The following is a 115343-nucleotide window of genomic DNA, read 5'->3' on the forward strand; positions in this document are numbered from 1 at the left end:
GCATCTCGACGTCCTGGCCGCGGCGGAGTGTGTCGCTGTAGCGGGTGACGTCCTTCTCCACGGACCACTCGATGCCGTCGGGCGAGGGCTGCGGGGTGGATGTGCGGAGGACCTCGACCCCGCCGATGTGCAGATACCCGAGCCGGTCGAACTGCCGTCCCTTGACGTGGCCTTCGAGACGCAGCACGACCTTGCTCCAGCGGTCGCCGCAGCCCTTGGGCGGGGCGTATGTGCCGGTGTACGGCGTGAAGTCGCGGAACCGCGCTTCGGCGACGGTGACCCGGCAGGACCTGCCCGGGGGTCTGGCGACCGGCGGGGCGGCGGTGACGGGGTCGTGCCAGTCGGTGCCGAACTCGGCGGGAACGGGGGTGGGTTGATCTGCGGGGACGGTGGCGGGTTGATCCGCGGGAGCCGTCGGTCGGGCTGACGGTGTCTGAGCGGGGCGCGCTGCCGACTGGGCCGGCGCCGCTCCGAGCAGTGTGCTCACCAGGAGGGTCACCCCGGTAAGCATGGACATGACTATCCGTCTCTTCATGGCCGTGTTCTACGGCGAGTCGGGCGTCCCCCGCAATGCCGCCTCCCCCAGCCGGCCTACGCCGCCAGGTCCGCCCCGTCCCCCATCACCACCACGGGATGCCGGTCAGGATCGAGCGTGCGCAGCAGATACCGCATCGCCGGCCGGGACACGCTGACACAGGCCGACGTGCCGCTGCCGTGGTCCATGTGCAGCCAGATGCCACCGCCCTTGGCGTAACCCTCGGGCCGCGTCTGGTTGTTGGGCGGGGTGCCCTCGACACGGTTGTAGTCGACGGCGATCACGTAGTCGAAGTCGTGCCAGTAGGACCGGGGCCACCAGCGCGGGGCGGCGATCGCGGCCGACCTCGTGTACGGCAGCCGCGCGCCGGGGTCCGGGAGCACGCCGCCCGCGTCACTGAGCGTGAACACCCCGACCGGGCTGCGCCGGTCGCCCTCGTGATGGTCGGTGGTCCAGCCCTTCTTGCCGTTGTGGGCGGCCCAGCCGCGGACACGGTCCCAGCCGGAGCCCTGCCTGGTGTACAGCACCAGGGTGGCGTCCGCGGAGTTCCTGCCGTCGCCGTAGACCGCGACGACCTGGCGGGAGTCCGCGGGGATGCGCTTGTGGAGGCGGTCGCCGACACCGGGGATACGGGTCGGTCGGTCCTCGGATGCGACCCCAGTCTCGGTGTGGGGGACGGGGGTGGCGGGCGTGGGGGTGGTGCCGGTGCGTGCCGGGTCCGGGCCGCCGCACCCTCCGAGGAGCAGCAGCGCTGCCACCGCTGTCGTGATCACCGCGATCCGCCGTACGCCTCCGTCTCCCATCGCTCCATGGTCGCACCGGCGCCCTGCGGCGGCCGAGCCGGTTTTCCGTGCGTCGCGGCGGAAAACCTGTTGCCTCCGGACACGCTCTGCCGCGAACCTTTCACGGTTTGCAGCCGCCGTGCGCGGCTCTTCTCCCACCCCCCTGACACGAGCAACCGGGACACACCCCTCATGCAGATCCAAGACCTTCCGTATGCCGATCCGGGAGTGCCCGACGCACGCTCGGGCCCCCGGTTCCTGTGGTGGCTCTTCAGGAACCAGCTGGGCGGTCAGTTCAAGTCGCTGGCCTGGGGACTGCTGCACTTCCTCTCGGTCTCCGCGCTGCCCTTCTGCGTCGGCGTGGCCGTACAGGCCGTCGTCGACCACTCCGGCCGCCGACTCGCCCTCGCCGGCGGACTGCTGGCGCTGTGCTGCGTCGGCAACGCGGTCGGCGACACCTTCCTGCACCGCACCGCCGTCACCAACTGGATCACGGCCGCCGCACGCGTCCAGCAGTTGCTGGCCCGCAAGGCCGCGCACCTGGGTTCGGCGCTGACCCGACGGGTCGCGGCCGGCGAGGTCGTGGCCGTCTCCACCGGTGACGTCGAGAAGATCGGCTGGTTCGTGGAGGCCTGGTCCCGGTTCACCGCGGCGGCCGTCACGATCGTCGTGGTCTGCGTCGGGCTGGTCGTCTACCAGCCGGCGCTCGGCCTGGTGGTCGCCGTGGGCCTGCCGGTGCTGGCCCTCTCGGTGCTGCCCCTGCTGCCCCGGGCGACCAGACGCGCCGACTTCCAGCGCGAGAAGGCGGGCCGCGCCACCGAGCTGGCCTCCGACACCGTCGCCGGGCTGCGCGTACTGCGCGGCATCGGCGGTGAGGAGCTCTTCCTCGACCGCTACCGCAGGGCCTCCCAGGAGGTCCGCCACGCGGCCGTGCGCAGTGCCCGGATGTGGTCGCTGATCGCCGCGATCCAGGTCCTGCTGCCGGGTCTGCTGCTGATCGCGGTCGTCTGGTACGGCGTCCACCTGGCCCGCCAGGGCCGCGTCGAGATCGGCGAACTGGTCGCCGTCTACAGCTCGGTGATGATCCTGACCTACCCGCTGCGGCACTTCGAGGAGATCGCCATGGCGTACTCCTTCTCCCGTCCCTCGGCCACCCGGGCCGCCCGGGTGCTGTCGTTGGAACGGGCCACGTCGGCCGACGGGGTGGCGGCTGCGGAGGTGCCGGGAGACGTGCCCTCCGGGGACCTGTACGACCCGGCCACCGGTCTGCTCGCCCCTTCCGGACGGCTCACCGCGGTGGTCTGCGGCGACCCGGACGCGGCGGGGCTGCTGGCCGAACGGCTCGGTGGGCACCCCTCGGAGCAGGGCATCTCCGTGCTGCTGGGCGGCGTGCCGCTGGACGAGCTGCCGCTCGACTCGGCGCGCACCGCCGTGCTCGTCCAGGACAAGGACCCGGTGCTGCTCTCCGGCAGCCTGCGCGAACTGCTCGACGTGCCCGCCTCGGGAGACGTCGGTGCCGTGGAGGCGCTCGCCGCCGCACAGTGCGCGGACGTACTGGCCGCCCTGGTCCAGGGGTCCCTGGACGCCGACGACCCGATGGACGCCCGCATCACCGAACGCGGACGCTCCCTCTCGGGCGGCCAGCGCCAACGGCTCGCCCTGGCCCGCTCGCTCTTCACCGACCCGGAGGTGCTCGTCCTGGACGAACCGACCTCCGCGGTGGATTCGCACACCGAGGCCCGGATCGCGGACGGCGTACGGGACCTGCGGAGCGGGCGGACCACGGTGGTCTTCACCTCCTCGCCCCTGCTCCTGGACCGCGCCGACCGCGTGGTGCTCGTCCACGAAGGCGAGGTCGCGGCGGTCGGCGTGCACCGCGAGCTGGTGCACAAGGAACCGCGGTACCGGGCGGTCGTCACCCGCGAGACGGACGACGAGGCCGCGCTGAACGAGGTGCGGCACGAGAACGCAGTACGGCACGGGAACGCAGTAGGACACGAGAAGGACGGCGAACCGCACACGCACAGCGTGCTGCACGCCCTGGAAGAGATCGAGGAGAGCGCATGATCGGCGTGGCGCCACCGGCGTACGACCCGGCGGCACCGACGACGGCGAACACCTTGCCCGTCGGAGCCCCCGCGACCGTACGCGCCTACGTGGCCGAACTGTTCCGCCGGCACCGCCGCGCCTTCGCACTCCTCGTCGGCGTGAACACGGTCTCGGTGGTGGCCTCCATGGTGGGGCCCTGGCTGCTCGGCGACCTCGTCGAGCGGGTCTCGGACGGAGCGCGCGAACTCCATCTCGAGCTGACCGCGGGGCTGTTCGTCGTCGCCCTGGTCGTCCAGGCCGTCTTCGTCCGGCAGGTGCGGCTGCGCGGTTCGATGCTCGGCGAGCAGATGCTGGCCGACCTGCGGGAGGACTTCCTCGTGCGGTCGGTCGGCCTGCCGCCCGGCGTCCTGGAACGGGCCGGGACCGGCGACCTGCTGTCCCGGATCACGACCGACATCGACCGGCTCGGCAACGCCATGCGCGAGGCCGTACCGCAACTGGCGATCGGTGTGGTGTGGGCGGCCCTGCTGCTGGGCGGACTCGTGATCACCGCGCCGCCGCTGGCCGCCGCCGTCCTGCTCGCCCTGCCGCTGCTGATCGCCGGCTGCCGCTGGTACTTCAAGCGGGCGCCCTCCGCCTACCGCTCGGAGGCCGCCGGGTACGCCGCGGTGGCCGCCGCGCTCGCGGAGACCGTGGACGCCGGACGCACGGTCGAGGCGCACCGGCTCGGTGCCCGCCGCATCGAGCTCTCGGAGCGGCGGATCAAGGAGTGGACCGCCTGGGAGCGGTACACGCTGTGGCTGCGGTCCGTGCTCTTCCCGTGCATCAACGTCAGCCACGTGATGATCCTCTCGTCGGTGCTGATGGTCGGCGGGGTGTTCGTCCTCCAGGGCTGGATCGGGGTCGGCCAGCTCACGACCGGTGCGCTGATCGCGCAGATGCTGATCGACCCGGTCGGGCTGATCCTGCGCTGGTACGACGAGCTCCAGGTGGCCCAGGTGTCGCTGGCCCGGCTGGTGGGCGTCCGGGACGTCGAGCCGGCCGGCACGGACGCCGGGCTGGCGCCCGACGGGCGGGAGGTGCGTGCGGACCGGGTGCACTTCGGCTACCTGGAGGGCGTGGACGTCCTGCGCAAGGTGTCCCTGGAGGTCGCGCCCGGTACCCGGATGGCGCTGGTCGGTCCCTCGGGCGCCGGCAAGTCCACCCTGGGCAGACTGCTGGCCGGCATCTACGCGCCGCGGGACGGCCGGGTCACCCTGGGCGGCGCCGAGCTGTCCGGGATGTCCGCCGAACGGGTCCGTGAGCACGTGGCCCTCGTCAACCAGGAGCACCACGTCTTCGTGGGCTCCCTGCGCGACAACCTCCTGCTCGCCCGGACGGACGCCACGGACGCCGAGCTGTGGGCGGCTCTGGGCGCGGTCGACGCGGACGGGTGGGCACGCGCGCTCGACGACGGCCTGGACACCGAGGTCGGCTCGGGCGGGCTGACCGTCACCCCCGCCCAGGCACAGCAGGTGGCGCTGGCCCGTCTCGTGCTGGCCGACCCGCACACCCTGGTCCTCGACGAGGCGACGTCGCTGCTCGACCCCCGGGCGGCCCGTCACCTGGAACGCTCCCTGGCCCGCGTCCTCGACGGCCGCACGGTCGTCGCGATCGCCCACCGCCTCCACACCGCCCACGACGCGGACGTCATCGCCGTAGTCGAGAACGGCCGCATCAGCGAGCTGGGCAGCCACGAGGAGCTGGTCACGGCGGACGGCGCGTACGCGGCGCTGTGGCGGTCCTGGCACGGGTGAGGAACGGGGCGGCGGGGTGGTGGCCGCCGGGGTGGTCGGCAGCAGGATGGTCGGCGGCGGAGTGACGGACGCCTGGGTGCTGGGCGCCGGGTGGGTGGGGCGTGGGTGGATGGGGCGTGGGTGGGCAGACTCGTCGGAGGACGGGGTCGCCCTGGCCAGAGCGGGGCGAACGGTCCGGGACGAACGGTCCGGGGCCGCCCCGCCCCACGCCCGACCCACGGCCACCTCACACCCCGCCCGGCCGCGTCCCCTCCGACCACCACCCCACCCCACGCCCCGGCCCCGCCCACCCCCGCCCCACTGCGCGCCCCGGCCCCGGAGACCCTCGCTCCAGCGAGCGCAGCGCCCCTGGCGTTGCGCGGTCCCGAACCGGGGTGGAAGGCTGGACAGCAGCACCGGCTCAGGGAGCGCGTGCGGGCGGCTCGGGCCGCCTGCGGGCGCGGCAAGTGCCCCGGCGGTCCGTGGCCCGCCTGGGCTGCGGAGGATCGGGCCCGTCCCCTTCACCTGGAGGTACCCGTGGACAGCTCCGACGGATGGGGAGACGACGTCTACCAGCCCGACGGCTCCGAGATCCAGGACGACGCGGGGCTGCTCGACGCGGAGGACACCCTGGAGGACGACGGGGTCGACGACCCCCTCGACCGCGGCTGGTCCCCACCGGACAGACCGTGGGCGGTGGAGCACACCGGCGTGACCGCCGCGGAGCGCCGGGAGGGCGAGACGCTGGACCAGCGGCTCGCCGAGGAACTCCCCGACTACGTGCCGTCCGACGGCGACGGCATCGGCGACGTGGACGGCACCGACGGCGAACTCCTGGACAACGAGGTCGGCGCGATGCGCTCCGGTCGTCTCGTGGCCCCCGACGAAGGGGCTCACGAGGACGAGGAGAGCGCGCTGGTCGCCACGGACGTGGGCATCGACGGCGCCGCGGCGTCCGCCGAGGAGGCGGCGATGCACATCGTGGACGAGGAGACCCTGTCCGGCTGAGAAGACGGCTGAAGAGACGGCTGAGAACACGGCTGAGAGCACGACACCCGCAGCACACGAGGAGCCGCCATGCAGCAGGACAAGCACCCCGCCTACCACGAGGTCGTCTTCCGTGACCGCTCCGCCGGTTACGCCTTCCTGACCCGCTCCACCGCGACCAGCGATCAGACCATCGAGTGGGACGACGGCGAGACCTACCCGGTGGTGGACGTGGAGATCTCCTCGGAGAGCCACCCCTTCTACACCGGGAAGGCGCGCACGGTGGACTCCGAGGGGCGCGTCGCCGCCTTCGAGCGGCGGTACGGCGGCGGGACCGGCCAGGACGGCTGACCGACCGGCCGCCCCCGACGCCCCCGGGCCCGGGGGCGTAACAGTCCCCCCGCGCCCCGGCCTCAGATGAAGTTCAGCGCCGCCGCGCAGCCCACTCCCCCGAGCAGCATGAACGCCGGCATCAGCACCTTCAGCTCGACCCAGCTGCCCGCGCGGAACCGCATCACCTTCGGCGGTCCGATGGGGTACCAGCGCTTGCGACCCACCGGGATCGGCCACAGGATCGGGCAGCCCGACACCGTCAGCGCGTCCCCGATGTCGTGCACGAGCGCACCCAGGATCACCGGCAGTCCCAGCCACATGTACTCCTGGCCGGGCTGGGTGAACAGCCAGTCCGAGCCGTTGCCCGGCTTGTCCAGGACACCGGCGATGATCCACGCACTCGTCGCGGCCAGCAGCCAGACCAGGACGTCGGCACTCGAACCCCGGGTGGCCCGCCACAGCAGGCCCTCGATGGCCAGCACCATGTGCACGAAGAGGATCGCCAGCACGGCCCACCGGTCGCCGGTGATCGCCGCCACCGAGCAGCCCACCCCGATCAGGACGGCCCACAGCCAGGTGTGCGTGAGCGTGCGGTGACCGCCGGAACGACGAGGGTCGCCCTGCTTCCTGGTGGCCTTGTAGACGGCGTAGGAGAGCTTGTCGACGATCTCGCACAAGGCCCGTGAGACCGGCCCGAAGGCCCGCGAGATCGTGGCCGCCTTGTGGTCGAGGTCGGGAGCGAGCGCGGCACCAGCGCAGATCAGCGCTCCGGCCAGCAGCACGGGCCACGGCATGGTGTGCCCCGTGGCGGCGGCAGCCGCTCCTACGCCCAGCCAGGCCGCGGCGCCCGACAGTGAGTGTGCTGGTCCCATCATCGGCGTTGCCCGCCCCATTCCTCGTGTGCCACCGTCCAGTTGACCGGCTGCGCTGACGCTCCGTCGGCGACACAGCGTACTGGTCATGATCTTCCTGCCGACAACCGATTCCCCTGTAGGGCAGGAGGCCAGGCAAGATGGGTCCGTGACCCTCATCGATCAGCTGCCGCAGACCGCAGACCCCGACGCCCTCTACGAAGCCTTCGAGTCGTGGGCCGGGGAGCGGGGTCTCACGCTCTACCCCCACCAGGAGGAGGCGCTGATCGAGGTGGTCTCCGGCGCGAACGTGATCGTGTCGACGCCCACCGGCTCCGGCAAGAGCATGATCGCGGCGGGCGCCCACTTCGCCGCCCTGGCGCGCGACGAGGTCACCTTCTACACCGCGCCCATCAAGGCGCTGGTCTCGGAGAAGTTCTTCGAGCTGTGCAAGATGTTCGGCACCGAGAACGTCGGCATGCTGACCGGTGACGCCTCCGTCAACGCCGACGCGCCCGTGATCTGCTGCACCGCCGAGGTCCTCGCGTCGATCGCGCTGCGCGACGGCAAGCAGGCGGACGTCGGCCAGGTCGTCATGGACGAGTTCCACTTCTACGCGGAGGCGGACCGCGGCTGGGCCTGGCAGATCCCGATCCTGGAGCTCCCGCAGGCGCAGTTCATCCTGATGTCGGCCACGCTCGGCGACGTCTCGATGTTCGAGAAGGACCTCACCCGGCGCACCGGGCGGCCGACGTCGGTGGTCCGCTCGGCGACCCGCCCCGTCCCGCTCTCCTACGAGTACAGGCTCACCCCGCTCACCGAGACCCTGACCGAGCTCCTGGAGACCAAGCAGGCACCGGTCTACATCGTGCACTTCACACAGGCGCAGGCCGTGGAGCGGGCGCAGGCGCTGATGAGCATCAACATGTGCTCGCGCGAGGAGAAGGACCAGATCGCCGAGCTGATCGGCAACTTCCGCTTCACCACAAAGTTCGGCCGCAACCTCTCCCGTTACGTCCGCCACGGCATCGGCGTCCACCACGCCGGCATGCTGCCCAAGTACCGGCGGCTGGTGGAGAAGCTCGCCCAGGCCGGTCTGCTGAAGGTCATCTGCGGTACCGACACCCTTGGCGTCGGTGTCAACGTGCCCATCCGCACGGTGCTGTTCACGGCGCTGACCAAGTACGACGGCAACCGTGTCCGCACCCTGCGTGCCCGTGAGTTCCACCAGATCGCGGGGCGCGCAGGCCGGGCCGGCTTCGACACCGCGGGCTTTGTCGTCGCCCAGGCGCCCGAGCACGTCGTCGAGAACGAGAAGGCGCTCGCCAAGGCCGGTGACGATCCGAAGAAGCGCCGCAAGGTCGTCCGCAAGAAGGCACCCGAGGGATTCGTCGCCTGGTCGGACAGCACCTTCGAGAAGCTGATCGCCTCCGAGCCGGAGCCGCTGACGTCCCGCTTCCGGGTCACCCACACCATGCTCCTGTCGGTGATCGCCCGCCCGGGCAACGCCTTCGAGGCCATGCGGCACCTCCTGGAGGGCAACCACGAGCCGCGCAAGCAGCAACTGCGGCACATCCGGCGGGCGATCGCCATCTACCGTTCGCTGCTGGACGGCGGCATCGTCGAGAAGCTCGACGAGCCCGACGCCGCCGGCCGGATCGTCCGCCTCACCGTCGACCTCCAGCAGGACTTCGCGCTCAACCAGCCGCTGTCCACGTTCGCGCTCGCCGCGTTCGAGCTGCTCGACCCCGAATCGCCGTCCTACGCCCTGGACATGGTGTCGGTCGTGGAGTCCACGCTGGACGACCCCCGGCAGATCCTCGTCGCCCAGCTGAACAAGGCCAAGGGCGAGGCGGTGGCCGCGATGAAGGCGGACGGCGTCGAGTACGAGGAGCGCATGGAGCGCCTTCAGGACGTCAGCTACCCGAAGCCCCTGGAGGAGCTGCTCTTCCACGCGTACAACACGTACCGCAAGAGCCATCCGTGGGTCGGCGACCATCCGCTCTCCCCGAAGTCCGTCATCCGTGACATGTACGAACGGGCCATGTCCTTCACGGAGTTGGTGTCCTTCTACGAGCTGGCCCGCACCGAGGGCATCGTGCTGCGCTACCTCGCGAGCGCGTACAAGGCGCTCGACCACAACATCCCGGACGACCTGAAGTCCGAGGACCTCCAGGACCTGATCGAGTGGCTCGGCGAGACGGTCCGCCAGGTCGACTCCAGCCTCCTGGACGAGTGGGAGCAGCTCGCCAACCCGGAGGTGATGACCGCCGAGGAGGCTCAGGAGAGGGCCGACGAGGTCAAGCCGGTCACCACCAACGCGCGCGCCTTCCGGGTCCTGGTCCGCAACGCCATGTTCCGCCGCGTGGAACTCGCCGCCCTGGACCAGGTCGAGGAGCTCGGCGAGATGGACGCCGACGCCGGCTGGGACGCCGACGCGTGGGGCGAGGCGATGGACAAGTACTGGGACGAGTACGACGACCTCGGCACCGGCCCCGACGCACGCGGCCCGAAGCTGCTGCGGATCGAGGAGGAGCCGGAGAACAGGCTGTGGCGCGTCCGCCAGACCTTCGCCGACCCGAACGGCGACCACGACTGGGGCATCAGTGCGGAGGTCGACCTCACCGCGTCCGACGCGGAGGGCCGCGCGGTCGTCCGGGTCACCGACGTCGGCCAGCTGTGAGCCCGGGGCCAGTTGTGAGCGCGCGGCCCCTCGCGAGCCGTAGCCCCGTTGTGAGCCAAGGAGAATCCCACCGATGACGAACCCGGCCGAGAGGCTCGTCGACCTGCTCGACCTGGAGCAGATCGAGGTCAACATCTTCCGTGGCCGAAGCCCGCACGAGTCCCTCCAGCGGGTCTTCGGCGGCCAGGTCGCGGGCCAGGCCCTGGTGGCCGCCGCCCGCACCACGGAGGGCGACCGCCCGGTGCACTCGCTGCACGCGTACTTCCTGCGTCCGGGCCGGCCCGGCGTGCCGATCGTGTACCAGGTCGAGCGGGTGCGGGACGGGCGGTCGTTCACCACCCGCCGGGTCACCGCGGTGCAGCAGGGTCGCACGATCTTCAATCTCACCGCCTCCTTTCACAAGCCTGAGGAAGGTCCGTTCGAGCACCAGCTGCCGCCCGCCCGCAAGGTCCCGGACCCGGAGTCCCTGCCGCGGGTCGGCGACGAGATCCGGGAGCACCTGGGCGAGCTGCCCGAGCAGTTGGAGCGGATGGCGCGCCGCCAGCCCTTCGACATCCGGTACGTGGACCGGCTGCGCTGGAGCGCCGAGGAGGTCAAGGACGCCGAGCCGCGCAGTGCGGTGTGGATGCGCGCGGTCGGGCCGCTGGGTGACGACCCGGTCGTGCACACCTGCGCGCTGACCTACGCGAGCGACATGACCCTGCTGGACGCGGTCCGCCTCCCGGTCCAACCCCTCTGGGGCCCGCGGACCTTCGACATCGCGTCGCTGGACCACGCCATGTGGTTCCACCGGCCGTTCCGCGCGGACGAGTGGTTCCTGTACGACCAGGAGTCGCCGGTCGCGACGGGCGGACGCGGCCTGGCACGCGGCCGGATCTACGACCTGGAGGGACGTCTTCTGGTGTCCGTCGTCCAGGAAGGGCTGTTCCGGGCGCTGTAGGTGGGGCGCTCAGGCGCTTCTGCGCCGGAGCCAGCCCAGCAGGCCGCCGCGGGACGGTTCCTGCGGCGGAGCCGGCGCCGCCGGCTCCGCAGGTGGCGGGGCGGCAGGTGTCCGCCGGGACGCCGCCGGGCGTGGTGCGGGCCGGAAGCGTCGGGCGTCGTCCAGGACGTGGACCAGCTCGCTCCTCAGCCATTCGATCTCCGCCGGGTCGTCCGCGGTCATGAGCTTCTCGACGAGGTGCGCGGCAGGTGAGCCCAGCGCCCCGTGGGCGGGCGGTCCGGGCCGGAAACGGCTCAGGTGGGAGCGGTCGTAGGGGTCCGGGACAAGCTCCGCGATCTGAGCGGGGTCGAGGAAGGCGGCGAGGACTCCGGCGCTCTCCCAGGGTTCTTCGGCGAGGCGCAAAAGGAATCCCCGGTGGCGTCCGCGCCAGTTGCGGGCGCGCAGGTCGACGCCCTCGTCCAGCATGTCGCGCAGACCTTCGGGCATGCGTCGCCCGGTCAGCAGCGGTTTGTTCTCCTCGATCGTCGTGAACTCCTCGAGTTCCGTGGCCAGATACAGCCACACGACGGTCCGGTACCTGTTGAGATAAAAACGCACCGGCGAGATCAGACCGAGGCGGGCCAGGCGGGTGAACCTGCCGACGGGGATGTCCATGACCTCCGCGCCCTCGGCGGTGCCCACGAGCCGCACCCGCTCACGCAGTGTGTCCGGGAAGCCGTCCGTCGCCCGCAGCCGGTCGAGCTCCGAAGGAGTCACGCGGCGGCCTCCGCCTCCTTCGTCGGGCATCGTCCGGATCAGACCGAGGTGGACGGCGAGATCGAACTCGCTGCGCTTGAGGCCCAGTTCGCGTGCCGCGCGGCTGGGTGTGCAGGAGTGGCGCTGGAGTTGGGTCATCGTGCTGTTCGACATGATCGCTCCCCCGTGGAGTCGTCGCTCACGCTGTGTGCGTTCGCTGTGTCACACACCGTAGCCGTTGGGGCGAGATGCGTGGCGGGCCTGTGGATAACTCCACGGGGGGCGAAGAACTCGCAGGTCAGAGGTCTGTCGGCGAGCTCCGCTCGGGCTGGCGGGCGTCCACGTCGAGATGCTCGCCGACCCGGTTGACGAGCAGTGTCATCTCGTAGGCGATCTGGCCGATGTCGGCGTCCGAACCGCTGAGCACGCACAGACAGCTACCGGTGCCGGCCGCGGTGACGAACAGCACCGCGTCGTCGAACTCGATCATCGTCTGCCGTACCTGCCCCGCGCCGAAGTGGCGGCCCGAGCCCTTGGCGAGGCTGTGCAGTCCGGACGAGACGGCGGCGAGATGTTCCGCGTCCTCGCGGCGCAGTCCCGTGCTCGCGCCCGTCACCAGTCCGTCGTTGGACAGCACCAGCGCGTGCCGGACATGGTCGACGCGCTCGGTCAGATCGTCCAGCAGCCAGCCGAGGCCCTGCTTCTCCGGCATGTGTCCCGTCTCCCCGTGTGACGTCTCCTCCAGCCCGGAGGATCTCCCGCAAGCCTTCCCCACGACCGTCAACGGGGCAAGGAGAATGGGGACATGGCACAGAAGATGACCGATGAGGAATGGCGGGAGTTCGTCTCGTACGGCACCCGCACCGGCAAGTTGTCCACCGTCCGGTCCGACGGGAGCCCGCATGTGGCGCCGATCTGGTTCGTGCTCGACGGTGACGATCTGGTGTTCAACACCGGGAAGGCCACCGTCAAGGGGCGCAATCTGGCGCGGGACGGGCGTGTCGCCCTGTGCGTGGACGACGACCGGCCGCCCTTCGACTACGTGGTGGTGCAGGGCCGGGCCCGGCTGTCGGAGGATCTCGACGAGGTCCGTCACTGGGCCGGCCGGATCGGCGCACGGTACATGGGCGAGGAGCGAGCCGAGGAGTTCGCGGCCCGCAACGGCGTTCCGGGCGAACTCCTCGTCCGCGTGCGGATCGACAAGGTGCTGGCGGAGAAGCGCGTCGCCGACTGACGGGTCCGCCCCGTCAGCCCACCGAGTCGAGCAGCCGGGCGGTGTGCATGCGCCCGGCGTACTCGACCAGGCGGATGAGCACCTCCTTGCCCGAGTCACGGTCCCGCGCGTCGCAGAGCACCACGGGAGTGCCCTGGTCGAGGTCGAGCGCGCGGGACACGTCGTGGGCGCCGTAGCTCCGGGCGCCGGCGAAGCAGTTGACGGCCACCACGAACGGGATGTGCCGGTGCTCGAAGTAGTCCACGGCCGGGAAGCAGTCCTCCAGGCGCCGGGTGTCGGCGAGGACGACGGCGCCCAGGGCTCCTTGGGACAACTCGTCCCACAGGAACCAGAAGCGGTCCTGGCCGGGGGTGCCGAAGAGGTAGAGGGACAGGCCGGAGCGGATGGTGATGCGGCCGAAGTCCATGGCGACGGTCGTGGTGACCTTCTGGTCCACGCCGTCGGTGTCGTCCACCAGTTGGCCGGCCTCGCTGAGCAGTTCCTCGGTGCGCAGCGGCCTGATCTCGCTGACCGCGCCCACCAGGGTGGTCTTGCCCACGCCGAAACCGCCGGCGACCAGTATCTTCAGCGCGAGGGCGGTCGGTTCGCCGTCCTGGGCGTCGGAGTTCTCGGAGACCATTGATCACTTCTCTCGGGAGGGCCGGCAACGGGCGGCGACGTCGGCACGGGGTCGCGAAATCAGCATCATGACAACCAGGGCTCGCCTTCGGGCGGTTCGACCGCTTATTGCCCGGTTCTGAACGTTCATCTACAGGGCCCGAAGCCCTTCGATCACCTCGCGCAGAATCCGTTCGTCGGGAAGCTGTGCGGGGGGTACCGGTCGGCTGACGGTGACACAGCCGAGTTCCAGGAGGTCCCCCAGGAGCACCCTGACCACGCCGACGGGCAGGTCGGCGCCCGCGCCGAGTTCCGCCACCGACTGCGTCTCGGTGCGGCACAGGTCGATCAGGGCCCGGTGTTCAGGCCCGAGGACGCTGTCCTCGCCCGGGCCGGGCGCGCCCGCGTCCAGGGTGACGAGGGCGATCAGGTCGAAACGCACCCCGGTGGGGCCTGGTCTGGTGCGTCCTCCCGTCATCGCGTAGGGGCGGACGAGAGGCCCGGCCTCGCCGTCGTACCACTGGCTTCCCTGGTCGTGCGGGACGCCCGTCCTGTCCTGGGTCATGCCTGCCGACCGCCCTTCGCTCTCATCCGGCGGGCGGCCGCGCGCCCACGCGCGGCGCCGTGTAGAGGTGCTCACCGACGCGTTTGACCAGCCGTGCCATCTCGTAGGCGACCAGGCCGATGTCCGCAGTCACCGCGGTGAGGACGGCGAGACAGGAGCCGTCTCCCGCGGCGGCCACGAACAGGAAGCCGTCGTCCATCTCGACCATGGTCTGGCGCACTCCCCCGGCCCCGAAGTGGCGGCCTGCGCCCTTCGCGAGGCTGTGGAAGCCGGAGGAGACGGCCGCGAGGTGCTCCGCGTCCTCGCGGCGCAGGTCCGTGGAGGACCCCACGGCGAGGCCGTCGTTGGACAGCACCACGGCGTGCCGTACCTCGCTCACCCGCAGCACCAGGTCGTCCAGCAGCCAGTCGAGTTCGCCGGACCTCCCCCACTCCCGGTTCCGCTCGCGCGGGGGGACCCCCATGTCGGCCCTCATGTTCGGGTCCTGGATCATCTTCGGTCTCCTTCGCTGCTGTCTCTGCCCGCTGGGGAATCTGGGGTGGCGCCGCGCCCGGGCTGCCTGCCGCCCCCGCGCGCCCAGCCGTCCCGGTACGCGGCCATCCGATCCCTCACGACCTCGGGTGAACGGCCCTCGTCGTCTCTGCGGCCGGTCGCCGGGGCCGGTTCCTGCGAGCGCTGCTCGCGCAGTTGGGGGGCGAGGCTCGCCTGGCGGACCCGGCGGGGCAGGTCGTCCGACTCCTCCGGCTCCTCGGACGGTCGGTGCAGGCGCAAGGCGGTCACTCCGGCAGGCGGTGTGTCGGTCGTTCCCCGGTCGGCCGTTGCCCGGTCGGGCGCTCCCCGGTCGGCCGCGACCGCGCGGGGGGCCACCAGGGCGGGCCGCTCGGCGGAGGCGGGGACGGACTCCTGGTCCCGTTCGGCGGACACGCGCGCGTATTCTTCGGCGGACACGCGCGCGTATTCTTCGGCGGACACGCGCGCGTATTCTTCGGCGGACACGCGCGCGTATTCGCGGTGCGCAAACCGTTCCCGGTCGACGGCTTCGGCGGCCCTGCCGGCCTCGGCGCCTTCGGCGGGTGAACGTTCCGCCGCCTTGCTGTGCAGCAGCGCCGTCGGCAGCAGGACGACCGCGGTGGTACCGCCGTAGGGCGAGGTGCGCAGGTGCACCTTGATGCCGTGGCGGGCCGCGAGCCTGCTGACCACGAACAGGCCCAGCCGGTCGCTGTCGAACAGGTCGAGCGCCTCCGACTGTTCGATCCGGCGGTTGGCCTCGGCAAGGGTCTCCTTGCCCATGCCCAGGCCGCGGTCCTCGACCTCGACGGCGTAGCCGTTGCCGACGGGTTCGCCGGTGACGCGCACACGCGTGTGGGGCGGTGAGAACTGGGCGGCGTTCTCGATGACCTCGGCCAGCAGGTGGGTGAGGTCGGCGACGGCGGCGCCGACGACGGACGCGTCGGGCAGCTGACGCACCTCCACGCGCGCGTAGTCCTCGACCTCGGACACGGCCGCGCGCACCACGTTGGTCAGCGACACCGGCATGCGCCAGGCGCGGCCGGGTGCGGCGCCGGAGAGGATGATCAGGCTCTCCGCGTGACGGCGCATGCGGGTGGTGAGGTGGTCGAGCCGGAAGAGGTCGCTCAGTTCGTTGGGGTCGTCGGAGCGGCGTTCCATGCTGTCGAGCAGGCTCAGCTGGCGGTGGACGAGGATCTGGCTGCGGCGGGCGAGGTTGACGAAGACGCCGGAGATGCCGCTGGCGAGTTCGGCGCGCTCCACCGCGGCCCGCAGTGCGGCGCGGTGCACGGTGGCGAGTGCCTCGGCGACCTGGCCGGTCTCGTCCTCGGCGGGCGGCCCGGGCGGAGCCACGGACCGGACGTCGATCTCGTCGCCGGCCCGCAGCCTGTCCATGGCGTCCGGGAGTTTGCGGCGGGCGATCTCCAGGGCGCTGTTGCGCAGGCTCACGAGTTCGACGACGAGGCCGCGGCCGATGCGTACGGAGATGACCAGGGACGCGGCGACGGCGACGAGCCCGAGAAGGACCGCTGCGCCCGCAGGGGTGAGCAGCCCCCGGGTGAACGGATCGGCGCGGTGGGCGACCCCGCTTCCGGCGGTTTGCTGGACGGCCCGCATGCCGCTCTGCACCCGCGCGTGTGCCGTCTGCCAGGTGGTCTCCGGCGTCGACTTCACCGCACGCGCGCCGGGAGCGGCGGCGAGTGTCCGGTCCTCCGCCGCGGTCACGGTGGCGAAGGCACCGCTGTCGGCGACCTTCCGCCAGGCGTCGCGGTCGGAGCCGCGCAGGTCGGCCACGGCGCTCTCGGTGAAGGCCCGGCGGGTGTCGACGGCCCCGGTGAACAGCCGCAGCCGCTCGCCGGCGAGGACGCCCGACAGGCGCGCGCTCGCCAGCACGGCGTCCTCCTGGGCCAGTGACTCCCCCGCGCGGGAGAACTCGAGCAGGACGCGCGCGTCGGAGCCGAGCTGGGCGTCCTGGATGCCGGTGAGGGCACCGCCCACCGCGAAGGCACCGGTGATGGTCCTGGTGTAGCGGCCGTACGTCTCGTCCCATCCGGCGCTGCGGTCCAGCACGGCGGCGCGCAGGGGCCGCAGTTGCTCGACGGCTGTCACGAAGGCTTCGAGGCGCCGGGCGACACCGGTGGGCAGTTCCTCGCCGTCGGCGACGGTGTTGTGGTCGCCGAGCCGCAGCCGGGCCACGGCCTGGTCGGTGCGTGCGGCGAGTGCACGGAGGTCGTCGCTCTGCGCCGCGGACGGGTCGGTGGCGTAGCGGACCGCGGCGGACCGCTCCGCCTGGAGCGCGGTGACGGCATCGGCGACGGGCGACCTCACGGAGTCGTCCACTCGCTGCAACTGCCGCAGCCGGGAGACGTCCTGGGCGGTGCTGACGGTCGCGTACGCCCACAGGGCGAGCAGCGAGACGACGGGCACCATCAGCAGGCAGACGATCTTCGCGCGGACGGTGCGCGGGCGTATCCGCCAGTGTCCCGGCCGCGCGGGTATGTCCTCCGGTGCCGGGCCCGCCGTGTCGTCGGGCACTTCGTCGGCCGGCGGTCCGGCGTGGGCGCGGCGGCCGCGCGCGGGTGTCTGGGGCAGCGGCTCGGCGCCGGCTGTGAGGGTCCTACGCGGTGTACGCATGGCCTCCTCGCTCGGGAGTGGTTCGGGGCGTCTCGTCGGGGCCGTCCGGGGCTCGGATCCGCCGCCTGGAGGGACGCCGCGGCTATGAGGGGACGGTCTCGGCCGCGCGCTGGGCCGAGGCGGTGGCCTCGCGCTCTCCTGTCGTGGGCGACAGCGCGACGAAGGCCGAGGTCAGGAAGAGGTAGGAGCCGAGACCGACGGCGAGCGGGAAGATGAACTGCATCGCCGTGGCGCCGGGCAGGAGGGCCCCGGAGGGCGCGACCCGCACGCTCACCGCGAACATCCCGGTGTAGTGCATGCTGCTGACCGCGGCCCCCATGATGAGCGAGGCGATGGTGACGGCGACAGGTGACTTGATGTTGAGCGCCGCCCAGAGAGCTGCCGTCGCCGCGACGACCGCGATCAGGACCGAGAGGCCGACGAGCGCAGGGTCGTAGTCGACGTGACCGTGCAGTCGGACGGCCGCCATGCCCAGGTAGTGCATGCTCGCCACGCCCAGCCCGGTGGTGAGTCCGCCCAGGAAGAGGGCGCGGATCCGGTCACGGCCGTAGCCGACCGCGAAGACGCCCGCGGAGACGACGACCATGGCGACCAGGAGGCTCGCGATGGTCAGGGGTACGTCGTAGCGGATGTCGGTGCCGCTCACGCTGAAGCCGAGCATGGCCACGAAGTGCATGGTCCAGATGCCGGTCCCGATGGCCGAGGCGGCGGTGATCAGCCAGTTGCGGCGTGAACGGCCGGTCGCTCCGAGCGCGCGGACGGTGCAGCGCAGGCCGAGGGCGGCTCCGATGCACGCCATGACGTACGAGAGTGTGGGCGTCAGCCAGCCCAGGGCTGCGTGGTCCAGGTGTCCCATGGCCAAGGGACGCTAGTGGGGTCAGGGGCGCACAAAGAGGGCGCATTTCGAAAGGTGCTGCAATATGACACAGACAGGCATCTGAACGATCGCGTCACGCTCGAACGTGTGCGCCGGGGATTCGTCCGTGTCGGTGAGGGATCATGCGAACCATGAGCGACGACCACACGCATGTGCAGGAGTTCTTCTCGGCCCGTGCGGCCGACTGGGACCGCAGGTTTCCGGACGACGGTCCCGCCTACGCCGCCGCGGTCGCCGACCTCGGCCTGCGGGAGGGCGACCGGGTACTCGACGCGGGCTGCGGCACCGGACGGGCCCTGACGCCCCTGCGCGCGGCCGTGGGGCCCACAGGAGTGGTCGTGGGAGCCGATCTGACCTCGGCCATGCTGGAGGCTGCCGTAGGGGCGGGCAGGGACCGGGACGGGCGGCTGCTGCTCGCCGACGTGACCGCGCTGCCGCTGCGCTCGCGGTCGCTCGATGCCGTGTTCGGCGCGGGCCTGATCTCGCACCTGCCCGAACCGGCAGAGAATCTGCGCGAGTTGGCCCGAGTCGTGCGGCCCGGCGGCGTCCTGGCCCTGTTCCACCCCGTCGGCAGAGCGGCGCTGGCCGCACGACAGGGCCGACAGATCACCCCCGAGGATCTGCGCGCGGAAGCCAACCTCCGTCCGCTGCTGGCCGGTTCGGGGTGGCACATGACGTCGTACACCGACGAGGCCGCCCGATTTCTGGCATTGGCTGTGCGCGAGAACTGACGTTGCGCACCCCGGCCCCGGGTGTGCGCACGGGGACTGACCGCGCTCACCCCGTCCCGGCGACCGCGGCCACGAAGGCGTCGGGATTCTCGAACATGACGTTGTGGCCGGCGCCGGGCACGGTCAGGACACGCACGCCCGCCGCTTCCAGGCCCTCGCGTCCTTCGAGTTCGCCGGTGAGCTCGCCCTGGAGGTACACGCGCTCCATGGGCAGCGCTTCGAGAATCGCACGCATCATGGGGACCGATCCGCGTCTGAGGCCGGCCGCGCTGCGATGCAGGGCGCGCGGGTCGGCCAGCCGCATGGTCGCCGCCCACAGTGGGCCCGCCTTCTCGAGCACGCGCGCGTGGCCGCCTGCGACGAAGTCGTCCTCCTCGTAGGCGTCGATCCAGGTGCTGCCCGCCGAGGACGGGGGCGACGGGTCGAGGTTGGCCTCCGTCAGGACCAGCCGGGAGACGAGCTCGGGCCTGCGGTGAGCGAGGACGAGCGCGACCGACCCGCCCATGCTGTGCGCGATCAGCTCGACACCGGCCAGGCCTGCCGCGTCCAGCACGACCGCCAGGGCGTCCGCGTGGTCCTCCAGTGTGTAGCCGAAGTGCTGGGGACGGTCGCTGGCCCCGTGGCCGGGCAGGTCGACGAACAGGCTTCTCCGCCCCGCGAGTTCGGCCCGGGCCGCGATGTGCGCGTGGTAGACGGCCGAGACCGCCCCCAGCCCGTGCACATACACGCGCGCCGGCTCCGCGCCGGGCGTCTCGGTCCAGCGGATCCGGCTTCCCCTGCCGTCGAACTCGGCCTGCTCCATGGTGCCCTCCCTCGTGTGCCCACCAGGACAATACATCGGCACCGATGTATTGCGTACTAGATGTACACCACTGGAGAGGTACAGCGTCGGTACGACAGAATGCGCGCATGCTGGAGATGGCCATCCTCGGATTCCTCTACGACACCCCGCTGCACGGCTATGAGCTGCGCAAACGCATCACCGCACTGGCCGGACACGTGCGGCCGGTCGCCGAGAGCACGCTGTACCCGGCGATCAAGCGCCTGGAGACGGCGGGACTGCTGGCGCGGGCGACGGAACCCGGCGCAGTGGCCGCGCCCCGGCACGTCCTGACGCTCACCGACGAGGGCCGGCGAGAGCTGAGGCGCCGGCTCGCCGAACCGGTCAGGCGCGACATCACCGACGAGAACCGGTGGTTCACCGTCCTCGCCTTCCTCCGGCACCTGGACGACCCCGGCGCGCAGGCGGCCGTACTGCGACGACGGCTCGCGTTCCTGGAGGAGCCCGCCAGCTTCTTCTACGACGGCGACCGGCCGTTGAGCGCCGAGGAGTTGGACGACCCCTTCCGTCGCGGGGTGCTGGTCATCGCACGTGCCACGTCCCGGGCCGAACTCGGCTGGCTGCGGGAGACGATCGCCGCACTCGACAGCGGATCCGGGGCACCGCAGGACCACATCGGCGCTTGACCTCAATCGGACTTGAGCTTCTACGTTCCTTCCAGGGCCGCGGGACCGACCGGCGGCGTCTTTTCGTGGAGGTTCGCCGTGACCGAGCGCTCAGCCCATGCCGTGATCCCCGACCGTTACCGCTATGCGGTGATCCCGCACATCATGGTCGACGACGCCGCCACGGCGATCGACTTCTACCAGCGGGCGTTCGGCGCCCGCGAGGATTTCAGGCTCGACGCCCCGGGCGGCGGGATCCTGCACGCCGAGATCACCATCGGGCAGTCGGCCCTGATGCTGGGCGATGCCACCGTGGACGAAGCGGAGTCCGGCGCCTTCGCCGCGCCCGCCTCGCTCGGCGGCGGCACCTCCGTCGCACTGCATGTCTTCGTGCCGGACGTGGACGGCCTGGCGAAGCGCGCGGAGGCCGCCGGCGCCGAGATCCTCCAACCTCCGCAGGACATGTTCCACGGTGACCGCACGGTCATCCTGAAGGACCCCTCAGGGCACGTGTGGGTCTTTCTGACGCACGTCGAGGATCTGTCGGAAGAGGAACTCCAGCGCCGTCTCACCACCACCGGGTGACCTCCCCGCTCCGCCACTGCCGGAGGTCACCCGCCCGCAATGATCGTCACCTGCGCGAACCGGGCTCCTCCGGCGCCGTCGGCGGCTCGGCGGGGGTCGGCGGGACCGGACCGAAGAGGACGGCCCTGGCCACGGGCGGTGCGAACAGGGCGCCGACGGGGGCCGAGAGGGTCAGCACGGCACGGAAGGCACTGCCCACGAGGGGATCGCCGGGAGCTCGCTCCTGCACCCGGCGCAGGTACCATCCGGCGACCTGGTCGGCCGGTCCGCCGGTGAGCGCGCTGCCGACCGCTCCGGGCATCTTCCGGTCGGCGCCCGCGGAAATGTCCCACGCCTGCCGGGACGCGGCGAGGAGCGCCTGTTGCACGCGCCGTGTCGTGGGCGTGCGACGAGGGTCGGCCAGGGCGTCGCGCAGAGCGACCGCGCTCATCGCGGCCACGGCCATGCCCTGGCCGTAGATCGGGTTGAACGTGCACAGGGCGTCGCCGGTGGCGAGGAAGCCCGCCGGGCGGCCCGGCAGGTCGTAGCGGCGGCGCACGTTGGCGGTACGCCGGTAGCCGAACGCCGGGGAGAGGGGCTCGGCGTCGGCCAGCCACCGGTCCAGGAGCGGATGCCCCAGCCTCTTGGTGTACGTCACGAACTCTTCGTCGCCCGTGGGTGGTTCGTCGCCGCGCAGCCCCGAGACGATCACCAGGTGGCTGCCGTCCTCCAGAGGCAGCGCGCCGCCCCCGTGGACCTGGTCGGGGCCGGGGTAGACGTAGTAGCCGAGGGTGTCGCCGTCGAGGGCGCCGCCGGGACCGCGGTAGACGCGGGAGGCGTAGGCGAGCCCGGTGTCGATGGTCTCCTCCGGCGGGGCCTCGGCGCCGATCTCCGTGAGCCATTGAGGGGCTTTGGTTCCGCCGCCGGAGGCGTCCACCACCAGATCGGCCTCCAGGGGCCGCGACTCGGCGTGGGCGTCGCCGGAGCGCTCCCGCAGGAGTACGCCCCGCACGCGCGAGGCGTCACCGAGGAGTCCGACGACATCGGTCCCGTCCACGACGCTGATCACCGGGTCGGCGAGGACCCGCCGCCGGACCAGCTCCTCCAGTTGCGCACGGGACCCGGTGTAGATGTGTGTGCTGGCCGGATACCGGCGGAACCAGCGGCCGTTCTGCCACATCACCATGTCGGACGGCATGCCCACCCGAGGGGCGCCCGCCTCCCGCAGTTCGTCCAGGAAGCCCGGCAGCAGCGCCTCCAGGGCCTGCTGGCCGCCCTTCAGCAGGACGTGCGGATGCCGGCCCTGAGGGACGCCGGGACGGGGCTTGGGCCCGTCCGGGAACCGGTCGCGCTCGACGACGGTCACCCGGTCGGCGTGCCCGGCCAGGGCGTGCGCCGCGAGGAGCCCCGCGAGGCTGCCGCCCACGACGACCGCGTGCCGTTCGCCCCGACGGTCTCCTTCGTCCCAACGGCCGTTCCGTCCGGCAGAGTTCACCGATTCGCCCCCTTGGTAGCCACATCGTGAGAGGCCACAAGTATCCCGCCTCATAAAGTGGGTTGACGGCTTTCCGGCCTGCGGCACGGCGTGTCCCTCTTCTGCCGCTGATGCGCGGACCCATGCCGAACGGGGAAGATGCATGTTCGACAGGACCACGTCACTCAGGGGGAAGGGTGGTCGCCATGTGGGGCAGGATCCGCAAGTCAGGCACCCGGTTCGTGAACGCGATGCGCATCGAGGAGCAGCCCGAGAGGGAGACTCGGACGCACAACCTGTTCGAGGCCGCCGCCGCGTATGTCTCGGCCTGCGCCGAGGACGACCAGGAGCGGCTCGAGGAGGCCGCGACCTGGGTGTCGCCGGAAGCGCTGTCGTTCGGCGTCAACGAACTCGCGTGCCGGGCCGTCATCGCTCTCGCCCGGGAGCGCGACGAGTCGCCGCGTGAGGTGGCCCGTGCGCTCCTCGGACTGCCGGCGGCCTGATCGACGACCGAAGGATCGACGACCAAAGGATGGTCGATTCGCCCCGTCCAGCCGGAAAACAGCAGCTCCGGGTGTTCTTGCCAGTCGTGACAAGCGCCTTCCCCGCCCACTAGGGTGCGCGCCGTTGGACTTACCGATGGGGAGGCTGGGATGGCCGGGACGGACGAGGACGCCGTCGCCGCCGCGGAGGACGCGCTCTATGTGCTGACGGCGGTGCTGCTGACGCCGGCGAAGTTCCCGAGCGTGCTGGGCGACGACTATCCGGAGGCGTGCGCGGCGCTCGGCCTGGCGCCGCTGGCCGACGGGTACGGCCTGGTGATCGGCCAGGACGGGGCCGGCGCCCGGTGGACGGTCGTCATCGACGACGTCTCCCTGGTGGCAGTGGCGATCGCGTCCTGGGACTGCGGCATGGAGTACGAACTGTCGCCCGAGGAGCACACCGTGGTGGCCGCGCTGCCCGGCTGGCCCCTCGCGGTCGCGGTCGCCGCGCCCGGCGTGCCGGCGCCGCACGACCCGGAAGCCGATGCCGCCTACGGTCCCGTGCTCGCGCCCCCGGACACCACGACCTGGGGATCGGCCCAGCGGCGGCTGGGTGCCGACGAGATCGCGCTCCAGTGGGCGATGTGGCGCGAGCAGATCGACGACTCGGCCTTCGCGAAACCGGGCGGCGCGTCGGCCGCGTCCGAGAAGACCTCCGCAGGGAAGACCTCCGACGAGAAGGCCTCCGGGGAGAAGGCTGCGGACCAAGGCCCCTCCGGAGGCAGCTCCTCGGCAGACAGCTCCTCGAACGGCCAGGCCTCCGGCGGGGGCATCGCGGAGAGTGGCTCCTCGGACGACACAGGTTCGGTCACGGACACCGCGGGCGGGGCCGGGAGGACGACGGGCAAAGGCCACAGCGGTGTGCGGCGCGTGCTCGCGGAGGCCCGCGCCTACATCGAGTCGCCGCCGCCCCTCGGCCGTGTCAGGTCCTCGTTCGCGTCGGGCGACTCCCGGACGCTGCGGGCCGACGGCCCCGGGTGGTCGCTGGTGGCCCGGACCGACGACATCGCGTTCGTGCTCCTGGACGACGAGCCCGGGGAGGTCCTGCCGGTGGGGCGGGGTCCGGAGCTGCCGGGGCTGCTGGCCGCCCTCGACAAGCTGGCCGTACGCCCCAGCTGAACCGCCGCTCCGCACCGGCCGGGCCTCTCGTGCTCCCGGCCGGTGCGCGGAGGTCAGCGGCCGAGTTCCTTGCGGGTGACCCGGCGCAGCCTGCGCCGCTGCGAGGGGTCCAGGGTGAGGTAGGCGGCGGCCGGGACCCCCAGGACGATCAGGAGTGCGGCCCACCAGGGCAGCCAGATCAGCAGGAGCAGCCCGACCGCCACACCCCCTGCGGCGATCTTCGCGTTCTTCGACATGTCTGTCGCCTCCTTCGCGGCCCTTGCCGCTCTCTGTCCAGAAAAACGGGTCCGGGCTGCCGGCAGTTCCGGACCACGACCCTGAGACATCCCTGAGACCGTCCCCTGAGACGTCCCGGATCAGTGGTCGGCCCGAAGCGGCTCGCCCACATCGTGCATGTGCCTCAGGGCCTGCCGGTAGGAGTCGACGAGACCGGTCTCGGTGTAGGGGATACCCAGATCCCGGCAGTGCGCGCGCACGAGCGGCTGCGCGAGGCGCAGATGCGGCCGGGGCATGCTGGGGAAGAGGTGGTGCTCCACCTGGTAGTTGAGCCCTCCGAGGAACCAGTCGGTGACGGCGCCGCCGCGGATGTTGCGGGAGGTGAGCACCTGTCGGCGCAGGTGGCCCCAGGACTCGCCGTCCGGGTCGGGCATCTCCATGCCCTTGTGGTTGGGCGCGAACGACATCCCGAGGTGGAGGCCGAACAGCGCCTGGTGGATCGCCGCGAAGGCCAGCGCCTTGCCGGGGGACATGACGGTCAGCAGCAGCGTGGCGTAGGCGATGACATGGGTCACCAGGAGGGCGCCTTCGACGGCACGCTCTCCCGGAGCCTGGCGTCGCAGGTCCCGGAAGCCCTGGATCTTCAGGGCGATGCCCTCGAGCAGGGTGAGGGGGAAGAACAGCCAGGCCTGCCGGCGGGTGAGCCAACGCCGGAAGCCCGTACGCAGCTTGGCCTGTTCGCCGGTGAAGACCAGGACGTCCGCGGCGACGTCGGGGTCCTTGTCGATGTGGTTGGGGTTGGCGTGGTGGCGGTTGTGCTTGTGGTTCCACCAGGAGTAGCTCATCCCCAGGAGCAGGTTGCCGTGGACGAGGCCGATGACCCGGCCGGTCGCCTTGCCGCCGGTGATCTGGGCGTGGCCCGCGTCGTGGCCTATGAAGGCGGTGCGGGCGGAGAAGACGGCGAGGAGCGGGGCCAGCAGCAGAGTCAGCCAGGTGTCGCCGGACAGGGCTACGACCGTGACGAGGCCGGCCAAGGCAAATGCGTTGACGGCGATGGTCCGGACGTACCAGCCGTGGCGGCGCTCCAGCAGCCCCCGGTTCTTGACCGCGCGCAGGAGTGGCGTGAACTCGCTGGGGCCGGGCGGTGAGCCGGACGTACCGCGCGGGTGGGGTACGACGGTTGCGGTGCTCTGCGGCATGTCCGGACTCCGGCTCTCTCAGGAAACGTTCTGACCTGAGGAAACGTACGAAGCGGTGACCTGCCGCGACCATCCGACGAGCCCCCGTGCGACGACGGGGGGCAGCACCGGGGGCAGAGGGGGGTTGGCAACACCTCCGCACGAACGGACTCGGATCAACAAGGGGATTCGGATCGCTCTTAGACGGCCGTGGGGAGTGATGTACCCTCGACCACTCCGACCGGGTAGTCAAGTTTGAGGAGTGTAGCGATCGCCGTCCAGAGGTTCCCTGCGGCATCACCGTCCGAGATCTCCGCACTGGCATCCTGCTGTGCCGTGTTCCTGCCGGGAGACCCGGCCCGCACCGGCGTCGTGGCCTTCTGGAGGCCGGACGGCACTCCGCCACCCGCCGTGGCGGCGGGAAGGGCCGAGGAGACGGCTCTCGTGGTGCCTGGCAGCGGCGGCGCGGAGCTGGTGAGCCGGCCCGCGATCCTGCTGCCGGTCCGCGCCGCCCTGCCGGTCCTCACGCGTGCGCGTGCCTCGGCGCAAGGACATCGCGCCACCGAGTTCTGGGGTGCCGCGGCCGTGCTCGCCCTCCAGTTCTTGGCGTGCGGGCTGCTGCTGCCCGGCCTGTCCCCGGCAGACCATGACGCCTGGCGGATCGGCCCCTTGGGCGCGGCGGACATCGAGCGCGTTCAACGACTCGCCGCCGCGATGCCGCCCGAGGCGCACGCCGTGCCCGTGAGCACCGCCGGACCTCTGAGCAGCGCCGGACCCCTGAGCGGGGCCGAACCGCTGCGACTGCCCGATCCCGAACAGCTGCTGCGCGCCTTCCTGGACGCCGTCGCGGACGCCCTGCCCCGGTCCCCCGCGGCGCCTTTCGTGACCGGCGGACCGGCCTACGCGGCTCAGGAACCGCAGCACCTGCCCGAGCAACGCGCGTGGGCGGCGGAGGTCGCTGCGGGCCATGACGCGGGCGTACGTCTCTCCTTGCGGATCGAGGTCCAGGGTCTGGTCAGCGATCGCGACGCCGAGGGTCCGGCAGCCGATCCCGAGGTCCAGGTTCCGGATTCCGACGAACAACCCTCCTTCCGGGCCGTGCTCCAGGTGCACAGCGTGAGCGACCCGACGGTGGTCGACGACGCTGCCGACGTGTGGGCGGGAACGGCGGCCTTCGGCTCACGCGCGCGGATGGACGTCCTCCTCGCACTGCGCCGGGCCGCGCGCGCGTGGCCGCCGCTCGCACCGCTGCTCTCGGCACCGGTGCCGGACGCCGTGGAACTCGTGGACGAGGAGGTGACCGACCTCCTGGGCGAGGGGACCCGAGCCCTCGCGCACATCGGGGTCGAGGTGCACTGGCCCAGGGCGCTGGCCAGGAACCTCACCACACGCGCGACGGCCGGCCCGCCGGACGACGAGCGGGTCACCTCGGGCGCTCCGTCGTTCCTGTCCGCCGACGCCCTGCTCGCGTTCGACTGGTGGTTCGCGCTGGGCGACCAGCGGCTCACGCGCGAGGAACTGGACCGGCTCGCCGAGTCGAACCGCCCAGTGGTACGGCTGCGCGACCAGTGGGTGCTGGTCGATCCGCACGAGGTACGCCGAGCGCAGGCCCGGCAGGACCGCAAGGTGACACCCGTCGACGCCCTGAGCGCCGCTCTGACGGGCTCCGCCGAGATCGACGGCCGCAGAGTCGACGTACAGCCCACCGGATGGCTGGCGGCCCTCAGGGACCGGCTCTCGGACCCTGAGGGACAGGAGCCGGTCCCGCAACCGGCCGCGCTCTCCGCGACCCTGCGCGACTACCAGCGCCGGGGCCTCAACTGGCTGGCCCGCATGACGTCCTCGGGGCTCGGCTGCTGTCTCGCCGACGACATGGGGCTCGGCAAGACGATCACCTTGATCGCGCTGCACCTGCACCGGCAGACCGACAGCGCGTCGGCCGGCCCCACCCTCGTGGTCTGCCCGACCTCCCTGATGGGCAACTGGCAGCGCGAGATCGAGAGGTTCGCTCCCGGTACGGCCGTGCGCCGCTTCCACGGACCGCGGCGCGACCTCGACGGCCTGGCCGACGGGGAGTTCGTGCTGACCACGTACGGCACCATGCGCCTGGACGCGCGCCGCCTCGCCGACGTGGCCTGGGGAATGGTCGTCGCGGACGAGGCCCAGCACGTGAAGAACCCGTACTCGGCGACCGCCCGTGAACTCCGCACGATCAACGCACGCGCACGCGTGGCGCTCACCGGCACCCCGGTCGAGAACAACCTGTCCGAGCTGTGGGCGATCCTCGACTGGACGACTCCAGGCCTGCTGGGCCGGCTGGCCACGTTCCGCGACCGGTACGCGCAGGCGGTCGAGAGCGGCCGGGACCCTGCCGCAGCGGAGCGGCTGGCCCGGCTGGTGCGGCCCTTCCTGCTGCGCCGCCGCAAGTCGGACCCCGGCATCGCCCCGGAGCTGCCACCGAAGACCGAGACCGACCGTGCCGTCTCGCTCACCCCGGAACAGGTCGGCCTGTACGAGGCCGTGGTGCGGGAGACCCTCGCGGAGATCGCCGCGGCGGACAGCATGGCGCGGCGGGGACTGATCGTGAAGCTGCTGACGGCCCTCAAACAGATCTGCAACCACCCGGCGCAGTTCCTCAAGGAGGAGCGGCCCACGATCGGGGGCCGCTCCGGGAAGCTGGAACTCCTGGACGAACTCCTGGACACGATCCTCGCCGAAGGGGCGGGCGTCCTGGTGTTCACGCAGTACGTGCGCATGGCCCGCCTCATCGAGCGCCATCTGGCGGCGCGCGGTCTGCCCTCGCAGTTCCTGCACGGCGGGACACCGGTCGCCGAGCGCGAGGCGATGGTGGCGCGGTTCCAGGAGGGCGAAGTACCCGTGTTCCTGCTGTCGTTGAAGGCCGCGGGCACCGGCCTGAACCTCACCCGGGCAGAGCACGTCGTGCACTACGACCGCTGGTGGAACCCGGCCGTCGAGGCACAGGCCACCGACCGCGCGTACCGCATCGGGCAGACCCGTCCCGTGCAGGTGCACCGGTTGATCGCCGAGGGGACGATCGAGGACCGGATCGCCGACATGCTGCACCGCAAGCGGGAGTTGGCCGACGCGGTGCTCGGTGTCGGCGAGGCGGCCCTGACCGAGCTGACGGACGCCGAGCTCGCGGACCTGGTCGAACTTCGAGGGGGTGCACGATGACCGGCCAAGACATCGACACCGAGCGCACGTTCGCGGCATTGCCGCCCGCGCAGGGACGAGGGTTCGCGCAGACATGGTGGGGCCAGGCGTGGCTGCGGGCACTGGAGGACGCCGCGCTGGACTCGGGGCAGGTGAAGACGGGGCGACGGCTCGCCCGCGCGGGTGCGGTGGGCGCGGTGTCCGTGCGCGCGGGACGCATCACGGCCGTCGTCCTCGACCGTGACCGGACCGCCCATCGTGCCGACGTCCTGCTGGGCGAGCTGTCGGCCGAGCAGTGGGACCGTTTCCTCGACCTGGCCGTGGAGCGGTCCGCTCACGTCGCCGCGCTCCTGGACCGCGAGATGCCCACGCATCTGGTGGAGGACGCGGCGAGCGCCGGCATCGACCTGCTGCCGGGGCTCGGCGATCTGGAACCGGAGTGCGACTGCGGAGCCTGGGATCACTGCGGGCACACGGCAGCTCTCTGCTACCAGATGGCCCGCCTGCTGGACCGGGACCCGTTCGTCCTGCTGCTGATGCGCGGCCGGGGCGAACAGAGCGTCCTGGACGCCCTCCAGGCCCGCACCGCCGCTGCCGTGGAGGAGGCCTCCGCGTCGGAGGGCGTGGACGCCGCCGAGGCGTATGCGGCCGGCGACATCCTGCCGCCGTTGCCCGCACAGCCGGCACCGCCCCTCGTACCCGGTCTTCCGCCCGCCCTGGACACCGAGGTGCCGCCGGCGCCGGGAGTGGACCCGGTCGCCGTCCGCCACCTGGCCGCGCGGACGGCCGCAGAGGCGCATCGGATGCTCACGGAGGCCCTCCGCCCGCACTCCGACCAGCACGCCGAAGGCGTCGAACTGACAGCCGCTCAGGACGCGGTGCGGCTCGCGGTCGGCGCATCCGACGAGGCGGTGAGAGAGCGGCTGGCCGAGGGATCGGGGCGCGATCCGCAATCCCTGGCGGTCGCCACGCGCGCGTGGGAGCTCGGTGGCGCGGCCGCGCTCGCCGTACTGGAGGAGGAGTGGACGCCGGACGAGGAAGGTGAGGTGCAGGCACGCGCGCGTGCCGCCCTGCACTCGGCCTGGGACGAGGACGAGCGGCCGGCTTTGCGGGCGGTCGGCAATCGATGGACCGCCGTGAACGCGCCCGTCCAGATACGCCTGGGACGGGACGGACGCTGGTGGCCGTACCGGCGGGAACAGGGACGCTGGGTGCCCGTGGGCCCGGCCGCGCTGGATCCGGCCACGGCTCTGGCCTCGGCGGGGTCCGCCTCAGCCGAACCGCAGAGGTAGTTCGGCCAGTCCCCGCAGGAGGGTGCTGCTGCGCCAGGTCAGCGTGCCCGGGTCGGTCGCGAAGGCGAGGGCCTGCCGGTGACGCAGCAGCAGGCTCACGGCGACGGCCGTCTCCGTGCGGGCCAGCGGGGCTCCCAGGCAGTGATGCAGGCCGTGGCCGAATCCGAGGTGCCCGCGCGTGGGGCGCCGTAGGTCGAAGCGGTCGGGCTCGGGAAACCGGAGCGGATCGCGGGAGGCCGCGGCGAGCGAGACCAGCACGGAGTCACCCGCCTCGATCCGGGTGCCGCCGATGTCCAGCGGCTCGGCGGCGAAGCGGAACGCCGTGGAATGCACGGGTGAGTTGAAGCGCAGGGACTCCTCGACGGCGGCGTCGATCAGGTCCGGTTCGGCGCTCAGCAGGGCGAGTTGGTCCGGATGGGCGAGCAGGGCGTGCACGGTTCCGGAGATCAGGTCCACCGTCGTCTCGTGGCCCGCGACGAGGATCAGGAAGGCCATGCCGAGGAGTTCCTCGGGGGTGACTTCCGGGGCCGCCACCAGGTCGTCGAGCAGACCTTCCGGCCGTTCGTGTCCTGGAGCGGTCAGAGCCGCGAGGTACTCGGCCAGGGAGTTCGCCGCGTCGGTCGCCGCCTCGGACGAGGTGGGCAGGACCAGTTCGTGGGACCAGGCGTGGAACACCGCGCGGTCGGCCGCGGGCACGCCCAGAAGGTCGCAGATCACCGTGACGGGCAGGGGCAGCGCGTACCGGGCGACCAGGTCCGCCGTGCCCCGCTCCGGCAGCGCGTCGAGGAGGTCGAGCGCCACCGCCTCGATCTTCGGGCGCAGGGCGGTGACGCTCCCGGCCGTGAAGCGGGCCGCGACCAGCCGACGCAGGCGGGTGTGCCGGGGAGGGTCGGTCTGGAGCATGTTGCGGCCGACAGCGTGTCCGCCGTCGCTCCGCCAGGAAGCGGAATGGCGGATGTCGTTGCGCAGACGGGGGTCGGTCAGCGCGGCCCGCGCGGCGTCATGGGCGACGACGAGCCAACTCTCACCGCTTCCGGGGACGAGAACCCGGTGCACAGGCCCTTCGGCCCGCAGCGCGGCGTAGACGGGATACGGGTTCGAGGCCAGGTCAAGGCCGTGCGGGGCCAGTTCCTCCAGGGTGGGTACGGGCATGGCGGTTCCTTCCGGTCGCGGTCCCGAGGCTCGCAACGCCCCGATCACGGTCTTTGCGGTCTGCCGCGCCCCAGCACGGCGGATGAGAGCCACCCGCACGTCTGCCGCGCCCCGAGCCCGGCCTTGAGATCTACGAAGGCCCACCCGGCCAGCGTTACCCGGCGTTCCACTCCACGGGCGACGGCCCCGCCCGGCAGCCGTCACCCGGAACTCCACTCCGCGGGCAGCAACGCCGCCGCTGCCACCCCCTGGGCGTACCCGGCGCGGGCGGCCGCCGGGCGGCGCGCGTCCACGGTCATATCGCGTCCCATGGCGCGGCGCGCGGCCCGGTCCGGGGTCACGAGAGTGACGTGGGCGCCTTCGGCGGTGAGTTGGGCCGCTTGCTGCGCGGCGTCCGCATGAGGTCCCACGGGGCGGGGGATCGGGGCGATGGCCAGGACATGGTGATGGCCGCGCGCGAGGTGGATGTTGGCGGTGGAACGGCTGCCGCCGTCCATCCAGCGGCGCCCGGCGAGCGCGACGGGAGGCCAGACCACGGGAACCGCGCAACTCGCGACGACGGCCTCCCGGAGGGTGACGCCCGATTCGGCGTCGAAGGCCTTCAGTTGCCCTGTGAGAGCGTCGACGGCAGTGATCCTCAGTGCACGGTCGGGCCAGTCCCCGACGCCTCGCAGCAGCGGCCCCAGAGCCTCGTACACGTCGGACTCGGGGCCCGTACGGGCCTTCAGGGCCGCTCGTCCGAGACGCCGCACGGAACGTTCCGGGTCGCGGGAGCCCAGGGCGGCCCACAGGAAGCGGAGCGTCTGACCGAGCGTCACATCGAGGTCCACGGAGTCGGCACCGGCCAGTTGACGTTCGTACAGCTCTCGCGCGGGCTCGCCGGCCAGCAGGCGCGCACCGAAGATCGCGCCGGCCGAGGTCCCGATGACCACGTCCGCCCGGGCCGGATCGGCACCGGCGTCATGGAGGCCCGCGAGGACTCCTGTCATCCAGGCCCCTCCGACGCGAGCACCTCCGCCGAGAACAAGCGCCGCACTGCCCACGATCCACCCCTCCTCCACGAAATGGGGACCACTCCCCGCTTCCCCGTCGAACGATAGCATCGCGACCGGGGACCACTCCCCGGTACGACGGAGAGGCGCGATCATGACGAACGAGGCGACGGCACCGGCTCGACGGCGCGATGCGCGCCGCAATCGGGAGTTGCTGGTCGGAGCCGCGCACGAGGTGTTCACGGAGCAGGGGCTCGAGGCGCCTCTGGACGTGATCGCCCGGCGCGCCGGGGTGGGGAACGCCACGCTGTACCGGCATTTCCCCAGCCGCGCAGAGCTGGTCGACGCGGTCTTCCGTGAGCCGCTCGCGGACACCATGGCCGCGGGCGAACGGGCCCGGAACGCCCCGGACGCCTGGGAGGGTCTCGTGGACTACCTGGGAGCCGTGTTCGCCGTGCTGGCCACCGACCGGGGCACCAACGACCTGATGACCACAGGTCTCGAAGGCGTCGACTCCTTGCAAGCCGTCCACGCCCACAACCGGGCGACCATGGACGTGCTGCTGGCCCGTGGCCGCGAACAGGGCAGCATGCGCGCGGACGTCACGACGGAGGACGTCCTCTTCGCGCTCGCCGCACTGGGGCGAGCCGTCCCGGCCCTGGCAGGCGCCGTCGCACCGGATGCCTGGCGCCGCCCGCTGGCCCTGCTCCTCGACAGCCTGCGGGCCACGCCCGGCGTCACGAACCTGCCCTCCCCCGCGCTCACGGCAGACCAACTCGGCGAGGTTCTCCAGGGGCTGGGTCCGCACCGGGCGCCCCGCGCCTCTCCTTGAGTGAGCGTGGAGCACACACGCGTGTGCGGCTGATCGGACCGGACCGCAGACGGTCGGCGCCAACCCGTCCAGCCGTCACCCCAAGGACGGAAGCAACGACTCCAGGTCGCTCGGGAACTCGCTGGGAAGCTCGCTCGGGAACTGCGACGGAAGCTCGCTGGGCAACTCGCTGGGAAGCCGCGTGGGCAGGCTGAACGACGGCTCGGGAGAGCCGCTCGTGCTGGTCCGCGGGGCCGGGTTCTTGTCCTGTGAGTCGTCACTGCCCGAGGCCATGAAGATCACGGCGATCACGGCGACGGCGGCCACGACCAGGACGAGCAGAGCGAACAGCGGGCTGCGGCGGCGAGGGCCTCTGGGTCCACCGCCCCGGCCTTCGTGGACGGACGGTATCGGCTGGGTCGAGGGCAGACGCCCGTAGGGGTTCGGGCCCTTGCGTCCGAAGTCGTCAGGAGGTGGTCCGAAACCACCGCCCGGAGGCGGTGTGTCGCCCGGCGGTCCGGGCGGCTGGGGCGGTACCGGCGGCATGGCCATACCGTCCAGAGTCGCCGCGAACCGGTCACGGGGCGACCCCCACGCGGGAGTTGATACGGGCTCATGCCGTGGATCGCATGATTCCGGAACATTCCACGCGGGGGCACCCCCCTGCGCGCGCGTGCGCCTGACCTGTCGGACCGTCCCCGTGCACTCCGGCCGTCGGCATCTGCGTATGCCGTCGAAGGAGGCCGCTCACGACCGACCGCACGCGCGCGTGGGCCTCGTTCAGCCGCGGGCACCCAGGAGGTGGTCCATGGCGAGCTGGTCGAGCTGCTCGAAGGCCATGCCGCGGGTGGCGGCCGCCTCCACGTCGAAGTCCTCGAAGGCGGTGCGGTCCGCGAGCAGCGACTTGAGGCCGTCCGCGGCCGTCTGCTGCGCCAGCTCGTCCAGGCGGGCGGCGCGCAGCGCCTCCTGGACCTGCGGGTCGGCGCGGAAGGCGGTGGCACGCTCCTTGAGGATGAGGTAGTTGCGCATGCAGCCCGCGGCCGACGCCCACACACCGTCGAGGTCCTCGGTCCGCGGGGGCTTGAAGTCGAAGTGCTTCGGACCGGCGTAACCGGCACTCTCCAGCAGGTCGACGAGCCAGAAGGCGGCACGCAGGTCACCGGCGCCGAAGCGCAGGTCCTGGTCGTACTTGATGCCGGACTGGCCGTTGAGGTCGATGTGGAAGAGCTTGCCCGCCCACAGGGCCTGCGCGATGCCGTGCGGGAAGTTCAGCCCGGCCATCTGCTCGTGGCCGACCTCGGGGTTCACGCCGTACAGCTCGGGGCGCTCCAGGCGCTCGATGAACGCGAGCGCGTGGCCGACGGTGGGCAGCAGGATGTCGCCGCGCGGCTCGTTCGGCTTGGGCTCGATCGCGAACTTCAGGTCGTAGCCCTGCTCGGTGACGTACTCGCCGAGGAGGTCGAAGGCCTCCTTCATGCGGTCGAGCGCCACGCGGACGTCCTTGGCGGCACCGGACTCGGCGCCCTCACGGCCGCCCCACGCGACGTACGTCTCGGCGCCGAGCTCGACCGCGAGGTCGATGTTGCGGATGGTCTTGCGCAGGGCGTAGCGGCGTACGTCGCGGTCGTTGGCGGTGAACGCGCCGTCCTTGAAGACGGGGTGCGTGAAGAGGTTGGTGGTCGCCATCGGCACCTTCATGCCGGTCGCGTCCAGGGCCTCGCGGAAACGCTTGATGTGGCTCTCGCGCTCGACGTCCGAGGACCCGAAGGGGATCAGGTCGTCGTCGTGGAAGGTCACGCCGTGGGCGCCGAGCTCAGCCAGGCGCTGCACCGTCTCGACGGGGTCGAGGGCACGCCGGGTGGCGTCGCCGAACGGGTCCCTTCCCTGCCAGCCGACGGTCCACAGGCCGAACGTGAACCTGTCCTCGGGGGTGGGCTGGTAGTTCATGACGCGGCTCCTTGCTGCTCCGGACTATTTCGTCATGGCGGTTTACAAATTAGTATGCGCACACGTCTCTGGGAAGAGACAAGGTGTCTCCGGATGGAGACACCGGCCGCATCGAGATCATGAGCCGCGCAACAAGGGAGAGCCCGATGTCAGCAGCCGAGGGTCCGCTCGTCGTCGGTGTGGACACGTCCACCCAGTCCACCAAGGCGCTGGTGGTCGACGCGGCCACCGGCCGGGTCGTCGCCCGCGGCCAGGCGCCGCACACCGTGTCGTCCGGGGCCGGCCGCGAGAGCGACCCCCGCCGGTGGTGGGACGCGCTCTCCGAGGCCCTGCGCCAGTGCGGTGACGCCGCCCGGGAGGCCGCCGCGGTGTCGATCGGCGGCCAGCAGCACGGCCTCGTCACCCTGGACGCGCGGGGCGAGCCGGTCCGCCCGGCCATGCTCTGGAACGACGTGCGCTCGGCGCCGCAGGCCAGACGGCTCATCGACGAGCTGGGCGGCCCCAAGGCCTGGGCGGAACGGACCGGAAGCGTGCCGGGCGCCTCCTTCACGGTCACGAAGTGGGCCTGGCTCGCCGAGCACGAACCGGAGGCCCTGCGGGCCACCAAGGCCGTCCGCCTGCCCCACGACTACCTCACCGAGCGTCTCACCGGTGAGGGCACCACCGACCGCGGTGACGCCTCCGGTACCGGCTGGTGGGCGTCGGCGACGGAGTCGTACGATAGCGAGATCCTCGCGCATGTGGGGCTCGACCCCGCGCTGCTCCCCCGCGTGGTCCGGCCCGGCGAGGTCGCCGGCACCGTCCGCGACGGCCATGACCTGCCGTTCTCCAAGGGCACCCTGGTCGCGCCCGGCACCGGTGACAACGCGGCGGCCGCGCTGGGCCTCGGACTGCGTCCCGGCACGCCGGTGATGAGTCTCGGCACCTCGGGCACGGTGTACGCGGTGTCGAAGCGCCGCCCCACCGACCCGACCGGCACCGTGGCGGGTTTCGCCGACGCGCACGGCGACTGGCTGCCGCTCGCCTGCACCCTGAACTGCACGCTCGCCGTGGACCGCGTGGCGGCCCTGCTGAACCTGGACCGCGAGGCCGTGGAGCCGGTCGCGGGGGTCACCCTGCTGCCCTATCTGGACGGCGAGCGCACCCCGAACCTGCCGAACGCCTCGGGTCTCCTGCACGGCCTGCGCCACGACACCACCGGCGGGCAGCTCCTCCAGGCGGCCTACGACGGTGCCGTGCAGGCGCTCCTCGGGGCCCTGGACCTGGTGCTCGACGCGGATGCCGACCGTTCCACGCCGCTGCTGCTGATCGGCGGCGGCGCCCAGGGCACCGCCTGGCAGCAGACCGTACGACGGCTCTCGGGACGTCCGGTGCAGGTGCCGGAAGCCAAGGAGCTGGTCGCACTGGGCGCCGCCGCGCAGGCCGCCGGGCTGCTGACCGGCGAGGACCCGGGCGCGGTCGCCCGGCGCTGGAACACCGCGGCGGGGCCTGTGCTGGAGGCCGTCGAGCGGGACGACGAGACGCTGGCCAGGATCGCCGGGGTACTCTCCGACGCGGCGCCGCTGCTGGAGCGGGGGACCTCTGGGGAGTGAGGGAGGCATGACCGCACCGCTGCACAACGCCGAACCGGCCGACCCGGGGCGGGGCACGCACGCTGCTCGCCCGAAAGCCTCGGGGCGCGCCCCGCACGACGCCCAACCGGCGGGACCGGCACGCGGCGCGCACGATGCACACCCGGCCGGCCCCCGCCGCGGTCTGCCCGACACCCAGCAGGGCATGCGCCGCCGCAATCTGGCCCGAGTCATGCACGCCGTCAGCGCCGAGGGGCCGCTGTCGCGTGCCGCGGTGGCCTCGCGGATCGGTCTGACCCGGGCCGCGGTGTCGACCCTCGTCGACGAGCTCATACGCTCGGGGCTCCTGGAGGAACTGGGCCCCGAGCGCCCCGGGCGGGTCGGCAGGCCCGGCTCCGCGCTCGCCGTCAGCGGGCGGGGCCCCGCCGGGATAGGCGCGGAGATCGGTGTGGACCACCTCGCGGTCTGCGCGGTCGACCTGCGCGGCCAGACCCGCGCACAGGTGGTGCGGTACGGCGCGAACCGGGGCCGCGCGCCCGAGCCGGTGATCGCGGACCTCTCCTCGCTGGTCCGCCAGGTGGTGGCGGAGGCGGAGAGCGAGGGCCTGTGGCCCGCGGGGCTCGCCGTGGCGGTACCCGGCCTGGTGGCGCGGGACGCCCGGACCGTCGTCCGCGCCCCGAACCTCGACTGGCACGACACCGATCTCGGCGCCCTGCTGCCCGAGGACTTCCCGCTGACCGTGGGCAACGAGGCCAACTTCGGCGCGCTGGCGGAACTCTGGCTCGGCGACGGCACACCCCACGACTTCCTGCACGTCTCGGCGGAGATCGGCATCGGCGCGGCCCTCGTGGTGGACGGCCAGCTGCTGCGCGGCACCCGCGGTTTCGCGGGCGAGCTGGGCCATGTGCCGGTCCGCCCGGACGGCCCCCGCTGTCCCTGCGGCAGCCGGGGGTGCCTGGAGCAGTACGCCGGTGAGGAGGCCGTGCTCAGGGCAGCGGGCCTCGAACCGGGCGAGGACCAGGTCGGGCTGCTCGCCCAGCACGCGGCGGACGGCGACGAGAACGTACGGGACGCCCTGCGCGAGGCGGGAGAGGCACTCGGTATCGCGCTGACCGGGGCGGTCAATCTCCTCGACCCCGAAGGCGTGGTGCTCGGCGGGGCGCTGGCCGGGCTCGCGCCCTGGCTGCTGCCCTCGCTGCGGGACGAACTGGCCCGGCGCACCGCCGGTCCGGCCTGTCCTGTGTCGGTGTCACGCCTCGGTTCGCAGGGGCCCTTGCTGGGCGCCGCGCACTCGGTGGTGCGGGCGGTGCTGGACGACCCGGCGGCTGTGGGCGAACGCGCCTGACGGCCCGTCATTTCACCCCGTCGGGTGAGCGAGTTATCCACATTTCCAAGGTTCTCCACGGAAACACCCAGCCCCCTTCTGCCCCGTCGACGTCCGCCGTACCGTGATTCACGCGAGGCACCCATCGCCTCCCACGACGGGAATCGGGGGGTGACATCCGGACCGCATATCCGACACCGCCCGCGTCCACCTCGACGAACCCGAACCGATCGGAGCAGTGCAGGATGAGCGACCCCAGGATTCTGACCGTACGGCCCGAACCGGGCGAGTACGCCTGGACGTTCGGCGGTGCCCCGCCGGTGGCCCGCATCAAGCCCGGCACCGTCCTCGACCTCTACACCGAGGACTGCTTCGCGGGGCGGGTGCGGTCCGAGAAGGACCTGGTGTCCGAGGTGTGCGAGTTCCCGTTCCTGAACCCGCAGACCGGTCCCTTCCACATCGAGGGCGCGGAGCCGGGTGACACCGTCGCCGTGCACTTCGTGTCCGTGGAGCCGGCCCGGGACTGGGCCGCGTCCACCACGGTCCCCCTGTTCGGCGCGCTCACCTCCACGCACTCCACCGCCACGCTCCAGCCCCCGCTGCCGGAGACCGTGTGGATCTGGCAGCTGGACCGGACCCGGCGCACGGCCCTGTTCCGGGCGCACGACAGCGACATCGAGATCGAGCTGCCCATGGACCCGATGCACGGCACCGTCGGGGTGGCGCCCGCCAATCTGGAGGTGCGCTCGGCGCTGGTGCCCGACGCGCATGGCGGGAACATGGACACACCGGAGATGCGGGCCGGCGTCACCTGCTACCTCGGGGTCAACGTGGAGGGCGCCCTGCTCAGCCTCGGTGACGGCCATGCCCGGCAGGGCGAGGGCGAGACCTGCGGCGTCGCCGTCGAGTGCGCGATGAACACCGTGGTGATCGTGGAACTGCTCAAGGGGCTCGCCACGCCCTGGCCGCGCATCGAGTCGGACACCCACATCATCTCGACGGGCTCGGCCCGCCCGCTCGAGGACGCGTTCCGGATATCCCAGCTAGACCTGGTGCAGTGGCTCGTCCGCGACTACGGATTCAGCGAGCTGGACGCCTACCAGTTCGCGACTCAGGCCGTGGAATCGCCGTTGGCCAACGTCTGCGACACCAACTACACGTGCGTGGCGAAGATCCGCAAGGAATGGCTGCCCGCGCGCGAGACTCACCGCGGAGTGCACCACCGGCTCCGTGAGACCGCGGCGGCCTTTCGGGGCTGAACGCCGCCGACCTGAGAGGCACCGATCCTTGGAACGCGCCAGGCCAATGTTCGACCGACGGCGGCTGCTGAAGGGGGCCTTGCTGGCCGCCGTACCCTACGCACTGCTTCCCGAGACACGAGCCGGGGCGGCTCCGCAGACCGGCGACTACCCCCTCGCCGAGTGGCAGCCCGCCACGTCGTCCAACTTCACGGAGTCGGACCGTCCGTGGTCCTACCGGGTGAACCTGGTGGTCGTCCACGTCACGCAGACCTCCTACACCGAGGCCCTGGACATCTTCCGCAACCCGGCGAAGCAGGTGTCCGCGCACTACGTCGTGCGTTCGGCGGACGGGCACGTCGCGCAGTGCGTGCGGGAGGCGGACGTCGCCTGGCATGCGGGGAACTGGGACTACAACACGCGCAGCATCGGCATCGAGCACGAGGGGTGGGTGGACAAGCCGGCGTACTTCACCGACGCCCTGTACGAGGAGTCCGCGAAGCTCACGGCGGGGATCTGCGACAAGTACGGGATTCCCCGGGACCGCGCGCACATCATCGGGCACTACGAGGTGCCGGGTTCGGACCACACCGACCCGGGGCCGTCCTGGGACTGGACGCGTTACATGAGGATGGTGGAAGCCATGTGATCCGGCCTCGTTCGGGTGGCGCCGGTCGAAGAGGTTGTCGGGGCGGGCACCCGGAGTGACGATGTTCCCAGCCGCATCGCGTTCCGGGGAGGCCGAGTTGTCCGATCCATGGGTGGCCCTGGAGGCGGGTGCCGACCCCGCCGAGCGGGTCCGGATGCTGCTGCGGGCGCACGAGTCGTTCACCGAGGCGGGTACGGTGCAGCGGCCGGTGCGCCCGGTGGTGGCGGATTCGTGGCGGCGTTCCGCGCGGGCGGGGGTGGGGCCCGACGGGACGGCGAGCGTCGAACTCAGCGACGGGGACCTCGACGTGTACCGGGCGGAGCATCCGCTGGCTCGGGTCATGCCGTTGTTCCGTGAGCTGATGGGGACCTTCGCCTCCGACGGGGAGCATCTGCTCGCGGTGTGCGACGAGCACGGCAGGCTGCTGTGGGTGGAGGGGCACGCGACTACCCGGCGGCAGGCGGGCCGGATGAACTTCGTGCCGGGGGCGCGGTGGTCGGAGGCCGCGGTCGGGACGAACGCGCCGGGTACCGCGGTGGCCGTGGACCGGCCCGTGCAGGTGTTCGCGGCGGAGCACTTCATCCGCCGGGTGCAGCCGTGGACGTGCGCGGCGGCACCGGTCCACGATCCGCGGACCGGGCGGGTGCTGGGGGCCGTGGACATCACCGGCGGGGACGGGCTGGCGCATCCGCACAGTCTGGGCTTCGTCCAGGCGGTCGCGCGGGCCGCCGAGTCCCAGCTGGCGCTGCTTCTCCCGCCGGAGACAGCCGCCGACACCCCCGAACTGAGCGCGCTGGGCCGGGACGAAGCGGTGTTCACGAGCGCCGGACGCAGGATCAGGCTGAGTCGGCGGCACAGCGAGATCCTTGTGCTCCTGACCCGGCACCCGGAGGGCTTGAGCGGGGACGAGTTGCTGTGCGCGCTGTACGAGGACGAGTCGGTGACGCCGGTGACGCTGCGGGCCGAACTGGCCAGGCTGCGGCGGGTGCTGGGGCCGGGGCTGCTGGCGTCGCGGCCGTACCGGCTGACCGTGCCGGTCGAGTCGGACGTGGCCGTCGTGGAGCGGCGGCTGGAGAGCGGGGCGGTCACGGGGGCGGCGCGGGGGTACACCGGTCCGCTGCTGCCCTCCTCGCGGGCTCCGGCGGTGGCACGGCTGAGGCGTCTGATCGCCGACGGGCTGCGCACGGCGTTGATCGCCCGCCGGGATCCCGACCTGCTGGCGGACTGGGCGCACGCGCCGTGGGGCGAGGACGACCTCGACGTGTGGCGGGCGCTCGCGGCCCTTCGACCCACGGCGAGCGTGCGGGCCCGGCTGGCCGCGCTGGAGTCGGAGCTGGCCGCGCCGACGGCAACGTGGTTGCAACGTCCGCGCTTCTAGCCTCACGCGCAGAGCCGCCCAACGGCGGGCGGCGCTGCTGAAGGAGGCTGGCCAGCATGACCCGTTACGCGGCACCCGGCACCGAGGGCGCGATCGTCTCCTACCAGGCGCGCTACGACCACTTCATCGGTGGCGAGTACGTGCCGCCGGCGCGCGGGCAGTACTTCGAGAACCCGTCTCCGGTGAACGGGCAGCCGTTCACCGAGGTCGCGCGGGGTACGGCGGAGGACGTGGAGCGGGCGCTGGACGCCGCGCACGCCGCCGCGCCGGGCTGGGGCCGGACCTCGGTGACCGAACGCTCCGACATCCTCCTGAAGATCGCCGACCGGATGGAGGCGAACCTGGAGAAGCTCGCCGTCGCCGAGAGTTGGGAGAACGGCAAGCCGGTCCGGGAGACGCTGGCGGCCGACATCCCGCTGGCCATCGACCACTTCCGCTACTTCGCGGGGGCGATCCGGGCCCAGGAGGGGTCGCTCGGCGAGGTCGACGACGACACGGTGGCGTACCACTTCCACGAGCCGCTCGGTGTCGTCGCGCAGATCATCCCGTGGAACTTCCCGATCCTGATGGCGACGTGGAAGCTGGCCCCCGCCCTCGCCGCGGGCAACGCGGTCGTCATCAAGCCCGCCGAGCAGACCCCGGCCTCCCTCCACTACTGGATGAGCCTGATCGCGGACCTGCTGCCGCCGGGCGTGGTGAACATCGTCAACGGCTTCGGCGTGGAGGCCGGCAAGCCGCTCGCGTCGAGCCCGCGGGTGGCGAAGGTGGCGTTCACCGGCGAGACCACGACGGGGCGGCTGATCATGCAGTACGCCTCGGAGAACATCAAGCCGGTCACCCTGGAACTCGGCGGCAAGTCACCGAACATCTTCTTCGACGACGTCTGGGCGCACGACGACGACTTCCGGGACAAGGCGCTCGAGGGGTTCACGATGTTCGCCCTCAACCAGGGCGAGGTCTGCACCTGTCCGTCCCGGGCGCTGGTCCAGTCCGGCCATTACGCCGAGTTCGTCGAGGCCGCCGTCGCCCGCACCGAACTCATCAAGCCGGGCCATCCCCTGGACACCGACACGATGATCGGCGCCCAGGCCTCCAACGACCAGCTGGAGAAGATCCTCTCCTACCTGGACGTCGGCCGCCAGGAGGGGGCTCGGGTGCTCACCGGCGGCGAACGCATCGAGTACGACGGCGAGTTGAAGGGCGGCTACTACGTCCAGCCGACGATCTTCGAGGGCGACAACCGCATGCGGATCTTCCAGGAGGAGATCTTCGGCCCGGTCGTCTCGGTGACGTCGTTCGCCGACTTCGACGACGCCCTGAAGATCGCCAACGACACGCTGTACGGGCTCGGCGCGGGCGTGTGGACTCGGGACATCAACACGGCGTACCGCGCCGGGCGCGCGATCCAGGCGGGCCGCGTCTGGACGAACTGCTACCACGCGTACCCGGCGCACGCCGCGTTCGGCGGGTACAAGCAGTCGGGGATCGGGCGGGAGACGCACAAGATGATGCTGGAGCACTACCAGCAGACGAAGAACCTCCTGGTGTCGTACTCGCCGAAGAAGCTGGGCTTCTTCTAGGAGCCGCCAGAAGGCGCCTTGGCCGGTCCCCGGTTGGTCCCTTCGGCTGTGGGCCAGGCACGCGGGGTGGCGTGCCTGGCCCCGTGGGTCAGTTCTCCAGTCGCCAGCGCTGGTTCGTGCCGCCCGAGCAGCTCCAGAGCTGGATCTTCGTGCCGTTGGCCGTGCCCTGGCCGCCGGCGTCCAGGCAGAGCCCCGACTGCGCCGCGGTGATCGTGCCGTCGGGGTTGATGTTCCACTGCTGGTCCGGCTGGCCGGTGCAGTCCCAGATCGCCGCCGGCGTGCCGTTGCCCGCCCCCTGGCCCACGCCGAGGCACTTGTTGCCGTAGATCACCAGCTGCTTTCCGGTGCTGTGGGTCCACCGCTGGTTGGTGCCGCCGTTGCAGTCCCACAGTTGGGCCTGCGTGCCGTTGGTGGTGGTGAAGTTGTTGATGTCGAGGCAGCGTCCGGACTGCTGGCCGACGATCTTCTGGTTGCCGGACGGCTGCGGGTCCGGCGGTGTCGTGCCCGAACCGAACTGGGTGAAGAACTGCCACACCGCTCCCGACGTCCAGGTGCGCCAGCCGTCACCGGTGGAACCGTCGACGGGGCCGGGGTCGTGGCCTGCTCCGTCGAACGCGGCCCAGACGACGGGGTATCCGGACTTGCATCCGGAGTAGGTGGTGATGATGTGCGTCAGGCTCCCGTAGGCCGGCTCGGGCGGGTTCTGCGGGGTGCAGCCGTTCGTCCGGACAAAGGTGTCGCGCAGGTCCCGTCCCGACTGGATGGGCAGCACGTTGTCCCTGAGGCCGTGCAGTCCCATGTAGGCGATGGGCTGGTTGCCGCCGCTGCACCCGCTGAGGTTGGCTCCGGAGTAGACCGCGACCGCGCGGAAGACCGTGGCCCGGGAGCACGCGAGGGCGTACGACATGCCGCCGCCGTAGCTGAAGCCGCCGGCGAACAACTGGGTGGTGTCTACGCACAGGCCCGCTTCGATCTGGTTGACCAGGGCGTCGACGAAGGCCACGTCCTGGCCGCCGGGGTTGGCCCAGCCGTTGCCGTTGCCCTGGGGGGCGACGAAGATCGTGCCGTTGTTCGCGCTGTCCGCCAGGCGCCTGAGGCCGTAGTAGGACCAGTTGTACCCGTCCGTGCCGCCCGAGTCGACGTCGTTCGCGGTGCCGCCCCGCCAGTGGAAGCCGAAGATCAGCCGGTAGGGGCGGTTGCTGTCGTAGCCGGCGGGGACCCGCAGGATGTAACTGCGGTTCTGGCCGCCGCTCTGGATCGTGTGGTTCCCACTGGTCAGCGCCGGGGGCTTGCCGCAGCCGGTGCTGGCAGCGGCGGTCCTCGTCACCGACGCCGGTGCGCCGAGGCCGCTGCTGAACGACGTGCCCGCGGCCGCCAGGACGAGAAGCAGCGCGGCCACGAGGGGCATCAAGAGCGGTGTGCGTTTCATGCTCTCCTTCTTCCGTGGTCAGGGGAGTGACAGGGAGCACCCGTGCTCAGACGGGGGTGATGGTCCATTGGTTGTTGGTGCTGGAGTTCGGCGTCCACAGCACCGTGGTCGAACCGGCCGTGGTGCTGCCGCTGCCGTCGAGGGCGGTGCCGGTGCCGCGGTTGACGATCTGGTAGCGGTTGTTGCCGAGGCTGGTGAGTGACCACTGCTGGTTGTTGCCGCCGTTCCATGCCTCCTGGCGGGCGGGGGCGCCGTTGGCGGTGTTGCCCCAGCTGTCTGCGGCCATGCCGTTGGTGCGGTTCACGATGCGGTAGTAGCCGTTGCCGAGGTCGATCAGCTGCCACTGGAGGTTGGTGCTGCCGTCGTAGCCCCACTGCTTGAGGTTGGCGCCGGAGGCCACGTCGCCCCCGCTGTCGAGCACCAGTCCGCTGGTCACGTTGGCGATCCTGACCCAGGTCGTGGAGCCGCCCGGCGCGCCCAGGACGGGGATCTCACCGGAGAAGGTGAGCTTGACCGTGTACGCCAGCGCGCTGAACGGCGCGTTGGACGAGGGCATGGTGAGGTGCAGGCCGGAGGCGTCCTGGACGGGTGCGGGCAGATCGATGTAGGTGCCGGCGGTGTTGTTCAGGAGTTGCGCGCGCGTCAGGCTGCTGAGGTTGATCTGTTGGGAGTTCAGCGTCGCGATGGTCAGGGTGCCGCCCTGCCAGCCCAGGGCGGTGGCGTAGAGCACCTTGTTGTCCTTGCTGCGGGTGAACCGGATGTCCTGCGGTTTGCCCGCCACCGGTCCGCTGAAGGAACCCCCGCCCATCTTGGTCGGGCCCTCGCCGTAACTGGCCCAGGTGCGGGTGGAGTAGACCGCCTCTCCGAAGCGGCCCAGCCAGTCGCCCATGGCGAGCAGGATGGACTGCTGTCCGGAGGGGATGGTGCCGTCGGCCATCGGGGCGATGTTCAGCAGCATGCTCCCGCCCTTGCTGACCCGGTCGATCAGCGAGTGGAGCAGGGCCTGCGTCGAGTAGTAGCCGATGCCGACCGTGTAGCACCAGCTGGAGGAGGAGATGCTGTCGTCGGTCAGCCAGTAGGGGGTGAGCAGCCCGGCTGGGCCGCCGCGCTCGAAGTCGAAGACCTCGCCCTTGTTGTTGAAGCCGTCCTTGTAGGTCGCGGCCACGTCCTTGTTCCATGCGACCGCCTGGTTGTAGTAGTGCGCGAGGAACTGGAGCCGGTAGGACTCCTGCACCTGATTGAGGGCGAAGTCCTGCCACACCAGGTCCGGTTGGTAGCCGTCGACGACCTCGACGAGCTTGTCGTACCAGAGCTTGTTCTCCGCCGCCGTGCCCTGCTGGCCGTAGAGGATGCGGAGCGTGGGGTCCGACTGGGACGGCACATGGTCGTAGTAGCCGTTGAAGTGGTAGGCGTGGTGCAGGGAGGCCATGAACTTCAGTCCCTGCCCGCGGATGGCCTGGGCGTGCAGTCCCACCAGATCGAGCCTGGGGCCGTGCTGCACCGAGTTCCACGGGTTGGAGCGGCTGTTCCACATGGAGAAGCCGTCGTGATGTTCGGCGACCGGGCCGGCGAACCGGGCGCCCGCGGCCTTGAACAGCCGCGCCCAGGCGTCCGGGTCGAAGTTGCCGCCCTGGGAGGCGAGCTTGGGGGCGAACTGGACGAAGGTGCCCGCCTTGTCACGGGCGCCGTCGATGAAGTTGTTGTAGGGCCAGGCTGTGGGGTCGCCGTAGGTGGCCTTGTGGTGGTTGTTCTCGGCCGAGCCGCCGATGTACATGTTGCGCGGGTACCACTCGTTGCCGAACGCCGGAACGCTGAAGGCGCCCCAGTGGTAGTAGATGCCGAACTTGGCGTCCTGGAACCAGGCGGGCGCCGGGGGGTGCTGGTCCACGGAGGACCAGCTCGGGGTGTAGCTCTGGGGGCCCTCGGTCGCGGCGGCGTCGGGGGCGAACCGCAGCAGGCCGACGGCTGTCGCGGCACCGGCCGCCGCCAGCAGCCGGCGCCGGCTGAGCGGCAGGGGGGAGGAAGTCATGGGGGGGCCTTTCGGAGGAATCGGGGAGGCTCGGGAACACGGGGTCAGTCGCGCGTCCACTTCTGGCTGCCGGCGCCGTTGCAGGTCGACAGCTGGAGCGGGGTGCCGTTGGCCGTTCCGGCGCCGGTGGCGTCCAGGCAGAGACCGGACTGGACGCCGGTGAGGGTGCCGTCGGTGTGGAGCGTCCACTTCTGGTTGGCGCCGCCGTTGCAGTCCCAGATGGTCACCTTGGTGCCGGGGCTGGTGCCCTGTCCGGCCGCGTCCAGGCAGACGCTGCCGTAGACGCGCAGCTCACCGGCGGAGGTGTTCGTCCACTGCTGGTTGCTGCCGCCGTTGCAGTCCCACAGCGCCACCTGGGTGCCGGCCGTGTGCGACTGGTTCGGCACGTCCACGCACCGTCCGGAGGCGGTCCCGACGATCGCGCCGGTGATGCCGCCGTCGTTCCCGCCGCTGCCGGGGGTGATGGACAGGTTGTCGAACTGGGCCGTCTCGCCCTGGCTGGTCCCGTAGCCGATCTGGCCGGTCGCCCAGGTGCCGTCGTTCGCGGAACCGACCGTGGCACCGTCGACGACCGCGGTGATCGAGGTGCCGGAGAAGGTGAGGCCCAGGGTGTGCCAGCGGTTGGTGCCCAGCGCGGCGGTCGTGCCGCGGGCCAGGGTGGTGACATTGCCGTTGGTGTTCGAGTTCAGGATCGACCAGGCGCCGGTGTCGCTCACCCTGAGGCGGTAGGCGTTCTGCCCGCCGGTGCGGTCGTAGTCGTGCCCGCCCGCTCGGCCGATCAGCTCGACGTAGCCGGACTGTTCGAGCAGTACGTCCGACGAGACCGTGTAGTTGCCCCAGCCCACGTCGCCGAGCAGGGCGTGCGGATCGGTCAGCGTGTCCCAGGTGATCGGCTTCTGCGGGCTCATCTGGCGCACGCACATGCCGCTGCGGCCGCCGCCGCAGCCGACCGCCTCGAAGGCGCCCTGCCAGTCCATGAGGTACTTCGCCTCGGTACCGGAGGCGTTGCCGTCGAAGGAGTCGCTGTACGGCAGCTTCAGCGGGGCCTTGGCCGGTCCGGTGGCGGTGCCCTTGCCCTGCCCGGTCGTGGTGCTCAGGGTGTAGAGGTGGCCGGGTCGCACGGTCAGGCTGAAGGTGCCGCCGGACGGGGTGATGTCGGTGGCGTGCACGAAGTGGTCGGCCGTGTTGCCGGACCTGACGTCGGTGGACCAGACGTGGACGGTTCCGGTGGACAGCCCTCCGGTGACGCTGAAGTTCAGCGTCTGGTCGCCGCCGGCGTCCATCGTCTCGACGACCGTGGACCAGTCGGAGTTGTTGGGAGACTTCAGCGAGACGTAGCTTCCGTTGGTGCGGTTGCCGCCGATGTAGCCGCTGGAGGAGTCGACGTACCGCCACCCGGGGGCGGTGAACTGGCTGGTGTGCGCCATCACCCAGGCGTTCTTGCCGATGGAGTAGGCGCCGGACCACGGCTGTGCGGCCAGGGCGAGACCCATCGTGGGGTACGGCAGGTTGGGGGTGAGGGCGGCGACGACCGGCCAGTTGAGGTAGGCGGTCATCCGTCCGTCGATGTACCCGCGGTTGATGCCGCGGGCCACGGCCTGCGCTCCCCCGTTGTAGTCGTCCGAGCCGTTCTCGCTCGCCCACAGGGGCTTGCCGGACGACAGGGCCGCCGCGGGCACCGAGCAGTCGGACTGGGCCGACCGGTAGCCGCAGGGGTAGTGCGTGCCGATGGCGCTCACCGCTGAGGCGAACGACGCGTTGGAGTTGATGTCGTTGGCCACCCCCCAGTCCGAGTCGGCGGCGACGATCTTGACGCTGCCGTAGCCGTTGCTGTTGAGGGCGCTGCGCAGCTGCTGGTACCAGGAGACGTTGTAGCCGCGCTCGTTCCAGCCGCCGAGGTAGTCGATGCTCAGCCCGTGCTTCTTGGCGCAACCCAGCCACGCCAGGTCGTAGTTGACCATGTCGGTGGACCAGAAGTTGCCGCCGCCGATCCAGCCGGGGGCGCCCCAGGCGAGCCCGTACAGCTTGAGGTTCGGGTTGCGCGCCTTGGCCTGCTCCATGAGCCACCACTCGTAGCCCCGGTCGCAGTTGAGGTCGGACCGGGTGTGCTGGTGGCTCGGCTCGGCGCCCGAGGTGGAGTTGGTGTCGCCGCCGATCTCCGCCTTGAGGATCTGGAGGGAGGCGCCGTAGCCGGGCTTGAACAGGTAGTCGAGGATCTGGCCGCGCTGGGGCTCGGGGTAGTCGATCAGGAGTCTGCTGTTGCCGCCCCCGCCGCTGATGGCGCCGACGCCGTCGAAGACACGGCCACCGGAGGTGCCGTTGATCGTGACGGAGGTGGCGGCCTGGGCGGGCGCGGCGGCCGTGCCGACGACGCCGCCGGCGGTCAGGAGGAGGCCCGCGACGACGGCCGTCGGGACACGCAGGCGCCGTAACAGCCGTGCGATTGCTGACACGGTGGGGTCCTTTCGCTGGTGGGGGTGTCCACGGCCGGTGTGGTCGGCGGACGGTTCAGCGGACGGTTCAGCGCACGAAGAAGTCCTGGTTGGTGCCGGGGGCGTTCTTGCACGGCCACTGATCCAGTTGCCGGCCGGGGGTGCTGTCGGCGCCGGGGACGTCCAGGCACAGGCCGCTGTTGCGGTTCTGGAAGGCGTAGGAGCCGTCGGACTGGCGTACGGGCAGCCAGAGGCCGTTGGCCGCTGTGCCGGGGGGTTGCTGGACGATGTCCGGGGTGCCGGCCGTCGTGGAGCCGCCCGCGACCGCGACGTCCAAGCCGGAGTTCTGGGCCCGCAGTTCGCCGTAGCCGCCCGAGGCCGGCACGAACTGGAACAGCTGGTTGCTCTGCCCGGTGCAGGTCCACTGGCCGATCGCGGCGCCCGCGCTGCCCGAGTTGCCGTACACGTCCAGGCACAAGGTGTCGTGGGCGACGACGAGTTGGTGGTAGCCGGCCGGGAAGCCCTGGCCGCCGGAGGAGGCGGGGGTCAGGTGGACGGTGAACGCGTCGTGCGCGCCCTGGAACGTGAAGGGCACGGTGATCGAGCCCCCGGCGGTGCTCACGTTCTGGTCGTACACGGTCTGGGGAGCCGCGAGGGGTGCCTGGTCCGGGATGCGGTGCACGGTGACGTGGACGGTGCCGTCGTTCGCGGGCCAGGGCACGGACGACAGCCCGTTGAAGGTCACGGACGCGGCACCGGTGTACCCGTTGGAGTCGCCCACGACCGCGACCACTCGCGCGGCGGAGGCGTCCTCGGCGGCCGAGATCGCGGTCGAGCCGACCTGGCCGGAGGTGTCGACGAGGGTGCCGGTCATGTCGGCGTACTCCCGCAGCGCCCACCAGTTGCCGTTGGGCTGCCAGTTGCCCCCGCTCTGGGTGAGGACGCCGGTCAGGTTCGGGGTGACGCAGCACACCCAGTTGCCGCGCATCGCGTTGGTGTACCCGGACTGCGCGAACCGGGCGAGGTACCAGGCCGTCACCCCGGTGGTCTGCCGGTCGGCGGGCTGGTACTCGTTCGAGGACAGCGGCAGCGGTCCGATGCCCGCCGCGGTCAGGGCGCTGTTGAGGCTCCGCGCGACGGTGACCGGGTCGTCGACATCGCCCTCGTTGTGGTTGGCGATCATGTCCGGCACGGTTCCGGCCGTCTTCACGTGCGCGAGCCAGGTCCGCCACTGGCCGGGGTTGCGTTCCGGGGTGAACGCGAAGGACGGCCCGACGATCTGCGCCCCGGGGGCGATGCGCCGGATCTCGCGGTAGGCCGTGTCCCACATCTGGAAGTACTGGGCGCTGTTGACACCGCGGGTCCAGAAGGCGGAGATGTCGGGCTCGTTCCAGATGTCGTAGGAGAAGGTGAGCCCCGAGGCTTGGAGTGCGCCCACCGTGGAGTCGATGAAGCGGAGCCAGTCGGAGCAGTCGCCGTTGTCGCACGGGTACCTGGTGGTCGACGGCTGGCCGCCGTTCGCGCCGTAGATGTCGCTGACGAGGACCTGGTACTGCGCGTGGTACGGCGGCCGGGTCAGGCGTTTCGCCTGCGCGGTGATCGAGTCGAGGTCGGCCCGGGTGGCCGTGCCGTACTGGTAGCCGTCCCTGATCCAGCCCCCGGAGAACCATCCGCCGCCGCGGAAGGCGTTGATCCCGAGCGGCTGGAGGAACGCGTCCACCGGCTTGGTGCCGTCCTCGCTGATGCCGTAGAGGAACCCCTCCCCCACGCCGGTCGACGGCCCGCGGGGCGACGCCAGGTTCACGCTCAGCGACCTGCCCTCGGCGGCCCTGCTCACGGTCGTCGACAGCAGCGGCAGCACGAGCGCCAGGAGGATGCCGGCCAGCAGTGCCCGACGGCCGGATCTCACTCTCGTCGTCATCCGAATCTCCTGCGATCGGGCGCCGCCGCGCTGCGGCGCGCGTGCTGGACGGTGCCGGTTACCGTGCAGGGGGCGCGCAGCGGCGTGCCGGGGCGGCGGTCGGATGCCGCCCCGGAGCCGCGTGCGGGTCCCTCACACGGTCAGCTCAGCGACCACTGCTGGTTGGACTGGCTGTTGCAGTTCCACAGCTCCACGGGGGTGCCGTTGGCGGTAGCGGCGCCCGTCACGTCCAGGCACAGGCCGGACGGGGCGCTGGTGACGGTGCCGTTGGCGTTGACGTTCCACTGCTGGTTGGGCTGACCGTTGCAGGTCCAGGTGATGACCTTGGTTCCCGGGCTGGTGCCCTGGCCTGAGGCGTCCAGGCACAGCCGGCTGCTGCCGGAGTACACGGCGAGTTCGCGGGAGTCGGTCCGGGACCAGGTCTGGTTCGCCGCACCCGAGCAGTCCCGGATCTGCGTCTGCGTACCCGGGGTCGTGGACGCTCCGGGCACCTCCAGGCACTTGCCCGCGCCCACCGCGTGCAGCGCACCCGTCGTGCCACCGCCACCGCCGCTTCCCGTCCCGTAGCCGGCCGCGGTGATGCTCGTCTGAACGGCGTTCTCGGTGGCGTCGGAGGGGTAGCCCGCCGTCATCGCGCCCTCGAAGAACTCGCCCACGCCGTTGGGGCTGTTGTCTCCCCCGGTGCCGAGCAGGACCGAGCTGTCGACCTTCATCGGCGAGTAGCCGTTCGGCAGGGGCCCGGAGAAGGTGGTGGTCAGGCCGCCGCTCGCGCCGTTGCCGTATTTGAGGGTGAAGTTGCTGGTGCCGTTGTTCTTCAGCCACGCGCTGACGAACGGGTAGTGCACACCGGGGTTGTTCGGGTCCTTGTTGGAGCCGGTGTTGGTGTGGAACATGCCGTTCTCCAGGTCGGCCTCGACCCACGGGCCGCTGCCGGTGCAGCCGCCGAACCAACAGGCGTTGCCCCAGTAGATGGCGTTCATGGTGGCGTTGCCGGTGTCGGTGTGGGAGTTCTCCCCGCTGCCGTAGTCGAAGCAGCACCACTGGTTGGTGTAGTTCGAGGAGGTCACCATGTAGATGCCTGCCGGCTGGGAACCGGTGGGCACGCCCTTGGCGTGGTCGATCCGGTAGCCGACACCGGGGGTGACCTTGATCCCGAAGACCTGATGGCCGGCGGCGGTCACCGGCAGGGCCATGGCGTCCGCGCCGACATCGGATCCGTTGGGCCCCGGGCCCTTCCAGTAGCCGCCCCAGGAGATCGGCATGTCGTTGTGCTGGGCGGTCTGGTCGTAGATCTTCGTGATGGTGCACGACGTGCCCGAGCAGAACGACACCTGGGACGCGCCGTCGGCGTACCCGCCCGTGCTGAGCAGCCCTATGTCGCGGTAGCTGCGGTCGGAGGCCCGCTGGATCTGGTACAGCGGGCCGTTGTACGACGCGAAGAGCGCCCTGGTCGTGGAGTGCGCCGTCACGCACGGAGTGCCGCCCGCGGCGTAGAGGTCGCACGGGAGCGACGCGTCCGCCACGCGTTGCGCCGCCGTTGCGGACCGCGAGGACGTGGCGAACGCCGGGGCGGCGAACGCGGCCACGATCATCGCCAGGACGACAAGGAACACGGCTTTCCCTCGCCTGTGTCGGCGATCACCGGCTGGTTCGAGCATGGAGACCTCCTCCGGGGTTCGATCGCGGGGTCATCCCAACGTCCACTTCTGGCTGCTGCCGCCGTTGCAGGTCTGCAGCTGGGCGAGGGTGCCGTCGGCGGTGGCCCCTCCGGCGACGTCCAGGCACAGGCCCGACTGGACGCCGGTGATGGTGCCGTCGGTGTTCAGCGTCCACTGCTGATTGCTCTGGCCGTTGCACGTCCAGATCTCCACCTTCGTGCCCGGTATGGTCTGGTTGTTGTAGGCGTCCAGGCACATCTGGCTGCTGCCGGAGTAGACGGTGAACTGGTTGGACGCGGAGTGCGTCCAGGTCTGGTTGGCGCCGCCGTTGCAGCTCCAGATCACCACCTGGGTGCCGGCGGTCGTGGTCGAGTTGGGTACGTCCAGGCACTTGCCCGCACCCACCGCGTGCACCGCGCCGGTCACGCTGGTGCCGCCGCCGCTGGTGCCGCCCGCGACCCGGTACATCACCGTGCCGTGGGCCGGTACCGAGGCGCTGATCGTGCCCGAGGTGGTGGAGGAGGCCCCCGACCACAGGTCGGTCAGGGTGTAGGTGGACGCCCCGGTCTTGCCGATCGCGGCCGCGGTGGTCGAGATGGTCGCTGTCGAGCCCGTCTCGTTGAACAGGGCCACCGACACATCCCCGTTGGCCAAGGGCTTGGCCAGCACGTCCAGGCCGCCCGAGGAGGAGACCATGGTGCCCTGCTTGCCGAGCGGGTCCTGGTCGACCGCGATCACCCGGGAGTTGGTAAGGGTGGCCAGCGTGTCCGCGCTCGCCGAGGGGATGTTGGTGCCCGCGATCAGCGGTGCCGCCATCTCAGCCCAGAGGCTGAACTCGCTGCGGCTCTCGGTGGCCGTCATCGAGCCGTTTCCGACCTCCAGCATGTCCGGGTCGTTCCAGTGGCCTGGGCCCGCGTAGGAGGCCAGTCCCACGTTGCTGTGGAAGATGGACAGCATGCTGGCGAAGTTGGCGCTGATGTCACCGGTGGTGCGCCAGCTGTTGCCCACGTTCGCGCCCCAGGTCCACACGTTGTCCTGGCCCCAGTTGCACAGGCTGTACAGGATCGGCCGGCCGGTGGCTGCCAGGGCGTCCCGCATCGCGGTGTACCGGCTCTGCGCTGAGACGCCGTTGTTGTTGCAGTTGTCGTACTTCAGGTAGTCCACGCCCCACGAGGCGAACGACTGGGCGTCCGTGGTCTCGTGGCCCAGGCTGCCCGGGTAGCCGGCGCAGGTCGCGGTGCCCGCGTCCTCGTAGATGCCGAGCTTCAGCCCGAGCGAGTGCACGTAGTCCGCGGTGCCCTTGATGCCGTCGGGGAACTTGGCCGGGTCCGGCACCAGGCGTCCGCCCGAGTCACGGTTGTGGGTCATCCAGCAGTCGTCGATGTTGACGTAGGAGTAGCCCGCCGCCTGCATGCCGTTGGTGTGCATCGCCTGTGCGGTGCTCTTGATCAGGGACTCGGACACGTTGCAGCCGTACGCGTTCCAGTCGTTGAAGCCCATCTGCGGGGTGAGTGCCAGCCCGTTGCCCAGCGCGGCGGCGGGCCGGGCCGTGCCGAGGGAGACGAGGGGCAGGCCTACGCAGAAGAGCGCGACGGCGAAGGCGAACGCCAGCGTGCGGTTAATCATGTGCATGTCATTGACTCCTGAGCCGGGTTGCGGCAGAACTCGCCGTGGGGCAGAAGGACTCAGCGGTATCCGGCCGCGGTGATGTTGGCCTGCACCGCGTTGTCGGTCGCGTCGGAGGGATAGCCGGCGACGATGGCCCCCTCGTAGAAGGTGCCGGCGCTCAGGTTGGCACCGCCACCGGGCTTGCAGCAGTCACCGCCGCTGCCGAGGACGATCGCACCCTGCTTCTTCATCGGGCTGTATCCGCCGGGCAGCGCGCCGTCCCACAGGGTGGTCAGGCTGCCGGACTGCGCGTTGCCGCCCTTGAGGGCGAACCTCGACGTGCCGTTGTTCTTCAGCATCGCCGTCACGAACTTGCCGGCGAACGCGCGCTGGTTGGGGTTCCAGGACTGGCTGCCGCCGGGGTACAGGCCCCATTCGAGGTCGGCCTGCACCCAGGGACCGCTGCCGGCGCACCCGCCGAACCAGCACTGGGTACCGAAGTTGATCGCGTCCATCGCCCCGGCGGCGTCGGCCTTCCGGGTCGTCTCGCTGTTGCCGTAGTCGAAGCAGCAGCCGCTGTTGACGTGGGTGCCGCTGGTCACCATGTACGCCCCTTCGGGTGCGGCACCGGTCGGCACGCCCGTCAGGTGGCCGTCCCGCCAGTAGCTGTTGCCGGGGTTGATGTACAGCGAGTACGCCTTGGTGCCCCCGGCGGTGAGGGACTCGGAGGTCGCCTTCGCGGGGCTGCTCTGAGTCGACCCGGGGACCTGGGACGAACCCTGGTACCACAGGTCGTTGCCGTGTCCTGACTGGTCGCGTACGACCGTGATCACGCACGAGGTTCCCGCGCAGAAGGCGTCCTGCGCCGCCGCGTCGGCGAAGCCGCCGGGCGCCAGCACGCCGATGTCCCGGGTGGCGTTGTCCGAGGAGCGCCTGACCTGGTACAGGGAGCCGTTGTACGCACTCTGGAGCGCACGCACCGTGCTGTGCGCGGCCACGCACGGTGTGCCGCCCGCGGCGTAGAGGTCGCAGGGGCCGGACCCGCCGGGCGGCGGCGGTGGCGGGGATGCCGGGGTGCTCCACTTCTGGTTGCCCTGGCCGTTGCAGGTCCACAGGATGACCGCGGTGCCGTTGGCCGTTGCCGCTCCGCTGACGTCCAGGCAGAAGCCGGATGCCGCACCGGTGACGGACCCGTCGGAGTTCCGACGCCACACCTGGGCCGGCCGGCCGTCGCAGGCCCGGATGACCACGGGGGCTCCGGGGGCCGTCCGGTTGTCGTAGGCGTCCACGCACCGGGTGCCGCCCATCGTCCTCAGCTCACCCGCCGCCGTGAACTCGAAGGCCTGGTTGGCCTGGTCGTTGCAGTCCCAGATGTCCAGCGCGGTGCCGGTCGTGTCGACGTTGCCCTTGACGTCGAGACACCGGCCCGACGCCGAGCTCACCAGGGTCGCCGCCGACGCCGGTGCCGGCCATGACGGCGCGGTCGACAGCAGCACGGCCAGCAGTGCCATCACGCATGCGGCGGCGGCCGCCGGTAAGCGTCGCCCAGGAGCCGCGGGGCTGCGGAGCGGAACGGATGAAGGCTGCATTCTGTTCCTTGAATACGTGGGGGAAGGGGACAGAGAGTGCCGTGCCTGTCCGAAGGGGCCGGGACGCTCGAAGCGTCCACAGGAAACCCTCAGACATCCCATGTCAACAGTGATTCCACACCCCCCTCACCCTGTCAATAGACCTGTCGCCACTCGTCGGAGTCGCATCCATCCCATGTATACGCATGCGGGAGCCGCTGTCAGGGCAGGCCAGAACCCGCGTCCGGCGACGGCCGCCGTGCCGGGCGCGGGTGGGCGTTCACCTCACCTGAGGTTCACCGGGTCAGGAGACCGGGAGGGCCGTCCACCGCTGGTTGGTGCCGCCGTTGCAGTCCCACAGGACCAGTTGCGTGCCGTCGGCGGATCCGGCGGGGATGTCGAGGCAGCGGCCGGAGACCGGGTTGCGGTAACCGCCGTTGTACGTCTGCCACTGCTGGTTGGTGCCGCCGTTGCAGTCCCAGACAGCGATCTTCGTGCCGTTGGCGGTGCCGCGGCCCGTGGCGTCGAGGCACTTCCCGAGCGCCCGCAGGGTGCCGTCGGAGCGAGCGGACCAGAGCTGGCCGTCGGAGCCGTTGCAGGACCAGCTGTCCACCACGGTCCCGTTGGCGCTGTTGCCCCCGCTCACGTCCAGGCACTTCCCGGCGATCCCCGAGCGCACCTCGGCGCCGCCCGTGGAGACCGGCGGCTTGATCCAGCCCGCCGCGTCCGCGGCCTGGATCCCGGCGTTGAGCGCGTCCGCCATCTTGCGGTAGCCGGTGTCGTTGGGGTGCAGGGCGTCGGCCAGGTCCGCTCTGGTCAGGGCGCTCATGTCCACCAGGCGTACGTGCTTGCCGGCGGCCTGCGCGTCCTGGACGATCCCCGGGATCCTGGCGTTGAACGCGGGCCGGTTGGCCTCCTCCGTGCCGCTGGTGGAGATGATCACGGTGCCGACCAGGACGGTCGCGTCGGGGGCGGCGACGGTGATCCGGTCGATGAGCGCGCGGAGCCGGTCGGGGGCTGTCGGGATCTGGTAGTTGCCGTTGAGGTCGTTGGTGCCGATCTCCAGCGTGACCACGTTGGGGCGGTAGCGGGCCAGCACGGAGTCCGCGATGCCGGTGATCTGGTCGATCCGCCAGCCGGAGTGGCCTTCGTTGTCCGGGTCGGACATGGTGCCGTTGCGCCCCGAGCCGACAAAGTCCGGCGCGTGTCCCTCGGCCGCCAACTGGTCCCGCAGGAAGCCCCGGTAGCCGTTCCCCGACGAGCTGCCGACGCCCCAGGTGATGGAGTCCCCCAACGGCATCAACCGCAGGGCGGTGGGCGCGGCGGCCCGTACGGCGGAGGGCGGTGATCCGGTGCCGGTGGCGGCCGCCGCGTGCGGGGCGGCGCCGAGACCGAGCACGGTCGCCAGTGCCGCGGCCCAGGGGGCCAGGTACTTCTTCATGAGCGTTCCTCACTGGTGCGGGTCAGTGGGTGGGGTGAACGAGTGAGTGGGGTGAACGAGCGGATGAGGTGAACGAGTGCGCGGGCCGGTCAGCGGGGTGTGAAGTCCTGGTTGCTGCCGGCCGTGTTCTTGCAGGGCCATTGGTCGAGCTGCTGGCCGAGGTTGCTGCCGCCGCCGTAGACGTCGAGGCAGAGGCCGCTGTTCTTGTTCTGGAAGGAGTACGAGCCGTCGGACTGCCGCAGCGGCAGCCACAGGGCGCCGGCCGATCCGTCCGGAACCTGCTGCACGATGTTCGGCGTGCCGGCGGTTGTGGAGCCGCCGGCCACCGCCACGACCTGTCCGGAGTGCTGCGCGCGCAGCTGCCCGTAGCCGCCGGAGACCGGCAGGAACTCGAACTGCTGGTTGCCCTGTCCGTTGCAGGTCCACTGGTCGATCGCGGCGCCGGCGCCGGTGGAGTTGCCGTACACGTCGAGGCACAGGCCGTTGCTGCCGATCACCAACTGGTGCCGGCCGGTGGGGAATCCGTCCCCGCCGCCGGTCGGCTGGATGCCTGCCTGCTGGATGACCTGCCGGGCGCCCTGCGGCCAGTTGGTGCCGCTGACCTGGACGTTGCCGGTGAGGACGTTGTTGTGCGGCGGGCCGGTGGCCACGTAGGTGTTGCCGCCGTTGTACCAGTTGCCGGAGAAGGTGCTGTCGTCGGTGTGGTTGTTCGCGTTGGCGTTGGTGAGCGCCCAGTTGCCCGCGTCCTGCACCACGTTGGCGGACACCGTCAGGTAGCGGGAGCCCTCGTCGAGGTACAGCGCGGTGGTGCGGTTGTTGTCGTACATGTAGTTCTCGGAGATCACCGAGCCGGGGGCCGCGGACAGGCTGTAGATGCTGCCGCCGTCGTACATCGCGTTCTTGGTGTCGAAGACCAGGTTGTGGGAGACGGTGTTGTTCTTCAGCGTGGTGGGGGTGCTGTAGACCGGCTGGTAGTTGTAGGTGCCGCGGTTGACGTAGTCCTGGCTGCCGCCCGGGTCGTTCATCCCCCAGCCCCAGCCGATGTCGATCCCGTCGTAGGGCAGGTGGTCGCACTGGTTGTGGGTGATCGTCGCGTTGGTGACGTAGGTGGACAGGATTCCCGCGGTCTCCTTGTAGTCGGTGCCCACCCCGCTGACCTTGTTGTTGCTGATGGTGATGTTCTGGTTGGTCATCTGCGGGTTGCCGGGGTGGTGTGCGTCCGGCTGGATCCCGCCGACCTGGATCCCGCTGCCCGCGATGTCCGTGAACGTGTTGCCGGTGACGGTGACCCCGTTGGCGCCCAGTCCGGTGCCGGACGCCGTGGCGACACCGTCGTTGCCCACGCCGAGGCCGGCCTGTCCGAGCTCGGAGAAGGTGTTGCCGGAGAACGTGATGTCGGTGGCGGCGGAGACCTGGACGGCCGCGGGCATCTGCACCCAGTGGTTGCGGGTGGCCTCGAACTGGGTGCACCCCGACTTGCAGGTGCTCAGCCAGTTGGCGGGCATCGCGAAGGCGCCGGTGATGTGGGCGCCGCTCTGCTGGTCCGCGTAGCCGTCGGGTCCGCTCGGGCCGAGCCAGGAGGTTCCCGTGAACCGTATGCCGCTGAACTTCAGGCCGGTCGCCGGTGAGCCGTAGCTGCCGCTGACGCCGAGCAGGCTCTGGAGCCTGGGCAGTTCGACGTCGAGGCTGTTCGGGTTCTGACCGGGCTGGGCCCGGTAGTAGAGGTCGCCCGTGGACGAGTCCAGGTACCACTGTCCGGCTTGCTTGAGGAACGCGTAGTTGTTCTCCAGGTACATCGTCCCGCCGGCGAACGGCGCGTTGACGGTGTCGTAGCCCCAGGAGTTGTTGTTCCACGCGGGCTGCTGCATGGTGATCGTTCTGCCGCTGACCGACTTGACCGGCGCATAGCGGTCGGTGAAGGAGTTGAGGCTCTCGACTTCCATGTGGCTCTGGTCCGAGAGGCCGGCCAGGTAGTCGAGGGAGGAGTCGGTGACGGTGAGGCCGGTCTGGGTGAAGGTGAAGGCGGAGCGGGGCACCTGGATCGCCGCGCGCGGCGCCTGGGTGCCGTTCACGTACAGCTGACGTGTGTTCACGCCGCTGCCGACGTGGGCCGACCAGATATTGCTGCTCTGATCATGCACCTGCCAACCAGATATCTGTTGGGCGCCGCTCACGACGGGTTGCTGACCGGGCATGGCCTGATACGTGATCGTGTGGCCGTTCTGGCCGCCGTCCCCGGAGCCGAAGGCCAGCGGCTGGGACAACCGGTAGGTGCCACCGGCCAGGTTGACGACGACGTCCGCGTCGGCCGAGAGGCGGTGCGCGGGCTGCCGCGCCTGGTCGATCGTCGCGAACGGCTGCTCGGCGGTGCCGGTCCCGCCGGGGGCCGCACCCGGATCCACGTACAGGGTGGCGGCAGGCGCCGCGCGGGTGGCGGCAGGCGCCGCACGGGTGACGGCAGGCGCCGCACGCTCGGACGGTACGGCGAACGCGGCCGTGGTGGTGGCGGTGGCCGTGGCCGTGGCCGTGGCCGTGGCCGTGGCCGTGGCCGTGGCCAGGCTCCCGGTCAACAAGGCGAGCAGAGCTACCGGGGCGGCGGCCCACCGGCCGCGGGGCACATCGGGTCTCGACATGGTCATCCTTCAGTGACGGCGCGTGAGGCCCCGCCGCACGGTGCTCATCCGGTCTCCTACCGTGCCGTCGCAACCCGGTCGGGTCGTGCGGTGACGCTGGGGGCGCGAGATTGCAGAGAGGTTTCGGGGGGAGACGGTGCTCCCGGCTCCGCGGGCTGTCAAGGTCGTGGGACGGCCTCTCGCGAACCTTGTCGCGGAATCGATTCGACGGCTGATTCCTGCGGGTGGAAGGGGTCGGCGTCTCGAAATGTTTCGCTTCCCCGCACATCGGTTCGCGTCGCGCCCTACGGTGTCTGGTGACTGGTGTCCGGAGTCCGGTGTCCGAAAGAGTCGGACCCGCACTCGTGTCCGGCGGAGCACCGATCGTCGCGGTCTGTCCTGTCGGCCTTCGGGTGGGTTCTTGGGGGCTGCATGAACATCGGGGAGATCGCTCGGCGTGCCGGCGTGTCCCGCAGCACGGTGTCGTACGCGCTCAGCGGCAAGCGTCCTGTCGCGAGCAGCACCCGCCGACGGGTGCAGGACGTGATCGACGAGCTGGGTTACCGCCCCAACGCGACCGCGCGGGCCCTCAAGGAGGGCCGGACCCGGACGATCGGTCTCGTCATCCCGCCGGCGGGCAACCGGCTCACCCACATGCAACTGGACTTCGTGGCCAGCGTGGTGGACGCCGCTGCCCGGGTCGACCTGGACGTGCTCCTGTCCCCCTCCGGCGAGGACCACGACCGCTCGTTCGAACGTCTGGTCTCGGAGAGCCGCGTGGACGGCGTCATCCTGATGGAGATCCGTCTGGAGGACCCTCGCGTGGGCCGCCTCCAGGCCGCCGGGGTGCCCTTCGTCGGCATCGGGCACACGGCCGGCGACCAGCGGATGTCCTGGATCGACGTCGACTACGCGGGCTTGGTCCGGCACTGCGTGCGGCACCTCGCCGATCTGGGGCACCGCAAAGTGGCGCTGATCACGCGCTCCGCCGAACTCGTCGCGGCGGGTTACGGCCCGGCGCGCAGGGCGGGCGAGGGTTTCGCGGCCGCCGTGGCCGAACACGGTCTCGACGGCATCGAGGTGCCGTGCGGGGACGACGCCCGCTCGGGTCAGGAGTGCGTCGAGGCGCTGCTGCGCGGCCGGCCCGGCCTCACCGCCGTGACCACCATCAACGAGGCCGCCCTGCCCGGCATCCAGCGGGCACTGGCGGACGCCGGCCTCGCGGTGCCTTACGACTTCTCCATCACCGGGGTGGCGGCCAGGACCTGGGCGGAGGACTTCCGGCCGCCTCTCACTGCGGCGGACGTACCGGCCCTGGAAATGGGCGAGAAGGCCGTGACCCTCCTGATGGAACGCATCACCGCACCGGACGCCCCACCCCGCCACATCCTCCTGACCCCACCGATCTCACTGCGCTCCAGCACGGGGGCGGTGCGGACGGGGCGGGGGCGGTAGGCGGCACCCGGCCGGAGGGCAGGCTGAGGCGTGGGGGCGGGGTCCGTCCGCGGGCTCCCGGTAGAGCGGCCGTATGTGCCCTGCAGCTCCCTGTTCCTCCCAGAGGTATCCCGTCCCAGCCGGCTCTCCCGGACGAGTCACGGACCAGTCACGGACCAGAGCGACGCCCCCCACCATTGGGCAGGCGCCTTGCTCGAGATGGGCTGTTTCAGGATGCCCTTTGGTCGACGGACTTCTCGATCTCGGTAGTCACGCGTGCCCCTCTGAAAAGCACCGGGAGCCACAGGAGACATGCCAGCAGAGGAACCGCGGCGTAGGCTGCCATGCCCACGCTGGAGCCCAACCCGCCCATGAGCGCGCCGAGAACGAGATACCCGGTGCCGATGAGCGCCGACTCCACGAAAGAGATCATCGACAGCAGGCTCGCCCGGTACCGCGACGGCACGGCTTCGTTGAACACGTTGTCCACAATCACGGCGGTGATCTCGGGAATTCCCCCCAGCACCAGGAACGCGGCGACGGTGACCCAGACAAGGCCGAGGCCGCTCAGGCCCAGCGCCGCGGCGAGCATCAGGAGAGACGCCGGGACCATGACCCGATACCCGATGTGCCGGTTCGCGAGGTCCGACAGCAAGGGAGTGAGCCCTCCGACGAAGAATCCCGCCGATATGACCACGCTGACCAATGCCGTGCCCGCTCCCTGGTCGGAGAGCGTCTTCTGCGTGAAGATGATGTACGGCGTCAACGTCGCATGCATCAGTCCGGACACCACGACAAGCGCCACCAGGGCCGGCGTGGCGACCCGAAGCATCGCCCGCCATGCAGTGCCGTCACCGTGCTCCTCGGCTCCGTCCTGCTCGTCCACCGCGTCCATGCCGCGAATCTCGGGCACCCGTGACATCAGCACCACCACGGCCAGGACAAGGCACGCCGCCGAACCGGCGTAGACGACTCCCCAGGAAATCTGCTGCATTTGGCCGCCGAGCACGATGGCGACTCCCGAGGCGACCGTCCCGAGCATGGTGAACCGAGACTTGATCTTGACGTAGCCGGCCGTCGCACCACCCCGCACGAGCAGGTCGTACAGCAGGGCGGTGTCCGATCCGGACACGCATGCCATGCCCACTCCCTGGCCGATGAACAGCGTCAGGAACACCCAGTAGTTCGAAGACGTCACCTGACCGAGCAGGCATCCGGCTATCAGCACCTGGCCGATCACGATGCTGGCCCGCCTGCCGATACGGTCGGCGATGACTCCGGTCGGCAACTCCGCGAGTCCGCTGACCAGATAGAGCAGTGTCTGCAGCAGGGCCACTTGCCCGGCGGAGAAGCCTCGCTGATACAGGAAGAGGACGAACAGGCCGCGCTGGAACAGCGAGTTGGCGAGCACGGCGTATACGTAGAACGGGCGCGCGACGCTTCGTGCTGCATCGTCGACTGCAGCCGACCCGCCCAGGGCCTCGGTGGTGCCGGTCATGCCGCGGTCTCCCCCTGGTGACTCCGGTGATCATTCATGTCGGTCCTGCGTCGGCCACCCGTACATCCAGTCCCTCCTGCACGCAGGACACTGGGCCGGCCCTCCGGAAACCGTTGCCTACGCCGCGGCCGTTCTCGGGGGAGGTGCCAAGTGCTGGAGCCGCTGGCGTCCACCTGCAAACGGTTGCGCGAGTCTTGGAGCCGACCTGCAGGTGCAACCCCATCGCGCGGTGCACGACGAGGCGTTCCAGGGCCGGTTCCTGGACGCCCTGGCCGCGGAGACGGGCACCTCGTTCTGAGCCCGGGGAGAGCTGACGCCGGACGTGGTGCCGTCCCCTGCCGCCCGACCTGCGTCCGGGCTCAGCCGCCCCGCCGCACCCGCGCCGCCCTCCGGGCCTCCGCCAGCTTGCGGGCCTCGTCGGTTTTGCGGGACGGTCGGGACGGCTTGCCGCCGGAAGCGCCCTGCGCCTCCTTGGTGCTGCCCAGGCCGCGGAACGGGGCGTTGTGGTTCTTGGGGCGCTGGGCGGCGGGGCCGCCGTCGAGGGGGACTCCGGAGGGGGCCTTCGCGCCGGTGATCCGGCTCAACTGCGCCTCGCCCGACCGTACTTTGCTGATCTGCGGGGTGACGTCGGCGTCCGCCATGACCTGGCTCGTCTCGCGGCGCTGTCCCGACAGGACGAGGGTGACCACGGTTCCGGAGCGGCCGGCCCGGGCCGTGCGGCCCGCACGGTGCAGATAGTCCTTGGGGTCGGTGGCCGGGTCGACGTTGACCACCAGGTCGAGGTCGTCGACGTGCAGGCCGCGGGCGGCGACGTTGGTCGCCACCAGCGCGGTGACCTGACCGTTCTTGAACTGGGCCAGGGTGCGGGTGCGTTGCGGCTGGGACTTGCCGCTGTGCAGGGCGGCGGCGGGCACACCGTTGGCCCGCAGATGCCGGGTGAGCTGGTCGACGCCGTGCTTGGTGTCCAGGAAGAGCAGGACGCGGCCGTCCCGGGCGGCGATCTCCGTGGTCACGGCGTACCGGTCCGGGCCGTGCACGACGAAGACGTGGTGCTCGATCGCGGTGACCGCGCTGGAGGAGGGGTCGACGGAGTGGACGGCGGGGTCGCGCAGATAGCTCCGGACCAACTGGTCGACGTCGCGGTCGAGGGTGGCGGAGAACAGCATGCGCTGCCCGTCGGGACGCACCTGGTCCAGGATCTCGGTGACCTGCGGCAGGAATCCCATGTCGCACATCTGGTCGGCCTCGTCGAGGACGGTGACGCGCACCCGTCCCAGGCGGCAGGCCTTGCGCTCGATGAGGTCGTGCAGCCGGCCGGGGGTGGCGACGACGATCTCGGCGCCGTCCCGCAGGGCGGCGGCCTGCCGTCCGACGGACACTCCGCCCACGACCGTCGCGAGCCGCAGCCGCAGGGCGTCGGCGTACGGGGTGAGCGCCTCTCCCACCTGCTGTGCGAGCTCCCGGGTGGGCACCAGGACGAGCGCCAGGGGCTCCTTGGGCTGCGCGCGCCTTCCGGCCGTCCGGGCGAGCATGCCCAGGCCGAAGGCGAGCGTCTTGCCGGACCCGGTACGGCCGCGGCCCAGGACGTCGCGGCCCGCGAGGGCGTTCGGCAGCGTCGCCGCCTGCACGGGGAACGGCACGGTCACCTGGTGCTCGGCGAGCGTCCGCAGCAGTTCCGCCGGCAGCCCGAGACCGGCGAAGGACGCCACCGGGGGCTCCACCGCGAGGTCGCCGGGCGCCTCGTCCTGCTGCCGGGCGTCGGCACGTGCTGCATCGCTCACTGAAAGCCTTCCTCCGAAGGGACCGTACCGAGGAAGGCGCGGCGGGGACGCGGTCACCGGCCTGGAATCCCGGACAGAACCCGGCACGGCGCCACTGCAAACCCCCGACAGTAGCACGCGCCGCTGTCCTGCTACGGGCGAGCGGTCAGGGACAGGTCGGCGTACACGAGGTGGTGGTCCGAGACGGCGGTGGGGCGGACGTGCTGGCTGAGGGGGGCGACGTCTCGGAGGAAGACGTAGTCGAACTTGCTCTGCCAGTCGGTGGTCGGCTCGCAGGGGCCGGACCGGGAGGGGTGGCACTCGGGGTCCGCGTCCGCGGCCAGTTTCCACATCGGGGCGAGTTCGGAGGCGTACGGCACCGCGTTGAAGTCCCCGATGACGATCGCGCGGTCGTACCGGGCGACCTCGGCGGCGAGCACGCCGACCTGCTCCGCCCGGACCGCCTCCTGACGTCGTTCGGCGAGGTGGGTGTTGAGGAGCCTGACCTTGCGGCCGCCCACCGCGGTGGTGACCTCCATGTACCCGCGGTCCTCGGAACCGCCGTCGGGGTACTCCCTGGCGACGACATCGGTCATCGGGGCCGCCGACAGGATCGCCTCGCCGTAGCCGCCCGGGTTCCACGGCGCTCCCCCGCACCGGCCCCAGCTCTTGAGGACCGGGCCGTACTCGACGTGGTAGACGAGGCCGTGGAGGTTCTCCAGATAGTCCCGGATCTTCTCGACGTCGCCCACGCAGGCTTCCTGGAGGCCGACGACCTGGGGGGCGTACCGGGCGATCTCGGCAGCCCGGTCGTCGTTGCCCGTCTCGCAGGGGTTGCAGAGGTTCCACGTCATGACCCGGTTCGGTACGGCGTTCCTGGTCGGCTTGGCGGGCGCGGACCCGGCGTCGAGGGCACCGCTCGGCGCGCTGGGACCGGACAGCACCATCCAGGCGAGGACCAGCGCACCGACCAGTAACCACGTGCCCTTTCCGAGCACTTCTGCCTCCTCGACGATTCGACGATCTGCAGGGCGGCTGACGTCTACGTCAACGATCTCAGGGAGCCGGTTCGTTCCCCGCCCTGACGGAACCCGGTCACTCCTCGTCGCGCAGCCGGGCCGCCAGCGAGGCCAGCGGGGCGGTCTCCTCCGCGTGGCCCAGGGCGGTCAGGTGGGAGACCGCCGCGTCGAGGCGGGTGAGCGCCGGGGCGGTGCGCTTGAGGTAGAGGCCCTCCACGACCCCCGTCAGACGGACGCACTCGGCCCACTGGGCGGCCCAGTCGTCCTGCGGTCCCGGCTCACCGAGCAGGGTCCGCGCCTTCTCCAGAGCGGTCAGGGCGTCCTCGTACGCGCGGCCGTAGGCGTTCACCCGCCCGTACTCGTAGGCCAGCGCGGTGTCCAGAGAGGGGCCGCGGGTCCCGGGCTCGCCGGGGGTCCCGTCCTCGGCCTCCCGGGCCTCGTCGGCGATCCGGCCCGCGTCGGCGAGGTAGGCGAGGGCCGCCGGAAGGCCGTCGGGGCCCTGCTGCTGGGCCTGGAGGCAGGCCAGTTCCCGCAGGGAGTTGCTGAGCGGCTCGTGGCGCGGGGCCAGGCGGTGCGCGGCGATCGCCTGGTCCGCCGCATCGCGGGCCCGGTCGAACTCGCCCGACTCACCGAGGAGTACGGCCGTCTCCGCGGCGATCATGGCGTGGCTCCCGGGGTCGTCGTCCCAGCCGGCCGACTCGGCGGCGAGGGCGGCGAACTCCGCGGTGGCGGCCTTGAGGTCCTCCCCCGCCCGCAGCGCGCGGGCCCGGGTCAGGCGCAGTTGCGCGGTGAGCCGGTCGTCGAGTTCACCGGCGGTGACGTCCGGTTCGGCGAGCACGGAGTCGAGCAGGGCGATGCAGTCCTCGACGCGGCCGAGGTCCAGGCTGAGCCGCGCCGCGTTGCTGTAGGTGCAGAACGCGTCGAACCGCCTGTCCCGGCGCAGGTCCGCCTCCGCGGCGCGGGTCAGGTGCCGCAGCGCCTCGTCGGGGCGGCCGAGGTGCATGGATGCCTCGGCGAGGTCGGCGAGAAGACGGGAGGTGTCGACGGTGTCGCCCTGCCACTGACCGGACAGGCGGAGCGCCTCGGCGAAGTCGGTGTACGCGGCCTGGGCGTCCTGGAGCCCGAGCTGGAGCCGGCCGCGCAGCCCCAGCGTGCGGGGCAGATGCCAGTCGGGGCCCTGGGACCTGAGCCGTTCGAGCAGGGCGTCGATCTCGGCGAGCGCGGCGGGCAGGTCGTCGGCGAGGGCGTGGGTGGTGGCGCGCAGCAGCAGACCGCCAGAGATCTGCCCGGCGACGTCGTGCCGGGTGGCGAAGGCGTGCAGCAGGTCCAGCTCGGCGAAGACGGGCGCGATGTGCTCCTCGCTCCTCGTCCACTGGAGGCGCATGCCGAGCATGGTGGCGCGCAGGCGCAGCAGACGGGCCTCCTGGTAAGGGGGGAGGCCGGTCGTGCTCTCGTGCAGACGGACCATGGTCGCGTGGGCGTCGGTGAGCACGGCGGCCTTGGCCTCGGCCCCCTCGGCGCGCTCGGCCTCGGCGAGCAGGGCGGTGCCGCGCTCCACCGCCGCATGACCTGGTTCTCCCGCGTCGTCGTAGAGGGCCGCGGCCTCCTCGTGGAGGGCGGCGGCCTCGGCGTGGTCGTCCTTCTCGCCGGCCCTGCTCGCCTCGTCGGCCAGCAGGTCGGCGCGCAGCAGGACGAGCGGACCGACGGCCGGGTCGTCGGGGTGGGTGTAGTCGCCGGCGGCGACGAGCGTGCGCAACCGGGTCCAGCAGGCGCGGGTGTCCGGGTGCCCCTTCTCGTCCAACGCCCTTGCCCGGAGGATGAGTTCGGTCAGCGATTCGGGTACGGCCTCGGCCGTGCGGGAGGTCGGCGCGGGGGCCGGTGCCGCCGGTGCCACCTCGTCGAGGCTGCGGGTGCGCAGGGTGAGTTCCAGCGAGTCAAGGAGCGGGGCGCGGTCCAGGCGGGCCCGGCGGTGGCCGGTCACGGCGGTGGTGCCGTTGCGGGTGTCGAAGCGGGCGGCGAGGTCGTCGGCGCGGGTCCGCACCTCGGCGCGCAGACCGGTCACCGTCCAGGTGCGGCCCGGGTGTCCGGCGGCGGGCAGTTCGCCGTGGCCGAGGGACTCGACCCGCTGGAGGAGGACCTCGACGCCGGTGAGGAAGTCGAGCTGTTCCAGCGGTGAGTCGACCTCGTCGAAGAGGTTGCGGTTCTCGGCGAGCAGTTCGAGGCCACGTGCCTCGTTGCCGGTCAGCGCGCAGAACTCCAGGTGGCGGCCGACCTCGCCGGCCATCGAGGGGTTGCGACGGCAGCCGCGGTACCCGGCGAGATGGAGTTCCCGGGCCCGTTCGGCGCGGCCGGTGCGCAGCAGGGGCAGCAGCGCGTACGACACGGAGCGGGCCGGTTCCTCCTGGCAGGACTCCTTGCCGGCGAGGACGGGCTCCCAGACGGCCAGGGCGCGTTCGTCGTCGCCTGCGGTGAGGTGGTGGCAGGCGCGCCGGCAGATCTCGCAGGCCTCGCAGTCGCTGAACCGGGTCCGGGTGCGGGCCGCCCACAGCTCGTACGCGAGGGTGGTGTCCTCGCCGGTGTGCGCAGCGAGCTGGTACGCCTCCCCGTAGTAGGGCTGGAGGCCGAGGCCGGCCTTCTCGTAGCGTTCGCGCATCTCCGTCAGCCACTGGTGCAGGCCGGTCAGCGGTATCTCGGGCAGCTGGCGCAGGGCGTTGGACACCCACTTGAACCGCCAGAACAGCATGTACCGCAGCCGCTCGTCGAAGAGGTCGGGCTGCTCGTCGAAGAGGTTCAGCAGCCGGGCGAAGACGACGGGCGACTTCCGGGGCTCGGAACCGTAGGTGTACGCCTCCTGGAGTTCGAGGAGGGCGTGGATGAGCGGGACGGGCTCCTCGAACTGCTCGGCTGCGTCGACGAGTTCCTCGGCGGTGACGGTGCGGGTACGGCCGTAGGGGCGCTCGTCGTTCGCCTGGAGGGCCTGGTACAGCTCGTCGGTTGTCTGGGGTGCGGTCGGCATCGTCAGCTGTCCTTGCGGAGGGCGTGGGCGAGGAGGTCGAGGAAGGAGCGGTTGATGAGGCTCGACTCGGCGGGCCTGAGCGGGCGCCGGGACAGCATCGCGGCCTGTCCGTAGAGGGCTTCGGCGCTGGTGCGGGCCAGTTCGGGTTCGTCGATGGTGACGGCGGTGCGGACCAGCGGGTTGAGCTGGTTGAGGATCAGCTGGGCGCGGGGGGCCTCCTGGCGCAGGGCGCCGAGGATGTCGCCCCACACCCCGCCCTGCTGCTCTCGGGCGAGCTGGGAGCGGGTGCGTTCGTGCCGGGCCTCGCGGCTGTCGACGAGCAGGGCGGGGGCGGAGGCGGGGTGGAAGGTGCGCAGCGCGACATCGCAGTCGAAGACGGCGAGGGCCTCGCGGGCCTGGGCGAGGTACGCCGAGGCGGCGAGTTCGGTCTCCCGGTCGACGGGGTCGAGGTGGGCGGTGAGGGTCGCCGGGTCGAGGTCGGCGACGGTGGCCTCGGGCCGGATCTCGGGCAGCCGGTGGACCAGTTCGCGGTCGTAGGTGTAGCCGCCGTTGACGACGCCGAGCCCGGCGGCCGAGGCGATCGCGGCGACCTGGCGGAACTCCTCCACGCTGGAGGTCACGAGGACGGTGGGGTGGGTGCGGGCGAACTCGTCGAGGGTGCAGTGCCCGTCGGTGGTCTCGAACGGCAGCCACGGCAGCAGCATCCTGAGGATCTCGTCGTCGTGCACCGCGAGGGACTTGACGGCCAGGTGGTGGGCCTGAAGGAAGCGGCCGAGGAGTTCCGGGTCGCTGGCGGCGGCGCGGGCGATCCAGTCGCGCAGCCGTTCGGCGAGGGCGTCGCGGACCGCGGCGAGGGTGTCGTCCTCGTACAGGGACTCGCGGGAGGCCGTCGGGCGCAGGCTCTCGGCGTCCACGACACAGCGGACGAAGAACGCCCAGTCGGGCAGGATCTCCTCGGCCTGCTCGGACAGCAGCATGCCCTTGACGTGCACGCGGTGTCCGTGACGGCGTCCGGCCGGGACCGCCTCGGGCAGCACCCAGGCGATGCCCTTGAGGCCCACGGCGGGCAGGTCGAGTTCGATGGTGTCCAGCGGGGTGAATCCGAAGACGTCCTCGCCGTAGGCGGCCAGCGCGCGGGAGCGGGCACCCGGCGTCGGGTAGGCGCGGGCCCAGGGTGCCGGCTCGGGGTTCACCGGCACGGCCGTGCCGCCCGTGCCGTCGTCGAAGGTCACCGGGTGCCGCAGCAGGGAGCCGAAGTGGCGGGCCAGTGCGTGCACTTGGGCCGGGCGGGTCCACTCGCCCGCGTCGGCGCGCGGGGTCAGCGTGACGGTGGTGCCGGGCCGGGGGCGGGCGGAGGCGGGCAGGGTGCGGACGGTATAGCTGCCGTCGCCGCGTCCGCGCCATTCCACGGCGGGGGCGTCGGGTGTGCGGGCGGAGCGGCTGACGACGTGGATCTCGTCGGCGACGAGGAAGCAGGAGAGCAGGCCGATGCCGAACTGGCCGATGAAGTCGGCGCGTTGCTCGGCGACCTGCTCGGCGCGCTTGCTGCTGCGGCCGATCGTGGCGAGGAAGGTGTGCACGTCGGCCTCGGTGAGACCGACACCGTCGTCCTCGACCCGGACCACCGAGCCGTCGGCGTACAGGCAGATGCCGAAGTCGCCGTGCGGCTCGACGGCGTGCCGCGCGGTGAGGGCGTCGACCGCGTTCTGGAGGAGTTCGCGCAGGTAGACGCGGGGGCTGGAGTAGAGGTGGTGGGAGAGGAGGTCCACCAGGCCGCGGAGGTCGACCTGGAAGGTGCGGTCGGTGGCGGCATCGTGCGGCAGAGGCATGGGACAGTCCGGGTGAAGTCGTGGAGGAAGGGCGGGCGGGGGCCGTGCGGCCGGCGGCTCAGAAGGCCTTGCGGAAGCGGGCGTAGACCTTCTGCGGGTCCGCCATGAAGGTCCACGGCCACTCGGTGAAGACGCCGTCCAGCTCGCGGAAGACATTGGAGGCCGTGCTGCTGCCCGCCAGGGACAGGGCCATGGCGAAGATGTTGTAGTCGCCCTGCCAGCCCAGGCGGCGTTCGTACGCGTGGTGCAGGATGCTGCGCTCCGCCGCCTCCCTCAACTCGGTGCGGATCCGCGGATCCTGGAGGCAGTCGCGGCTGTCGGACTCCACCCAGTCCTCGATGTGGGCCATGGCGACGGCACAGCCGAGGCGGTGGCCGTCGGGTGCGGCGGCGAAGGCCTTGCGGGCGAACTCCAGGGCCTGGCCGGGCTCTCCGCCCCAGCGGGGCTGGAGGTGGGACACCCACTCCAGGTGGAGGTCCAGGTTCAGCGGATCACGGCGCAGACCGGCCGCGAGCCGGGCGTCCTGGACGCTGTCGTCGACGGACATGCCGCGTCCCGAGGTGAGCAGGTGGCGCCAGGGCGTGACCCAGTCGGGCTGCAACTCGGCGGCCTCCAGCAGGTGTTCCTCCGCGATGCGCAGCCGCTCGTGGAAGGTCTCCCACTGTCCGCGGCTGACGTCCACGGCACGGGCGGAGGTACGCGCCTCCCAGCCCCAGGCGACATGGCGCGCGCCCGAGATCAGCAGGGCGGTCGCCCGGAGCTGCTTGTCGTCCTTGTCCTGCTCGGCGGCCCGGACGATCCATTCCTCCAGGCCGTCCACGTCGGTCAGCTGCCCGAGGACCGCCTCCTCGTGGCCGAGGTCGAAGGGGGCGAGGGTCGTCTTGACCGCCTCCCAGTCACCGGCGTCGGCCGCCTCCACGAGGGCGAGCACGCGGGTGTCGCCGAGCGCGCGCAGGGCGTACACCCCGTTCTTCTGCTTGCGCGGTGCGGGCAGGGCGTGCGGATCCGCCGTCGGTCTCTCCCGGCCCCCACCGAACAGCTTGCCGAACATGACGCGCCCTCCCCTGGTCCCGCGTGATCGTCCGGTGCAGCATAAGGGGACCCACTGACAGCACTTCCACCGGGTTTTCACGAGGACTGCAGGGTTCGGCCACGGCGTTCTCCGGGTGTGCCACCCGCTGGTGGTGGCAGGAGGCGTCCCCTTTCTGGCATGCGTGACGTGTTCGTGTGCGCGGGGCCGCCCATGTCCTGCTCCGGGGTGCCGCGGAGGGCGACGGCCCGTGGGTGAGGCCCCGCCAGGTCACCCCGCCCCGACCGGCCCCACCCCAGCGGACCACCCGGACCTGACCGGCCTCACCCGGCCTGCCGCCCGGCGTGGGCCTCGGCGAGGAGCAGGTAGGCGGCGGCCGTCCAGGTGTAGGCGCGGTCGCGCAGCCCGGTGCCGGTCAGGGCGTCGAAGTTCTCCGCGAAGCCGTGGGCCTCGCACAGGGCACGGAACCGGGCGCTGATCTCGTCCGCCAGCCGGTGGTGGCCGCCGCGCCGCAGACCGTCCTCGACCAGGATCGTGGCCGGGGCCCAGATGGGTCCGCGCCAGTAGCCGTCGGAGAGGTAGTGCGGCGAGTCCGGCCGCTCGGTGGCCAGGCCGTACGGAGTCAGATGGGCCTCGACACGGTCGGCCAGCACCGCGCCGATCTCCGGGGGCAGATGCTCGCCCAGCACCACCGGCAGCAGGTCGAGCAGGCTCGCCGTGCTCCATGTGTCACCGCTGTCGACGCCCCGGGCGACGAACCGGTCGCCCGTCCAGAGCTGGTCGAGCATCGCCCGCTGGGTCTCCTCGGCGTCCCGCGTCCACCGGGCCGCGTCGTCCGGGCGGTCCAACAGCGCTGCCAGCTCGGCGAGTTCATGGAGCTGGAGGGTGAGGAAGGCGGCCAGATCCGCGGTGACGACGACGCGTTCGGGGTCGAAGGCGGTGGCGTTGTCCCAGCCGCTGTCGTTGCCGTGCTGGTAGTGCGGCAGGTCGGCGCCGGGGGCGCGCCGGGCGGTGAGCCAGAACTCCGTCCAGTGTGCCAACCGGTCGTACGTCACCGTCAGTTCCGCCCGGTCGGGAGGCGTGGGCAGCCGACGGCGCAGCAGTCCGGACGTCCAGCCGTGGATGGGCGGTTTGACGAAGTTGCGGAGCACCTCGGAGTGGGTGACCGAGTCGGGCAGCGCCCCGGACTCGTCCTGGTGGTCGAAGGGCAACTGGAACTGGTCACGGGCCAGCTCGGGGCAACCGGGTGCCAGCGCAAGGGCGTTGAAGCAGTGGTCCCAGCTCCAGACCTTGTCCATCCAGTGCTTGGACATCAGGACGCCGGGCCGGGTGACCAGTCCGGCCGGGCGGACGGTCGCCGACCACAGGACATAGGCGGCGAGTTCGGCGGCCGGGGTGGCGGACGAACGCCAGGGGGCCACGCTGTCGGCGAAGTCGGCGAAGGAGTTCCGCGCGGCCTCGACCACCTTGGCGAAGGCCGCCGTCGGGACGTAGGGGGGCCGGGCCGTGTCGAGTTCCTCGACCGCGAGCTCCCAGCTGTCACCGGCGACGGTGAGGCCGCGGTCGGCTGCGCCCAGCGCCTGGCTGCCGAGCACCTCCGTCACGCTCCCGGAAAGGACGGTGACACGGTAGCGGCGGCCGGTCTCGTACGACGTGAACACGTAGGCGTCGACGGCCGGTTCGCGGAAGAAGTACGTACCGCTGAACGGGGTCAGCGTCCGGGCCGCCGCCGAGATCCTCAGCGGCAGGCCGGCACCGCGCAGCCGTACCGTGTCCGGCAACTCGTAGGCGAGGTCGACCCGGCCGTCCGGACCGGTCCAGCTCAGCAGCCCGGGGCTCGCCTCGATCAGGGTCCCGGCCCGCTCCCCGGTCGCGGGGTCGAGCGGTACGAGGCTCAGGACGGCGTGCATGCCGTTCTGGTGCGAGACGAGGTGGAGGTCCTCGGCCCGCCTCTTCTCCGCCAGCACGGGGGAGATGCCGAACCAGGATCCGTACGTGCTGAACGGGATGTCGTGGACGGAGAAGGCCGGGCCGGATCGGTCGGCGGTCATCAAAAGGCACTCGTTTCTCGAGCAGGGATCGTCGGAGGAGAGGGGTGGGCCAGGGTCGTCGGAGGAGAGAGGTGCGCCGGGAATCGTGGGAGGAGAGGCATGCGCCGCCGGTCTCAGTCCTTGACCGCACCGGCCGTGACGCCCGCGGCGACATAGCGCTGGGCCAGCACGAGGATGACCGCGGCCGGCAGGGAGGCCACGACGGCGGTGGCCATGATGGCGTTCCACTCCTGGTTGTTGTTGCCGATGTAGTGGTAGATGCCGAGCGTGATGGGCTCGTGGGCACCGCCGTTGACCAGGGTCCCCGCGAAGACGAAGTCGGACCAGGACCACAGGAACGCGAACAGCGAGACCGTGACGACGGCGTTGCGGCTCATCGGCAGGACCACCGACCAGAAGGTGCGCAGGGCGCGCGCCCCGTCCACCTGGGCGGCCTGGAGGAGTTCGCCGGGGATACCGGACATGAACGCGGTGAAGACGAGCACCGCGAACGGGACGGCCAGGGTGGAGTCGGCGACGATCAGTCCGGGCACGGACTGGAGCAGGCCGAGCTGGAGGTAGACGGCGTAGAAGCCCATGGCCATGATGATGCCGGGAATCATCTGGGCGGCCAGGAGCAGGAAGCCCAGTACTCCGCCGCCGCGGGGGCGCAGCTTGGCGAGCGCGTAGCCGGCGGGGGCGGCCAGGGCCACGGTGAGCACGACGGTGCCGAGGCCGATGACCAGGCTGGTGCCGAGGTAGGGCAACTGCTCGTCGAGGACGGTCCGGTAGCCGGCGAGGGTGCCGTGGACGGGGAACAGGTCGGGCGGGCTCTTGCGCATGTCCTGGTCGCGGGTGAAGGACACGTTGATCATCCAGTACACCGGGAAGAGCATGATCGCGGTGAGCAGCAGGGCGATGAGGGTCTTCACATGGCGGCTCATGACAGTGCCTGCCTCCTCTGGACCCGGACGTAGACCAGGCCGAAGACCAGGGCGGCGACCACCAGCAGGTTGCCCACGGCGGCTCCCGGGCCGAAGGCGGGCAGCAGGTTGCCGAAGCCGAGCCGGTAGGACCAGGTGGCGAAGGTGGTGGACGAGTCCGCCGGGCCGCCCTTGGTCATGATCCAGATGATGTCGAAGACCTTGAGGGTGTAGACGAGGCCCAGCAGCAGGGTGATCGCGGAGACCGGGCGCAGCAGCGGGAAGGTGATGCGCCAGAAGCGCTGCCAGGCGTTCGCCCCGTCGAGTGCCGCCGCCTCGTACAGGCTGGACGGGATGGACTGGAGGCCGCTGTGGAGCACGACCAGGTTGAACGGGACGCCGATCCAGATGTTCGCGATGATCACCGAGGCCAGCGACCAGGACGGTGACGTCAGCCAGTTGACCGGGCCGACGCCGAGGGCGCCCAGCAGGGTGTTGACGACGCCCGATTCGCTGTTGAGCATCCAGGACCAGGTGGACGCCGACACGATCAGCGGCAGCAGCCAGGGCACCAGGAACAGGGCCCGCAGGGTGACGGAGAGCCGGAAGTTCTGGTGGAAGAAGACCGCGAGGGCCAGGCCGATGGCGTACTGGAAGACCAGGCACACGGCGGTGAACACCACGGTGTGCAGCAGGGCGGGCGCGAAGGTCGGATCGTCCAGGATCTTGCGGTAGTTGGCCAGTCCGCTGAAGGGCGCGTCGCCCTGGACGAACGAGCGGACGGTGTAGTCGCGCAGGCTCAGGTCGAGGTTGCGGTAGAGAGGATAGGCGTAGAAGAGGCCGAGGTAGAGGGTCACCGGGGCGAGGAAGGCCCAGGCCGCCCACTGGGGGGAGGCGGGCCGGCGCCGGGGCCGGGGGGCCGCGCCCGGGGACTCGGTCCGCGGGGGCGGCGCTTGGGTCGTGCGGATCGTCAACTGATCGCGGGAGATGCTCACTTGGCGGCGGACTGAGCTTCGGTCAGCGCGTCCTCCGGGGACTTGGAGCCGCTGAGGGCGGACTGGACGGCCTTCCACAACTGCTCGGAGATCTTCGGGTACTTGGTGCCCAGGTCGTCACTGGTGCGGCCCTTGGCGGTCCGGACCGCGGCCACCCACGGCTTCAGTTCGGCTTGGGCCGCCACCTGCTTGTCCTGGACCTCGGAGGTGGGCGCCACGTAGGACAGGGTGGTGTCGGTGGCGTAGAGGTTCTGGGTGCTGGTCAGGCAGGTGGCCAGCTTCTGGGAGGTGGTGTAGCGGGCGGTGTCCCGCTGGACCGGGAGGGTGACGAACTCACCGCCGGTCGGGGCGGGCGCGGTGCCTCCGGAGGCGCCGGGTATCGGGAGGACGCCGTACGCGAAACCGGCCTTCTCGGCGTTGGCGAGCTGCCAGGTGCCGTTCTCCGCGAACGCGTAGTCGCCGGTGGCGAACTCCTGCCAGCTGGTGGTCTGGGTGTTGTTGAGGACCGAGTTGGGGGCGTAGCCGGCCTTCAGCCAGTCCTTCCACAGGGTGAGCGCCGACTGACCCTGGGCGGAGTCGAGTTGGGTGAGCTTTGCGCCCGAGCCCCAGAACCACGGCAGGAACTGGAAGCTGCCCTCCTCGGTGCCGATCGCGGAGAAGGTGATGCCCTTCTTGCCGGCCTTCTTCACCTTCTGAAGGGCCGCCGTGAGCGTCGGCCAGTCCTTCACCGAGGCGATGTCCACACCCGCGTCCTTGAGGACCTTCTTGTTGTAGTAGAGCGCGAGGGTGTTGGCGCCGACGGGGGTGCCGTACGTCTTGCCGCCGGACTGGCCGGCCGCGAGGAGGTTGGGGTCGACCTTCGAGGTGTCGAGCTTGTTCTCCTCGGTCGTGGTGAGGACACCCGCCTCGGCCAGCGTGGAGACGACCGGGTTGTCGACGACGAGGAGGTCCGGGGAGTTGCCCTGCTGGGCGGCGAGCAGGGTCTTGTTGGCGAGGTCGCTGGTGTCGAAGGCGGTCCGCTTGACCTTCACGCCGGCCTCGGTGCCGCACTTGTCGAGCAGGTCGGTCCAGGCCGAGCCCTTGGTGAACTGCGGGTACGGGTCCCACACGGTGTACGAGCCGGTGTCCGCGGCCTTGGTGCCGCTGCCGCCCGAGCCGGAGCCGCAGGCCGTGGCGGTGGCGGCGACGGCCAGCGCGAGCAGGACCGCGGCGGTCGGGCGGGGCCGTCCGGAGAAACTGTTCATGGCGGTTTCCTTCGGGTTCGGGGCATGCGGGTGCCGCGGCGGTGGGTCGGAAGGGTGTGCGGGCACGCCGAACGGCGCCTTGAGGTGGTGGTTCGTGCGTGGGTGAGATGCCGAGGGAGTGGGGCTGTGATCAGGCCCCTGCGGGCCCGGTGCTGGCGCGCAGCGAGATCGGGGGGACGAGGAGGTGGTGGCGGGGCGGGGCCTCGGGACGAGCGAGCCGCTCCACCAGGAGGTCGACGGCGAGCCGGCCCATCTCGGCGGCCGGTACGTCGGCCGCGGTGAGCTGCGGGGTCACCGTCTCCGCCCACCGGTTGGCGACGACCCCGGTGACGGAGAAGTCGCGCGGCACATGACGGCCCGCGTGGGCGAGCCCCCGGTACAGGCCGCCCAGCGCGGCCTCGTTGAGGGTGACCAGGGCCGTGGTGGCCGGGTCGTCGTGCAGGATCCTCTCCAGGCAGGCCTGGCCGGAGGCGGGGTCGTCGCCGCAGCAGTACGTGCGGATGGTGAGCCCCCGTTCGGCCGCCGCCTTCGTGAAGCCGTCGAGGCCGCGGTGCGCCGACTCGTAGCCGGTGCGCAGGAGTTGCTCGGGCCGGTTGACGAACGCGATCCGGCGGTGGCCGAGGTCCGCGAGGTGGTGGACACAGGCCGCCGCCAGCGCCGTGTGGTCGAGACCGACGAACCAGCCGTCCTCCGCGTGGGCGGTGCGGCCGATGGCGACGGAGGGGAAGCCGAGCCGGGCCAGGTGGTCGGCCCGGTCGTCCTCCAGCCTGATCTCCATCAGGATCGCGCCGTCGACCCGCCGCTCCCCCAGCAGCCGCTGGAAGGATCGGTCGCTGTCCACCCCGCTGGGCGACAGCAGCACGTCGTAGTCACAGGCCGCGGCGGCCTCCACCACACTGCCGATGAAGTCCAGCTGCATCCCGGTGTAGTGGTTGCCGGCCGGGGGGAAGACCAGACCGATGGTGCTGGTCCGGCCGTTGGCCAGGGCGCGGGCGCTGGCGCTGGGCTGGTAGCCGAGTTCGTCGACGACCTGCTGGATCCTGCGGCGCGTGTCCTCGGACACCGGGCGTTTACCACTCAGCGCGTAGGACACGGTGCTGCGCGAGACACCGGCCCGGCGGGCGATCTCACCGATGTTCACGGCGACTCCTCGGGATGGGCGACCGGCTGTCGAACCGGTTCGCGTGATGTGAACGTAGGAATCGGCCGGGCGTCTGTCAATACCCGGAACAGAACCTCCGGTGACCCACGGGACGTCCGGGAAGAACCCTGTGCCCAAGGGATTGCTGGCCTCAGGACCCGATGCTAGCTTCGCCGAACCGGTTCGACACAGCCGGACCGCAGGGTCCCCCCAGCCCCTCGTACCAGAGCCGCCGCACCCGCCCCGATCCCCCACGACGGAGGCCGTTCCGTCCTTCCGCAGGTCACGCAGCCGAACCGGTCGACGGGGGCGGGCGGACGGAGGACACCTCCCCGACGATTGAGGACGCACTCATGCCATCCGCTGACAGCTCCGCGCGCCGTCGAGCCCCGGCCGCCATGGCGCTGGCCCTCGGCGCGGGCCTGCTGGCCGCACCCGCCGTGCCCGCGCAGGCCGCCGAGCCGCCGGGACCCGTCGCCCGCTACACCTTCGACCAGGACGACCTCACCTCCGGGAAGATCGCCGACACTTCGGGCAACGGCCTGACGGCGAGCCTGGTGAACGGCACCACCGCCCAGTCCGTCGCGGGCGCCGACGGCGGCCGGGCGCTGGCCCTGCCCGGCGGGGCGCCCACCTCCGACGGCGCGTACGTCCGGCTGCCCCGCGAGGTGGTCGGCGACGCCAGCGACCTGACCGTCTCCGCCCGGGTGAAGTGGAGCGGCGACACCGCCCCCTGGCAGCGGATCTTCGACCTGGGCACCGACACCTCCAAGTACCTCTTCAGCACCCCGTACAACGGCAACGGGCTGTTCCAGACCTCCGTGACCACCGGTGGAGGCGGCGGTGAGACCCAGGTCCGCGGCTACGCGCCGCTGCCCGCCGACGGCTGGCGGACGGTCACCGTCACCCTCGACACCACCGCCGGCCGGCTCACCACCTACCTAGACGGGGTGGCGGTGTCCTCCGCCGCGACCGCGATCAAGGCCAAGGACCTGCTGAGCGGTTCGGCGACCGCGGCCGGCTACATAGGCAAGTCCCTCTACCCGGACCCGCTGCTCAAGGGCGCCGTGGACGACTTCGCGGTGTGGCACACCGCGCTCAGCGCCGATCAGGTGGCCGGCCTGGTCGGGACCGTGCCGAACCTCCAGGACCTCTCGGGGACGTCCTTCGACGTCCGGACGACCGACGGAACCGCCCCCTCGCTCCCGGCCGCCGTCCGCGCCTCCTTCTCGGACGGCTACGACCGCGACACGGCGATCGTCTGGGATGCCGTACCGCCCGAGAAGTACGCCCGGCCGGGGACCTTCACGGTGGCCGGGACCGCGGCCGGGCGGGCGGTCAAGGCGACGGTGACCGTGGTCCGCGAGGGCCAGCTCACCGTCGACCTCAGCTCGGACACGGGCGCGTTCCACGGCGGCGCCTCCGGCACCCTGTACGGCGTGTACGGACCGGACGTGCCCACCAACAACCTCATCGAGGGCATGGGCCTGCGCACGGTCTCCACCAAGGCCCAGGACGGGCCGCAGCACCCCGGCGCCGACGCACTGGACGTGGTGAAGCCGCTGGCCGACTCCACCGACGGCGATGTCTACATCTACATGACCGACATCCACCGCGGCTTCCCCTACGAGTGGCCGGGCGACACCCCCGAGCAGAAGGTGAAGCTGTACGAGGAGAAGATCGCCAAGCAGGTCGACCAGGTGCTCCAGCTGCCGAAGCAGTACCAGGACAACATCGTCTTCGTGCCGTTCAACGAGCCCGAGGGCAACATGTTCGGTACCGGGCAGTGGAGTTACAACAGGGTCAGCTGGCTGACCGACCCGGACGACTACTTCGCGGCCTGGGACTCCGCGTACAGGCTCATCAAGGCGAGGATGCCCGCGGCGCGGATCGCCGGGCCCAACACCAGCGTCCTGTACGACCAGGTGAAGGGCTTCCTCACCCACGCCCTGGCCGCCGGCACCCTCCCGGACGTCATCACCTGGCACGAGCTGAGCCACCCGGAGGCGGTGCGCGCGAGCGTGGCCAAGTACCGCGTGTGGGAGAAGGAGTTGTTCAAGGGCACGGCACATGAGGGCACCCAACTCCCCGTCAACATCAACGAGTACGCCTTCAACTACCACACCTCGGTCCCCGGCCAGATGATCCAGTGGGTGTCCGCGATCGAGGAGTCCAAGGTGGACGCCGACATCGCGTACTGGAACATCGACGGCAACCTCTCCGACTCGGCGGTGCAGTCGAACCGGGGCAACGGCCAGTGGTGGCTGCTGAACTCGTACGCCTCGATGAGCGGGCACACCGTCTCGGTGACCCCGCCGTTCCCCGGCCAGAACTACACCATGCAGGGCGTGGCCACCCTGGACGAGAAGAAGAAGCAGGCCCGGCTGCTCTTCGGCGGCTCGAACGGCAAGGGCCACATCACCTTCGCGGGCGTGCCGAAGAAGCTGTTCGGCACGAGCGTGCACGCCTGGGTGCGCGAGATCGAGTGGAGCGGGCAGATCGGCGACAACTCCGGTCCCGAGCTGCTGACCGAGAAGAACCTGAAGGTCGCGGACGACGGCACGGTCACCGTCGACTTCGGCGACGGCTCGCTTCCGGCGCTGAAGGAGTCCTCGGCGTACGAGATCGTCCTGAGCCCGGCCGGTAAGGCGATGAGCACCCAGACCGCGCCGGTGCGCTGGCAGGGCTCCTACGAGGCCGAGGACGCGGCGCACACCGGCTCCGGTTACTCCAAGAACGGTCCCGAGGGCTCGACTTCGGACGTGTCGAAGTTCTACACCTCCGGGGGGTACGACGTGGGCGGGCTGCGCACCGGCTCGGACGTCACGCTCGACTTCCCGGTGGACGTGCCCGAGGACGGCACCTACGACCTGAGCGTCTTCGCCAACTCCCTCAACACCTTCGACAAGGTGAAGGACCAGGGCCCCACCAACGTCTTCCTGCGCGTGGACGGCCAGGCCGCCGGAGAGCAGGAGCTGTACCTGCCGCTCGGCTACAAGTGGGTGGTGTGGGACCACACCGACACCAAGGTGAAGCTCACCAGGGGCAGGCACACCCTGACGCTCGCGGCGAAGAGCCTGGACGGCAAGCGCGTGACGAAGGGTGACGCCATCGTGGACCGGCTCACGCTGTCCCTGCCGGACGCGTCCGCCGAAAGCCGTGTGTACGAGGGCGAGTTGGCGTGGCTGGCCGGTGGGGCGCAGCCGGTGTACGACCTGCCGAAGCGGGCGGCCACCGGCTCGGGCGCGGCCCGGCTGGCGAAGGGGCAGACGGCCACGTTCTGGGTCTACTCCCCCGCCGACCGCGAGGCCACGCTCAGGGTCGACACCCTGGGCGGCGCGGACGGCCACGTCTCGGTGAACGGACACGAGGTGCTGCGCCTGACCAAGGACCGGCGTGCGGTCGCGGTCTCCCTCTCCGGTGGCGTCAACAAGGTGACGGTGACCGGCGGTTCGGCGCCGACGCTCGTCGACCGGCTGACGGTCACCCCGACCGAGGGCGCGTTGCCGGTGCGGACCTACGAGGCACAGGACGCCCGGCTCGCCGGCACCGCTTCCCTCACCTCGCTGTCCCTGGCGACCGACGGTACGGCGATCACCGGTGTCGGCGGCGACCCGGGCAACGGCAACACGGCGACCTTCGACGTCACCGCGGACAAGGCCGGCCTGTACGCGCTGCGGGTGCGCTACTCCAACCCCGAGCAGTCGGAGGCCACCCACTACAACCCGGACCCGCTGGCCCGGCACGCGGACATCTCCGTCAACGGCGGCGCGGCCCGGCGGGTCGGCTTCCCGCACACCTTCCATCAGAACGACTTCTGGGAGCTGACCGTGCCGGTCACTCTCAAGAAGGGACGGAACACGATCTCCTTCCGCTCCGAGGAACTGCCGAACTTCGACGGCACGACCTACGCGTCGGACACCTTCCCCGGGGTGCTCCTGCGCTCCCGGTACGCGCCGCTGATCGACCGGATCGCAGTGGCGCCGTACGCACGGGAGAGGTGACGGCGGCCTTCTGACCCCGGCCCTGGGAGCGGTGCTCTCAGGGCCCGGGCGGCGGTGCCGTCGAGGCGCGCACGACGAGTTCGACCGGAGGTTCGCTCGCCGGGGCGGGCTCGGCGTCCGGTTCCTCGATGGCCCGCACCAGCAGGCGGAGCCCTTCGTGCGCCACGGCGTCGAAGGGCTGACGCACGGTGGTCAGCGGCGGGGTGACGTAGGCGGAGACGGGGGTGTCGTCGAAGCCGACGACACTCACGTCCTCCGGCACCCGCAGGCCCGCTTCCAGCAGTCCGCGGACCAGGCCGATGGCCATGTCGTCGTTGGCGGCGAACACGGCGGTGACCCCGCCCTGGGCGGCGACGGTCCGGGCCGCCGCGTAGCCGGACGCGGCCGACCAGTCGCCCTCGATGACGGCGGGCTGCTCGCGGTCGCGGGCCGCGAGCGCCGTCCGCCAGCCCTGGAGCCGGTCCCGGGCGGCGAACCACCGTTGCGGACCGGCCAGATGATGGACCGTCACATGACCGAGGTCCAGCAGGTGTTCGGTGGCCGCCCGGGCCAGGGACTCGGCGCCGACCCCCACGGCCACGGTCCGCGCCCCGCCGAAGGTCGCGGGCGCCCCGAGGACCAGGACCGGCACGCCCACATCGAGCGACACCGAGCCCTCGTCGATCGGTTCGGACACCACGATGCCGTCCACGCCCTGGGCGAGGAGCGAGTCCACGGCCCCCGCGACGCCCGCCGGATCGCCCTCCAGCGTGTTGACGACCCGGAGGGCGTATCCCGCGTCGCGGGCGGCCCGTTCGATGCCGATGAGCAGGGAGGCGGGGCCGTAGAGGGCGGTGCCGAGGGTGACCACGCCGATCGAGCGGGTGCGCCCCGTGGCCAGGGCGCGGGCCGCGGTGTTCAGCCGGTAGCCGAGTGCCTCCGCGGCTTCCAGCACCCGCGCCCGCACGTCCGCCGAGACATAGCGCTCGCCGTTGAAGACCCGGGAGACCGTCTTCTGCGAGACACCGGCCCGCTGGGCGACGTCCACGGCACGGGGTGCGCCGGGAGTCCCGCCCTGTCCTGCCACTGGCGTCATCACTGTCTCCCGAGGTCCGGTGGCTCAGATCCTAACCGGGGTGCACAGGAGCCCCACGACGGCCGCCGGGCCGACCACCGGTCCGCGGACGCGCCGCATCCACGGGTCTCAGCCCCTGGGCCCCTTGACCGCGGGGCGCCGCTACCGGGAGCATGTTGCGTATCAGTCGCACTGTTGCGTAATGCGCAGCCTTCGGGAGGACTCAGTGGCTCTTCGACCCCAACCCGACCGCGAGTTCGTCCTCACCCTCTCCTGCCCCGACCGCTCCGGACTGGTCCACGCCGTCAGCGGCTTCCTCGTCCGGCACTCCGGCAACATCCAGGAGAGCCAGCAGTTCGACGACCGGCTCCAGGACCGCTTCTTCATGCGCGTCCACTTCGACGTCTCCAACCCGGACACCTCCCTGGAGACGCTGCGCTCCGGTTTCGCCCCGGTCGCCGAGGCGTACCGGATCACCTGGCAGCTGCACAACGCCTCGACGCCGACCCGCACCCTGATCATGGTGTCCAGGTTCGGCCACTGCCTGAACGACCTGCTGTTCCGGTGGCGCACCGGCGCGCTGAACATCGAGGTGCCGGCGATCGTCTCCAACCACCCCGACTTCGCGCCGCTCGCCGAGAGCTACGACATCCCCTTCCACCATGTGCCGGTGACCCCGGATACCAAGCCGGAGGCGGAGGCGCGGCTGCTGGAGCTCGTCGAGCGGCTGGACGTCGACCTGGTGGTCCTCGCCCGCTACATGCAGATCCTCTCCAACGACCTGTGCAAGCAGCTGGAGGGCCGGGCGATCAACATCCACCACTCGTTCCTGCCGAGCTTCAAGGGCGCCCGCCCCTACGTCCAGGCGCACGAGCGGGGCGTCAAGCTGGTCGGGGCCACCGCCCACTACGTCACCCCCGACCTCGACGAGGGGCCCATCATCGAGCAGGACGTGATGCGGGTGAGCCATGCGCAGAGCCCCGAGACCCTGGTCACCCTGGGCCGGGACGTGGAGGCGCAGGTCCTCGCCCGGGCCGTCGAGTGGCACAGCCAGAGCCGGGTCATGATCAACGGCCGGCGCACGGTGGTCTTCCGCTGACCTGTGTTGCCTCTTTCGCATATGGTTCCGCCATGAGCAGCAACGGCACCGAGTCCGCGGGGGCGTCCGGCGGCGGTGTGCAGTCCGTGGACCGGGCTGTCACCGTGCTGGAGATCCTTGCCCAGCGCGGCGAGGCAGGCGTCAGTGAAGTGGCCGACGCGATCGACGTCCACAAGTCCACCGCGTTCCGCCTGCTCGGCGCGCTGGAGGCGCACGGGATGGTCGAGCAGGAGGGCGAGCGCGGGAAGTACCGGCTCGGCTTCGGCATCGTGCGGCTGGCCGGCGCGGTCACCGGCCGCATCGACGTCACCAAGCACGGGCGCGGGATCTGCGAGCGCCTCGCCGACACCCTGGGCGAGACGATGAACATCGCGGTCCTGGAGTCCCACCATGTGATCAACCTCGACCAGGTGCGCGGCCAGTCCGCGATCACCGCGCAGAACTGGGTCGGCCGGCTCACCCCGATGCACTGCACGTCGAGCGGCAAGGTCCTGCTGGCCCACCTCGCCCCCGAGCGGCTGGACGAGCTCGTCGCCGCGGCCGGACTCCCCCGCATGACGGCGCACACCCTGACCTCCCGCAAGAGCCTGGACGCGGAACTGGCCCGGGTCCGCGAGCGCGGCTACGCCATGACCGTGGAGGAGTACGAGGAGGGCCTCAACGCGATGGCCGCGCCCGTGCGTTCCTCGGGCGGCGAGGTCGTCGCCGCCCTGACCGCGTCCGGGCCCGCCTTCCGCCTCACCGAGGAGCGGATGCACGAGCTGGCCCCCCTCCTGATCGAGGGCGCGGACGAACTCAGCCGCCGCCTGGGCCACTTGGGCTGACGCGCCGTCAGGAGATCTGCCGGCGCTCCGTCAAGAGGTCCGGGCCCGTCCACTCCACGGCGGCGTCCACCAGCCAGTCGGCGAGGTAGCCGGCGAAGGACGAACGGACCAGCACCCAGAACCCGGTGCCGGGCTCGTCGCGGGCGACCAGCACCACCTGGGTGCGCCCCAGGGTGGTCTGGGCGCAGCGTCCGGCCCTGAAGGCACGCGGGTGCAGGTCCAGCGCACAGCCGTGGGCCAGCAGGTCCCGGGCCCGGGGTCCCGAGACCAGCAGGGTGGTGCGCTGCGCGGACACGTCCACGACGGACACCGGTTCGTCGCCGCCTGCCTCTCTGATACGGCCCGCCAGGTCCCGCCGCCCGGGCGGTGCCACCACGAGCCACTCGTCGGGTCCCAGCCACAGCGCGGTGAGCTCCCCGGCGCGGACGACGGTGTCGGGCTCCACGGGCAGGGGGAGCCCGAGCGCCAGACCGACCGCGTCGGCCGCCGCGCCCTTGGGGTCGAGGCGCACGTCGAGCTGGGTCAGGAAGGGCAGCTCCGCCAGCCGGACCGCGCCCCGGGAGGCACGGGTGACAGCGGCCAGGCGGTCATATGCCCTCTCCAATGGGCTGCGGAGCGGGGCGGCGGTCGGGGCGGTGTCAGCCATCGCGGCGGGCTCCCTCGGGGTCGTAGAGGACGGGGCTTGCGACGGTCACCGGGACCAGCCGGTCACCGACGGGCGCGTAGAGGCGCTCGCCGACGCGCTCCCGGCCGCCCTTGACGAGGGCGAGGGCGAAGGTCCGGCCGAGAGCCGCGCTGCGGTAGCTGGAGGTGACATGGCCGAGCATCGGGACGGGCGGCGCGGGCAGCACGCTGTCGGCGACCAGCTGGGTGCCCTCGGGCAGGAGGGTGCCCGGCTCCTCGGGGAGCAGGCCGACGAGGTGCTTGCGGTCGGGGCGGGCGGTGTCGGCGCGGGCGTAGGAGCGCTTGCCGATGAAGTCGGGCTTCTTCTTGGACACCGCCCAGCTCATGCCGAGGTCGTGCGGGGTGACGGTGCCGTCGGTGTCCTGGCCGATGATCGGGTAGCCCTTCTCGGCGCGCAGGACGTGCATGGTCTCGGTGCCGTACGGGGTGATGCCGTAGGGGGATCCGGCCTCGTGCAGCGCCTCCCACAGGGTGCGGGCCTGCCATGGCGACACGTTGATCTCGTAGGCGAGTTCTCCGGAGAAGCTGATCCGGCACACGCGCGCGTCGATGCCCGCGACGGGGGTCTCGCGCCAGGCCATGAAGGGGAAGTCGTCGTTGCCGACCGCCAGTTCGGGCGCGAGGGAGCCGAGGACCGCGCGGGACCTCGGCCCGACGAGGGCGACGGTGGCCCACTGTTCGGTGACCGAGGTGCAGTGGACCCTCAGCTCCGGCCACTCGGTCTGGAGCCACTCCTCCATCCAGTCCAGGACTGCCGCCGCGTTGCCGGTGGTCGTGGTGACCAGGAAGCGGTCGGGGGCGAGACGGATGACGGTGCCGTCGTCGAAGACCATGCCGTCCAGCCGGCACATCACGCCGTAGCGGATCATGCCGACCTTCAGGGTGGACATCATGTTGGTGTAGAGCCGGTCCAGCAACACGGCGGCGTCCGGGCCCTGCACGTCGATCTTGCCGAGTGTGGAGGCGTCCATGAAGGCCACGCCCTCGCGGGCGGCGGCGCACTCGCGCAGGACGGCCGCCGTCATGTCCTCGCCGTCGCGCAGGTAGTACCAGGGGCGCTTCCACTGGCCGACGTTCTCGAAGCGGGCGCCGTGCTCGACGTGCCACTCGTGCAGCGCGGTCGTACGGACCGGGTCGTGCAGGGCGCCGCGGTCGCGGCCGGCGAGCGCGGCGAAGGAGACGGGCGTGTACGGGGGCCGGAAGGTCGTGGTGCCGAGCGCGGAGACGTCCACGCCGAGCAGCTCGGCGACGACTCCGCTCGCGAGGACGCCGGAGGTCTTGCCCTGGTCGTTGGCGGTACCGGCCGTGGTGTAGCGCTTGGTGTGCTCCACCGAGCGCATGCCGGCGCCGGTCGCCCGGGCCAGGTCGTCCACGGTGACGTCGCGTTGGAGGTCGACGAATCGGGGGGCGCCCTCGCGGCCCGGAACGCTGAAGACCTGCATGGGCGGGGTCGGCCGGGGCGGTGCGGGCACCTGCGGGAGCACGGGGGTCCGGGCGGTGTAGCCCTCGGCCTCGACCGCGCGGGCTCCGGCGGCGGCACCCTGGGCGAGGATCTCGCGCAGGTCGGAGACGCCGTTCGCGGCGCCCGCGACCTCGACGGCCTGGCGGCAGGAGTCGGGAACGAAGGTGCCGAGCGTCTCGTCGTGGCGCAGGGTGCCGCCCGCCTGGCTGAACAGGTGGGCGACCGGGTTCCAGCCGCCGGAGACGAGGAGCAGGTCGGCGGCGAACTCCCGCTGCCCCGTGGTCGTTTCGTGGGTTGCGTACGGGGCGGCGGTGACGGCGGTGAGGCGCGCCTCGCCCTCGGTGCCGGTGACGGCGTGGCCGGGCAGCACCTCGATGCCGGCCTCGCGGGCGCGGTCGGCCCACTCCCCCGGCTCGGGACGGGTGTCGACGACCGCGGCCACCGCCACGCCGGCCGCGTGCAGGTCCAGCGCCGCCGCGTACGCGCTGTCGTTGGTGGTGAACACCACCGCACGGCGGCCGGGCAGGACGCCGTACCGGTTGAGGTGGGCCCGGGCCGAGGCGGCCAGCATCACTCCGGGGCGGTCGTTGTCGGCGAAGGCCAGGGAGCGTTCGTGGGCGCCGGTGGCGAGGACGACGCGGCGGGCGCGGATGCGGTGGACGCGTTCGCGGGAGACGTGCGCGGGGGCGTCCGCGCCGAGGTGGTTGGTGCGGCGCTCGACGGCGAGGAGGTGATTGTCGTCGTAGTGGCCGAAGACGGTGGTGCGGCGCAGCACGCGGACGTCGGGGGTGGCTTCGAGGAGGGCCGCGGTCGCCGCGGCCCAGTCGAGGTGCTCGGCCGTGCCCAACAGGCTGCCGCCGGGCTCCGGTTGGTCGTCGGCGAGGACGACCCGGGCACCGCTGCCCGCCGCCGCAGCGGCTGCCGCGAGGCCGGCCGGGCCGGCGCCGACGATCAGGACGTCGCAGTGGGTGTGCACGGCGTCGTAGCGGGCGGGGTCGGGGGTGGTGGCGAGGCGGCCCTGGCCGGGGAGGCCGGTGGCGACGAGGCCTTCGTGGAGTTCGACGGTGGTGGCGGGGAGCATCGGTTCGGGGAACGGGGCCTCGATCTGGATCACCGCGTTGGGTTCCTCGACGCCTGCGGAGAAGATGCCTCGGGGGCGGCCGAGTTTGATGCTGGTGCCGGTCTGGATGATGCCGTTGGCGAGGAGGGCGGAGGCGAGGGTGTCGCCCTTGTAGCCCTGGTATGCGGTGCCGTCGAAGGTGAAGGTGAGGGGTTGGTCGCGGGCGATGCGGCCTCGGGTGGGGTGGCGGTAGGGGGTTTCTTCGCCCCCGCCGCCCCTACCCGTCCCGTCCCCAGGGGCTGCCGCCCCTTCGACCCCGCTCGGGGGCTGCGCCCCCGGACCCCCGTCGGCCCGAAAGGCCTCGTCCTCAAACGCCGGACGGGCTGTTGGTGCCGAACGAGGCTGGGAGGTGACCGGAAGAGGGCGCGAAGTCGCCGGAAGCGGCACCGCTGCCTCCGGGCGGCTCTCCCCCACCCGGTACACCGCCAGCACCTCGTTCGTCGCCGTGTTCCTCACCGCGTTGAACCAGCGTCGGCAGCCCGCCGCGTGGCTCCAGCGTTCGGCGAAGGGGCCCTTCGGGTTGGCGCGGAAGAAGAGGTAGCGGGCCCACTCCTCGTCGGTCAGGTCGGCCGGGGCGGGCGGGTAGGGGACGTGGGCCTGGCCGCCGTAGTGGAACTCGGACTCGTCGCGGGGTCCGCACCACGGGCAGGGGATCAGCAGCATGTCGTTCGGCTCCTCGAGGATCCCTAGTGGGCCACCGCGGCGGCGCCGTGCTCGTCGACGAGCGCGCCGGTGGTGAAACGGTCGAGCGTGAAGGGGGCGTTGAGCGGGTGGGGCGTGTCGTGGGCGATCGTGTGGGCGTAGACCCAGCCGACGCCCGGGGTGGCCTTGAAACCGCCGGTCCCCCAGCCGCAGTTGAGGTACAGGTTCTCGACGGGGGTGAGGCCGATGATCGGGGAGGCGTCGGGGCTGACGTCGACGATGCCGCCCCAGGTGCGCAGCACGTGGGCGCGGGCGAAGACCGGGAAGAGCTCCAGGGCGGCCGCCATCTGTTCCTCGATGATGTGGAACGCCCCGCGCTGGGTGTAGGAGTTGTACGAGTCGATGCCCGCCCCCATCACCAGCTCGCCCTTGTGCGCCTGGCTGACGTACACGTGGACGGCGTTGGACATCACGACCGTCGGGTGCACCGGTTCGAGGAGTTCGGAGACCAGGGCCTGCAACGGGTGGCTCTGGAGCGGGAGTTCGATGCCGGCCATGGCCGCGAGGACCGAGGTGTGGCCCGCCGAGCACAGGGCGACCTTGCCCGCGGCGATCGGACCGCGCGCGGTCCGGACACCGGTCACCCGGCCGCCGACCACGTCCAGACCGGTGACCTCACAGTTCTGGATGATGTCGATGCCCGCCGCGTCGGCCGAGCGGGCCAGGCCCCAGGCGACGTGGTCGTGCTTGGCGATGCCGGCGCGGGGCTGGTAGGTGCCGCCGAGGACCGGATAGCGCACGTCCGGAGACACGTTGACGATTGGGCAGACCTCTTTGACGCCGTCCGCGTCGAGCCATTCCGCGTCCACGCCGTTGAGCCGGTTCGCCTCCACGCGGCGCACGCTGTCGCGGACGTCCTGGAGGCTGTGGGCGAGGTTCAGCACGCCCCGCTGGGAGAAGAGGATCGGGTAGTCGAGTTCGTCCGCGAGGCCCTCCCAGAGCTTGAGGGCGTGCTCGTAGATGCCGGCGCTCTCGTCCCAGAGGTAGTTGGAGCGGATGATCGTGGTGTTGCGGGCCATGTTGCCGCCCGCGAGCCAGCCCTTCTCCAGCACGGCCACGTTGGTGATGCCGTGGTTCCTGGCGAGGTAGTGGGCGGTGGCGAGGCCGTGTCCGCCGCCGCCGACGACGATCACGTCGTAGGAGCGCTTGGGCTCGGGTGTGCGCCACAGCCAGTCCGGGTGTTCGGGGAGTTCGGCGCCGGGGGTGCGGGGGCTCATCGGATGTCTCCTGAGGTGCCGGGAGGGTGCGGGGACGGCGTCTCCTGCGGGCCGGGTCAGCCGCGCAGACGGGACATGGCCGGGTCGAACAGGGGCTCCTCGGCGACCACGGCGTCCACGAACCCGTCGAAGTAGCCGATCCGGACCGAGGTGCCGGGGGTCGCGAGGTGCGCCGGGAGCCATGCGTACGCGATGCCCTTGCCGATCGTGTGTCCGAAGGCGGCGCTGGTGACGTAGCCGACCGCGCGCTCACCGTCGTGGACCGGCTCCTTGCCCATGACGACGGCCCGGGGGTCGTCGATGGTCAGGCAGGTCAGCTTCCGCCGTACGTCGGCCGCGCGCCGCTCCAGTGCCGCCTTGCCGATGAAGTCCTCCTTGTCGGCCTTGACGGCGAAGCCGACCCCGGCCTCGTACGGGTCGTGCTCGTAGGTCATGTCGGTGCCGAAGGAGCGGTAGCCCTTCTCCAGGCGGAGGCTGTTGAAGGCGCCCCGGCCGGCCGCGATGCCGCCCAGCGGCTTCGCCGCCCGCCACAGGGTGTCCCAGAGCTTCTGGCCGAGGTCGGCGGTGGTGTACAGCTCCCAGCCGAGTTCGCCGACGTACGACAGCCGCATGGCCGTCACCGGGACGGACCCGATGTGGGCGCGCTTGGCGCGGAAGTACTTCAGGCCCGTGGCCGAGAAGTCCTCGTCGGTGAGCGGCTGGAGGACGTCCCGGGCGAGCGGGCCCCACAGGCCGATGCAGCAGGTGCCGGGGGTGATGTCGCGAACCTGGACGGTGCCGTCGGCGGGGAGGTGGCGGGTGAACCAGTCGAGGTCCAGGTTGCCGTTGGCGCCGACCTGGAAGACGTCGGGGGCGAGCCTCGCGACGGTGATGTCGCTGCGGATGCCGCCGTCGTGGTCGAGGAGGAGGGTGTACGTCACCGAGCCGACGGACTTGGCGACCTTGCCGGTGCACAGCCGCTCCAGGAAGTCGGCGGCGCCCCGTCCGCTGACCTCCAGGCGCTTCAGGGCCGTCATGTCGTACATCGCGACGGTCTCGCGGGTGACCTGGGCCTCGGCGCCGACGATCGGCGACCAGTACCGGGCCGCCCAGTCGTTCGGGGTGACGATCGAACGGCCTTCCACCAGGGGCGCGTTGGCCTCGTACCAGTGCGGCCGCTCCCAGCCGTTCGCCTCCAGGAACACCGCGCCCAGTTCCTGCTGGCGGGTGTGGAAGGGGCTGGTGCGGATCGGGCGCGGGTCGCCGGACGGCTGGAGCGGGTGGAGGATGTCGTAGACCTCGACGAAGTTCTGGCAGTCGCGGGCCAGTACGTACTCCGGGGAGAGCTGGTGCGGTTCGAAGCGGTTGACGTCGCACTCGTGGAGGTCGAAGGAGGAGCAGTGGCCGTCGACCAGCCATTCGGCGACGGCCCGGCCGACACCGGCGGAGTGGGTGACCCAGACGGCCTCCGCGACCCAGAAGCCCTTGACGTCAGGGGACTCGCCGAGCAGGGGCATTCCGTCGGTGGTGAAGGAGAACAGGCCGTTGATGCCCTCGTCGACCTTGGCGTCCTTCGTCGCGGGCAGCAGTGACTGGGTCTCGGTCCAGGCGTCCGCGAAGTCGTCCTCGGTGAACTTCAGGACGGACGGCATCTCCTCGGCCTCGTCGAAGGAGAGGATCTCGTCGGCCGTGATCGGCATGGGGCGGTGACCGTAGTAGCCGATGCCCAGGGTGTCGTGGCGGTCGCGGTAGTAGAGGTCGGCGTCCTGGTGGCGCAGGATCGGGCGGACCGCCTCCTCGGTCTGGCCCGCGAGCGCGGGGACCGGGCCGGTCCAGGCGAGCTGGTGGGCGAGCGGGGTGAGCGGGAGGTTCATGCCCGCCATGCGGGCGATCCTCGGGCCCCAGATGCCGGCGCAGCAGACCACGATCTCGGCTTCCAGGTCGCCCTGGTCGGTGCGGACGCCGGTGACCTCGCCGTCGGTCCGGAGGATGTCCAGGACCTCGTGGCGGGCCAGGAAGGTCACTCCGCGCTCGGTGGCCCGGCGGATCTGTGCCTCGACGGCGAGGACGGCCTTGGCGAGGCCGTCGGTGGGGATGTACAGGCCGGCGAGGACCCGCTCGCGGTTGACCAGCGGGTGCTTCTCGACGCACTCGTCTGCGGTCAGGATCCGTGACTCGACGCCCCAGGCGGTGAGCCAGCCGTGGCGGCGGTGCAGTTCGGTGACGCGCTCCGGGGTGGTGGCCACCTCCAGGCCGCCGACCTGGAGGAAGCAGGGCTGTCCGTCGACGTCGAGGGAGCAGAACTTCTCCACGGTGTAGCGGGCCAGCTCGGTCATCGTCTTGGAGGGGTTGGCCTGGAAGACCAGGCCCGGGGCGTGCGAGGAGGAGCCTCCGGTGGCGGGCAGCGGGCCCTGGTCGACGACGGTCACCTCGGTCCAGCCGCGCGCGGAGAGTTCGTCGGCGAGTGCTGCGCCGACGACGCCCGCTCCGATGATGACCACTCGGGGTCCCGCCATCGCCGCACCTCCGGATAAGTTGCTTTTTACGCAACACGATTCAGGCTGCGCAACTCAATGTGCCCGTCGCGCCGGTGGGTGTCAAGAGGGTCCGTGACCTCGCGGAACCGGCCGGAAAACGGCAGGGCCCGGTGGGCGGCGCGCACCCGCGCGCGCCGCCCACCGGGCCCCCTGGACCGGCCTACTTGAGCCAGGCGTCGACCTTGGCACGGTTGGCGTCGACCCACTTCTTGGCGGCCGCGTCCGGAGTCATCTTGTCCACGGCGATGTACTTGGCCACGACGTTCTGGTCGTCGTTGGTCCAGTTGAACTTCTTCACCAGGTCGTAGGCGGGGCTGCCGGACTTGGCGAACTTGGCGCTGACGATCTTGTCGAGGTCGTAGACCGGGTAGTCGCAGGCCACCTTGGCCGGATCCGCGTCGCAGCCGGTCTTGTAGGCGGGCAGGTCGATCTTGACCAGGGGCACCTCGGACAGGAACCACTGCGGCTCGTAGAAGTAGCCGATCACCCACTGCTTGTTCTTCTCGGCGTTGCGGTACGCCTGGATGAGCGCGGTCTCGCTGCCCGCGTACACCACCTTGAAGTCCAGCTTGAGGTTCTTGACCAGGGCCTCGTCGTTGGTGACGTACGACGGGTCGCCGTCCAGGAGCTGGCCCTTGCCGCCGGACTCCGAGGTCTTGAACTTCGCGGCGTACTTGTTGAGGTTCTTCCAGTCCTTGATGTCCGGGTGGGCCTTGGCCAGCCACGGCGGCACGTACCAGCCGATGATGCCCTTGTTGCCGGTCGAGCCGGCCTCCACGGCGGTCTTCTGCTGGGTGATGTACTTCTTCTTCAGGTCGTCGTGGCCCCAGTTCTCCAGGACGGTGTCCACCTCGCCGGTGCCGAAGCCCTGCCAGGCGATCTCCTCCTTGAGGTCCTTCTTGGTGACCTTGCACTTCAGGTCGTGCTCGGCGACGTACGCGACGACGGCCGCGTCGGCCTCGTAGCCGACCCACGGGTTGACCGCGAGGTTGAAGGTGCCGCACTTGCCCGAGCTGCCCGAACCGCCGGCCTGCGAGGAGTCGCCGACCTTCGCGCCGCCGCAGGCCGTGAGGGTGAGACCGAGGACCGCCAGGCCGGCCGCGCCGGCTCGCCAGTGTCTTGCCATCGTGTGGTGCTCCTTATGCGCTGGTGCGGCGAGCCGCAGCCTGAGTGATCCGGTCGAACATGACGCCGAGCAGGACGATGGCGAGTCCGGCCGCCAGGCCCTTGCCGTACAGCTGTCCCTGCGAGAAGCCGGCCACCACGTCGTAGCCGAGGGCGCCCGCGCCCACGAGGCCGCCGACGACGACCATCGACAGCACGTAGATCAGGCCCTGGTTGGTGGCGAGGGTCAGGGCGCCGCGGGCCATCGGCAGCTGGACCTTGGTGATGAGCTGCCAGGTGTTGCACCCGGTGGAGGTGGCCGCCTCGACGGTGGTCGCGGGCACGGTCCGCACCCCGTCCGCGATGATCTTGATGGCGACCGGGGCCGCGTAGACGATCGCGGCGACGATGGCCGTGAACCGGGTCGCGCCGAACAGGGCGAGGAACGGCACGAGGTAGACGAACGGCGGCATGACCTGGGCCGCGTCGAGGGTGGGCCGCACGAGTCGGTCGACCAGCGCGCTGCGGCCCATCCAGACCCCGAAGACCACGCCGAGCAGCATCACCAGCACGGTGGCCACCAGGGTCGAGGCGAGGGTCGTCATGGCGTCCGACCACAGTCCGGTGGCGACCAGCAGGCCCACGCACACGGCCGTCGTGATCCCGGCCCGCAGGCCGCCGAGGACCACGGCGATCCCGGCCAGGGCGGCACCGACCAGCCACCACGGGGAGTCGGTCAGCAGGGCCTGGAAGGGGTTCAGCAGACCGTTGGTGAGGGCGTCGCGGAAGCCGTTGGTCAGCCCGGACAGGTGGTCCTGCGCCCAGGTGGTCACGTCGTCGGCGGCCTTGGCGATGGTGCTGCCGGTACCGCCGTCGCCGGGGAACTCGGCCGCCCACACATAGGTGTGCGAGAGATAGACGAGGACGGCCGCCACCGCTCCCCCGGCCACGAGAAGGTGCCGACGCCACTTGAGCAGGGGGTTGCCGGACCGTCGGGCCGCCTCCGCGCGTCCGCTCGCCGCGGTGGTGACCCGGTCCAGCACGATCGCCATGACGACGATCGCGAGGCCCGCGTTGAAGGCCGTGCCGACGTCCAGGGACTGGAGGGCCTGGACGACGGTCTTGCCGAGTCCGGGGGCGTCGATCAGGGCGGCGATGGTCACCATGGCGAGGGCGGCCATGATGGTCTGGTTGACGCCCATCACCACGGTCCGCTTGGACATCGGCAGCAGCACCTTGAGCAGCGACTGCCTGCGGGTGGCGCCCATGGACTCGGCCGCCTCGACGGTCGTCGCGGGCACGTTGCGGATGGCGTGCGCGGTGATGCGGATGGCCGGCGGTGCCGCGTAGACGACGGTGGCGATGGTCGCGGAGGCGCCGCCGATGAGGAAGAACAGGGTGAGCGGCGCGAGGTAGACGAAGGTGGGCATCGTCTGCATGAAGTCCAGGAAGGGCGTGACGATCCGGTTGACCCGTTCCGACAGGCCCGCCCACACCCCGAGCGGGATCGCGAACAGCAGCGCCACCAGGACCGCGGAGAGCGTCAGCGCCAGGGTGTCCATGCTCTCCTGCCACAGGCCCTGGAGCCCGAGGAAGGTGAAGCCGGCCACGGCCAGCAGCGCGACCCGCCAGTTGGCCACCGCCCAGGAGACGTAGCCGGCCAGGCCGACCACTCCGAGCCAGCCGATCTGCGGGAGCGGACGGTCGCCGGAGGGCTGGGAGATGAGGTCCTGCACGAAGGTCACCAGGGTGTCGATGACCAGCCGGATCTCGTTGAAGAAGTACAGGAAGAGCGGGTTGGAGTTGCGGTCGGCGCCGATGGAGTCGTTGACGTCGTTGAGCCGGCGGTGCAGATCGGTGAGGTCGGCGGCGGCCAGCGACAGCGTCTGCTTGCCGCGCAGGACGACGAACAGGACGAGCCAGACGACCACGATCCCGGCGATCACCATGGACCGGCTGATCCTGCGCGCGGGGGTGACCGGAGGGGGCGTCGGGGTCTGCCGGCCCTCCCCCGAGGTCTCGGGTTTCTCCATGACGACGGTCATCACGCGTCGCCTTCCTGCCCGGCGACCACCGCGAGGATCTCCTCGTCACCGACGATGCCGAGCAGTTCGCCGTTCTCGACCACCTTGACGGGCTTCTCGGCCGCGAGGACCGCCCGGGTGGCCTCCTTGACGACGACGTCCGGACCCAACTCGGGCCCGTCCAGCGGGTCTTCGGGGGTCACCGGGCGCATGATCCAGCGCAGGGTCAGCACGTCGCCGCGCGCCACGTCCTTCACGAAGTCGCGGACGTAGTCGTCGGCGGGGGCGCCGACGAGTTCGTCGCCGGTGCCGCACTGGACCATCTTGCCGTCGCGCATGATGAGGATGCGGTCGCCGAGCTTGAGCGCCTCGGAGAGGTCGTGGGTGATGAACACCATGGTCTTGCCGACCTCGTGGTGCAGCCGGACGACCTCGCTCTGCATGTCACGGCGGATCAGGGGGTCGAGCGCGGAGAACGGCTCGTCGAAGAGCAGGACGTCCGGGTCGCCGGCCAACGCCCTTGCCAGGCCCACGCGTTGCTGCATGCCGCCGGAGAGCTGGTCGGGGTAGGAGTTCTCGTAGCCGGCCAGACCCACGAGTTCGACGACCTCCAGCGCCCGCCGGGTCCGCTCGGTCCTTCCCATGCCGCGGATCTCGAGACCGAACGCCACGTTGTCGACGACGCGGCGGTGGGGCAGCAGACCGAAGTGCTGGAAGACCATGGAGAACTTGCTGCGCCGCAGTTCGCGCAGCCGCTTCTCGTCGGCGTCCCGGATGTCCTCGCCCTCGAAGACGATCTCGCCGGCGGTGGGCTCGATCAGCCGGGTCAGACAGCGCACAAGGGTGGACTTGCCGGAGCCGGACAGCCCCATGACGACGAAGACCTCGCCGGGCGCCACCTCGAAGTTCACGTCCCGCACGGCGGCGGTGCAGCCCGTGCGCTCCATGAGTTCGCGGCGGGTGAGACCGCACAGCTCCTCGGAGTCCGGCACCCGCTCGGCCTTCGGCCCGAACACCTTCCACAGCCCGCGCACGGAGATCACCGGTGTGGGAGCCGCGTCCTCGGGGGTGCCGCGCCGCGGCGGCACCTCGGTCTTGGTGGGGGTCATGGTCGACCTCTTCTCGGCGTTCAGCCGCGGAACCAGTGCTGCGGCCGGGGTTGGATGTTCTGCCAGACGTGCTTGGTCTCGCGGTACTCGTCGAGGCCGGTCGGTCCCAGTTCCCGGCCCACACCGGAGTGCCCGAAGCCACCCCATTCCGCCTGCGGCACATAGGGGTGGTAGTCGTTGATCCACACGGTGCCGTGCCGCAGCCGCCGGGCGACCCGCTGGGCCTTCCCCGCGTCCTGGGTCCACACGGCTCCGGCGAGGCCGTACTCGGTGTCGTTGGCGATGCGGACGGCGTCGTCCTCGTCGGTGAAGCGCTCCACGGTGAGGACGGGCCCGAAGGACTCCTCGTGGACCACCCGCATGTCCTGGGTGCACTCGTCGAGGACGGTGGGCGGGTAGTAGTGGCCGTCGGCGAGGGCCGGGTCGGTGGGGCGTGCGCCGCCGCAGCGCAGGACGGCGCCCTCCGCCAGACCGGCCGCCACGTACGCCTCGACCTTCGCCAGGTGCTGCGCGGAGATCAGCGCCCCGGTCTCGGCCTCGGGGTCGAAGGGCCCGCCGAGGCGGATCAGCCGGGCCCGCCGGACCACCTCGTCGACGAAGCGGTCGTGCAGCGAGTCCTCGACGATGAGCCTGGCACCGGCCGAGCAGACCTGGCCGGAGTGCAGGAAGACGGCCGTGAGCGCGAAGTCCACGGCCGTCTCGAAGTCGGCGTCGGCGAAGACGACGTTGGGGTTCTTGCCGCCGAGTTCCAGGGCGACCTTCTTCACCGTCGCGGCCGCCGTCGCCATGATCCGCCGGCCGGTCTCCAGGCCGCCGGTGAAGGAGACCATGTCGACGCGCGGGTCCTCGGAGAGCGGCGCGCCCACCTCGGGTCCGGCGCCGAGGACGAGGTTGGCCACCCCGGCCGGCAGTCCGGCCTCGGCCAGCGCCCTGATGAGCAGGATCGAGGTGGAGGGGGTCAGCTCGCTGGGCTTGAGGACGATGGTGTTTCCGGCCACCAGGGCCGGGGCGACCTTCCAACTCGCTTGCAGGAGAGGGTAGTTCCAGGGTGTGATCAGTGCGCACACACCGACCGGCTCGTGGACCACCCGGCTGACGGCGTCGGCCCGACCGGTGTCGATCACGCGGCCGGCGTCGGTGCCGCCGAGGCCGCCGTAGTAGCGGAGACAGGAGACGACGTCGGCGATGTCGTACTCGCTCTCCACCAGTCGCTTGCCGGTGTCGAGGGACTCGGCGCGGGCGAACTCCTTGGCATCGCGCTCGACCAGGTCGGCGGTGCGCAGCAGCAGGGCGCCGCGCTCACGCTCGGGGGTGTGCGGCCAGGGTCCCTCGTCGAAGGCCCGGCGGGCGGCGGCGACGGCCGCCTCGGTGTCGGCGCGGGTGCCCTCGGAGACGGTCGCGGAGAGCGTGCCGTCGGCGGGACATCGGATCTCCCGGCGGCCCGCGGCCACCGGCTCCCGCCATTCACCGTCCACATACAGGTCTGCCACGTCGGGAGCCCTTCGAGCGATTTCGTTGCGCATCGCGCACCGCATTGCTTGTGGTGGAACACTCTGGAGAATGCGTGAACCCACGTCAAGGGGTTGGCGGATGACGGTTTAAGCACGCGGACGCCGTGCGGCCGGGCGGCCGACGGCCGGTTTCCGCGACAAGCGTCCGCGCGCAAATTCCGTGTTACCCGGCCTGCGTGCGCGCGTCGCGATGGCGGTAGTACACCGCCTTGGAGGGCGCGAGCGGCTCCTTGCCGAGGATGAGGTCGGCCGCCTTCTCGGCGATCATCATCACCGGCGCGTAGATGTTGCCGTTGGTGACGTACGGCATCACGGAGGCGTCGACGACCCGCAGCCCCTCGACGCCGTGCACGCGCATGCTGGCGGGGTCCACGACGGCCATCTCGTCGGTGCCCATCTTGCAGGTGCAGGAGGGGTGCAGGGCGGTCTCGCCGTCCTTGGCGACCCAGGCGAGGATCTCCTCGTCGGTCTCCACGGAGGGGCCCGGTGAGATCTCCCCGGCGTTGAAGGGGGCCAGCGCGGGCTGGTTGAGCAGTTTGCGGGCGACCCGGATCGCCTCGACCCACTCACGCCGGTCCTGTTCGGTGGACAGGTAGTTGAAGCGCAGCGCCGGGTGCTCCTGCGGATCCCTGCTCCTGATCTTCACCGAGCCCAGGGCGTCGGAGTACATGGGGCCCACGTGCACCTGGTAGCCGTGTCCGCCGGCGGGCACCGAGCCGTCGTAGCGGACCGCGATCGGCAGGAAGTGGAACATCAGGTTGGGGTAGTCCACGTCGTCGTTGCTGCGCGCGAAGCCGCCCGCCTCGAAGTGGTTGGTCGCGGCGGGGCCCCTGCGGAAGAGCCATTGCAGGCCGATGAAGGGGGCGCGCCACTTCGCGAGGTACGGCTGCATGGAGACGGGCTGCTTGCAGGCGTACTGGATGTAGACCTCCAGGTGGTCCTGGAGGTTCTCGCCGACGCCGGGCAGGTCGTGGACGACGTCGATGCCGAGCGCGCGCAGTTCCTCGGCGTTGCCGACGCCGGACAGCTGGAGCAACTGGGGCGAGTTGATGGCTCCGCCGCAGAGGATGACCTCCTTGGCGCGGACCTGCTGGAGCGCGCCCTTTCCGCGCCGGTACTCGACGCCGACGGCCTTCTTGCCCTCGAACAGGACGCGGGTGACGAGGGCGCGGGTGGTGACGGTGAGGTTGGGACGCTTCCTGACGGGTTTCAGGTAGGCCTTGGAGGCGGAGAGCCGGCGACCGCGGTGGACGTTGCGGTCGAACTTGGCGAAGCCCTCCTGCCGATAGCCGTTGACGTCGTCGGTGGGCGCGTACCCGGCCTCCTCGGTGGCCTTCTGGAAGGCGGTGAACAGCGGGTTGGTGGCCGGCCCGCGCTCCAGCACGAGGGGGCCGTCATGGCCGCGGAACTCGTCGTCGGGGTCGGCCGCGAGACAGTTCTCCATGCGCTTGAAGTACGGCAGACAGTGCGCGTAGTCCCAGGTCTCCATGCCCGGATCGGCGGCCCAGCGCTCGTAGTCCATGGGGTTGCCGCGCTGGAAGATCATGCCGTTGATGCTGCTGGAGCCGCCCAGCACCTTGCCGCGGGCGTGGTAGACGCGGCGGCCCCCCATGTGCGGCTCGGGCTCGGACTCGTACTTCCAGTCGTAGAAGCGGCTGCCGATGGGGTAGGTCAGCGCCGCGGGCATGTGGATGAAGACGTCCCACGGATAGTCGGGCCGTCCGGCCTCCAGGACCAGCACCTGGTTGTCCGGGTCGGCGGACAGGCGGTTGGCCAGCGCGCTGCCGGCCGATCCACCACCGACGATGACGAAGTCGTACTGCTGAGGAGCCATGGTCCCTCGTCTCGCTCGCGCCGTAGATATGCGCGGCATGCTAATACGAGTATCGCTATGCGCACCAGGTTGCGACCGACGCAACCTGGCGGGGAGATTCAGGACGAAAACACGTTTCCCGTTCGGCCGGACTTCCTACGATGGTCCGGGCTCGGAGTGCTTGCTCGACGATGCTTCGGGTACCGCGTTTGAATGAGGGTTGCATCTGTATGGGCAGGCGATTACTGAAAGCGATGTGTTCGTGACGCGTCTCAGTGGCTCCGGGGACGACCAGGCAAGGGGGTCGGCCGAGGATCCCATGGCCCTCGCGCGGGCGATCTCCGACGCCGTGGACCGCCTCGCGAACCTCTGGTCCGTCGCCGCTCAGGGCGCCCGCCTCCGCTTGTCGCCGCACCAGTTGCGGGCCCTTCAGATCCTGGAGGCGACGCCCGGACTCAACCTCACCGCACTGTCGGAGAGCATGGACATAGGCCTGCCGACCGCGAGCCGGCTCTGCGACCGGCTCGAGGCGGCCGGGCTGCTGGAGCGGACGCTGCACCCGCAGAAGCGGCGCGAGGTGCGGCTGAGCCTCACCGGTCCCGGCCTCCAGGTGCTCGACGAGGTGAGCACCCGCCGGTCACAGGCGCTCGCCTCGGTCCTCTCGGAGATGACCCCGGCCGAACGCGCAGCTCTTCACAGAGGCCTCCAGGGATTCCGGGCGGCACAGGACACGCCCGAGCCCTGAGGAGCCGCCCGAAGGGGTCCGCCCGGGGCTCCGGTCAGGCGGTACGGCCGTGCCAGTCCAGGCAGATGACGGCCGCGTCGGCCGGGAGCTCCCTGGAGCCGTGGTGCTCGATCAGGCCGGACACGACCGCGCGTGCCGTCTCGTACGCCGGGGTCGACCGGGTCGTGCCGAGAATCCTGCTCAGGGCCCGCTCGCCGAAGAGGTCGCCGGTCGCCGAGCGGCTGCCGTGCACACCGGAGCTGACCACGATGAGCCGGTCGCCGGGCTCGACGTGGAAGGTCTGCTCGTCGTAGAGCGTCTCCTCGAACATCCCGAGCGGCAACTGCGCGTCCAGCTCCACGCGTTCGACGCGCTCGCCCCGCTGCCGGAACAGCTGCGGGGAGCCCGCGTCGACGGCCCGTACGAGGCCGGTGGCGAGATGGAACTCCAGCAGCAGGGTGGAGGCGTACACCTTGCCGCCGTACTGGGCGAAGACCGCCTGGTCGGCGAGACAGGCCTGATCGGCGAGGCCTATGCCGGCCCGGCGGGCGTTGCGCAGGGCGCCCACCGTCAGGCTGGTCAGCAGGGCGGCGTTGATGCCCTCGCCCATGCCGTCGGTGACGGACAGGACGAGATGGTCGGCGCTGGTGGACCAGTCGAAGTTGTCCCCGCCGATGGAGTAGGCGGGTTCGAGATGGGCGCCGATGGCGTACTCCTCGCGCGCGCACCCGCGGCCGGGCAGCAACTGCCACTGCATCTCGGCGGCCAGCGTGAGCCGACGGGTGCGACGGGCCTGGAGGTAGAGGTCGGTGTCGCGGCCGGCGGTGGTGACCTCATGGCCGAGCGCCGTCGCGAAGTCCCCGAGGAGCAGGACGGTCTCGGGGGCCGCGGCGCCCGCGGGCAGCCGTACGGACAGCACGCCGAGGCGGTCCCCGCGCACGGTGATGGGCAGGTGCACCAGGTGGCCGGCCGGGTCGCTCAGGTCCTCGACCACCGGGCTCTGACGGGTGAAGGCGCTGCCCGCCGGGCCTTCGTGGGCGGACACCGGCTCCTCGGTGTGCGGCAGATGGGAGACCGGCTGGAGCACGGCCAGTCCGTAGTCGGCCAGCAGGAGCGTCACGTCCTGGGCGCCGGCCCGCTCGGCCAGCAGACGGCGGGCGGTGGCGACCAGCGCGTGCGGAGGGGCCGCGCGCAGCTGGGCTTCCATGGACGGAAGCGACTCGAAGGCGTTCACGACATCCACCCTTTCACCATGTCTCCTCCACGCTATCGCGCGGGTGACCGGTCTCAGGGGCGATGGGACGAGGAGGCCGTGCGGCTCACTCAGGACGCCGGGTGCGGGACGGTGTGACACAGCAGCAGGCAGACGTCGTCGTCGCGCTCCGAGTCGTGCAGCAGGGGCTTCAGCAACGCCTCGGCGGCCGCGTCCAGGTCCTGTTCCAGCTCCGGGGTGCTGAGCCCGGCCAGCGCCTGGCGGAGCCGCTCGATGCCCGGGTCGATGCCGTGCGTCCGGCGTTCGACCAGTCCGTCCGTGTACAGCACCAGGGACGAACCCGCCGGGAGCCGGGTGACGTGGTCGGCGTAGGTGAAGGCGATGGGAATGCCCAGCATCACGCCGGGAGCGTCGTCCAGTATCCGCACCGAGCCGCCGGCGTCGCGCACCACGGCGGGCGGATGGCCCGCCGACGCCCAGACCACCTCGGGGTCCCCGGGACGGAAGCGGGCGATCATCGCGGTGGCGTACAGCTGGGGTTGCAGATGGCGGAGCATGCGGTGCAGGTGCGTGAGGATCTCCGCCGGGGAGTTGTCCTCCACGGCGTAGGCCCGCAGTGCCGTGCGCAGTTGGCCCATGACGACGGCGGCGTGCATCCCGTGCCCGGTCACGTCCCCTATGACGGCCAGCAGACTGCCGTCGGGCTGGAGGAAGGCGTCGTACCAGTCGCCCCCGATGTTCATGCCCTGGGTGGCCGGGAGGTAGCGCGCGGCCAGGAGCAGGCCGTCGGGGTCGGGCAGCTCGGTGAGCTGGGCGCGCTGGAGGGCCTCGGCGGTGTCGCGGTGCTGCTCGTAGCGGCGGGCGTTGTCCAGGGCGACACCGGCCCGGCGGCCGAGTTCGACCAGCATCAGGCAGGTGTCCGCGTCGAAGCGGGGGCCGGGGGCGATGAGGGTGAGGACACCCAGCAGGCGGTGTGTGATCAGGGGAATGGCGAGCAGGGGCCGGTCCGGTGACATGGCGGCGGGCGGGAGGTCGTCGGTGCCCGGCAGGTTCCCGGGGTGCGCGGCGGCGTGCTGGGGGCGGCCGGTGCGGGCGGCGACCACCGCGGCCCTGGAGTGTTCCTGCACGGGGCCGGTCTCCTCCTCGCCCTGCTCCTCGTCGAAGAGCCAGACGTCGAGGCGTGCCGCGTACTCCGGCACCAGCAGGTCGGTCAGCCGGCGCAGGACTTCGGTGGGGCTGAGGGAGGAGGTGATGGCCGCGCTGGCGTCGGCGAGGAAGTTCAGCAGGCGCCGGGCCCGCTCCACCTCCGCCCGCGCGGACCGCTCGGCCTCCAGCAGTTCCCGCTGGGCGAGTGCGGCGGCCTCCAGGTCGGAGTGCAGCGCGAGGACACCCTGGTTCGTCTGGTGCAGCTCCTCGCGGTGCAGCTGGACGAGTCGTTCCTGCTCGTCCAGGAGGCGCAGTACGGCGGCGGTGTCCTCGTCGGCGGACAGCAGGGCCCCGGACGGCGACGGGCGGCCGGTGCGACCGCCGGGCGCGGGCGGGTTCGGCAACGGGCAGGAGAGCACCGGCTCCGAGGCGGTCCCGTCCTCGGCGGTCCCGTCGTCGAAGGGCGGCAGCGTCCCGTCGTCGAAGGGCCGCAGTCGGACGTCGAGCCGCCCCTCGTGCTCGGTGCCGCGGGTGAGGAGGCGGAGCTCCCAGGTGCCACCTTGGTCGAGGCAGTGCCGCAGCCGGGCGGACAGGGAGGTCAGGAAGCGGGCCCGGTCCAGCGCCGGGGTGCCGGCGGCCACGACGATGCCGGCGGCGGCGGCCCGGGCACGGGCCGCGTCGGCCGCCGACGCGATCTTCCAGACGTCGGTGTTGTCGGTCATGGACTTCCGTCCGCGGCGGGGGTCAGGACGGCCACGCTGGTGTCGTCCCGCAGCGGGCGCGCGGCGCTGCCGGCGTCCCGCAGGACGACCGCGGCCACCACGGCGGGATCGTGGGCGAGGAGCAGGGGGTCGAGGGGCGGCACCCAGCGGCCCGGCAGTCCGTCGCTGTGCAGGACGAGCAGGCTGTCGCGCCCCCAGTCGGCCTCGCGCAGCGGCACGTTGGCGGGGAAGTGCGCCCCGACGATGCCCGGGTGCGAGATGAAGGGCTGCCACCCGGTGCCGGTGCGCACCCTGGCGCCGATGTTGCCGACCCCGGCGAAGGCCAACCGGCCGGTGTCCTCGTCGAGTTGGGCGACCCCGACGGCCGCGCCGCGGGTCGTCCGCAGCACGGTGTGCAGGCGTCGCAGGAGGTCTGCGGGCGGCAGGTCGGCGTCGCGGCGCAGTTCCTCGACGGCGGCGGTGGACGCCTCGGCGGCCTTCTCGCCGTGGCCGAGTCCGTCGGCGAGCAGCAGGGTGACACGGGGGCCGGAGCGGGCCCAGGCGAAGGCGTCACCGGAGTGTTCGGCGTGCGCGTAGGAGGCGGTGACGCCCCCGGCCCGGACGTTCTCGCCCGCCCGGAGGGTCTCGCCGGCCCGGACGCCCCCGCCGACCCGCACGCTCCCGCCCGCCCGGAGACCCCGCCCGGCCCGGACGCTGCCGCCGGTCCGCAGTCCTCCCCCGGCCGGCCCCGAGCCCGCGGCGCGGGACGTCCGCGCCCGGGTGATGCGCGCGACGGCGACGGTGCCCTCCCCGGGCCGGCTGTGCAGGTCGAAGTCGTCGGCGACGCGCCGGCAGGTGCCGAGCCCCGCCCCGAGGGAGGCGGCGGAGGTCGTGTAGCCGTCCGTGCTGGCCGCCCCGACGTCGCCGATGCCGGGCCCGTGGTCGAGCGAGACTATCTGGACGCAGGGTTCGGTCCCCGCGCGGGAGTCGGCGGGGCTGACCAGGTTGATGACGATACGGCCGCCGCTGGCGTGCTTGACGAGGTTGGTGGCCAGTTCGGTGGCGACCAGCGCCGCGGCCGCAGTGCTGGCGGCGTCGAGCGACACCTCGGCACAGGCGGCCTCCGCTGCCACGCGCGCGTCCCGGACCCTGGTGCTCTCCTGGACCGGGATGTCCCAGACCCTGCTCATGGCGCCCCCGTGCGGGGCGAGGGCAGCCCGGCGGCCCAGTCGGTGACGGTGACGGTGGTGCCCTCCCCGGGACGGCTGTCGAGGGCGAACTCCTGGACCAGCCGTTTGGCCCCGCTCAGGCCCATGCCCAGGCCGCCCCCGGTGGTGTAGCCGTCGGTCATGGCGAGTTCGACGTCCCGGATGCCGGGGCCGTTGTCCACGAAGGACAGGCGCAGTCCGCGGGCGGCGCCCTCCTCCAGTGTCGTCATCTCCACGTGCCCGCCGCCGCCGTGCACCAGGGTGTTGCGGGCGAGTTCGCTGGCCGCGGTCACCAGTTTCGTCTGCTGGACCAGGCCGAAGCCGAGGTCGGCGGCGGCCCGGCGGACCTGCTGGCGCACCCAGGCCAGGTCGGCGTCCGAGGCGATGGGCAGCCGGGCGGTGGGGGCGGGTGGGGCATGCATCAAGCATCCCCTTCCGGGTGTGCGGAGGCGGCCGACCCGGGGGCGCGCCCGAGGAGGGACAGCGCCCTGTCGACGTCCAGGGCCGTCACCAGGCCGGGCAGGGTGAGGCCCAGTTCGACCAGGGTGATGGCCACGGCGGGACGCATACCGGCCACGACGGTCCGGGTGGCGAGCAGTCGGGCGTTGGCCGCGATCTCGGCGAGGATGCGGCCGAGGAAGGAGTCGACGATCTCCACCCCGGAGATGTCGATGACGACTCCGCCCACCGGCACCGGGTGGTGGGCGATCCGGTGGGAGATGTGGTCCTGGAGCTGCTCGGCGGTGCCGTCGTGCAGCTCTCCCTGCAGGGTGACCAGCAGGACGTCTCCCAGTGCCAGGACCGGCACCGAGGAGGCGGGGGTGGCGGGGAGGCCGCTCACCGCGGGCTCCCTCCCTGGGCCGGGCCCTGGGAGACGACGATGCCCTGCTCGGTGAGCGCGTAGGCCAGGGCGTCGGCCAGGCCGGCCCGGGTGATGATCGTCCCGAGGTCGATGCCGAGGTGGACGATGGTCTGCGCGATCGCGGGACGGATCCCGGAGACGATGCACTCGGCGCCCATCAGGCGGGCCGCGGCGACCGTCTTCATCAGATGCTGGGCGACCAGCGAGTCGACGGTCGGCACGCCGGTGATGTCGAGGATGGCGTAACGGGCCCGCTGGTCCACGATCGCCTCCAGCAGGCTCTCCATCACGACCTGGCTGCGGGCGCTGTCGAGGGTGCCGATGAGCGGGACGGCGACGATGCCCTCCCACAGCTTGATGACGGGGGTGGCCACCTCGAGGAGCTGGAGCTGCTGCCGGGCGATGAGTTCCTCACCCGCGCTCACGCTCGTCTCCATGACCACCAGGCGCAGCGTGCCCATCAGGACGGTCAGCGCGAGCAGACAGGCCGTGGGGTGCTCGTCGGGCGCGTCCTCGAACTCGGCCCTCAGCAGCGCGAGGGCCGGCTCGCGCAGGCCCGCGACCTCGCCGGCGACCTGGGCGGAGCTGAATCCGGCCTGGGTCCGGGAAGCGGCCATCCGCCCGAGCTGGTCACGGACGGCGCCGAAGCCCGGGGCCTGGACGTCCTCCAGCCGGCCGGAGCGGGCCACGTCGGCCAAGGCGTCCACGACGGCCTTGCAGGCCTCGACGGCCTCGTCACGTGAGACGGTGAAGACGGTGCGGAACAGGGGCGCGTCCGCCCAGCGCTGGGCGATCTGCTCGCGCCTGCGTTCCAGGAACCCGCCGAGCTCCTTCGCCACCCCGTCGGCCGTGTCGTGGTCCGCCACCTGCATCGTCTCCTGCCGCTGTCTCGTCAACCCACCTCACCGCGGGCCATCTTGCAATTATTGCCTTATGACAAACATTATCGTCGCCGCCCATCCCGAACAACACGGGATCGTCACAACCGACCGGTGGGGTCCCCGTCGCCGCCGGGCCGCCCGCGCCAGTCCAGGCAGACGACCAGGGCGTCGTCGTCCGCGAGCGCTTCACCGCGATGACCGGTCAACTCCCGCAGGATCGCACGCGGCACCTCGGCGGCGGGCAGCAGCCGGGTGGCGTGGACGGCCCGGGTGAGAGCCGCGTCGCCGTACGCCTCGCCGCGCGGGGAGGCCACGGTGTGCACTCCGTCACTGACGAAGACCAGCCGGTCGCCCGGCTCCACCTGGAAGTCCTGGGCGACATAGTCCGTCTCCTCGAACATGCCCAACGGCAACTGGGCGTCGAAGTCGACGCGTTCCACGGTCCCCTCGCGCAGCCGCAGCAGCTGGGGGGAGCCCGCGTCCACGACGCTCGCCCGGCCGGTGCTCAGGTCGAAGTCGAACATGAGGACCGACAGATAGCAGCGTCCCTGGTAGTGGGCGTAGACCGCCTGGTCCGCGAGAGCGGCCTGGTCGGCGATGGGGATGCCGGCGCGCCGGGCGTTGCGCAGGGCGTTGATGGCCAGGTTCGTCAGGAGGGACGCCTCTATCCCCTCCCCCATGCCGTTGGTCACGTAGAGGCTCAGATGGTCGGCGGTGGCCGACCAGTCGAAGTTGTCGCCGAAGATGGCGTACGCCGGTTCCAGCTGGGCCGCGAGGTCGTACTCGGGCCGGGAACAGGAGCGTCCGGGCAGCAGCTGCCACTGCATCTCGGCGGCCAGGGTGAGCCGGTCCTTGCGGCGCGCCTGGAGGTAGAGGTCGGTGTCGCGCTCGGCCACGAGCACCTCGTGCCCCAGCACGTCGGCGATCTCGACCAGTTCGGACTCGTACCGGTGGGCCTCGTCGGCCGTGGCCAGCGTGACCGTCAGCACGCCGAGGCGGTCGCCGCGCACACTGACCGGCAGATGCAGACGGACCTGCCCGTCCGGGAGGTCCTCGCGGTACGGCCGCTGGGAACCGAAGGCCCGGCCGGCCGGACTGTTGTGCACGGACACCGGGTCGAGCGTGTGCGGCAGCACCGAGACCGGCTGGAGCACCGTCAGGCCGTAGTCGGCCATGAACAACTCGACGGACCGGGCGCCGTACCGTTCGGCGAGGACGGCGCGCACGGCGTCGAGAAGCTCGTGGGGAGCCGCTGTCCGCAGGGCGCGTTCAGCGGCCTCGAATCTGTTCACGATGAGCAATACACCATCTTTCGCCGGGGGACGTGGGGCCTCGCTCGGGAGACCCGCCATGTGCACGAGCTGTGTGGGTCGCGGCGGCCCACCGGGGGCCGGAGCCGCGCCTAGTACGCTGACAGGCACCCCAGTGCCTGCGAGAGTGTGACCGTGACTGCCTTCCGCCGCCCCGCGCCCGATGAGGTGGCGCGCGTGACCACGACGGCCGTCGAGTTGCTGGAGTTCGTGTGGGGCAGGGCCTCGACCGCGCCCGCCTCCGCGTCCCAGCTGCGGGTGCTGCACATCCTGGAGCACCATGACGGCCTCAACCTCCGCGCGCTCGCCGAGTCCCTGGCCTCCACACCGCCGTCCACGAGCCGGCTGTGCGACCGGTTGGTGGCCGCCGGATTCGTCGAGCGGGTGACAGGCGTCCAGGACCGCCGCGAGGTGAGGCTGCACCTCAGCAGTCGGGGCCGGGCCCTGCTGGCCGATCTGCGGGCCCGCCGGGAGAGGGAGCTGAGCAGGGTGCTGGCGGACATGCCCGCCGCAAAGCGGGTCGCGCTGCTGGAGGGGCTGGAGGCGTTCTGTGCCTCGGCCGCGACGCAGCTGCACGACACCCAGGAGTCCGACAGCCGGACCGCCTGAGCCGCGCCGGGCGGCACCGGTGCCGCCGTCACCCCGCGGCGACGGCGCCCCACGCACGGAGCGGTCTCCGTCAACCGGAGCATTCCAGGTCCTTCCCCGCGCACGTCCGACACGGCCACTTTGTTGCCTCCTGACTATTGTTGTCAAACGGCAACAGTGCGCTTTCGCGGCCCTTACTCCGACTCGCTTACCCCGAATCGGCGCGAACTGTGATGGTTGTGTGCCATCTCTCTCTAACGAGTGGTATCTGGCCCCGTCAGGCGTTCCCGTGTGCGACGGAGTGCGACCTCACAGGCCGGCGCACACGGCCGTGAAGGCGGGGTGAAAAACGGGAGCGGCACCTCCGGTGTGCGCCGGAGGTGCCGCTGGTGATCGCGGAGTCGTGTGGCCGGGCCGGGTCAGCGGGTGCTGAGCATGCCCTCGCGCAGCCGGGCCAGCAGTCGGGCGATCAGCCGGGAGACGTGCATCTGGGAGACCCCGAGGCGTTCGGCGATCTGGGCCTGGGTGAGTTCCTCGACGAAGCGCCAGTGGATGATCCTGCGGTCGCGGTCGTCGAGCGAGGCGATCATCGGCGCGAGGGCGTGGAAGTCCTCGACCAGGCCGAGCGCCGGGTCCTGGCCGCCGATGAAGTCGGCGAGCGCACTCTCCCCGTCCTCACTGCCGTTGATCGCCGCGTCCAGGGACGCCGACCGGTAGGCGTTGGAGGCCAGTTGGGCCTCGACGACCTCCTCCTCGGGCAGGCTCATCAGCTCGGACAGCTCCGCGGTGGTCGGAGTGCGGCCCAGCCGGCTGCTCAGCTCCTCGCTGGCGCGGGCGAGTTGCACCCGGGCCTCCTGGAGCCGGCGCGGCACGTGCACGGCCCAGGAGGTGTCGCGGAAGAACCGCTTGATCTCGCCGACTATGTAGGGGACGGCGAAGGAGGTGAACTCCACCTCACGGGTCAGCTCGAACCGGTCGATCGCCTTGATCAGGCCGATCATGCCGACCTGGACGATGTCCTCCCGCTCCTCCTGGCCCCGGCCGCGGAACCGGCCGGCCGCGTAGCGGACCAGGGAGATGTTCATCTCGATCAGCGTGTTGCGGGCGTACTGGTACTCGGGGGTCCCCTCCTCCAGGACCGCGAGCTTCTCGAAGAACAGCTTCGACAGTTCGCGCGCGTCCTTGGGAGCGACCTGGGAAGGGTCGGTGATCTCCGGCATACCCGCCGTCCGTCCGGCAGTTTGCACGGTCGTCGCCATCATGTGCCCCTCCACAGGGTGTCCTTGCCCGAGCCGGTCCGGTGACCGGCGATCAGCCGTCTACCCCCACCTCCTGCGCATATGCCCGCCGTTCGCGGATCTTCCGCGACTCTTCCGCGACCGGGGGCACGGCGGCAGGGAGTGAGTCCGGGGCTGCCGGGCATCCGCTCTCCGGGCCGCACCGCGGCCCGCGACCAACTGTCCTACCCTCCGGGAGATTCGGCGTGATCCTCGATGACAGACCCGCGTCCCCCGCATCCGGCGCGGAGACCCGCAAGCTGCGGCTGCGGCGCCGCCTGGAGCGGCTGATCGGCGTCGCCGCCACCGAAGGCAACGAGCTGATCCCCTTGCGCAACGGCGATCGGATCTTCCCCGCGATGCTCGGGGCGATCCGGTCGGCACGGCACACGATCGACATGATGACGTTCGTCTACTGGCGCGGCGAGATCGCGCGCGACTTCGCCGCCGCTCTCGCCGACCGCGCCCGGGCGGGCGTGCGGGTACGGCTGCTGCTCGACGGCTTCGGGGCCAAGGAGATCGAGCCGAGCCTGCTGGACCTCATGGACACCGCCGGAGTGCAGGTGGCCTGGTTCCGCAAGCCGGTCTGGCTGTCGCCGTTCAAGCAGAACCACCGCTGCCACCGCAAGGCCCTGATCGTCGACGAGCACACCGCGTTCACCGGCGGGGTCGGCATCGCGGAGGAGTGGTGCGGCGACGCCCGCAACCCCGGGGAGTGGCGGGACACCCATGTCCAGGTGCGCGGCCCGGCCGTGGACGGCATCGCCGCCGCGTTCGCCCAGAACTGGGCCGAGTGCCACGACGAACTCTTCGACGAGCGCGACCGTTTCACCGAGCACCGCCAGGCCGGCTCGTCGGTCGTGCAGGTGGTGCGCGGTTCCGCCAGCATCGGCTGGCAGGACATGCAGACCCTCATCCGGGTGATGCTCGCCTCCGCCGAGGAGCGGTTCCGGCTCGCCACCGCGTACTTCGCGCCCGACGCCTACTTCGTCGGCCTGCTGTGCGACACCGCCCGGCGGGGCGTGCGCGTGGAGATCCTGCTCCCCGGCCCGCACACCGACCAGCGCGCCTGTCAGCTCGCCGGTCAGCAGCACTACCGGAGGCTGCTGGAGGCGGGGGTCCGGATCCGGCAGTACCAGCCGACGATGATGCACGCCAAGATCATCACGGTCGACTCGGTCGCCTCCCTCATCGGCTCCACCAACTTCAACCGCCGTTCCATGGACCACGACGAGGAGGTCATGCTCGCCGTGCTCGACGAGACGTTCACCGCCGCACTCGACCGGGACTACGAGGCCGATCTGGAGCACAGCGTGGACATCGAACTCGCCAGGTGGAAACGGCGTCCGGCGCTCCAGCGGGCCAAGGAAGCGGCCGTGACCCCGATCCGGCGTTTCCTGTGAACGGCCGGGAAGCCGGGGACGCCCGGAGTCGCGGTCGCAAACGCGCTGTAGCGCAGAGTGCGTATAGTTGCGTTGTGAGCAACTACAACCCGGACAACGAAACGACAGGGTCGTCGAGCGGCGGAGTGCAGTCCGTCGACCGGGCCATTCACGTACTGGAGATCCTGGCCCAGCGCGGCGAGGCCGGCGTCAGTGAGGTCGCCGGCGAGATCGACGTCCACAAGTCCACGGCGTTCCGGCTCCTGGGGGCCCTGGAGGCGCGGGGCCTGGTGGAACAGGCCGGGGAGCGCGGGAAGTACCGGCTCGGCTTCGGGATCGTGCGGCTGGCCGGCGCGGTCACCGGGCGCATCGACATCACCCAGCAGAGCCGCCCGGTCTGCGAGGACCTGGCCGAGGAACTCGGCGAGACCGTCAACCTCGCGGTGCTCCAGGAGAGCTACGCGGTCAACCTCTACCAGGTGCGCGGCCCGGGTGCCGTCACCGCGCAGAACTGGGTCGGCCAGCTGACCCCGCTGCACGCCACCTCCAGCGGCAAGATCCTGCTGGCCCACCTGCCCGAGAAGGAGCGCTCCGCGCTGCTGACGGAGACCGGCCTGAAGAAGGTCACCCCGCGCACCATCACCGCGAAGACCAAGCTCGAGCGGAACCTCGCCGAGGCCCGGGAACGCGGGTACGCCTGGGCCCTGGAGGAGCTGGAGCTGGGTCTGCACGCCATGGCCGCGCCGGTACGCGACCGGGACGGCGAGGTCATCGCGGCGCTCAGCGCCTCGGGGCCCGCCTACCGGCTCTCCGAGGAGCGCCTGCACGAACTCGCCCCGGTCCTGGTCAAGGGCGCGCAGGAGATCAGTCACCGCATGGGCTACCTGGGCTGACCGCCCAGCCGGGCCTGCACCCAGTCGTGGAACTCCCCGATGTGGTGCTCGCTGGGCACGAGGACACCGCCCTTGGCGTAGAGCCGTGAGCTCATCCCGGGCTGGGTGCGCTCGCACGCGTCGAAGTCCTGCCGGTTGACCCGGTCGAACAGTTCCACCGAGCGGCTGACGTCCTTGCCGCTCTCGACGACGTGCGGAAGGTAGAGCCAGTCGCACTCGACGACCGTCCGGTCCGCGGCCATCGGATACATCCGGTGCAGGATCACGTGGTCGGGCACCAGGTTGACGAAGACCTGCGGCCGCACGGTGATCGCGTAGTAGCGGCGGTCCTGGTCCTCCGAGACTCCGGGCAGCCGGTCCAGGCCCTCCGAGCCGTCCACGGTGAAGCCCTGGACGTCCTCGCCGAACTCCGCGCCGTGGCCCACGTAGTACTGGGCGGCGTAGCCGTCGGCGAACTCCGGGAGCACCTCGGTGAGTTCGGGGTGGATCGTCGCGCAGTGGTAGCACTCCATGAAGTTCTCGATGATCAGCTTCCAGTTCGCCTTCACGTCGTAGACGATCCGGCGGCCGACGCTGAGGTGGTCGATGTCGTAGCGCTCGATGGACTCGGTGTCGCCGAGCCGGGTGATCACGTCCTGGATCACCTCGTCGAAGGGCGGCGGGTCCTCGGCGAGGCAGACCCACACATAGCCGAGCCACTCGCGTACGGCCACACTCGCCAGGCCGTACTCGGTACGGCCCACGTCCGGCATCTTCGTCAGGTTCGGGGCGGCGACGAGCTTGCCCGTCAGGTCGTACGTCCAGGCGTGGTAGGGGCATTGGAAGGCCCGCTTGACCTCGCCGGACTCCTCGGTGCACAGCTTGGCGCCGCGGTGCCGGCACACGTTGAACCAGGCGCGGATCGAGTTGTCCCGGGCGCGTGCGACCAGGATGCTCTCCCGGCCCACCTGCACGGTCCTGAAAGCGCCGGGTCGGGGCAGGTCGTCGGCGCGGACGGCGCAGAACCACATCGCTTCGAAGATGCGCTCCTGCTCCTGGGCGAAGATCCCGGGATCCGTGTAGGAGGCGCCGGGGAGGGTGGCGATCAGACTGTCCGGCAGGCTGGTCGAGGTCACAGGGCACTCCTCGGGGATGTCGTGGACCGGTGAGGCACGCCCGGCCGGGGCCGGCGGCGTTCTGTGGGCAGTCGCGGCGGTGAACGGTCAGGCCGCGGCGGCGAGTTGCTTGCGCCAGCGCATGAACAGCCGCGGCTGGTTCATCCCGAGCACGGCGACCGGATGCTCCCCGCGCCGGTAGACGGCCAGGACGTTGCGGTCGTCCCGGGCGCCTTCCTCGATGGTCACGCTGTCGGCACCGGCCGCGTGACCGGCGAACTGGATCCTGACGCCGTACTGGTCGGACCAGAAGTACGGCGGCCTCGGCGCGGCCGGTTCCACCGCTCCCCCGGCCAGCAGCGCGGCCACGGCCGCGTCGGGCCGCTCCAGGGCGCCGGTCCAGTGCTCCACGCGGCGGTGCAGGCCCGCGCGCGGGTCGTACCAGGAGGCGCAGTCGCCGACCGCGACGACTCCGGCGAGGCCGGTGCGTCCGTCGGTGCCGCAGACCACGCCGTCGGCGAGTTCGATGCCGGAGCCGGCCAGCCACTCGACACAGGGGCGGGCGCCGACGCCCACGACCACCAGGTCGGCGGGCAGGCTGCGGCCGTCCTCCAGCAGGACGGCCTCGACCCGGCTCTCGCCGCTCAGTCCCTTGACGCCGACTCCGCACAGCAGTCGTACGCCGTGGTCGGCGTGGAGGGCGGAGACGATCCCGCCCATGGCGGCGCCGAGCGGCCCGGCCAGTGGGGTGGGGGCCGCTTCGACCACGGTCACGTCGAGTCCGAGGGCGTACGCCGTGGAGGCGACCTCGGCGCCCACGAAGCCGCCGCCGATCACCACCAGCCGTCCGCCCAGGGCGAGTTCGTCGCGCAGGGCACGGGCGTCGTCCAGGGTGCGCAGGGTGTGCACCCCGGCGAGGCCCGCCGTGCCGGGCAGGGTGCGGGCGGTGGCGCCGGTCGCGATGACGACGCCGTCCGCCCTCACCTCGCTGCCGTCGGCGAGCCGTACGGCGCGCCGCGGGCCGTCGAGTCCGGTGGCGCGGACGCCGAGCAGCCACTCCGCGCGCAGGTCCTCGTCGTCCGTCTCCAGCGCGAGGTCGGCCTCGCCCAGGGAGCCGGCCAGGAACTCCTTGGACAACGGCGGTCTGTCGTACGGGCGGTGGAGTTCGTCGCCGATGACGACGAGCCGTCCGTCGTAGCCCCGCTTGCGCAGGGAGCGTGCCGCCGACAGGCCGGCGAGCGAGGCGCCGACCACGGCGACGGTTTTCACGCGGGTCCCCCGGCGAGCCGGACGGCCACGCAGGGCGGCAGGTTGGGGGCGTCCGTGGAGAGCTGGACGTAGATCATGCCGTCCTCGACGCGGACCTCGTGGGTGCGCACCGGGCGCTTGGCCGGCGGGGCGTCGACGGCACCCGTGCGCAGGTCGAACTTCGAGGCGTGCAGCGGGCATTCGACCTCGCAGCCCTCCAGCCAGCCGTCGGCGAGCGAGGCGTCCTGATGGGTGCAGGTGTCGTCGATGGCGAAGACCTCGCCGTCGTCGGTGTGGAACACCGAGACCGGCGGATCGATGTCGAGCCGGTAGGCCTCGCCTCGGGGAAGATCCACGAGACGGCACGCGGGAATCATCATGACACCTCGGTGCGTATAGCGAAACGGATTGCGGTGAACGCAACGTCAGTGTGCGGGCGCCCGCAAACCCTTGTCAAGGAGTCCAGGGGGCGGACACGGTCGGCGCTCATGGTTGCTCCCTGCGCAACCAAATGCACATTGAGAAACGTCACAGCACGACCACGGAGCGCAGCACCTCACCCCGGTGCATCTTCTCGAAGGCCTTCTCCACGTCCCCGAGGCCGATGGTCTCGGAGACGAAGGCGTCGAGGTCGAAGCGTCCCGACAGGTAGAGGTCGATGAGGGCCGGGAAGTCACGGGAGGGCAGACAGTCGCCGTACCAGGAGGACTTGAGCGAGCCGCCGCGCCCGAAGACGTCGAGGAGCGGCAGCTCCAGCTTCATCTCCGGGGTCGGGACCCCGACCAGGACGACGGTGCCGGCGAGGTCGCGGGCGTAGAAGGCCTGCTTGTACGTCTCGGGGCGGCCGACCGCCTCGACGACGACGTCGGCGCCGAAGCCGCCGGTCAGTTCGCGGATCGCCTCGACGGGGTCGGTCTCGCGGGAGTCGACGGTGTGGGTGGCCCCCATCCCGGTGGCGCGTTCCAGTTTGCGCGGGTCCACGTCGACGGCGATGACCTTGGTCGCCCCGGCGAGCCGGGCCCCCGCGACGGCGGCCGTGCCGACTCCGCCGCAGCCGATGACGGCGACGGAGTCCCCGCGGCCTACCGCGCCGGTGTTCACGGCCGCGCCGAAGCCGGCCATGACCCCGCAGCCGAGCAGGCCGGCGGCGGTCGCCGGGGCGGCGGGGTCGACCTTGGTGCACTGGCCGGCGGCGACCAGGGTCTTCTCGGCGAAGGCGCCGATGCCGAGGGCGGGGGCGAGCGGGGTGCCGTCGGTGAGGGTCATCTTCTGCTGCGCGTTGTGGGTGGCGAAGCAGTACCAGGGCTTGCCCTTGCTGCATGCGCGGCAGGTGCCGCACACAGCGCGCCAGTTGAGGATGACGAAGTCGCCGGGTGCGAGGCCGGTGACGCCCTCCCCTACGGCTTCGACACGGCCGGCCGCCTCGTGGCCCAGCAGGAAGGGGAACTCGTCGTTGATCCCGCCCTCCCGGTAGTGCAGATCGGTGTGGCAGAC

General features: G+C 71.4%; 89 protein-coding genes (2 of these 89 cut by a window edge). 29 read left to right on the plus strand and 60 right to left on the minus strand.

The features are described 5' to 3' along the window. Both H295_RS0120455 and H295_RS0120460 read right to left on the minus strand, forming a co-directional pair. Nucleotides 1-535, minus strand: the beginning of a protein-coding gene (locus H295_RS0120455) for a peptide-N4-asparagine amidase (RefSeq protein ID WP_028809565.1). It extends 1142 nt beyond the left edge of the window; 535 of the gene's 1677 nt are visible here — the first part of the coding sequence; the start codon lies at nt 533-535; its stop codon lies off the left edge, out of view. Between the two features lie 56 nt (nt 536-591). Further along, nucleotides 592-1338: a hypothetical protein gene (locus H295_RS0120460; RefSeq protein ID WP_020137210.1), complete on the minus strand. Its 747-nt coding sequence runs from the start codon at nt 1336-1338 to the stop codon at nt 592-594. Nucleotides 1339-1509: 171 nt separating this feature from the next. On the opposite strand from H295_RS0120460, the gene H295_RS0120465 reads away from it, so the two are divergent. From H295_RS0120465 to H295_RS0120480, 4 genes are all read left to right on the plus strand, one after another. Next, on the plus strand, nt 1510-3384 hold the full coding sequence (locus H295_RS0120465; RefSeq protein WP_020137211.1) for an ABC transporter transmembrane domain-containing protein: 1875 nt from the start codon (nt 1510-1512) through the stop codon (nt 3382-3384). After that, on the plus strand, nt 3381-5162 hold the full coding sequence (locus H295_RS0120470) for an ABC transporter ATP-binding protein (protein ID WP_020137212.1): 1782 nt from the start codon (nt 3381-3383) through the stop codon (nt 5160-5162). Before H295_RS0120465 ends, H295_RS0120470 begins: the two co-directional genes overlap by 4 nt. A gap of 516 nt (nt 5163-5678) precedes the next feature. After that, on the plus strand, nt 5679-6149 hold the full coding sequence (locus tag H295_RS0120475) for a DUF5709 domain-containing protein (protein ID WP_020137213.1): 471 nt from the start codon (nt 5679-5681) through the stop codon (nt 6147-6149). Between the two features lie 69 nt (nt 6150-6218). After that, the gene (locus H295_RS0120480; RefSeq protein ID WP_020137214.1) at nt 6219-6479 is read left to right on the plus strand and encodes a type B 50S ribosomal protein L31; all 261 of its coding nucleotides are present in this window, start codon (nt 6219-6221) and stop codon (nt 6477-6479) included. A gap of 62 nt (nt 6480-6541) precedes the next feature. On the opposite strand, the gene H295_RS0120485 is transcribed toward H295_RS0120480, so the two are convergent. Then, complete coding sequence (locus H295_RS0120485) at nt 6542-7336, minus strand: metal-dependent hydrolase (protein ID WP_028809566.1); 795 nt, start codon at nt 7334-7336, stop codon at nt 6542-6544. A gap of 145 nt (nt 7337-7481) precedes the next feature. Between H295_RS0120485 and H295_RS0120490 the strand changes: the two genes are divergently transcribed. After that, the gene (locus H295_RS0120490; protein ID WP_020137216.1) at nt 7482-9995 is read left to right on the plus strand and encodes a DEAD/DEAH box helicase; all 2514 of its coding nucleotides are present in this window, start codon (nt 7482-7484) and stop codon (nt 9993-9995) included. Nucleotides 9996-10068: 73 nt separating this feature from the next. Continuing rightward, on the plus strand, nt 10069-10935 hold the full coding sequence (locus H295_RS0120495; RefSeq protein ID WP_020137217.1) for an acyl-CoA thioesterase: 867 nt from the start codon (nt 10069-10071) through the stop codon (nt 10933-10935). Nucleotides 10936-10944: 9 nt separating this feature from the next. On the opposite strand, the gene H295_RS0120500 is transcribed toward H295_RS0120495, so the two are convergent. Then, nucleotides 10945-11844, minus strand: coding sequence for a DUF6397 family protein (locus tag H295_RS0120500; protein ID WP_020137218.1), 900 nt, complete (start codon nt 11842-11844; stop codon nt 10945-10947). A gap of 124 nt (nt 11845-11968) precedes the next feature. Continuing rightward, on the minus strand, nt 11969-12382 hold the full coding sequence (locus H295_RS0120505) for a roadblock/LC7 domain-containing protein (RefSeq protein WP_020137219.1): 414 nt from the start codon (nt 12380-12382) through the stop codon (nt 11969-11971). Between the two features lie 93 nt (nt 12383-12475). On the opposite strand from H295_RS0120505, the gene H295_RS0120510 reads away from it, so the two are divergent. Then, a complete protein-coding gene (locus H295_RS0120510; RefSeq protein WP_020137220.1) occupies nt 12476-12904 on the plus strand; it encodes a PPOX class F420-dependent oxidoreductase in 429 nt (142 codons plus the stop codon). Between the two features lie 13 nt (nt 12905-12917). Here the strand turns inward: H295_RS0120510 and H295_RS0120515 are convergent, their stop codons facing one another. The 5 genes from H295_RS0120515 to H295_RS0120535 all read right to left on the minus strand — a co-directional run bounded on the left by H295_RS0120515 (nt 12918) and on the right by H295_RS0120535 (nt 18063). Then, on the minus strand, nt 12918-13523 hold the full coding sequence (locus tag H295_RS0120515) for a GTP-binding protein (protein ID WP_020137221.1): 606 nt from the start codon (nt 13521-13523) through the stop codon (nt 12918-12920). Between the two features lie 129 nt (nt 13524-13652). Further along, nucleotides 13653-14066, minus strand: coding sequence for a DUF742 domain-containing protein (locus H295_RS0120520; RefSeq protein WP_020137222.1), 414 nt, complete (start codon nt 14064-14066; stop codon nt 13653-13655). A 22-nt stretch (nt 14067-14088) separates the two neighbouring features. After that, a complete protein-coding gene (locus H295_RS0120525) occupies nt 14089-14559 on the minus strand; it encodes a roadblock/LC7 domain-containing protein (RefSeq protein WP_020137223.1) in 471 nt (156 codons plus the stop codon). Next, entirely contained in the window at nt 14556-17207 is a 2652-nt protein-coding gene (locus H295_RS0120530; RefSeq protein ID WP_020137224.1) for a nitrate- and nitrite sensing domain-containing protein, read from the minus strand. Before H295_RS0120530 ends, H295_RS0120525 begins: the two co-directional genes overlap by 4 nt. Nucleotides 17208-17289: 82 nt before the next feature. After that, nucleotides 17290-18063, minus strand: coding sequence for an MHYT domain-containing protein (locus tag H295_RS0120535; RefSeq protein ID WP_020137225.1), 774 nt, complete (start codon nt 18061-18063; stop codon nt 17290-17292). A gap of 152 nt (nt 18064-18215) precedes the next feature. Between H295_RS0120535 and H295_RS0120540 the strand changes: the two genes are divergently transcribed. Continuing rightward, nucleotides 18216-18815 (plus strand): class I SAM-dependent methyltransferase, encoded by a 600-nt coding sequence (locus tag H295_RS0120540; protein WP_020137226.1) that lies wholly within the window; start codon nt 18216-18218, stop codon nt 18813-18815. A 46-nt stretch (nt 18816-18861) separates the two neighbouring features. Here H295_RS0120540 and H295_RS0120545 read toward each other — a convergent pair whose 3' ends face one another. Continuing rightward, on the minus strand, nt 18862-19617 hold the full coding sequence (locus H295_RS0120545) for an alpha/beta fold hydrolase (RefSeq protein ID WP_020137227.1): 756 nt from the start codon (nt 19615-19617) through the stop codon (nt 18862-18864). A gap of 107 nt (nt 19618-19724) precedes the next feature. Between H295_RS0120545 and H295_RS0120550 the strand changes: the two genes are divergently transcribed. Next, a complete protein-coding gene (locus tag H295_RS0120550) occupies nt 19725-20282 on the plus strand; it encodes a PadR family transcriptional regulator (protein WP_020137228.1) in 558 nt (185 codons plus the stop codon). 78 nt (nt 20283-20360) lie between these two features. Further along, on the plus strand, nt 20361-20846 hold the full coding sequence (locus H295_RS0120555; RefSeq protein WP_020137229.1) for a VOC family protein: 486 nt from the start codon (nt 20361-20363) through the stop codon (nt 20844-20846). 46 nt (nt 20847-20892) lie between these two features. On the opposite strand, the gene H295_RS0120560 is transcribed toward H295_RS0120555, so the two are convergent. Next, the gene (locus tag H295_RS0120560; RefSeq protein WP_020137230.1) at nt 20893-22251 is read right to left on the minus strand and encodes an NAD(P)/FAD-dependent oxidoreductase; all 1359 of its coding nucleotides are present in this window, start codon (nt 22249-22251) and stop codon (nt 20893-20895) included. A 254-nt stretch (nt 22252-22505) separates the two neighbouring features. Between H295_RS0120560 and H295_RS0120565 the strand changes: the two genes are divergently transcribed. Continuing rightward, nucleotides 22506-22802 (plus strand): hypothetical protein, encoded by a 297-nt coding sequence (locus H295_RS0120565; protein WP_020137231.1) that lies wholly within the window; start codon nt 22506-22508, stop codon nt 22800-22802. Between the two features lie 150 nt (nt 22803-22952). Continuing rightward, nucleotides 22953-23960, plus strand: a complete 1008-nt coding sequence (locus tag H295_RS0120570; protein ID WP_020137232.1) for a hypothetical protein — start codon at nt 22953-22955, stop codon at nt 23958-23960. Nucleotides 23961-24013: 53 nt separating this feature from the next. Here the strand turns inward: H295_RS0120570 and H295_RS0120575 are convergent, their stop codons facing one another. Both H295_RS0120575 and H295_RS0120580 read right to left on the minus strand, forming a co-directional pair. Beyond that, on the minus strand, nt 24014-24196 hold the full coding sequence (locus H295_RS0120575; RefSeq protein ID WP_020137233.1) for a hypothetical protein: 183 nt from the start codon (nt 24194-24196) through the stop codon (nt 24014-24016). 120 nt (nt 24197-24316) lie between these two features. Next, complete coding sequence (locus H295_RS0120580; RefSeq protein ID WP_020137234.1) at nt 24317-25375, minus strand: fatty acid desaturase family protein; 1059 nt, start codon at nt 25373-25375, stop codon at nt 24317-24319. Between the two features lie 315 nt (nt 25376-25690). Between H295_RS0120580 and H295_RS0120585 the strand changes: the two genes are divergently transcribed. Together H295_RS0120585 and H295_RS0120590 are read left to right on the plus strand one after the other, a co-directional pair. Further along, nucleotides 25691-28549 carry a DEAD/DEAH box helicase gene (locus H295_RS0120585; RefSeq protein WP_234021643.1) on the plus strand — a complete coding sequence of 953 codons (2859 nt, stop codon included), beginning with the start codon at nt 25691-25693 and terminating at the stop codon, nt 28547-28549. Beyond that, nucleotides 28546-29820 carry an SWF or SNF family helicase gene (locus H295_RS0120590; protein ID WP_020137236.1) on the plus strand — a complete coding sequence of 425 codons (1275 nt, stop codon included), beginning with the start codon at nt 28546-28548 and terminating at the stop codon, nt 29818-29820. The genes H295_RS0120585 and H295_RS0120590 overlap by 4 nt, the downstream gene beginning before the upstream one ends. Here the strand turns inward: H295_RS0120590 and H295_RS0120595 are convergent. Together H295_RS0120595 and H295_RS0120600 are read right to left on the minus strand one after the other, a co-directional pair. Next, complete coding sequence (locus tag H295_RS0120595; RefSeq protein WP_020137237.1) at nt 29800-30972, minus strand: cytochrome P450 family protein; 1173 nt, start codon at nt 30970-30972, stop codon at nt 29800-29802. The two genes, H295_RS0120590 and H295_RS0120595, sit on opposite strands and share 21 nt — an antisense overlap. A 200-nt stretch (nt 30973-31172) precedes the next feature. Continuing rightward, nucleotides 31173-32015: a patatin-like phospholipase family protein gene (locus H295_RS0120600; RefSeq protein WP_028809568.1), complete on the minus strand. Its 843-nt coding sequence runs from the start codon at nt 32013-32015 to the stop codon at nt 31173-31175. Between the two features lie 103 nt (nt 32016-32118). Here H295_RS0120600 and H295_RS0120605 point away from each other — a divergent pair, with 103 nt between their 5' ends. Continuing rightward, nucleotides 32119-32796, plus strand: a complete 678-nt coding sequence (locus tag H295_RS0120605; protein ID WP_028809569.1) for a TetR/AcrR family transcriptional regulator — start codon at nt 32119-32121, stop codon at nt 32794-32796. 75 nt (nt 32797-32871) lie between these two features. On the opposite strand, the gene H295_RS46775 is transcribed toward H295_RS0120605, so the two are convergent. Together H295_RS46775 and xylA are read right to left on the minus strand one after the other, a co-directional pair. After that, complete coding sequence (locus H295_RS46775) at nt 32872-33327, minus strand: hypothetical protein (RefSeq protein WP_234021644.1); 456 nt, start codon at nt 33325-33327, stop codon at nt 32872-32874. Between the two features lie 228 nt (nt 33328-33555). Beyond that, complete coding sequence (gene xylA, locus H295_RS0120615) at nt 33556-34722, minus strand: xylose isomerase (RefSeq protein ID WP_020137241.1); 1167 nt, start codon at nt 34720-34722, stop codon at nt 33556-33558. A gap of 146 nt (nt 34723-34868) precedes the next feature. On the opposite strand from xylA, the gene xylB reads away from it, so the two are divergent. The 6 genes from xylB to H295_RS0120645 all read left to right on the plus strand — a co-directional run bounded on the left by xylB (nt 34869) and on the right by H295_RS0120645 (nt 42462). Beyond that, on the plus strand, nt 34869-36314 hold the full coding sequence (gene xylB, locus H295_RS0120620) for a xylulokinase (RefSeq protein ID WP_020137242.1): 1446 nt from the start codon (nt 34869-34871) through the stop codon (nt 36312-36314). A 7-nt stretch (nt 36315-36321) separates the two neighbouring features. Beyond that, a complete protein-coding gene (locus tag H295_RS0120625; protein WP_020137243.1) occupies nt 36322-37638 on the plus strand; it encodes an ROK family transcriptional regulator in 1317 nt (438 codons plus the stop codon). Between the two features lie 224 nt (nt 37639-37862). After that, nucleotides 37863-38876: an acetamidase/formamidase family protein gene (locus H295_RS0120630; RefSeq protein WP_020137244.1), complete on the plus strand. Its 1014-nt coding sequence runs from the start codon at nt 37863-37865 to the stop codon at nt 38874-38876. Between the two features lie 46 nt (nt 38877-38922). After that, complete coding sequence (locus tag H295_RS0120635) at nt 38923-39504, plus strand: N-acetylmuramoyl-L-alanine amidase (RefSeq protein WP_020137245.1); 582 nt, start codon at nt 38923-38925, stop codon at nt 39502-39504. Nucleotides 39505-39601: 97 nt separating this feature from the next. Beyond that, the gene (locus H295_RS0120640; protein ID WP_028809572.1) at nt 39602-40882 is read left to right on the plus strand and encodes a GAF domain-containing protein; all 1281 of its coding nucleotides are present in this window, start codon (nt 39602-39604) and stop codon (nt 40880-40882) included. 56 nt (nt 40883-40938) lie between these two features. After that, nucleotides 40939-42462 (plus strand): aldehyde dehydrogenase family protein, encoded by a 1524-nt coding sequence (locus H295_RS0120645; RefSeq protein WP_020137247.1) that lies wholly within the window; start codon nt 40939-40941, stop codon nt 42460-42462. Between the two features lie 88 nt (nt 42463-42550). Here the strand turns inward: H295_RS0120645 and H295_RS0120650 are convergent, their stop codons facing one another. The 9 genes from H295_RS0120650 to H295_RS0120690 all read right to left on the minus strand — a co-directional run bounded on the left by H295_RS0120650 (nt 42551) and on the right by H295_RS0120690 (nt 59181). Then, nucleotides 42551-43870, minus strand: a complete 1320-nt coding sequence (locus tag H295_RS0120650) for an RICIN domain-containing protein (RefSeq protein WP_020137248.1) — start codon at nt 43868-43870, stop codon at nt 42551-42553. A gap of 67 nt (nt 43871-43937) precedes the next feature. Next, nucleotides 43938-45920 (minus strand): alpha-L-fucosidase, encoded by a 1983-nt coding sequence (locus H295_RS0120655; RefSeq protein ID WP_020137249.1) that lies wholly within the window; start codon nt 45918-45920, stop codon nt 43938-43940. Between the two features lie 44 nt (nt 45921-45964). Continuing rightward, complete coding sequence (locus H295_RS0120660; RefSeq protein ID WP_020137250.1) at nt 45965-48373, minus strand: ricin-type beta-trefoil lectin domain protein; 2409 nt, start codon at nt 48371-48373, stop codon at nt 45965-45967. A 67-nt stretch (nt 48374-48440) separates the two neighbouring features. Beyond that, nucleotides 48441-50273 carry an RICIN domain-containing protein gene (locus H295_RS0120665; protein ID WP_020137251.1) on the minus strand — a complete coding sequence of 611 codons (1833 nt, stop codon included), beginning with the start codon at nt 50271-50273 and terminating at the stop codon, nt 48441-48443. 140 nt (nt 50274-50413) lie between these two features. Further along, on the minus strand, nt 50414-51931 hold the full coding sequence (locus tag H295_RS0120670; RefSeq protein WP_043217658.1) for an arabinofuranosidase catalytic domain-containing protein: 1518 nt from the start codon (nt 51929-51931) through the stop codon (nt 50414-50416). Between the two features lie 30 nt (nt 51932-51961). Further along, nucleotides 51962-53563: a glycoside hydrolase family 27 protein gene (locus tag H295_RS0120675; RefSeq protein ID WP_020137253.1), complete on the minus strand. Its 1602-nt coding sequence runs from the start codon at nt 53561-53563 to the stop codon at nt 51962-51964. 53 nt (nt 53564-53616) lie between these two features. After that, the gene (locus tag H295_RS0120680) at nt 53617-55050 is read right to left on the minus strand and encodes an arabinofuranosidase catalytic domain-containing protein (RefSeq protein ID WP_020137254.1); all 1434 of its coding nucleotides are present in this window, start codon (nt 55048-55050) and stop codon (nt 53617-53619) included. A 361-nt stretch (nt 55051-55411) separates the two neighbouring features. Beyond that, the gene (locus H295_RS0120685) at nt 55412-56548 is read right to left on the minus strand and encodes an SGNH/GDSL hydrolase family protein (protein WP_020137255.1); all 1137 of its coding nucleotides are present in this window, start codon (nt 56546-56548) and stop codon (nt 55412-55414) included. 89 nt (nt 56549-56637) lie between these two features. Then, nucleotides 56638-59181 carry an RICIN domain-containing protein gene (locus tag H295_RS0120690; protein WP_234021645.1) on the minus strand — a complete coding sequence of 848 codons (2544 nt, stop codon included), beginning with the start codon at nt 59179-59181 and terminating at the stop codon, nt 56638-56640. Nucleotides 59182-59592: 411 nt separating this feature from the next. Between H295_RS0120690 and H295_RS0120695 the strand changes: the two genes are divergently transcribed. After that, nucleotides 59593-60615, plus strand: a complete 1023-nt coding sequence (locus tag H295_RS0120695; RefSeq protein WP_020137257.1) for a LacI family DNA-binding transcriptional regulator — start codon at nt 59593-59595, stop codon at nt 60613-60615. Nucleotides 60616-60823: 208 nt separating this feature from the next. On the opposite strand, the gene H295_RS0120700 is transcribed toward H295_RS0120695, so the two are convergent. From H295_RS0120700 to H295_RS0120755, 11 genes are all read right to left on the minus strand, one after another. Then, nucleotides 60824-62092: an MFS transporter gene (locus tag H295_RS0120700; protein ID WP_020137258.1), complete on the minus strand. Its 1269-nt coding sequence runs from the start codon at nt 62090-62092 to the stop codon at nt 60824-60826. Nucleotides 62093-62451: 359 nt separating this feature from the next. After that, nucleotides 62452-63873, minus strand: coding sequence for a DEAD/DEAH box helicase (locus tag H295_RS0120710; RefSeq protein WP_020137259.1), 1422 nt, complete (start codon nt 63871-63873; stop codon nt 62452-62454). Nucleotides 63874-64004: 131 nt separating this feature from the next. Beyond that, the gene (locus H295_RS0120715) at nt 64005-64799 is read right to left on the minus strand and encodes an endonuclease/exonuclease/phosphatase family protein (RefSeq protein ID WP_106960907.1); all 795 of its coding nucleotides are present in this window, start codon (nt 64797-64799) and stop codon (nt 64005-64007) included. Nucleotides 64800-64947: 148 nt separating this feature from the next. After that, on the minus strand, nt 64948-67887 hold the full coding sequence (locus H295_RS0120720; RefSeq protein ID WP_020137261.1) for a hypothetical protein: 2940 nt from the start codon (nt 67885-67887) through the stop codon (nt 64948-64950). A gap of 2 nt (nt 67888-67889) precedes the next feature. After that, a complete protein-coding gene (locus tag H295_RS0120725; protein ID WP_020137262.1) occupies nt 67890-69716 on the minus strand; it encodes an HSP90 family protein in 1827 nt (608 codons plus the stop codon). A 58-nt stretch (nt 69717-69774) separates the two neighbouring features. Continuing rightward, complete coding sequence (locus H295_RS0120730) at nt 69775-70767, minus strand: hypothetical protein (RefSeq protein ID WP_020137263.1); 993 nt, start codon at nt 70765-70767, stop codon at nt 69775-69777. A gap of 302 nt (nt 70768-71069) precedes the next feature. Further along, the gene (locus H295_RS0120735; protein ID WP_020137264.1) at nt 71070-72797 is read right to left on the minus strand and encodes an amylo-alpha-1,6-glucosidase; all 1728 of its coding nucleotides are present in this window, start codon (nt 72795-72797) and stop codon (nt 71070-71072) included. Nucleotides 72798-72910: 113 nt separating this feature from the next. Further along, nucleotides 72911-73720 (minus strand): carbohydrate ABC transporter permease, encoded by an 810-nt coding sequence (locus H295_RS0120740; RefSeq protein ID WP_028809573.1) that lies wholly within the window; start codon nt 73718-73720, stop codon nt 72911-72913. After that, on the minus strand, nt 73717-74667 hold the full coding sequence (locus H295_RS0120745; RefSeq protein WP_234021655.1) for a carbohydrate ABC transporter permease: 951 nt from the start codon (nt 74665-74667) through the stop codon (nt 73717-73719). The genes H295_RS0120740 and H295_RS0120745 overlap by 4 nt, the downstream gene beginning before the upstream one ends. A 23-nt stretch (nt 74668-74690) precedes the next feature. Beyond that, complete coding sequence (locus H295_RS0120750) at nt 74691-75938, minus strand: sugar ABC transporter substrate-binding protein (RefSeq protein ID WP_020137267.1); 1248 nt, start codon at nt 75936-75938, stop codon at nt 74691-74693. A 130-nt stretch (nt 75939-76068) separates the two neighbouring features. After that, complete coding sequence (locus H295_RS0120755; RefSeq protein WP_020137268.1) at nt 76069-77079, minus strand: LacI family DNA-binding transcriptional regulator; 1011 nt, start codon at nt 77077-77079, stop codon at nt 76069-76071. A gap of 398 nt (nt 77080-77477) precedes the next feature. On the opposite strand from H295_RS0120755, the gene H295_RS0120760 reads away from it, so the two are divergent. Then, complete coding sequence (locus tag H295_RS0120760) at nt 77478-81083, plus strand: LamG-like jellyroll fold domain-containing protein (RefSeq protein WP_020137269.1); 3606 nt, start codon at nt 77478-77480, stop codon at nt 81081-81083. 37 nt (nt 81084-81120) lie between these two features. Here H295_RS0120760 and H295_RS0120765 read toward each other — a convergent pair whose 3' ends face one another. Continuing rightward, nucleotides 81121-82158, minus strand: coding sequence for a LacI family DNA-binding transcriptional regulator (locus H295_RS0120765; RefSeq protein WP_051135581.1), 1038 nt, complete (start codon nt 82156-82158; stop codon nt 81121-81123). Nucleotides 82159-82363: 205 nt separating this feature from the next. Between H295_RS0120765 and purU the strand changes: the two genes are divergently transcribed. Together purU and H295_RS0120775 are read left to right on the plus strand one after the other, a co-directional pair. Beyond that, entirely contained in the window at nt 82364-83236 is an 873-nt protein-coding gene (gene purU / locus H295_RS0120770) for a formyltetrahydrofolate deformylase (RefSeq protein WP_020137271.1), read from the plus strand. 32 nt (nt 83237-83268) lie between these two features. Further along, nucleotides 83269-84060: an IclR family transcriptional regulator gene (locus tag H295_RS0120775; RefSeq protein ID WP_020137272.1), complete on the plus strand. Its 792-nt coding sequence runs from the start codon at nt 83269-83271 to the stop codon at nt 84058-84060. Nucleotides 84061-84067: 7 nt separating this feature from the next. Here H295_RS0120775 and H295_RS0120780 read toward each other — a convergent pair whose 3' ends face one another. From H295_RS0120780 to betA, 9 genes are all read right to left on the minus strand, one after another. Then, a complete protein-coding gene (locus H295_RS0120780) occupies nt 84068-84706 on the minus strand; it encodes a sarcosine oxidase subunit gamma (protein WP_020137273.1) in 639 nt (212 codons plus the stop codon). Continuing rightward, nucleotides 84699-87989: a sarcosine oxidase subunit delta family protein gene (locus H295_RS0120785; RefSeq protein ID WP_020137274.1), complete on the minus strand. Its 3291-nt coding sequence runs from the start codon at nt 87987-87989 to the stop codon at nt 84699-84701. The genes H295_RS0120780 and H295_RS0120785 overlap by 8 nt, the downstream gene beginning before the upstream one ends. Nucleotides 87990-88012: 23 nt before the next feature. Further along, entirely contained in the window at nt 88013-89245 is a 1233-nt protein-coding gene (locus H295_RS0120790) for a sarcosine oxidase subunit beta family protein (RefSeq protein ID WP_020137275.1), read from the minus strand. A 56-nt stretch (nt 89246-89301) separates the two neighbouring features. Then, nucleotides 89302-91740 carry a GcvT family protein gene (locus tag H295_RS0120795; protein ID WP_043217659.1) on the minus strand — a complete coding sequence of 813 codons (2439 nt, stop codon included), beginning with the start codon at nt 91738-91740 and terminating at the stop codon, nt 89302-89304. Nucleotides 91741-91921: 181 nt separating this feature from the next. Then, nucleotides 91922-92887: an ABC transporter substrate-binding protein gene (locus H295_RS0120800; protein ID WP_020137277.1), complete on the minus strand. Its 966-nt coding sequence runs from the start codon at nt 92885-92887 to the stop codon at nt 91922-91924. A gap of 13 nt (nt 92888-92900) precedes the next feature. After that, nucleotides 92901-94910 (minus strand): ABC transporter permease, encoded by a 2010-nt coding sequence (locus H295_RS0120805; protein WP_020137278.1) that lies wholly within the window; start codon nt 94908-94910, stop codon nt 92901-92903. Next, nucleotides 94910-95998 (minus strand): quaternary amine ABC transporter ATP-binding protein, encoded by a 1089-nt coding sequence (locus tag H295_RS0120810; RefSeq protein ID WP_020137279.1) that lies wholly within the window; start codon nt 95996-95998, stop codon nt 94910-94912. The genes H295_RS0120805 and H295_RS0120810 overlap by 1 nt, the downstream gene beginning before the upstream one ends. A 20-nt stretch (nt 95999-96018) precedes the next feature. Then, nucleotides 96019-97488 carry an aldehyde dehydrogenase family protein gene (locus H295_RS0120815; RefSeq protein ID WP_020137280.1) on the minus strand — a complete coding sequence of 490 codons (1470 nt, stop codon included), beginning with the start codon at nt 97486-97488 and terminating at the stop codon, nt 96019-96021. Nucleotides 97489-97672: 184 nt separating this feature from the next. Beyond that, a complete protein-coding gene (gene betA / locus H295_RS0120820; RefSeq protein ID WP_020137281.1) occupies nt 97673-99343 on the minus strand; it encodes a choline dehydrogenase in 1671 nt (556 codons plus the stop codon). 241 nt (nt 99344-99584) lie between these two features. On the opposite strand from betA, the gene H295_RS0120825 reads away from it, so the two are divergent. Continuing rightward, nucleotides 99585-100067, plus strand: coding sequence for a MarR family winged helix-turn-helix transcriptional regulator (locus tag H295_RS0120825; protein ID WP_028809575.1), 483 nt, complete (start codon nt 99585-99587; stop codon nt 100065-100067). Between the two features lie 34 nt (nt 100068-100101). Here H295_RS0120825 and H295_RS0120830 read toward each other — a convergent pair whose 3' ends face one another. From H295_RS0120830 to H295_RS0120860, 7 genes are all read right to left on the minus strand, one after another. Beyond that, the gene (locus H295_RS0120830; RefSeq protein WP_020137283.1) at nt 100102-101289 is read right to left on the minus strand and encodes a PP2C family protein-serine/threonine phosphatase; all 1188 of its coding nucleotides are present in this window, start codon (nt 101287-101289) and stop codon (nt 100102-100104) included. An 80-nt stretch (nt 101290-101369) separates the two neighbouring features. Further along, nucleotides 101370-103127, minus strand: coding sequence for a PP2C family protein-serine/threonine phosphatase (locus H295_RS0120835; RefSeq protein ID WP_020137284.1), 1758 nt, complete (start codon nt 103125-103127; stop codon nt 101370-101372). Further along, a complete protein-coding gene (locus tag H295_RS0120840; protein WP_020137285.1) occupies nt 103124-104296 on the minus strand; it encodes a SpoIIE family protein phosphatase in 1173 nt (390 codons plus the stop codon). The genes H295_RS0120835 and H295_RS0120840 overlap by 4 nt, the downstream gene beginning before the upstream one ends. Beyond that, nucleotides 104293-104736, minus strand: a complete 444-nt coding sequence (locus H295_RS0120845; protein ID WP_020137286.1) for an ATP-binding protein — start codon at nt 104734-104736, stop codon at nt 104293-104295. Before H295_RS0120845 ends, H295_RS0120840 begins: the two co-directional genes overlap by 4 nt. Continuing rightward, nucleotides 104736-105155: an STAS domain-containing protein gene (locus H295_RS0120850; RefSeq protein WP_020137287.1), complete on the minus strand. Its 420-nt coding sequence runs from the start codon at nt 105153-105155 to the stop codon at nt 104736-104738. Before H295_RS0120850 ends, H295_RS0120845 begins: the two co-directional genes overlap by 1 nt. Further along, nucleotides 105152-106048, minus strand: coding sequence for an STAS domain-containing protein (locus H295_RS0120855; protein ID WP_020137288.1), 897 nt, complete (start codon nt 106046-106048; stop codon nt 105152-105154). Before H295_RS0120855 ends, H295_RS0120850 begins: the two co-directional genes overlap by 4 nt. Nucleotides 106049-106155: 107 nt before the next feature. Beyond that, nucleotides 106156-107349 (minus strand): PP2C family protein-serine/threonine phosphatase, encoded by a 1194-nt coding sequence (locus H295_RS0120860; protein WP_028809576.1) that lies wholly within the window; start codon nt 107347-107349, stop codon nt 106156-106158. A 195-nt stretch (nt 107350-107544) separates the two neighbouring features. Here H295_RS0120860 and H295_RS0120865 point away from each other — a divergent pair, with 195 nt between their 5' ends. Then, nucleotides 107545-107976, plus strand: a complete 432-nt coding sequence (locus H295_RS0120865; protein ID WP_020137290.1) for a MarR family transcriptional regulator — start codon at nt 107545-107547, stop codon at nt 107974-107976. Between the two features lie 398 nt (nt 107977-108374). Here H295_RS0120865 and H295_RS0120870 read toward each other — a convergent pair whose 3' ends face one another. Beyond that, nucleotides 108375-109214 (minus strand): RNA polymerase sigma factor SigF, encoded by an 840-nt coding sequence (locus tag H295_RS0120870; protein WP_420706234.1) that lies wholly within the window; start codon nt 109212-109214, stop codon nt 108375-108377. A 224-nt stretch (nt 109215-109438) separates the two neighbouring features. Here H295_RS0120870 and H295_RS0120875 point away from each other — a divergent pair, with 224 nt between their 5' ends. After that, complete coding sequence (locus tag H295_RS0120875) at nt 109439-110635, plus strand: phospholipase D-like domain-containing protein (protein WP_020137292.1); 1197 nt, start codon at nt 109439-109441, stop codon at nt 110633-110635. Between the two features lie 125 nt (nt 110636-110760). After that, nucleotides 110761-111507, plus strand: coding sequence for an IclR family transcriptional regulator (locus H295_RS0120880; protein WP_020137293.1), 747 nt, complete (start codon nt 110761-110763; stop codon nt 111505-111507). Here H295_RS0120880 and H295_RS0120885 read toward each other — a convergent pair. From H295_RS0120885 to H295_RS0120900, 4 genes are all read right to left on the minus strand, one after another. Next, on the minus strand, nt 111495-112622 hold the full coding sequence (locus H295_RS0120885; protein WP_020137294.1) for an aromatic ring-hydroxylating oxygenase subunit alpha: 1128 nt from the start codon (nt 112620-112622) through the stop codon (nt 111495-111497). The genes H295_RS0120880 and H295_RS0120885 overlap by 13 nt on opposite strands. Nucleotides 112623-112709: 87 nt before the next feature. Then, nucleotides 112710-113870, minus strand: coding sequence for an NAD(P)/FAD-dependent oxidoreductase (locus H295_RS0120890; RefSeq protein WP_020137295.1), 1161 nt, complete (start codon nt 113868-113870; stop codon nt 112710-112712). Continuing rightward, complete coding sequence (locus tag H295_RS0120895) at nt 113867-114229, minus strand: bifunctional 3-phenylpropionate/cinnamic acid dioxygenase ferredoxin subunit (RefSeq protein ID WP_020137296.1); 363 nt, start codon at nt 114227-114229, stop codon at nt 113867-113869. Before H295_RS0120895 ends, H295_RS0120890 begins: the two co-directional genes overlap by 4 nt. A gap of 148 nt (nt 114230-114377) precedes the next feature. Further along, nucleotides 114378-115343: the 3' portion of an S-(hydroxymethyl)mycothiol dehydrogenase gene (locus tag H295_RS0120900; RefSeq protein WP_020137297.1), read on the minus strand. It continues 120 nt past the right edge of the window; 966 of the gene's 1086 nt are visible here — the last part of the coding sequence; its start codon lies beyond the right edge, outside the window; the stop codon is at nt 114378-114380.

Origin of the sequence: Streptomyces sp. 351MFTsu5.1, assembly GCF_000383655.1 — a bacterium.
In the GTDB taxonomy this organism is placed as follows: Bacteria; Actinomycetota; Actinomycetes; order Streptomycetales; family Streptomycetaceae; genus Streptomyces; species Streptomyces griseorubiginosus.

Coding starts and splice junctions, on each gene's coding strand:
- H295_RS0120460 (WP_020137210.1), bottom strand. CDS start 1,338: ATGGGAGACGGAGGCGTACGGCGGATCGCGGTGATCACGACAGCGGTG.
- H295_RS0120465 (WP_020137211.1), top strand. CDS start 1,510: ATGCAGATCCAAGACCTTCCGTATGCCGATCCGGGAGTGCCCGACGCA.
- H295_RS0120470 (WP_020137212.1), top strand. CDS start 3,381: ATGATCGGCGTGGCGCCACCGGCGTACGACCCGGCGGCACCGACGACG.
- H295_RS0120480 (WP_020137214.1), top strand. CDS start 6,219: ATGCAGCAGGACAAGCACCCCGCCTACCACGAGGTCGTCTTCCGTGAC.
- H295_RS0120485 (WP_028809566.1), bottom strand. CDS start 7,336: ATGATGGGACCAGCACACTCACTGTCGGGCGCCGCGGCCTGGCTGGGC.
- H295_RS0120495 (WP_020137217.1), top strand. CDS start 10,069: ATGACGAACCCGGCCGAGAGGCTCGTCGACCTGCTCGACCTGGAGCAG.
- H295_RS0120500 (WP_020137218.1), bottom strand. CDS start 11,844: ATGTCGAACAGCACGATGACCCAACTCCAGCGCCACTCCTGCACACCC.
- H295_RS0120505 (WP_020137219.1), bottom strand. CDS start 12,382: ATGCCGGAGAAGCAGGGCCTCGGCTGGCTGCTGGACGATCTGACCGAG.
- H295_RS0120510 (WP_020137220.1), top strand. CDS start 12,476: ATGGCACAGAAGATGACCGATGAGGAATGGCGGGAGTTCGTCTCGTAC.
- H295_RS0120515 (WP_020137221.1), bottom strand. CDS start 13,523: ATGGTCTCCGAGAACTCCGACGCCCAGGACGGCGAACCGACCGCCCTC.
- H295_RS0120520 (WP_020137222.1), bottom strand. CDS start 14,066: ATGACCCAGGACAGGACGGGCGTCCCGCACGACCAGGGAAGCCAGTGG.
- H295_RS0120525 (WP_020137223.1), bottom strand. CDS start 14,559: ATGATCCAGGACCCGAACATGAGGGCCGACATGGGGGTCCCCCCGCGC.
- H295_RS0120530 (WP_020137224.1), bottom strand. CDS start 17,207: ATGCGTACACCGCGTAGGACCCTCACAGCCGGCGCCGAGCCGCTGCCC.
- H295_RS0120535 (WP_020137225.1), bottom strand. CDS start 18,063: ATGGGACACCTGGACCACGCAGCCCTGGGCTGGCTGACGCCCACACTC.
- H295_RS0120540 (WP_020137226.1), top strand. CDS start 18,216: ATGAGCGACGACCACACGCATGTGCAGGAGTTCTTCTCGGCCCGTGCG.
- H295_RS0120545 (WP_020137227.1), bottom strand. CDS start 19,617: ATGGAGCAGGCCGAGTTCGACGGCAGGGGAAGCCGGATCCGCTGGACC.
- H295_RS0120550 (WP_020137228.1), top strand. CDS start 19,725: ATGCTGGAGATGGCCATCCTCGGATTCCTCTACGACACCCCGCTGCAC.
- H295_RS0120565 (WP_020137231.1), top strand. CDS start 22,506: ATGTGGGGCAGGATCCGCAAGTCAGGCACCCGGTTCGTGAACGCGATG.
- H295_RS0120570 (WP_020137232.1), top strand. CDS start 22,953: ATGGCCGGGACGGACGAGGACGCCGTCGCCGCCGCGGAGGACGCGCTC.
- H295_RS0120575 (WP_020137233.1), bottom strand. CDS start 24,196: ATGTCGAAGAACGCGAAGATCGCCGCAGGGGGTGTGGCGGTCGGGCTG.
- H295_RS0120580 (WP_020137234.1), bottom strand. CDS start 25,375: ATGCCGCAGAGCACCGCAACCGTCGTACCCCACCCGCGCGGTACGTCC.
- H295_RS0120590 (WP_020137236.1), top strand. CDS start 28,546: ATGACCGGCCAAGACATCGACACCGAGCGCACGTTCGCGGCATTGCCG.
- H295_RS0120595 (WP_020137237.1), bottom strand. CDS start 30,972: ATGCCCGTACCCACCCTGGAGGAACTGGCCCCGCACGGCCTTGACCTG.
- H295_RS0120605 (WP_028809569.1), top strand. CDS start 32,119: ATGACGAACGAGGCGACGGCACCGGCTCGACGGCGCGATGCGCGCCGC.
- H295_RS46775 (WP_234021644.1), bottom strand. CDS start 33,327: ATGGCCATGCCGCCGGTACCGCCCCAGCCGCCCGGACCGCCGGGCGAC.
- xylA (WP_020137241.1), bottom strand. CDS start 34,722: ATGAACTACCAGCCCACCCCCGAGGACAGGTTCACGTTCGGCCTGTGG.
- xylB (WP_020137242.1), top strand. CDS start 34,869: ATGTCAGCAGCCGAGGGTCCGCTCGTCGTCGGTGTGGACACGTCCACC.
- H295_RS0120625 (WP_020137243.1), top strand. CDS start 36,322: ATGACCGCACCGCTGCACAACGCCGAACCGGCCGACCCGGGGCGGGGC.
- H295_RS0120630 (WP_020137244.1), top strand. CDS start 37,863: ATGAGCGACCCCAGGATTCTGACCGTACGGCCCGAACCGGGCGAGTAC.
- H295_RS0120635 (WP_020137245.1), top strand. CDS start 38,923: ATGTTCGACCGACGGCGGCTGCTGAAGGGGGCCTTGCTGGCCGCCGTA.
- H295_RS0120645 (WP_020137247.1), top strand. CDS start 40,939: ATGACCCGTTACGCGGCACCCGGCACCGAGGGCGCGATCGTCTCCTAC.
- H295_RS0120650 (WP_020137248.1), bottom strand. CDS start 43,870: ATGCCCCTCGTGGCCGCGCTGCTTCTCGTCCTGGCGGCCGCGGGCACG.
- H295_RS0120655 (WP_020137249.1), bottom strand. CDS start 45,920: ATGACTTCCTCCCCCCTGCCGCTCAGCCGGCGCCGGCTGCTGGCGGCG.
- H295_RS0120665 (WP_020137251.1), bottom strand. CDS start 50,273: ATGACGACGAGAGTGAGATCCGGCCGTCGGGCACTGCTGGCCGGCATC.
- H295_RS0120670 (WP_043217658.1), bottom strand. CDS start 51,931: ATGCTCGAACCAGCCGGTGATCGCCGACACAGGCGAGGGAAAGCCGTG.
- H295_RS0120675 (WP_020137253.1), bottom strand. CDS start 53,563: ATGCACATGATTAACCGCACGCTGGCGTTCGCCTTCGCCGTCGCGCTC.
- H295_RS0120680 (WP_020137254.1), bottom strand. CDS start 55,050: ATGGCACTGCTGGCCGTGCTGCTGTCGACCGCGCCGTCATGGCCGGCA.
- H295_RS0120685 (WP_020137255.1), bottom strand. CDS start 56,548: ATGAAGAAGTACCTGGCCCCCTGGGCCGCGGCACTGGCGACCGTGCTC.
- H295_RS0120690 (WP_234021645.1), bottom strand. CDS start 59,181: ATGTCGAGACCCGATGTGCCCCGCGGCCGGTGGGCCGCCGCCCCGGTA.
- H295_RS0120695 (WP_020137257.1), top strand. CDS start 59,593: ATGAACATCGGGGAGATCGCTCGGCGTGCCGGCGTGTCCCGCAGCACG.
- H295_RS0120700 (WP_020137258.1), bottom strand. CDS start 62,092: ATGACCGGCACCACCGAGGCCCTGGGCGGGTCGGCTGCAGTCGACGAT.
- H295_RS0120715 (WP_106960907.1), bottom strand. CDS start 64,799: ATGGTGCTGTCCGGTCCCAGCGCGCCGAGCGGTGCCCTCGACGCCGGG.
- H295_RS0120720 (WP_020137261.1), bottom strand. CDS start 67,887: ATGCCGACCGCACCCCAGACAACCGACGAGCTGTACCAGGCCCTCCAG.
- H295_RS0120725 (WP_020137262.1), bottom strand. CDS start 69,716: ATGCCTCTGCCGCACGATGCCGCCACCGACCGCACCTTCCAGGTCGAC.
- H295_RS0120730 (WP_020137263.1), bottom strand. CDS start 70,767: ATGTTCGGCAAGCTGTTCGGTGGGGGCCGGGAGAGACCGACGGCGGAT.
- H295_RS0120735 (WP_020137264.1), bottom strand. CDS start 72,797: ATGACCGCCGACCGATCCGGCCCGGCCTTCTCCGTCCACGACATCCCG.
- H295_RS0120740 (WP_028809573.1), bottom strand. CDS start 73,720: ATGAGCCGCCATGTGAAGACCCTCATCGCCCTGCTGCTCACCGCGATC.
- H295_RS0120750 (WP_020137267.1), bottom strand. CDS start 75,938: ATGAACAGTTTCTCCGGACGGCCCCGCCCGACCGCCGCGGTCCTGCTC.
- H295_RS0120760 (WP_020137269.1), top strand. CDS start 77,478: ATGGCGCTGGCCCTCGGCGCGGGCCTGCTGGCCGCACCCGCCGTGCCC.
- H295_RS0120765 (WP_051135581.1), bottom strand. CDS start 82,158: ATGACGCCAGTGGCAGGACAGGGCGGGACTCCCGGCGCACCCCGTGCC.
- H295_RS0120775 (WP_020137272.1), top strand. CDS start 83,269: ATGAGCAGCAACGGCACCGAGTCCGCGGGGGCGTCCGGCGGCGGTGTG.
- H295_RS0120780 (WP_020137273.1), bottom strand. CDS start 84,706: ATGGCTGACACCGCCCCGACCGCCGCCCCGCTCCGCAGCCCATTGGAG.
- H295_RS0120785 (WP_020137274.1), bottom strand. CDS start 87,989: ATGCTGCTGATCCCCTGCCCGTGGTGCGGACCCCGCGACGAGTCCGAG.
- H295_RS0120790 (WP_020137275.1), bottom strand. CDS start 89,245: ATGAGCCCCCGCACCCCCGGCGCCGAACTCCCCGAACACCCGGACTGG.
- H295_RS0120795 (WP_043217659.1), bottom strand. CDS start 91,740: ATGGCGGGACCCCGAGTGGTCATCATCGGAGCGGGCGTCGTCGGCGCA.
- H295_RS0120800 (WP_020137277.1), bottom strand. CDS start 92,887: ATGGCAAGACACTGGCGAGCCGGCGCGGCCGGCCTGGCGGTCCTCGGT.
- H295_RS0120805 (WP_020137278.1), bottom strand. CDS start 94,910: ATGACCGTCGTCATGGAGAAACCCGAGACCTCGGGGGAGGGCCGGCAG.
- H295_RS0120810 (WP_020137279.1), bottom strand. CDS start 95,998: ATGACCCCCACCAAGACCGAGGTGCCGCCGCGGCGCGGCACCCCCGAG.
- betA (WP_020137281.1), bottom strand. CDS start 99,343: ATGGCTCCTCAGCAGTACGACTTCGTCATCGTCGGTGGTGGATCGGCC.
- H295_RS0120835 (WP_020137284.1), bottom strand. CDS start 103,127: ATGACCGACAACACCGACGTCTGGAAGATCGCGTCGGCGGCCGACGCG.
- H295_RS0120840 (WP_020137285.1), bottom strand. CDS start 104,296: ATGAGCAGGGTCTGGGACATCCCGGTCCAGGAGAGCACCAGGGTCCGG.
- H295_RS0120845 (WP_020137286.1), bottom strand. CDS start 104,736: ATGCATGCCCCACCCGCCCCCACCGCCCGGCTGCCCATCGCCTCGGAC.
- H295_RS0120855 (WP_020137288.1), bottom strand. CDS start 106,048: ATGCAGGTGGCGGACCACGACACGGCCGACGGGGTGGCGAAGGAGCTC.
- H295_RS0120870 (WP_420706234.1), bottom strand. CDS start 109,214: ATGGCGACGACCGTGCAAACTGCCGGACGGACGGCGGGTATGCCGGAG.
- H295_RS0120895 (WP_020137296.1), bottom strand. CDS start 114,229: ATGATGATTCCCGCGTGCCGTCTCGTGGATCTTCCCCGAGGCGAGGCC.